This is a genomic window from Streptomyces sp. NPDC006923 (genome assembly GCF_040635655.1).
Lineage (GTDB): Bacteria > Actinomycetota > Actinomycetes > Streptomycetales > Streptomycetaceae > Streptomyces.
Window position 1 is genome coordinate 284,670 of the sequence record NZ_JBEYIF010000004.1, and the last position, 115,343, is coordinate 400,012.

The 115,343-nt window shown below is 72.3% G+C and carries 94 protein-coding genes and 1 pseudogene (2 of these 95 cut by a window edge); 41 read left to right on the plus strand and 54 right to left on the minus strand.

Annotated features, from left to right (window positions below):
- The 5 genes from ABZ707_RS09705 to ABZ707_RS09725 form a co-directional block, all read right to left on the minus strand.
- On the minus strand, window positions 1–1,024 hold the 5' portion of the coding sequence (locus tag ABZ707_RS09705; protein ID WP_360170558.1) for an ADP-ribosylglycohydrolase family protein. It extends 92 nt beyond the left edge of the window; only the first 1,024 of its 1,116 coding nucleotides appear in the window; its start codon is at window positions 1,022–1,024; its stop codon lies beyond the left edge, outside the window.
- 220 nt (window positions 1,025–1,244) lie between these two features.
- Window positions 1,245–3,392, minus strand: coding sequence for a LamG domain-containing protein (locus tag ABZ707_RS09710; RefSeq protein WP_360170561.1), 2,148 nt, complete (start codon window positions 3,390–3,392; stop codon window positions 1,245–1,247).
- 134 nt (window positions 3,393–3,526) lie between these two features.
- On the minus strand, window positions 3,527–6,136 hold the full coding sequence (locus tag ABZ707_RS09715) for a bifunctional FO biosynthesis protein CofGH (RefSeq protein WP_360170564.1): 2,610 nt from the start codon (window positions 6,134–6,136) through the stop codon (window positions 3,527–3,529).
- A gap of 105 nt (window positions 6,137–6,241) precedes the next feature.
- Window positions 6,242–7,069: an LLM class F420-dependent oxidoreductase gene (locus ABZ707_RS09720; protein ID WP_360170567.1), complete on the minus strand. Its 828-nt coding sequence runs from the start codon at window positions 7,067–7,069 to the stop codon at window positions 6,242–6,244.
- A 168-nt stretch (window positions 7,070–7,237) separates the two neighbouring features.
- The gene (locus tag ABZ707_RS09725; RefSeq protein WP_360170570.1) at window positions 7,238–8,665 is read right to left on the minus strand and encodes an MFS transporter; all 1,428 of its coding nucleotides are present in this window, start codon (window positions 8,663–8,665) and stop codon (window positions 7,238–7,240) included.
- Between the two features lie 140 nt (window positions 8,666–8,805).
- On the opposite strand from ABZ707_RS09725, the gene ABZ707_RS09730 reads away from it, so the two are divergent.
- The 3 genes from ABZ707_RS09730 (at window position 8,806) to ABZ707_RS09740 (ending at window position 12,968) form a co-directional block, all read left to right on the plus strand.
- Complete coding sequence (locus ABZ707_RS09730; RefSeq protein ID WP_360170573.1) at window positions 8,806–9,486, plus strand: TetR family transcriptional regulator; 681 nt, start codon at window positions 8,806–8,808, stop codon at window positions 9,484–9,486.
- A gap of 157 nt (window positions 9,487–9,643) precedes the next feature.
- Window positions 9,644–12,595 carry a BTAD domain-containing putative transcriptional regulator gene (locus ABZ707_RS09735; protein WP_360170576.1) on the plus strand — a complete coding sequence of 984 codons (2,952 nt, stop codon included), beginning with the start codon at window positions 9,644–9,646 and terminating at the stop codon, window positions 12,593–12,595.
- 208 nt (window positions 12,596–12,803) lie between these two features.
- Entirely contained in the window at window positions 12,804–12,968 is a 165-nt protein-coding gene (locus ABZ707_RS09740) for a sigma-like protein (protein WP_360170579.1), read from the plus strand.
- A 212-nt stretch (window positions 12,969–13,180) separates the two neighbouring features.
- On the opposite strand, the gene ABZ707_RS09745 is transcribed toward ABZ707_RS09740, so the two are convergent.
- Complete coding sequence (locus ABZ707_RS09745) at window positions 13,181–13,714, minus strand: hypothetical protein (RefSeq protein ID WP_360170582.1); 534 nt, start codon at window positions 13,712–13,714, stop codon at window positions 13,181–13,183.
- A 186-nt stretch (window positions 13,715–13,900) separates the two neighbouring features.
- Here ABZ707_RS09745 and ABZ707_RS09750 point away from each other — a divergent pair, with 186 nt between their 5' ends.
- A complete protein-coding gene (locus ABZ707_RS09750) occupies window positions 13,901–14,704 on the plus strand; it encodes a hypothetical protein (protein WP_360170585.1) in 804 nt (267 codons plus the stop codon).
- Window positions 14,705–14,747: 43 nt separating this feature from the next.
- Here ABZ707_RS09750 and ABZ707_RS09755 read toward each other — a convergent pair whose 3' ends face one another.
- Window positions 14,748–17,156 (minus strand): PQQ-binding-like beta-propeller repeat protein, encoded by a 2,409-nt coding sequence (locus tag ABZ707_RS09755; protein WP_360170588.1) that lies wholly within the window; start codon window positions 17,154–17,156, stop codon window positions 14,748–14,750.
- Window positions 17,157–17,294: 138 nt separating this feature from the next.
- Window positions 17,295–18,164 (minus strand): VOC family protein, encoded by an 870-nt coding sequence (locus ABZ707_RS09760; protein ID WP_360170591.1) that lies wholly within the window; start codon window positions 18,162–18,164, stop codon window positions 17,295–17,297.
- A 472-nt stretch (window positions 18,165–18,636) separates the two neighbouring features.
- Between ABZ707_RS09760 and ABZ707_RS09765 the strand changes: the two genes are divergently transcribed.
- Entirely contained in the window at window positions 18,637–19,284 is a 648-nt protein-coding gene (locus tag ABZ707_RS09765; protein WP_360170594.1) for a TetR family transcriptional regulator, read from the plus strand.
- Window positions 19,285–19,560: 276 nt separating this feature from the next.
- The gene (locus ABZ707_RS09770; RefSeq protein ID WP_360170597.1) at window positions 19,561–20,304 is read left to right on the plus strand and encodes a pyridoxal 5'-phosphate synthase; all 744 of its coding nucleotides are present in this window, start codon (window positions 19,561–19,563) and stop codon (window positions 20,302–20,304) included.
- Window positions 20,305–20,343: 39 nt separating this feature from the next.
- Here ABZ707_RS09770 and ABZ707_RS09775 read toward each other — a convergent pair whose 3' ends face one another.
- On the minus strand, window positions 20,344–20,979 hold the full coding sequence (locus tag ABZ707_RS09775) for a GNAT family protein (protein WP_360170600.1): 636 nt from the start codon (window positions 20,977–20,979) through the stop codon (window positions 20,344–20,346).
- Window positions 20,980–21,082: 103 nt separating this feature from the next.
- On the opposite strand from ABZ707_RS09775, the gene ABZ707_RS09780 reads away from it, so the two are divergent.
- The gene (locus ABZ707_RS09780) at window positions 21,083–22,231 is read left to right on the plus strand and encodes an NAD(P)/FAD-dependent oxidoreductase (RefSeq protein ID WP_360170603.1); all 1,149 of its coding nucleotides are present in this window, start codon (window positions 21,083–21,085) and stop codon (window positions 22,229–22,231) included.
- A gap of 70 nt (window positions 22,232–22,301) precedes the next feature.
- Here the strand turns inward: ABZ707_RS09780 and ABZ707_RS09785 are convergent, their stop codons facing one another.
- Entirely contained in the window at window positions 22,302–23,621 is a 1,320-nt protein-coding gene (locus ABZ707_RS09785) for an MFS transporter (protein WP_360170606.1), read from the minus strand.
- Between the two features lie 105 nt (window positions 23,622–23,726).
- Window positions 23,727–24,962 (minus strand): MFS transporter, encoded by a 1,236-nt coding sequence (locus ABZ707_RS09790; RefSeq protein WP_360171321.1) that lies wholly within the window; start codon window positions 24,960–24,962, stop codon window positions 23,727–23,729.
- Between the two features lie 117 nt (window positions 24,963–25,079).
- Between ABZ707_RS09790 and ABZ707_RS09795 the strand changes: the two genes are divergently transcribed.
- Window positions 25,080–26,078, plus strand: coding sequence for a helix-turn-helix domain-containing protein (locus ABZ707_RS09795; protein WP_360170609.1), 999 nt, complete (start codon window positions 25,080–25,082; stop codon window positions 26,076–26,078).
- A 288-nt stretch (window positions 26,079–26,366) separates the two neighbouring features.
- Here ABZ707_RS09795 and ABZ707_RS09800 read toward each other — a convergent pair whose 3' ends face one another.
- From ABZ707_RS09800 to ABZ707_RS09810, 3 genes are all read right to left on the minus strand, one after another.
- Window positions 26,367–26,843, minus strand: a complete 477-nt coding sequence (locus ABZ707_RS09800; protein ID WP_360170611.1) for an ATP-binding protein — start codon at window positions 26,841–26,843, stop codon at window positions 26,367–26,369.
- A 591-nt stretch (window positions 26,844–27,434) separates the two neighbouring features.
- Window positions 27,435–27,947, minus strand: a complete 513-nt coding sequence (locus tag ABZ707_RS09805) for an EF-hand domain-containing protein (protein ID WP_360170614.1) — start codon at window positions 27,945–27,947, stop codon at window positions 27,435–27,437.
- Window positions 27,948–28,017: 70 nt separating this feature from the next.
- Window positions 28,018–28,395 carry an STAS domain-containing protein gene (locus ABZ707_RS09810; RefSeq protein WP_360170617.1) on the minus strand — a complete coding sequence of 126 codons (378 nt, stop codon included), beginning with the start codon at window positions 28,393–28,395 and terminating at the stop codon, window positions 28,018–28,020.
- Window positions 28,396–28,671: 276 nt separating this feature from the next.
- Here ABZ707_RS09810 and ABZ707_RS09815 point away from each other — a divergent pair, with 276 nt between their 5' ends.
- Complete coding sequence (locus tag ABZ707_RS09815) at window positions 28,672–29,253, plus strand: sigma-70 family RNA polymerase sigma factor (protein ID WP_360170620.1); 582 nt, start codon at window positions 28,672–28,674, stop codon at window positions 29,251–29,253.
- Window positions 29,250–30,560: a maleylpyruvate isomerase N-terminal domain-containing protein gene (locus ABZ707_RS09820; protein WP_360170623.1), complete on the plus strand. Its 1,311-nt coding sequence runs from the start codon at window positions 29,250–29,252 to the stop codon at window positions 30,558–30,560. Before ABZ707_RS09815 ends, ABZ707_RS09820 begins: the two co-directional genes overlap by 4 nt.
- Window positions 30,561–30,602: 42 nt before the next feature.
- Here the strand turns inward: ABZ707_RS09820 and purU are convergent, their stop codons facing one another.
- Window positions 30,603–31,511: a formyltetrahydrofolate deformylase gene (gene purU, locus ABZ707_RS09825; protein WP_360170626.1), complete on the minus strand. Its 909-nt coding sequence runs from the start codon at window positions 31,509–31,511 to the stop codon at window positions 30,603–30,605.
- 113 nt (window positions 31,512–31,624) lie between these two features.
- Window positions 31,625–32,071, minus strand: coding sequence for a hypothetical protein (locus ABZ707_RS09830; protein ID WP_360171324.1), 447 nt, complete (start codon window positions 32,069–32,071; stop codon window positions 31,625–31,627).
- A gap of 173 nt (window positions 32,072–32,244) precedes the next feature.
- On the opposite strand from ABZ707_RS09830, the gene ABZ707_RS09835 reads away from it, so the two are divergent.
- Window positions 32,245–33,522: an ABC transporter substrate-binding protein gene (locus ABZ707_RS09835; protein WP_360171327.1), complete on the plus strand. Its 1,278-nt coding sequence runs from the start codon at window positions 32,245–32,247 to the stop codon at window positions 33,520–33,522.
- Window positions 33,523–33,590: 68 nt separating this feature from the next.
- Here the strand turns inward: ABZ707_RS09835 and ABZ707_RS09840 are convergent, their stop codons facing one another.
- A complete protein-coding gene (locus tag ABZ707_RS09840) occupies window positions 33,591–35,117 on the minus strand; it encodes a hypothetical protein (RefSeq protein ID WP_360170629.1) in 1,527 nt (508 codons plus the stop codon).
- Window positions 35,118–35,401: 284 nt separating this feature from the next.
- Window positions 35,402–36,784 (minus strand): transcriptional regulator, encoded by a 1,383-nt coding sequence (locus tag ABZ707_RS09845; RefSeq protein ID WP_360170632.1) that lies wholly within the window; start codon window positions 36,782–36,784, stop codon window positions 35,402–35,404.
- 296 nt (window positions 36,785–37,080) lie between these two features.
- Between ABZ707_RS09845 and ABZ707_RS09850 the strand changes: the two genes are divergently transcribed.
- The 3 genes from ABZ707_RS09850 (at window position 37,081) to ABZ707_RS09860 (ending at window position 40,418) form a co-directional block, all read left to right on the plus strand.
- Window positions 37,081–37,794 carry a bifunctional DNA primase/polymerase gene (locus ABZ707_RS09850; protein ID WP_360170635.1) on the plus strand — a complete coding sequence of 238 codons (714 nt, stop codon included), beginning with the start codon at window positions 37,081–37,083 and terminating at the stop codon, window positions 37,792–37,794.
- A gap of 138 nt (window positions 37,795–37,932) precedes the next feature.
- A complete protein-coding gene (locus ABZ707_RS09855; RefSeq protein WP_360170638.1) occupies window positions 37,933–38,775 on the plus strand; it encodes an ABC transporter ATP-binding protein in 843 nt (280 codons plus the stop codon).
- A 68-nt stretch (window positions 38,776–38,843) separates the two neighbouring features.
- On the plus strand, window positions 38,844–40,418 hold the full coding sequence (locus tag ABZ707_RS09860) for a transporter (protein ID WP_360171330.1): 1,575 nt from the start codon (window positions 38,844–38,846) through the stop codon (window positions 40,416–40,418).
- A gap of 50 nt (window positions 40,419–40,468) precedes the next feature.
- On the opposite strand, the gene ABZ707_RS09865 is transcribed toward ABZ707_RS09860, so the two are convergent.
- Together ABZ707_RS09865 and ABZ707_RS09870 are read right to left on the minus strand one after the other, a co-directional pair.
- Window positions 40,469–41,332 carry an alpha/beta hydrolase gene (locus ABZ707_RS09865; protein WP_360170641.1) on the minus strand — a complete coding sequence of 288 codons (864 nt, stop codon included), beginning with the start codon at window positions 41,330–41,332 and terminating at the stop codon, window positions 40,469–40,471.
- 611 nt (window positions 41,333–41,943) lie between these two features.
- Window positions 41,944–42,636, minus strand: a complete 693-nt coding sequence (locus tag ABZ707_RS09870) for a metal-dependent transcriptional regulator (protein ID WP_360170644.1) — start codon at window positions 42,634–42,636, stop codon at window positions 41,944–41,946.
- Window positions 42,637–42,851: 215 nt separating this feature from the next.
- Between ABZ707_RS09870 and ABZ707_RS09875 the strand changes: the two genes are divergently transcribed.
- The 3 genes from ABZ707_RS09875 to ABZ707_RS09885 all read left to right on the plus strand — a co-directional run bounded on the left by ABZ707_RS09875 (window position 42,852) and on the right by ABZ707_RS09885 (window position 46,457).
- Window positions 42,852–43,607, plus strand: coding sequence for an SIS domain-containing protein (locus ABZ707_RS09875; RefSeq protein ID WP_360170647.1), 756 nt, complete (start codon window positions 42,852–42,854; stop codon window positions 43,605–43,607).
- A gap of 668 nt (window positions 43,608–44,275) precedes the next feature.
- Window positions 44,276–44,860, plus strand: coding sequence for a carbonic anhydrase (locus ABZ707_RS09880; protein WP_360170650.1), 585 nt, complete (start codon window positions 44,276–44,278; stop codon window positions 44,858–44,860).
- A 70-nt stretch (window positions 44,861–44,930) separates the two neighbouring features.
- Window positions 44,931–46,457, plus strand: a complete 1,527-nt coding sequence (locus ABZ707_RS09885; RefSeq protein ID WP_360170653.1) for a SulP family inorganic anion transporter — start codon at window positions 44,931–44,933, stop codon at window positions 46,455–46,457.
- A gap of 94 nt (window positions 46,458–46,551) precedes the next feature.
- Here ABZ707_RS09885 and ABZ707_RS09890 read toward each other — a convergent pair whose 3' ends face one another.
- Together ABZ707_RS09890 and pdxH are read right to left on the minus strand one after the other, a co-directional pair.
- Window positions 46,552–47,976 carry a PAS domain-containing protein gene (locus ABZ707_RS09890; protein ID WP_360170656.1) on the minus strand — a complete coding sequence of 475 codons (1,425 nt, stop codon included), beginning with the start codon at window positions 47,974–47,976 and terminating at the stop codon, window positions 46,552–46,554.
- A 583-nt stretch (window positions 47,977–48,559) separates the two neighbouring features.
- Window positions 48,560–49,219 (minus strand): pyridoxamine 5'-phosphate oxidase, encoded by a 660-nt coding sequence (pdxH, locus tag ABZ707_RS09895; protein ID WP_360171333.1) that lies wholly within the window; start codon window positions 49,217–49,219, stop codon window positions 48,560–48,562.
- Window positions 49,220–49,513: 294 nt separating this feature from the next.
- Here pdxH and ABZ707_RS09900 point away from each other — a divergent pair, with 294 nt between their 5' ends.
- Window positions 49,514–50,626, plus strand: a complete 1,113-nt coding sequence (locus tag ABZ707_RS09900; RefSeq protein WP_360170659.1) for a citrate synthase 2 — start codon at window positions 49,514–49,516, stop codon at window positions 50,624–50,626.
- Window positions 50,627–50,747: 121 nt separating this feature from the next.
- Here ABZ707_RS09900 and ABZ707_RS09905 read toward each other — a convergent pair whose 3' ends face one another.
- The 10 genes and pseudogenes from ABZ707_RS09905 to ABZ707_RS09950 all read right to left on the minus strand — a co-directional run.
- Complete coding sequence (locus tag ABZ707_RS09905; RefSeq protein ID WP_360170662.1) at window positions 50,748–51,338, minus strand: TetR/AcrR family transcriptional regulator; 591 nt, start codon at window positions 51,336–51,338, stop codon at window positions 50,748–50,750.
- A complete protein-coding gene (locus ABZ707_RS09910; RefSeq protein WP_360170665.1) occupies window positions 51,326–52,060 on the minus strand; it encodes an enoyl-CoA hydratase family protein in 735 nt (244 codons plus the stop codon). The genes ABZ707_RS09905 and ABZ707_RS09910 overlap by 13 nt, the downstream gene beginning before the upstream one ends.
- Window positions 52,057–53,652 (minus strand): 4-coumarate--CoA ligase family protein, encoded by a 1,596-nt coding sequence (locus tag ABZ707_RS09915; RefSeq protein WP_360170668.1) that lies wholly within the window; start codon window positions 53,650–53,652, stop codon window positions 52,057–52,059. The genes ABZ707_RS09910 and ABZ707_RS09915 overlap by 4 nt, the downstream gene beginning before the upstream one ends.
- 43 nt (window positions 53,653–53,695) lie before the next feature.
- Window positions 53,696–54,835, minus strand: coding sequence for an acyl-CoA dehydrogenase family protein (locus tag ABZ707_RS09920; protein ID WP_360170671.1), 1,140 nt, complete (start codon window positions 54,833–54,835; stop codon window positions 53,696–53,698).
- On the minus strand, window positions 54,832–56,814 hold the full coding sequence (locus ABZ707_RS09925) for a biotin carboxylase N-terminal domain-containing protein (protein ID WP_360170674.1): 1,983 nt from the start codon (window positions 56,812–56,814) through the stop codon (window positions 54,832–54,834). The genes ABZ707_RS09920 and ABZ707_RS09925 overlap by 4 nt, the downstream gene beginning before the upstream one ends.
- Window positions 56,815–56,823: 9 nt before the next feature.
- Window positions 56,824–58,431, minus strand: coding sequence for a carboxyl transferase domain-containing protein (locus ABZ707_RS09930; RefSeq protein WP_360170677.1), 1,608 nt, complete (start codon window positions 58,429–58,431; stop codon window positions 56,824–56,826).
- The gene (locus ABZ707_RS09935; RefSeq protein WP_360170680.1) at window positions 58,428–60,365 is read right to left on the minus strand and encodes an acyclic terpene utilization AtuA family protein; all 1,938 of its coding nucleotides are present in this window, start codon (window positions 60,363–60,365) and stop codon (window positions 58,428–58,430) included. The genes ABZ707_RS09930 and ABZ707_RS09935 overlap by 4 nt, the downstream gene beginning before the upstream one ends.
- A complete protein-coding gene (locus ABZ707_RS09940) occupies window positions 60,365–60,634 on the minus strand; it encodes a hypothetical protein (protein WP_360170683.1) in 270 nt (89 codons plus the stop codon). Before ABZ707_RS09940 ends, ABZ707_RS09935 begins: the two co-directional genes overlap by 1 nt.
- A gap of 81 nt (window positions 60,635–60,715) precedes the next feature.
- Window positions 60,716–61,618, minus strand: coding sequence for an EamA family transporter (locus ABZ707_RS09945; protein WP_360171336.1), 903 nt, complete (start codon window positions 61,616–61,618; stop codon window positions 60,716–60,718).
- Between the two features lie 499 nt (window positions 61,619–62,117).
- Window positions 62,118–62,354: pseudogene (locus tag ABZ707_RS09950) on the minus strand (DUF6879 family protein); the annotation flags it as partial.
- 139 nt (window positions 62,355–62,493) lie between these two features.
- Here ABZ707_RS09950 and ABZ707_RS09955 point away from each other — a divergent pair.
- Window positions 62,494–63,999, plus strand: a complete 1,506-nt coding sequence (locus ABZ707_RS09955; protein ID WP_360170686.1) for a phosphoesterase — start codon at window positions 62,494–62,496, stop codon at window positions 63,997–63,999.
- A 127-nt stretch (window positions 64,000–64,126) separates the two neighbouring features.
- Here the strand turns inward: ABZ707_RS09955 and ABZ707_RS09960 are convergent, their stop codons facing one another.
- The 5 genes from ABZ707_RS09960 to ABZ707_RS09980 form a co-directional block, all read right to left on the minus strand.
- The gene (locus ABZ707_RS09960; RefSeq protein ID WP_360170689.1) at window positions 64,127–64,321 is read right to left on the minus strand and encodes a DUF397 domain-containing protein; all 195 of its coding nucleotides are present in this window, start codon (window positions 64,319–64,321) and stop codon (window positions 64,127–64,129) included.
- Window positions 64,322–64,333: 12 nt separating this feature from the next.
- Window positions 64,334–65,185, minus strand: coding sequence for a Scr1 family TA system antitoxin-like transcriptional regulator (locus ABZ707_RS09965; protein WP_360170692.1), 852 nt, complete (start codon window positions 65,183–65,185; stop codon window positions 64,334–64,336).
- Between the two features lie 436 nt (window positions 65,186–65,621).
- A complete protein-coding gene (locus tag ABZ707_RS09970; RefSeq protein ID WP_360170695.1) occupies window positions 65,622–66,626 on the minus strand; it encodes a hypothetical protein in 1,005 nt (334 codons plus the stop codon).
- Between the two features lie 34 nt (window positions 66,627–66,660).
- The gene (locus ABZ707_RS09975) at window positions 66,661–67,089 is read right to left on the minus strand and encodes a peptidase inhibitor family I36 protein (RefSeq protein ID WP_360170698.1); all 429 of its coding nucleotides are present in this window, start codon (window positions 67,087–67,089) and stop codon (window positions 66,661–66,663) included.
- A 253-nt stretch (window positions 67,090–67,342) separates the two neighbouring features.
- Complete coding sequence (locus ABZ707_RS09980; protein ID WP_360170701.1) at window positions 67,343–70,231, minus strand: FAD-binding and (Fe-S)-binding domain-containing protein; 2,889 nt, start codon at window positions 70,229–70,231, stop codon at window positions 67,343–67,345.
- A gap of 254 nt (window positions 70,232–70,485) precedes the next feature.
- Between ABZ707_RS09980 and ABZ707_RS09985 the strand changes: the two genes are divergently transcribed.
- The 6 genes from ABZ707_RS09985 (at window position 70,486) to serC (ending at window position 76,048) form a co-directional block, all read left to right on the plus strand.
- Window positions 70,486–71,862, plus strand: coding sequence for an ATP-binding protein (locus ABZ707_RS09985; protein ID WP_360170704.1), 1,377 nt, complete (start codon window positions 70,486–70,488; stop codon window positions 71,860–71,862).
- A complete protein-coding gene (locus ABZ707_RS09990) occupies window positions 71,859–72,290 on the plus strand; it encodes a roadblock/LC7 domain-containing protein (protein WP_360170707.1) in 432 nt (143 codons plus the stop codon). The genes ABZ707_RS09985 and ABZ707_RS09990 overlap by 4 nt, the downstream gene beginning before the upstream one ends.
- Entirely contained in the window at window positions 72,287–72,643 is a 357-nt protein-coding gene (locus tag ABZ707_RS09995) for a DUF742 domain-containing protein (RefSeq protein WP_360170710.1), read from the plus strand. Before ABZ707_RS09990 ends, ABZ707_RS09995 begins: the two co-directional genes overlap by 4 nt.
- A 97-nt stretch (window positions 72,644–72,740) precedes the next feature.
- Window positions 72,741–73,328, plus strand: a complete 588-nt coding sequence (locus ABZ707_RS10000; RefSeq protein ID WP_360171339.1) for an ATP/GTP-binding protein — start codon at window positions 72,741–72,743, stop codon at window positions 73,326–73,328.
- On the plus strand, window positions 73,325–74,668 hold the full coding sequence (locus ABZ707_RS10005; RefSeq protein WP_360170713.1) for a cytochrome P450: 1,344 nt from the start codon (window positions 73,325–73,327) through the stop codon (window positions 74,666–74,668). The genes ABZ707_RS10000 and ABZ707_RS10005 overlap by 4 nt, the downstream gene beginning before the upstream one ends.
- 261 nt (window positions 74,669–74,929) lie before the next feature.
- Entirely contained in the window at window positions 74,930–76,048 is a 1,119-nt protein-coding gene (gene serC, locus ABZ707_RS10010; RefSeq protein WP_360170715.1) for a phosphoserine transaminase, read from the plus strand.
- Between the two features lie 121 nt (window positions 76,049–76,169).
- Here serC and ABZ707_RS10015 read toward each other — a convergent pair whose 3' ends face one another.
- Complete coding sequence (locus tag ABZ707_RS10015) at window positions 76,170–77,225, minus strand: WD40 repeat domain-containing protein (RefSeq protein ID WP_360170718.1); 1,056 nt, start codon at window positions 77,223–77,225, stop codon at window positions 76,170–76,172.
- 213 nt (window positions 77,226–77,438) lie between these two features.
- Here ABZ707_RS10015 and pip point away from each other — a divergent pair, with 213 nt between their 5' ends.
- Complete coding sequence (gene pip, locus ABZ707_RS10020) at window positions 77,439–78,401, plus strand: prolyl aminopeptidase (protein ID WP_360170721.1); 963 nt, start codon at window positions 77,439–77,441, stop codon at window positions 78,399–78,401.
- 122 nt (window positions 78,402–78,523) lie between these two features.
- Here the strand turns inward: pip and ABZ707_RS10025 are convergent, their stop codons facing one another.
- Window positions 78,524–78,838 (minus strand): hypothetical protein, encoded by a 315-nt coding sequence (locus ABZ707_RS10025; protein WP_360170724.1) that lies wholly within the window; start codon window positions 78,836–78,838, stop codon window positions 78,524–78,526.
- A 245-nt stretch (window positions 78,839–79,083) separates the two neighbouring features.
- Between ABZ707_RS10025 and ABZ707_RS10030 the strand changes: the two genes are divergently transcribed.
- Window positions 79,084–80,079 (plus strand): aldo/keto reductase, encoded by a 996-nt coding sequence (locus ABZ707_RS10030; protein WP_360170727.1) that lies wholly within the window; start codon window positions 79,084–79,086, stop codon window positions 80,077–80,079.
- 55 nt (window positions 80,080–80,134) lie between these two features.
- Here ABZ707_RS10030 and ABZ707_RS10035 read toward each other — a convergent pair whose 3' ends face one another.
- The 5 genes from ABZ707_RS10035 to ABZ707_RS10055 all read right to left on the minus strand — a co-directional run bounded on the left by ABZ707_RS10035 (window position 80,135) and on the right by ABZ707_RS10055 (window position 84,958).
- Complete coding sequence (locus tag ABZ707_RS10035; RefSeq protein WP_360170730.1) at window positions 80,135–80,521, minus strand: nuclear transport factor 2 family protein; 387 nt, start codon at window positions 80,519–80,521, stop codon at window positions 80,135–80,137.
- Window positions 80,522–80,743: 222 nt separating this feature from the next.
- Window positions 80,744–81,352: an RNA 2',3'-cyclic phosphodiesterase gene (thpR, locus tag ABZ707_RS10040; RefSeq protein ID WP_360170733.1), complete on the minus strand. Its 609-nt coding sequence runs from the start codon at window positions 81,350–81,352 to the stop codon at window positions 80,744–80,746.
- A 181-nt stretch (window positions 81,353–81,533) separates the two neighbouring features.
- Window positions 81,534–82,871 carry an MFS transporter gene (locus tag ABZ707_RS10045; protein WP_360170736.1) on the minus strand — a complete coding sequence of 446 codons (1,338 nt, stop codon included), beginning with the start codon at window positions 82,869–82,871 and terminating at the stop codon, window positions 81,534–81,536.
- Between the two features lie 29 nt (window positions 82,872–82,900).
- Window positions 82,901–83,341, minus strand: a complete 441-nt coding sequence (locus ABZ707_RS10050) for a MarR family transcriptional regulator (protein WP_319683499.1) — start codon at window positions 83,339–83,341, stop codon at window positions 82,901–82,903.
- A gap of 162 nt (window positions 83,342–83,503) precedes the next feature.
- Window positions 83,504–84,958, minus strand: coding sequence for an NCS2 family permease (locus ABZ707_RS10055; RefSeq protein WP_360170739.1), 1,455 nt, complete (start codon window positions 84,956–84,958; stop codon window positions 83,504–83,506).
- A 271-nt stretch (window positions 84,959–85,229) separates the two neighbouring features.
- Between ABZ707_RS10055 and ABZ707_RS10060 the strand changes: the two genes are divergently transcribed.
- Both ABZ707_RS10060 and ABZ707_RS10065 read left to right on the plus strand, forming a co-directional pair.
- On the plus strand, window positions 85,230–85,526 hold the full coding sequence (locus ABZ707_RS10060; protein WP_360170742.1) for a DUF2530 domain-containing protein: 297 nt from the start codon (window positions 85,230–85,232) through the stop codon (window positions 85,524–85,526).
- A gap of 130 nt (window positions 85,527–85,656) precedes the next feature.
- Window positions 85,657–88,152: a cation-translocating P-type ATPase gene (locus ABZ707_RS10065; RefSeq protein ID WP_360170745.1), complete on the plus strand. Its 2,496-nt coding sequence runs from the start codon at window positions 85,657–85,659 to the stop codon at window positions 88,150–88,152.
- Window positions 88,153–88,285: 133 nt separating this feature from the next.
- On the opposite strand, the gene ABZ707_RS10070 is transcribed toward ABZ707_RS10065, so the two are convergent.
- Both ABZ707_RS10070 and ABZ707_RS10075 read right to left on the minus strand, forming a co-directional pair.
- Window positions 88,286–91,420, minus strand: a complete 3,135-nt coding sequence (locus ABZ707_RS10070; RefSeq protein ID WP_360170748.1) for a molecular chaperone Hsp90 — start codon at window positions 91,418–91,420, stop codon at window positions 88,286–88,288.
- A gap of 121 nt (window positions 91,421–91,541) precedes the next feature.
- Window positions 91,542–92,471, minus strand: a complete 930-nt coding sequence (locus ABZ707_RS10075) for a DUF3027 domain-containing protein (protein ID WP_360170751.1) — start codon at window positions 92,469–92,471, stop codon at window positions 91,542–91,544.
- Between the two features lie 475 nt (window positions 92,472–92,946).
- Between ABZ707_RS10075 and ABZ707_RS10080 the strand changes: the two genes are divergently transcribed.
- From ABZ707_RS10080 to ABZ707_RS10095, 4 genes are all read left to right on the plus strand, one after another.
- Window positions 92,947–94,296: an MFS transporter gene (locus ABZ707_RS10080; RefSeq protein ID WP_360170754.1), complete on the plus strand. Its 1,350-nt coding sequence runs from the start codon at window positions 92,947–92,949 to the stop codon at window positions 94,294–94,296.
- Window positions 94,297–94,352: 56 nt separating this feature from the next.
- Complete coding sequence (locus ABZ707_RS10085; RefSeq protein WP_360170757.1) at window positions 94,353–94,832, plus strand: DUF2771 domain-containing protein; 480 nt, start codon at window positions 94,353–94,355, stop codon at window positions 94,830–94,832.
- Window positions 94,833–94,913: 81 nt separating this feature from the next.
- Window positions 94,914–95,666 carry a futalosine hydrolase gene (locus tag ABZ707_RS10090; protein ID WP_360170760.1) on the plus strand — a complete coding sequence of 251 codons (753 nt, stop codon included), beginning with the start codon at window positions 94,914–94,916 and terminating at the stop codon, window positions 95,664–95,666.
- Window positions 95,663–96,511, plus strand: coding sequence for a 1,4-dihydroxy-6-naphthoate synthase (locus ABZ707_RS10095; protein ID WP_360170763.1), 849 nt, complete (start codon window positions 95,663–95,665; stop codon window positions 96,509–96,511). Before ABZ707_RS10090 ends, ABZ707_RS10095 begins: the two co-directional genes overlap by 4 nt.
- Window positions 96,512–96,583: 72 nt before the next feature.
- Here the strand turns inward: ABZ707_RS10095 and ABZ707_RS10100 are convergent, their stop codons facing one another.
- On the minus strand, window positions 96,584–96,967 hold the full coding sequence (locus ABZ707_RS10100) for a cold-shock protein (protein ID WP_360170766.1): 384 nt from the start codon (window positions 96,965–96,967) through the stop codon (window positions 96,584–96,586).
- Between the two features lie 176 nt (window positions 96,968–97,143).
- Between ABZ707_RS10100 and ABZ707_RS10105 the strand changes: the two genes are divergently transcribed.
- Window positions 97,144–97,413, plus strand: a complete 270-nt coding sequence (locus ABZ707_RS10105) for a hypothetical protein (RefSeq protein WP_360170769.1) — start codon at window positions 97,144–97,146, stop codon at window positions 97,411–97,413.
- A gap of 15 nt (window positions 97,414–97,428) precedes the next feature.
- On the opposite strand, the gene ABZ707_RS10110 is transcribed toward ABZ707_RS10105, so the two are convergent.
- The gene (locus ABZ707_RS10110) at window positions 97,429–98,079 is read right to left on the minus strand and encodes an HAD family hydrolase (RefSeq protein WP_360170772.1); all 651 of its coding nucleotides are present in this window, start codon (window positions 98,077–98,079) and stop codon (window positions 97,429–97,431) included.
- Window positions 98,080–98,211: 132 nt separating this feature from the next.
- On the opposite strand from ABZ707_RS10110, the gene ABZ707_RS10115 reads away from it, so the two are divergent.
- The 3 genes from ABZ707_RS10115 to ABZ707_RS10125 are packed head-to-tail and all read left to right on the plus strand — an operon-like array spanning window position 98,212 to window position 101,170.
- Window positions 98,212–99,246: an iron ABC transporter permease gene (locus ABZ707_RS10115; protein WP_360170775.1), complete on the plus strand. Its 1,035-nt coding sequence runs from the start codon at window positions 98,212–98,214 to the stop codon at window positions 99,244–99,246.
- Window positions 99,243–100,343: an iron ABC transporter permease gene (locus ABZ707_RS10120; protein WP_360170778.1), complete on the plus strand. Its 1,101-nt coding sequence runs from the start codon at window positions 99,243–99,245 to the stop codon at window positions 100,341–100,343. Before ABZ707_RS10115 ends, ABZ707_RS10120 begins: the two co-directional genes overlap by 4 nt.
- Window positions 100,340–101,170, plus strand: a complete 831-nt coding sequence (locus ABZ707_RS10125; RefSeq protein ID WP_360170781.1) for an ABC transporter ATP-binding protein — start codon at window positions 100,340–100,342, stop codon at window positions 101,168–101,170. The genes ABZ707_RS10120 and ABZ707_RS10125 overlap by 4 nt, the downstream gene beginning before the upstream one ends.
- A gap of 24 nt (window positions 101,171–101,194) precedes the next feature.
- Here ABZ707_RS10125 and ABZ707_RS10130 read toward each other — a convergent pair whose 3' ends face one another.
- Window positions 101,195–102,298, minus strand: a complete 1,104-nt coding sequence (locus ABZ707_RS10130) for a hypothetical protein (protein ID WP_360170784.1) — start codon at window positions 102,296–102,298, stop codon at window positions 101,195–101,197.
- A 226-nt stretch (window positions 102,299–102,524) separates the two neighbouring features.
- Between ABZ707_RS10130 and ABZ707_RS10135 the strand changes: the two genes are divergently transcribed.
- Window positions 102,525–105,083, plus strand: a complete 2,559-nt coding sequence (locus ABZ707_RS10135; protein ID WP_360170787.1) for a helicase C-terminal domain-containing protein — start codon at window positions 102,525–102,527, stop codon at window positions 105,081–105,083.
- Between the two features lie 21 nt (window positions 105,084–105,104).
- On the opposite strand, the gene ABZ707_RS10140 is transcribed toward ABZ707_RS10135, so the two are convergent.
- Together ABZ707_RS10140 and ABZ707_RS10145 are read right to left on the minus strand one after the other, a co-directional pair.
- Window positions 105,105–106,910: a pectate lyase gene (locus tag ABZ707_RS10140; protein WP_360170790.1), complete on the minus strand. Its 1,806-nt coding sequence runs from the start codon at window positions 106,908–106,910 to the stop codon at window positions 105,105–105,107.
- Window positions 106,911–107,159: 249 nt separating this feature from the next.
- On the minus strand, window positions 107,160–107,858 hold the full coding sequence (locus ABZ707_RS10145) for a VanZ family protein (protein ID WP_360170793.1): 699 nt from the start codon (window positions 107,856–107,858) through the stop codon (window positions 107,160–107,162).
- A 223-nt stretch (window positions 107,859–108,081) separates the two neighbouring features.
- Between ABZ707_RS10145 and ABZ707_RS10150 the strand changes: the two genes are divergently transcribed.
- Window positions 108,082–109,722, plus strand: a complete 1,641-nt coding sequence (locus tag ABZ707_RS10150) for a DNA repair helicase XPB (protein ID WP_360170796.1) — start codon at window positions 108,082–108,084, stop codon at window positions 109,720–109,722.
- Between the two features lie 29 nt (window positions 109,723–109,751).
- On the opposite strand, the gene ABZ707_RS10155 is transcribed toward ABZ707_RS10150, so the two are convergent.
- Complete coding sequence (locus ABZ707_RS10155; protein WP_360171342.1) at window positions 109,752–110,912, minus strand: glycosyltransferase 87 family protein; 1,161 nt, start codon at window positions 110,910–110,912, stop codon at window positions 109,752–109,754.
- Between the two features lie 111 nt (window positions 110,913–111,023).
- Complete coding sequence (locus ABZ707_RS10160; protein ID WP_360170799.1) at window positions 111,024–111,221, minus strand: hypothetical protein; 198 nt, start codon at window positions 111,219–111,221, stop codon at window positions 111,024–111,026.
- A gap of 364 nt (window positions 111,222–111,585) precedes the next feature.
- Here ABZ707_RS10160 and ABZ707_RS10165 point away from each other — a divergent pair, with 364 nt between their 5' ends.
- The gene (locus ABZ707_RS10165) at window positions 111,586–113,670 is read left to right on the plus strand and encodes a UvrD-helicase domain-containing protein (RefSeq protein ID WP_360170802.1); all 2,085 of its coding nucleotides are present in this window, start codon (window positions 111,586–111,588) and stop codon (window positions 113,668–113,670) included.
- 129 nt (window positions 113,671–113,799) lie between these two features.
- Here the strand turns inward: ABZ707_RS10165 and ABZ707_RS10170 are convergent, their stop codons facing one another.
- Window positions 113,800–114,495: a copper homeostasis protein CutC gene (locus ABZ707_RS10170; protein WP_360170805.1), complete on the minus strand. Its 696-nt coding sequence runs from the start codon at window positions 114,493–114,495 to the stop codon at window positions 113,800–113,802.
- 365 nt (window positions 114,496–114,860) lie between these two features.
- Here ABZ707_RS10170 and ABZ707_RS10175 point away from each other — a divergent pair, with 365 nt between their 5' ends.
- On the plus strand, window positions 114,861–115,343 hold the start of the coding sequence (locus ABZ707_RS10175; RefSeq protein ID WP_360170808.1) for a heavy metal translocating P-type ATPase. Its footprint extends 1,794 nt past the window's final position; 483 of the gene's 2,277 nt are visible here — the first part of the coding sequence; the start codon lies at window positions 114,861–114,863; the stop codon falls past the right edge of the window.

Genomic DNA, 115,343 nt, shown 5'->3' on the forward strand with positions numbered 1-115,343 from the left:
CGGCGAGTTCGAGCAGCGTCGGCCGGCCCTCCAGTTCGGCCAGCCAGGCGGGCGGCAGAGCGGTCTCGCCGTGCAGGGCGCCGAGCAGGGCCCCGCAGAGCGCGCCGGCAGCGCCCGAGGCGCCGTCGTGGTTCACGGCGAGGCGCAGGCCGTGCCGGATGTCCTCGGCGACGAGCGCGCAGTAGACGGCGACGGCGAGGACCTCCTCGGCGGCACGGCCGTCACCGAGGGCGGCGATCCGCGCGGGGCCCGGGATCCCCTGGCGTACGGCGCCGAGCGCGCCCTGGAGAGCGTCGGTGACGGGCTGGTGCCCCGGATACGGCGCGAGCAGGGCGAGGGCCCGCTGGACGGCCGCGTCCAGGGTCTCGCCACGGGCCAGCGCGTGCACCAGCACGGCGAAGGCGCCCGCCGAGAGATAGGCGGCCGGATGGCCGTGGGTCTGGGTGGCGCACTCCACGGCGAGCCGGCAGACGAGCTGCGGCTCCCAGCCGACGAGCAGCCCGAACGGCGCGGACCGCACCAGCGCGCCCGCGTCACGCGCGGCCGGGTTCTTGGGCCTTTCGAGCGTGCCCATGATCTCGTCGCCGAGTCCGTTGAGACAGGAGCGGGCGGGGTCGCGCCGTGCGTACAGCCACTCCTCCTGGGCGAGCCAGCCGTTGTCCTTGCGGCGCAGATCCGGCCCCCAGTCGCGCTGGGTGGCCGCCCAGCGCAGATGGGCCCGGTGCACATCGGTGGGCGGGTGCCAGGCCCCGGTGTCCCTGCGGACCTGGGCGCGTATCAGTCCGTCGACGGTGAACATGGTGAGCTGGGTGGCGGCGGTGACGGCGCCCCGGCGGCCGAAGACGGGCACGAAGTCGGCGAGCGCGCCGGGACCGTGGACGGCCCGGATCTCGTCGAGTGTGAGCGAGGCGACCCCCGCGCCGAGCGCGTCCCCCATGGCCCCGCCGAGCAGGCAGCCCCGTACCCGGCTGCGGAAGTCCTGCTGTTCGGCACGGCCCCAGACGGCCCCGGACGGTGTGCTCACGCGTCACTCCCTCTCCTGGGCTCCCACCGGCTTCGCAGCACTGTAATTGAAGGGGAACGCCACGTTCGGGGTCTGCGCGGATCAGGCCCGAGGACGGCGAAAGCCGTTCACCCGGCGCGTGGCGCGCGGGGTGAACGGCCGTCCTCGCGGAGTCGCGTTTCACACGTCCTGTCCCGTCCGGCGGGACAGGACGTGAATGAGACAGACCCCTGTTCTCAACTCATCCGCACAGGCAGGGTTCGATGCCGCCGCCGAGCTGATTGATGCTGGTCGTGTCGAGCACTCCGGCGAAGGCGTGCACCTCGTCCACGGATCCGTGCAGGTACTCGCCCCATCCGTTGCCGGTGTGGCCCCGTCCGATCTGAAGACCGCCGGTGCTCTGCCAGGAGTGCCGGAATGTCGCGGTCGCGTCGGGGTGGTTGTAACCGTTCACCCAGAGCTTGATCTGGTCGGTCTCGTCGTCATAGACGACGACGAGCCGCTGCGCCTCGTCCGGCAGGGTGTTCTCCCCGACGATCGTCTCCGTGGCTTCCTCCCGGTCGCCGTCCGACACGACGAGCTGCCAGGTGTACGTCGAGGGGAAGTAACGCAGTTTGAACGCGTCGCCGTGGGCGCCGCCCTGGGAGAGCACGGTCATCGGACCCTCGGGCTCGCTGTCCGCCAGCCTGACGACCACCCCGATGGTGAAGCTGTCCCTGGTGTCGACCACCGGCTCGTCGGTGGCGGCGTATCCGGTCTGCCCGTCCAGCTCCAGATCGCCGTCGCCGACGAGCGCGTACGGCACCTGGGGACAGTCCGGATCGATCTCCGGGATGCAGACGGAGTAGTCGGGCCCACGGTGGATCTTGGCTCCCGCGCCGAGCTTGAGCGGGGCACCGTCGTACAGCTCCGGGCTGGCGCCGTCTTCGGCGGCCTCCAGCGACCAGTGGCCGCGCAGCTCGGGCTCGCGGTGCGCCAGCTCCGCCGCTTCCTTGGCCACCACGACCCGGTCGTAGATCCGTACGTCCCCGATCTCGCCCTGCCAGCGGTCGCGGTACCCGGCCTTGCCGCGCGCCCGGCCGATCTGGAAGTCCCCGGCGCTTTCGACGGCGGTCGCCCGCTGCTCGGTCCCGGACTCCTGGCCGTTGACGTAGAGCCGCGTCTGCCCCGTTTCCGCGTCGTACAGACCCAGGACGTGAGCCCACTCCCCCGTTGTCGGGTGACCGCCGGACACCTGGGCGCCGCCAAAGGCGAAGGACCAGACAGGCTCGCCGCCCCGCGTCCGCGAGCCAAGGGTGAATCCGGGCTCTGTCCCGGCGTCCTGGCTGACGATCGTCATGTCCCGGTCCGCGCCGTCGGGTCGCACCCAGCCGCCGACGGCGAATGTCTTCCTGGTGTCGACGACGGACGTGCCGGGGGTCAGGAAGCCATTGCTCGTGCCGTCCAGCCGGGCCACGGACGTCAGATCCGTACCCGCCGGACCGGACGCGCCGAAGGTGACCCCGCTGCCCGCCCGCGCGGCAGGACCGGCCTGGGGCGCGGCCGTCGTCGAGCCCGCCGTGTCCGACAGCTTCCACTGCGCGCCCGGGGCGCGCCCCGCCTTCACATAGAAGTAGTAGGTACTCTCCGTGCTGCGCCCCGCACGGTCGAACGCGCGGACGACGACCCGCTCGGGCCTGGCCTCCTGCGGAAGGTAACTGACGGCCGCCGGGCCGCCGATCCGGTCGGGCCTGACGGTGCCCGCGCCGCCGCCGAGGAAGTCGTATCGGTACTCCACCACGTCGTTGGAGGGCGAGGCGAAGGTGAAGTGGCCGTAGACGCCGACCCCGTCAGTCCACTGGACCTCGCCCGGTCCGGGCTCCGGGTATTCGGGTGAGGAGATCACCGGCTTCTCGGGGGCCTGGTCGTCGATCACGAACTCGCAGACCGTGCCGGAGCCTTCGTCACTCCAGGGTGATGTCGCGCGGCCGTCGTTCGCCCGGACCCGCCAGGAGACCACGGTGTTCGGCGGGATCTCCGAGGGGAGGCGCCAGTAGACCGGAGTCCCGGGCGGCAGGGCAATGGACTCGTTGTACGTCAGCCGTCGCTCCGTACCGCCGCTGTCCTGCCACCACGCCTCGAACTCCGGCTTCACCAGGTCGGACTGAGGCGTGTTGTCTGCTTCCGTGTCACGCAGCACCGCACTCAGCCTCGGTGCCTGCGCCACATAGGCCCGGTCGTCGCCGGTCGCGCACGCCCTGCTGTCGGTGTGCAGATCGGCCGCCACCGGCTGATCAGGCGGCAGGTTGTCGACAGCGAACGCCGTCCCCTGGACACCAAGCAGCGCGGCCACGACGAATGATCCCGCCGTGAGAAGTCTTCGGCGTCTGCGGGTGGTACGGATGGCCATGGCTTCCCTCCCCATTGGCGCCCGACGATCTCGCCGGGCGCCGACGGAGACTAACAACGGCCACTGACACCGACCCACTTGTTTTCCGGCGCCGGCCACGGCCCCCCGCCCGCCCCGTTCTCGGCCGCCCCTTCTCAGCCGCCCGTGCCCGCGGCCGGCAGCAGGGGCAGCAGTTCGGGGAGGTGGCCGTCGGACGCCTCGGCCGCCCGTACGCGCTCCTCCGGGACCTCCCCGTACAGCGTCGTGCGCGGCTTCGCCGGGCGGCCCGCCAGGTCCGCGATCGCGATCAGGTCCTTGACCGAGCGGTACGAGCCGTAACTGGAGCCGGCCATCCGGGAGATGGTCTCCTCCATCAGCGTGCCGCCCAGGTCGTTGGCGCCGGAGCGGAGCATCTCCGCGGCGCCCTCCGTACCCAGCTTCACCCAGCTCGTCTGGATATTGGTGATGTGCGGATGGAGCAGCAGCCTCGCCATCGCCATCACCGCCCGGTTCTCCCGGTCCGTCGGGCCCGGCCGGGCGATGCCGGCCAGATAGACCGGTGCGTTGGTGTGGATGAAGGGCAGTGTCACGAACTCGGTGAAACCGCCGGTCTCCTGCTGGATCCGCGCGAGCGTACGGAAGTGGCCGAGCCAGTGGCGCGGCTGGTCGACATGGCCGTACATCATCGTGGAACTCGACCGGATGCCCAGTTCGTGGGCGGTCTTCACGACCTCGATCCAGGTCGCCGTCGGCAGCTTGCCCTTGGTGAGGATCCAGCGCACCTCGTCGTCGAGGATCTCCGCCGCCGTGCCCGGGATCGAGTCGAGCCCGGCTTCCTTGGCGGCCGTCAGCCACTCGCGGATGGAGAGGCCGGTGCGCGAGGCGCCGTTGACGACCTCCATCGGGGAGAAGGCGTGGACATGCATGTCAGGGACGCGTTCCTTCACGGCGCGCGCGATGTCGAAGTACGCGGTGCCCGGCAGGTCCGGGTGGATTCCGCCCTGCATGCACACCTCGACGGCGCCGACGTCCCACGCCTGCCGCGCCCGGTCCGCGACCTGGTCGAGGGAGAGGGTGTAGGCGTCGGCGTCGGTGCGCCGCTGGGCGAAGGCGCAGAAACGGCAGCCGGTGTAGCAGACATTGGTGAAGTTGATGTTGCGGGTGACGACGTAGGTGACCTCGTCACCGACCACGTCCCGGCGCAGTTCGTCGGCGATCCGGGTCAGTGCGTCGAGCGCCGGTCCTTCCGCGTGGAGCAGGGCGAGGGCTTCGGCGTCGGTGAGCTTCGTCGGATCGTCGGCGGCCTGCCTCAGCGCCGTCCGTACGTCCGTGTCGATGCGTTCCGGGGCCATGCCGGGCGCCGCGGCCTCGCGCAGCGCCTCCCAGTCGCCGTACACCTCGTCGAAGTCGTCACGGCGGTCGGCCGTGCGGCCCTCGGTGTCGATGGTGCGGTGCAGATCCGTGCGGCCGGTGGCGGTGAAGCCCTCGTCCGGCTCCTGCCAGGGCAGACCGGCCGGTTTCACATCGGTGCGGGCCAGCCCGGTCGCCGGGTCGGCCAGCGCCCTGACGTGCGGCATCAGCCGCGGGTCGAGCCAGGGCTCGCCGCGCTGGATGAACTCCGGGTAGATCGTGAGCCGTTCGCGCAGCTCGAAACCGGACTCGGCGGTCTTCGCGGCCAGTTCGTCGATGTGCGGCCAGGGCCGTTCGGGGTTGACATGGTCGGGCGTCAGCGGCGAGACACCGCCCCAGTCGTCGATGCCCGCGCCGATGAGCAGGGCGTATTCGGCGTCCACCAGATTGGGCGGGGCCTGGATACGGGCGGAAGGGCCGAGGATGTGCCGGGCCACGGCGATGGCCGCCGCCAGCTCTTCCAGCTCGGCGTCCGGCATGCCGCGCATCGCGGTGTCCGGCTTGGCGCGGAAGTTCTGGACGATGACTTCCTGGATGCCGTGGTAGGCCCGCGCCGTCCTGCGCAGCTCGAAGAGCGAGTCCGCGCGCTCCTCGTAGGACTCCCCGATACCGATCAGCACCCCGGTGGTGAACGGGACGTTGGAGCGGCCCGCGTCCTCCAGCACCCGCAGCCGTACGGCGGGCTCCTTGTCCGGAGAGCCGTAGTGCGGACCGCCGGGCTCGGACCAGAGCCTGGTCGCGGTGGTCTCCAGCATCATGCCCATGCTCGGCGCGACGGGCTTGAGCCGCTGGAGGTCGGTCCAGGACAGGACGCCGGGGTTGAGGTGGGGCAGCAGCCCCGTCTCCTCCAGCACCCGGATCGCCATGGCCCTGACGTAGGCGAGGGTGTCGTCGTAGCCCTCCGCCTCCAGCCACTCCCGGGCCTCGGGCCACCGGTCCTCCGGCCGGTCGCCCAGGGTGAACAGCGCTTCCTTGCAGCCCAGTTCGGCGCCCTGGCGGGCGATCTCCAGGACCTCGTCAGGCGACAGGAACATGCCGTGTCCGGCCTTGCGCAGCTTGCCGGGGACGGTGACGAAGGTGCAGTAGTGGCACTTGTCCCGGCACAGCCGGGTCAGCGGGATGAAAACCTTGCGGGAGTACGTGATGACCCCCGGCCGCCCGGCCGCCGCCAGCCCCGCGTCCCGCACATGCGCGGCGGAGGCGGCCAGGTCGGTGAGATCGTCTCCGCGCGCCTGGAGCAGCACCGCGGCTTCCGCGACATCCAGCGCGACTCCGTCCCGCGCGCGTTTGAGGGCGCGTCGCAGGGCATTGGCGGTGGGTCGGGCCGGTCGTCCGGCCCCGGGATCCTCAGTCACGCGCGTCGTCATCCTTTGAGGATACGTACGATCGCGTCGCCGGGGCCGGGGCTGACGGGCCCCCTCATGGCCTGGAGACGCAGGTCACAGGCGGTTTGCCGGGGTTCACAGATAGCGAGCGAACTCGTCCAGCGCCCGCAGCACCTCGCTCTCGCCGGCCGGCGGCAGGTGCAGCACGACCTCCTCGATGCCCAGCTCCTCGTAGTGGGCCAGCTTGTCCGCGCTCGGCCGCACCGCGTACGGCACGATCTGGAGGGATCCCGGGTCCCGACCCGCCCGCTCCCAGGCCGCGCGCAGCGCCGGCGCCGACTCCGCGAGGCCCCGGCCGCCGATCGGCAGCCAGCCGTCGGCGTACTCGGTGATGTGCGAGAAGAGGTTCGGTCCCGCCGCGCCGCCGACCAGGACGCGCGGGGTGCCGCGTACCGGCTTGGGGTACGCGTGGCTGGCCCGGACCGACCCGAACTCGCCCTTGTGCGCGGTCGGCTCGGCCGCCCACAGCGCCCGCATCAGCGCCATCCGGTCCCGGATCAGCTCGCGGCGGGTGCTCCACTCCACTCCGTGGTCCGCGGCCTCCTCCTTGTTCCAGCCGAAGCCGACCCCGAGGGTGAAGCGCCCGCCGGAGAGGTGGTCCAGCGTCGCGGCCTGCTTGGCGAGACCGATCGGGTCGTGCTGGGCGACAAGGGTGATGCCCGTCCCGAGCGCCAGCCGTTCGGTCACCGCCGCGGCCTGGCCGAGGGCCACGAAGGGATCGAGCGTACGGCTGTACTCGCGCGGCAGTTCACCGCCCGCGGGATAGGGCGTCACCCGCTCCACCGGGATATGGGTGTGCTCGGGCAGATACAGACCGGCGAAGCCGCGCTGCTCCAGCTCGCGCGCGAGGCGCACGGGCGTGATCGTCTCGTCGGTGAGAAAGATCGTGGTCGCGATCCGCATGGGTGGGGCCCTCCGTCGGCACATGGGGTGGGCGGCCCGGCGCAGGCGTGGGCCGCACCTTGTTCCATGTCCCGGTTCCCTGTCCCGGACACCACACGACCGCGAAGAACCCGGAGGACCGCGCAGGACCCCGAAGACCCCGCGCACCGGGGCCGCTCGCGCCGCGGGTCAGGCGGCGGCCGCCGCCTCGGCGATCTGCTTCTCGTCCGGCGAGAGGCGCGGCGAGGCGAGCGTCACCACCACATTGGCCGCGGTGAAGAGCGCGGCGATGAGCAGGCCCCGGTGGAAGCCGTCGACGAGCGCCTGTTCCTGGGAGGCGCCGGCCGCCAGCGCGGCGCTGGAGTGGGACAGCGCGAGCGTGGTGACCACGGCGAGGCCGAGCGCGCCGCCCACCTGGTTGAAGGCCGTCACCACTCCGGAGGCGGCGCCCGCCTCGTGGTGCTCGACATCGACGACGGCGGCGATCTGGGCCGGGACGCCCAGGCCGATGACGCCGACACCGAAGAGGATCAGGCCGGGCAGCAGTTCGGTCGCGTAGCCGCCGTGCGCGTCCGCTCCCCTCAGCAGCGCCAGCCCGGCCACGCCGAAGAGCGCGCCGCCGAGCTGGACCGGCCGGGTGCCGAAGCGGTGGACGAGCCCCGTGGTGGCGACGGCGGCGGCGATGGCCGCGACCCCCATGGGCAGGAAGTGCACGCCCGCCTCCAGCGCGGAGTCGCCCCGCACCTGCTGGAGATAGAGGGACGTCATGAAGAACATGCTGAGGAACGCGGCGCCGTTGAGACCGAGAGCGGTGCTCGCGGTGGACAGCGCGCGGGAGCGGAACAGCCGCAGCGGGACGAGCGGCGCCTTGGAGCGCGCCTCCACGGCCAGAAAAGCCGTCAGCAGGACGACCCCGGCTGCCAGGAAGCCGACGACCTCGAAGGAACCCCAGCCCACCGGCTCGGCCCTGACGACTCCGTAGACCACGGCGAGCAGTCCGGTGGTGCCGAGCGCCGCTCCGGCCGCGTCGAAGTCGCGCTCCCCGGCGGCGACACCGGGGAGGTGCCGGACGACGGCCGGGGTGATCACGACGAGCAGGGCGACGACGGGCACGTTCACGAAGAACACCCAGCGCCAGTCGAGGGAGTCGACGAGCAGCCCGCCCACGACCACACCGAGGGTGCCGCCCAGCCCGGCGAGGCCGCCCCACACGCCCATGGCGATATTGCGCTCCCGGCCGTGCGGGAAGGTGACGGTCAGGATCGACAGGGCCGCCGGGGACAGCATGGCCCCACCGAGCCCCTGCACGGCGCGGGCCGCGATCAGGATCCCCGGAGATGTCGCCACCCCGGCGACCAGCGAGGTCACGCCGAAGAGCGCGAGGCCCGCGACGAACACCCGCCGGGAGCCGAGCAGATCGGCCGCCCGGCCGCCCAGCAGCAGGAAGCCGCCGAAGAGCAGGGTGTAGGCGCTGATGACCCACGGGAGGTTCTCGGCCGAGAAGCCGAGATCGGACTGTATGTCGGGAAGCGCGACGTTCACAATCGTCACGTCGAGCACCACGATGAACTGGGCGAAGGCCAGTACGGCCAGCGTGGCCCAGGGGCTGCGTCGCATGAGCTACCTCATTGAGAGCGGGACGGATGCATGCCTGCGGGCAGTCGCCCGGGCACCAGTATGCAGCGTAAGCATACGCCGTAAACATTGGTTGTCTGCAATGTATACTCAGGCAGTCCCGGGCAGGAAAGGGCACCTCAATGGCCGTGAAGGCGCGACTGAACAGGGAGACCCTGGTCTCCACGGCACTGGATCTCGCCGACGCCGAAGGGCTCGACGCGGTCACCACACGCCGGGTCGCCCAGCACCACGGCGTGACCCCGATGGCCCTCTACCGGCACTTCCGGGACAAGGAAGAGATCTTCGACGCGCTCGCCGAACGGCTCCTCGCCCAGGTGGCACTGCCGGAGCCCGATCACCGGCCGTGGCACGAGCAGACGCGGGACGTGTTCGACGCGTTCCTCGCGGCGCTGCGCCCGCACCCGGCGGTGGCGGGACTCGTGCTGAACAGGGTCCTCACCTCGGAGCCCGGCCTCGCCCTCGCCGAACGGACCCTCAGCCTGCTCGCCGAGGGCGGCTTCCCGGTGGACCAGGCCGCCGAGACGGGCAGTCAGGCGCTCTGCTCCCTCGTCACCCTCGTCATCACCGAACCCGGCAGGGGCGACGGCCCCGACCCGGAGACCCGGGACGGCACGGTCCGGGCCAAGCGGGCCGCGCTCGCCGCCCTGCCGCCCCGGCGCTACCCCCATGTCGTGGCGGCGGCGGACGCGCTCGCCTCCTGCGCGAGCGACGACGTGTACTACGCGCGCGGCACCGCGATGATCGTCGCCGGTATCCGGTCCGGGCCGGCCACCGCGGACCGCGCCGCCACCGGCGGCTGACCCGTCCGCGCCCGGACCTTGTTGACAGCCCTTCAGGCGAATCGTCCCGCCATCCTGTTGAGGGCTTGTGCAGACCGTCACTCACTGCTGACGCGCCCGCCCCCGACAAGGCAGACTGTCGACGGCGATACCGGCAGTAGCGGGGGCAGGGGGAGCTATGGACCGTGACGGCGGGCCGCGCGTACCGGAGCAGCGGGCTCCGGCCGTGCCGAGTGACACCGGCGAACTGCGCTTCAGCGTGCTCGGACCCGTACGCGCCTGGCGCGGCGGGCAGGCGCTGGCATCCGGGTCACCGCAGCAACGCGCGCTGCTGGCCGCACTGCTGCTGCGCGACGGCCGCACGGCCACCGCGGGTCAGCTCATCGACGCGCTCTGGGGCGACGAACCGCCGTCGCAGGCGCTCGCCGCCGTACGGACCTACGCCTCCCGGCTCCGCAAGGTGCTCGGCTCCGGCGTACTCGTCAGCGAGTCCGGCGGCTACGCCCTGCGGACCCGGCAGGACGCGCTCGATCTGAACGTGGCGCGGGAACTGACCGCCGACGCCGAGAAGGCACGCTCGGCGGGCCACCGCGCCCAGGCCCGCGCCCTGATCAACAAGTCGCTGAACCTGTGGGACGGCGAGCCGCTGGCGTCCGTCCCCGGGCCCTACGCCGAGACGCAGCGCGCCCGGCTGGAGGAGTGGCGCCTCCAGCTCACCGAGACCCGGCTCGATCTGGACCTGGAGCTGGGCTGCCACGCCGAGGCCGTCTCCGAACTGACCGCCCTGACCGCCGCGCAGCCGCTGCGCGAGCGGCTGCGCGAACTCCTGATGCTGGCGCTCTACCGCAGCGGCCGGCAGGCGGAGGCGCTCGCCGTGTACGCGGACACCCGGCGGCTGCTCGCCGACGAACTGGGCGTCGACCCGCGTCCCGAGCTGGCCGGGCTCCAGCAGCGCATCCTGCGGGCGGACGCGGAGCTGGCACGGCCGGTGGAGGAGGCGGCCCCGGTCCAGGCCCTCACCCGGCCCGCGCAACTCCCCGCGACCGTGCCCGACTTCACCGGCCGCGTCCCCTTCGTACGGGAGCTGGGCGACCGGCTCGCCGCCGCCGAGGGATCCGTGATGGCGGTCTCCGCGCTCGCGGGCATCGGCGGCGTCGGCAAGACGACGCTGGCGGTGCATGTCGCGCACGCCGCGCGGCCGCACTTCCCCGACGGCCAGTTGTATGTGGACCTCCAGGGCGCGGGCGCGCGGGCGGCGGAACCGGAGACCGTGCTCGGCACCTTCCTGCGGGCCCTGGGCACACCAGACACCGCGATCCCCGACTCCCTGGACGAACGCTCCGCGCTCTACCGCTCCGCGCTCGACGGCCGGCGGATCCTCGTCCTGCTGGACAACGCGCGCGACGCCGCGCAGATCCGTCCGCTGCTGCCCGGCACGCCCGGCTGCGCGGCGCTTGTCACCAGCCGGTCCCGGATGGTCGATCTCGCCGGAGCCCATCTTGTCGACCTCGATGTGATGTCGCCGGAGGAGGCCCTCCAGCTCTTCACCCGTATCGTCGGCGAGGAGCGCGTCACCTCGGAGCGCAAGGCGGCCCTGGATGTCGTCGCGGCCTGCGGTTTCCTGCCGCTGGCCATCCGTATCGCCGCCTCCCGGCTCGCGTCCCGCCGCACCTGGACGGTCTCGGTGCTGGCGGCCAAGCTGGCGGACGAGCGGCGCCGGCTGGACGAACTCCAGGCGGGCGACCTCGCCGTCAAGGCCACCTTCGAGCTGGGTTACGGCGCGCTGGAACCGCCGCAGGCCCGCGCGTTCCGCCTGCTGGGCCTGGCCGACGGCCCCGACATCTCGCTGGCCGCGGCGGCCGCCGTCCTGGACCTGCCGCGGCAGGACACCGAGGACCTGCTGGAATCGCTGGTCGACACGTCCCTGGTGGAATCCGCCGCCCCGGGCCGCTACCGCTACCACGACCTGGTCCGCCTCTACGCGCGCGCCTGCGCGGAACGGGACGAACAGCCCCCCGGAGAGCGCGCGTCGGCGCTGTCCCGGCTGCTGGACTTCTACCTGGCGACGGCCGCGCGGGCCTACGCGCTGGAGCGGCCGGGAGACCGCCTGGTGGAACACCTGGAGCCGACGGCGTACGAGGGCCTGCCCTTCACCGACCGGCACGACGCCCAGGACTGGCTCTACGCCGAGGCCAACTGCCTGCTGGCGTGCGTCCGCCAGTCCTCCGGCGCGGACACCCTGCGCCGGTCGGTGGACCTGCTGTGGGCGGCGCTGGACCTGGGCGAGTCGGGGGCCAACTCCAAGGAGTACGAGGCGACGGCGGCGGCCGTACTGGACTCCGCACGCGAGCGCGGCGACCGCTGGGCGGAAGGACGCGCCCTGATGACCCTGGCCAATGTCCACAGCGTCGCGGGCCGCTTCGACCAGGCCGACCGCGAAGCCGAACAGGCCATGCGGCTCGCCGAGGCGACCCGCGATCTGCCGCCGAGCTGCTGGGCACCGAACGTCCGCGGCATCATCGCGCTCTACCAGAACCGGCACGCGGACGGCGAACGGCATCTGACCACGGCCATCGAGAACTTCCGCCGCGACGGGGACCGGCCGGGAGAGGCGAGCGCGCTGTGCAACCTCTCCCGCATCCGGCTGGCCACGGGACGCACGGACAGCGCCGTCGCCCTCTCGCAGCAGGGGATCGACATCTACGACAGCATGGGCCACACGCTGCGCGGTGCGAACGGCCGCTACGCCCTGGGCCTGGCCCTCGCCCAGGGCGGCCAGCTCGCCGAGGCGACGGACCGGCTGCACGAGGCCCTGGAGGTGTTCCGGGACAGCCGGCAGAGACTGTGGGAGGGCATGACGCTCTTCCGTCTCGCCGAGGTCGATGTCTCCGCCCGCAAGATGGCGCAGGCCGCGTCCAGCGCGGAGATGGCGCTGACCATGCTGCGTGACATCGGCGGCGAATGGCGCCGGGGCAACGTACTGACCGTCCTCGGGCGCGCGCTCAACGGCATCGGACAGACCGGCCGCGCCCAGGTGTGCTGGCGCGACGCCCTCGCCATATACGACGCTCTGGGATCGCCCGAGGCGAACGAGGTGCGGGCGCTGCTGACGCCCCTGGCCGCCGCGTAGGGCCCCCGTCAGGCCGTTCATCGTTCGTTTATCACCACCCGGCATGGTCACACATGTCGATCCGTCGCGTCGGGGGGCAAACGGACCGATGATATGGCCGCGACGCTAAGGTAAGCGGCCCTGGTACGCCCGCCCGGCAGTCAACGGGGGAACAGCCGGGCGGGCTCGCCGGAGTCAGCACAAGAGCCATCAACGGGAGTAGACGATCATGGGCGACGCCAAGAAGAAGGACCCGGTCCTCAAGCCGCAGGACCAGCACGCCACCGGTACGGAGGACGCCGCGCTCACGACGCAGGACCAGCATGCGACCGGCGGCGAGATCGGCACGCTGGACCAGCACGCCACATCGGAGCCCTTCAAGCCCGGCACCTGATCAGCGACAGACCTTTCCCTCACGGGGGGCGGCCGCGGCGGCGCGGAGGGGGAGCCGTCGCGGCCGCCGCACATGACCGCCGGGGCGGGTCGGAGAGCGCCCGGCACACGGGGGGCCGGGCGCATCGCCCGGCCCCCCTGCTCGTCCCCCTTACCGGCCGTACGGCCTTACCGCCCCCGGCCGTCACGGCGTGCCACCGGCGCCCGGAGCGGTCAGCCGGCGAGTGACGCCGTCGCCTCGCACGTCCGCACCCGCGCCACCTTCTGCGGGCTGTCCATCGCGACCCGGACCGTCCTGGTCTCGCCGGCCTCCAGGGTCACTTCCGTGGCACCGGAATCGGCGATCGCGCCCGCCGCGTCCATAAAGGTCACCTCGACCTCATAGGCCCCCGGCACCCCGGCTGCCACCTCCAGCCGCACGGCCGCGTAGGTGACGGCCCTCCGCTTGCCCTTCGCCGGACGTACACAGGTGATCACCTCGGCACGGACACCGGAGGTCGCTGTCGGTGTCGGTGTCGGAGCATCGCTGTACGAACCGCCCGACGAGCCGTAGTCGTCGTCGTCCGCGTCGTCACCGGAGCCGTGGTGGCCCGAGTTCCCGTACGAGCCGTTGCTCTTCTCCGAGCTCGAACAGCCGCCGCCGTCGCCGCCCGACCCGCCCCTGCCTCCCCTCGACGACGAGAATCCCGTCAGGGCCATCACCACCGCGACCAGTACGGCCGCGAACTTCAGACGTCGGCGCAGCAAGGCCGAGCCCCTCCCCGTTGTCACGAAGGCACAGGGACCGGCCGTCCATGCACCTGCCAAACGCCGAGACCCTAACAAGGGCCGGGAAGACCCCCGCGGCCGCGTGGCGGGGCTCGGTCACCCGGCGTAGCGTCGGCAGCCAAGCGGAACGCGCACAGCCTTGTCACGCGGTCAAGGAGGCCGGAGGTGATCCGCAACATCATCGGTTCGGTCCTGGCTCTCGCCGGAGCGGCGGCAGCCGTGCTGAGCCCCTTCTACGCCTGGTTCGACGGCCGGCAGGGCCGTGACTACCGCGTCGGCGATCTCTTCACCGGCATCTCCGGCGGCGGCGCCGCGCTGTTCGCCTCGCTCCTGCTGCCCTTCGCGGTCGCGGCCCTGGTCACGTCGGCCGGGCTGGTACTGCGCTCCCGGTCACTGGTGACCCTGGCCGGGCTGATCGTCCTGGCCTTCACGGTCCTGTGGATGGTGCGCCAGGGACAGGCCGCGGGCGGTCTCACCGTCGACGGCAGCGGCACCGGGCTCGGCATCGGCGTCGCGGGCGCCCTGGGCGGCGGGATCCTGCTCCTGCTGGGCGCGCTGGTGATGAGCGGACGGCACCACCGCCGGCGGCGCACCCGGGACCGCGCGGCTGCCCCGGAGGTCCCGCACCCGCAGGACCGGGAGGACCGGGAGGACTGGGCACCCCACGAGCCCGACCGGTACGGCAGCGACCCGCACGGGTCCGGTGACTTCGACAGCAGCCGGCACGGCTCCGGTCACTACGAGGAGCCGCGGCACGAGGATCCCCGGTACGGACCCGGGAGGCCCGGCCCCCGGCGGTACGGCTCTCCGGGCGCTCCGCCCGGGACTTCCGAGCCGCCCGAGACCCCCGGGTCCGCCGGCTATCCCGGGTCCCTCGGGTATCCGGCGGAGGACGACACCCGGTCCTGGGACACCGGCCCGCCGTGGGAGAACGGCCCCCCGCCCCCCGACGAGACCCCGCGCCACTGACAGCCCGCCGCGGCCGGTGTCCGGCGCGGACCGTCAGGACCGGCTATCTCGACCCGCGGCCCGTCGCCGTGCCCTTGACCGCGTCCAGCGCGTAGACGCAGCGGTCCTTGCTGCACGCGTACACCACACCCCGGCGCGCCACCGGCGACCCCGTGATCTCCCCGCCCGTCGCCAGCTTCCAGCGCAACTGGCCACCGCTCGCGTCCAGCGTGTACAGCACATGGTCGGCCGAGCCGAAGTGCAGCCGGCCGTCGGCGACGACCGGTGCGCCGATGACCTCACCGCCCGCCGCGAAGCGCCACTTGGGCGTGCCCGTCACCGCGTCCAGCGTGTAGAGCGCGCTGCCGCTGCCGACATGGACATTGCCGTCGGCGACGAGGACCGGTTCGATCGACTGCCGGGACTCCGTCGCGATGCGCCAGCGGTCCTTGCCGGTGGCGGCGTCCAGGGCGTAGACCGTGCCGAGGTAGTCGGCGAGATAGACCCCGCCGCCCGTCACGGCCGGTCCCGGGGCGAAGGCCGGCGGCGAGAGGAAGACCGCCGGTGCCTCGAAGTGCCAGCGCACCCGGCCCGACGCGATGTCGACGGACAGCACCCGGGTGCCGGCCGAGACATACAGATTGCCGTCGGACGCGGGCCGCACCCGTACGGGCACCCCGCCGCAGGAGGCGGCGTCGCCGATGGGATAGGACCAGCGCTCGGCGCCCGTGCGCGCGTCCAGCGCCAGCAGCCGGGCGTCCTTCCACACGTACACCATGCCGTCGAAGATCTCGGGCCCGGCCTCCGGCGTCTCGAAGTCCGTCTGGGCCCCGGCCGTGTCCCACAGCTTCTCGCCGCTCGCCGCGTGCCACGCCTGGACGCCGCCACCGCGCGTACCGGTGACGACCGTGCCCGTGCCGACCTTGAGGGAGTAGACCCAGGCGTCGGTCTGGAGCCGCCAGCGCTCGCTGCCGTCCGCGCCGTCGAGCGCGTACAGCGTCGGCCCGTCTGAGGCGTGGATACGGCCGTCGGCGACGGCCATCGACCATGCCACGTCCCGTGTCTTGAACTGGCGGCGCCCGCTGGCCACGTCCAGCGCGTGCACCTCGAAGGAGGTGACATAGAGCAGATCGCCGTCGACGACCGGGGTGCCCCAGACGTCGTTGGACATCCGGAACCGCCAGGGCCGCCAGCGCGCCGGTTCGGCCGGCCCCTCGGGAGGCGCGGCCGGCGACGGCACGGCCGGTGCAGCGGCGGTGGCCGGCTCCCCGCCGAGCAGCCCGGCGGGCGGGCGGATCCAGCCGGTGGCGGGCCCGGCCTCGGCGGCGACGGTGCCCCGGCCGTCCCCGGCACGCGGGCCCGGACCGATCGGGACCGGCGAGCCGGACAGCCGGACCGGGCCGCCGGGCGGCGCGACCGGAGCCGCCGGAGCCGGGGCGACCGGTGTCCCGGCCCGGCCTGCGGCGCGCGGGCCGCCGTCGGGCTGCCAGGCGGCGTCCCAGTCGGGAGCGTGCGCGGGCGGCGGCGGTACGGCGGCCACGGGCTCCGGCGGGCGTACGGGAGCGGGCGGAGCGACCCGCCCGCCGGCCCGGCGCCGCTCGATCATCGCCGTGGCGCTGTCCGGCAGCCAGGCCGACGCCGTACCGCTGTCGTCGCTGCCCGACGCGAAGAGATGCGGCGCCAACTGCGCCTGGAGGTCGGCGGGCGTGGGCCGCCGCGCGGCGTCGAGCTGCATACAGGACTCGATGAGCGGCCTCAGCTCCTCCGGCAGCCCCTCCAGGTCGGGCCCCTCACGCAGCAGCATGAAGACCGTCTCGACGGGGTTCGCGCCGTGGTACGGGGCGTGGCCGGTCGCGGCGAAGACAAGGGTCGAACCGAGCGAGAAGACATCGCTGGCGCCCGTCACACTGCGCGAGTCCCGCGCCTGCTCGGGCGACATGTACGCGGGCGTGCCCACCGCGACATTGGTCATCGTCAGCCGGGTGTTGGAGACCCCGGAGGCGATACCGAAGTCGATGACCCGGGGCCCGTCCTCCACCACCAGGACATTGGACGGCTTCATGTCACGGTGGACCAGGCTGGCGCCGTGGATGGACTGGAGTGCCTCCGCGATCCCGGCGGCCAGCCAGCGCACCGCCTGGGCCGGCATCGGGCCGCACTCACTCACTATCTCCTCCAGTGAGGGCGCGGGCACATACGCCGTGGCCAGCCAGGGCACCGCGGCCCGCGGGTCCGCGTCCACCACGGCCGCCGTGTAGAAACCGCTGACCGCGCGGGCGGCCTCCACCTCACGCGTGAAGCGGACCCGGAACAACTGGTCCTCGGCAAGCTCCGTTCGTACGGTCTTGATCGCCACCCGGCGGCCCGACGTCGAGCGCGCGAGATAGACCAGCCCCATGCCGCCTGCTCCGAGTCGTCCCAGCACCTCGAAGGGACCGATACGCCTCGGATCGTGCTGCGTAAGCTGCTCCACTTGCCTGCCACCTCCCCGTGAGGGCCCCAAAGGTACGGCCCCGTGCCCCCTGATTCTTCCTGTCTGGGGCAGCGGTTGCGAACCCGGGGGCGGATCGGGGTGTCTCGTCCCGATCCGGACACCTCACGCGCCCCGCCGTCAGCGCTTCTCCGGCCCGGGGGTGGGCCGCTGCTCCGGAAGCTCCGCGGACCAGGACTCCGACAGTGGCTCAGAAACCGTGTGCGACCCGCTCTTCGGCTCGGCCAGTACGGCGAAGGACGCGCCCTGGTTGTCCACGACCACCGCCATCCGCCCGTATGCGATGTCGAAGGGCGTGGCGGTGATCCGGCCGCCCAGCCGGACCACGGCCGCCGCCGTCCGGTCGCAGTCGGCGACGGAGAAATAGCTGAGGAAGTGGCCCGGCATCTCCACCGGAAAGGCGTCCGTGATCACGCTGCGCCCGCCGACGGCGCTGTCCGGGCCCGGCTCCGTGCCGGCCGGGGACCACAGACGGAAGTCGACGGAGTCGTCGGGCACGTCGGTCCCCCGGAAGCCGAAGACGCTCTCGTAGAAGGGGTCGACGCGCTCCTTGTCCCTCGTATAGACCTCTGTCCAGCAGAAAGATCCCGGCAGGCCCCTTTTCTCGAAGCCGGTGTCCTCGCCGCCCTGCCAGATACCGAAGACCGCGCCCGCCGGGTCCGCCGCCAGCGCCGTCACCCCGGACCGTCCGACCGCCATCGGCTCCCGGACGAGCCGGCCGCCCGCGTCCGTGATCCTCCTGCTGAGCGCGACGGCGTCGGCGGTGGCAAAGTAGACGCCCCAGACGGTGGGCATGCGGCCGTCCCGCTTGGCGACCAGGCCGGCCACCCGCTGTCCGTCGCTGAACGCCTCGGTGCAGCGGCCGTAGGCCCCGACGCTGTCACCGCCGAAAGTCCAGCCGAACAGCTCTCCGTAGAATCGCCTGCCCGCCGCGAGATCGGGCAGTGACACATCCACCCAGCAGGGTGTGCCTTCCGCGAATGCGGCCATGGCCCGGATCCTTCCGTATATGACGCCCGCATATGACGCCCGTCACGGCCCCTTCAACCGGCCCTGACCGGGGACGCGAGGGAAGAAATAGAACAATTGCCCAATTACTTACGGATTGCGCACCACGTCGCCTCTACTTGTCCACCGAAGTTGTCCACAGGCTGTTGATAACACTAAGGGCCGCCCCGTCATCCGCGGTGGATCAGCGAGCGGCGCCGGATGCGTGCGCCGCACGGCGGAGGGGTGTCCTCATACTGGACATATAGGGGCGTTCCGGCAACGCGGCGAGGTGCCGCAGCCGTCGTCGCGGGCCCGCCGGGGACGACGGGACAGCGCTTGGTCCTGGCCTTGGGCCTGGCCTGGGGCGCGGCGCTCGTCCACAGGCCCGCCGCCGCACCCGGCGCGCGGCGGCCGGTTCCCCATTTGCACTCGGCCAAATCGCGCTCGGATCACCCCTCGGTAAGCTGACGGCATGACAGGACAAGTGCGCACCGTCGACGGCCGCGTGGCTGGTCGGCGCGGACAGGCGACGCGGCAGAAGCTGCTCGACTGTCTCGGCGAGATGCTCAGCTCCTCGCCGTACCGGGACGTCAAAGTCATCGACGTGGCTCGGAAGGCGGGCACTTCACCCGCGACCTTCTACCAGTACTTCCCCGATGTCGAGGGCGCCGTCCTCGAACTCGCCGATGAAATGGCAAGGGAAGGCACCGAGTTGACCGGGCTCGTCTCCGGGCGTTCCTGGGTCGGCAAGGCCGCCTGGGGCACCTCGGAGGAGCTCGTCGAGGGATTCCTCGACTTCTGGCGCAGGCACGACGCGATCCTCCGGGTGGTCGACCTGGGCGCCGCGGAGGGCGACAAACGGTTCAACAAGATCCGTCTGAAGATCCTTAACTCTGTCACCAACTCCCTTACGGACGCCGTGAAGGAGCTCCAGTCCAAGGGCCGTGTCGACAAGGATGTCAGCCCGGCGGCGCTGGCCGGTTCACTGGTCGTGATGCTCTCCTCGGTGGCCTCGCACCAGAAGAGCTTCCAGGGCTGGGGCGTGAAGCAGGCGGAGCTGAAACCGACTCTCGCGCTGCTGGTCCACCTCGGTGTCACCGGGAAGAAGCCCGCCAGGTAACACCGAGCGAGCCGGCGAGACCGCCGGCGGGCACGGTCGGGCGTGCCTCTTCGTCCTGTCACGCCGACGGCGGATCATACGGCTGATCCCCGCCGGCGCTCCCGTCTCCCGGGTCCCCCCGGCCCGGCCCCGCCGCCCCCGTTCGGCCGCAGCCGCAGCGCCGAATCCCCCAACGCTCCGAGCGCCGCTCCCCCGGACGGGCAACAAGACCGCGTGCGGCCCCACGCACGGGGGTTTCCCGCCGGCCGCAGGGCCCGCGGCCGGTTGAATGGCCGTATGACAGACGAGCACGACGGCCGGAACGGCCCGGACGCCCATGACTCCCCCCACGCGCCGGACGGCCCGGGCCCCCGGCCGGACAGCGGGCAGGACGCCTTCCGCGCGCTGCTGCACGCCCAGCGCGTCTGGGACACCGAGCTGCCCGCCTTCGACACGGCCGCCGCTCCGGACGAGCCGCTGCCGCTCTTCCACCAGTGGTTCGCCGAGGCCGTGGCGGCCGGGCAGCCGGAGCCGCAGACGATGACCCTCGCCACCGCCGACGAGCGGGGCCTGCCGGACGTACGGATCCTGATGCTGCACGACGCCGACGCACGCGGCTGGCACTTCGCCTCCCACTCGACCAGCCGCAAGGGCCGGCAGCTCGCCGGCCGCCCGGCGGCCGCGCTCGGTTTCTACTGGGCGGCGCAGGGGCGTGCCGTACGGCTCCGGGGCCGGGTGCTGACGGCCGGCGCCGAGGAGAGCAGCGCGGATCTGCACGCCCGCTCCACAGGCGCGCTGGCCTCGGCGCTGGTCGGACGGCAGAGCGAGGTACTGGACTCGCCGGACGAGCTGGCGCGGGCGAGCCGGGCCGCGTGGCGGCGGGCCGAGCGCGAGCCCACCGCCGAGGCGGCGTCATGGACGGCTTATGTCCTCGAACCGGCCGAGGTGGAGTTCTTCCAGGGCGACGCCGGCCGGCGCCATGTCCGGCTGCGCTACCGGCGCGAAGGGGACGCCTGGGTACGGGAGTTGCTCTGGCCGTAGGCCGTCTTCCGTGACCGGCGCCGGGCCCCGCCGGACCTCCTACGAGGACCGCACGCCGTCACCGACGGCCGACAGGTCCTGGACGGGCCACGGATCGGCCGCGAGCCGCGCGTGGAGATGGGAGTCCCGGAAGGCGTCCCGGCTCACGGCCTCGAACATCGCGCCGCGCAGCGTCCCTTCGTAGCGGTAGCCGCAGCGTTCGGCGATCCGGCAGGAGGCACTGTGGGTCAGCGCGTGTCCCAACTCGATCCGGTGCAGGCCCGCTTCCTCGAACGACCAGCGGCTGCACAGCTCCAGCGCGCGGCCGGCGACACCGCGGCCGCGCGCCTCCGGAAGCACCCAGTACCCCACGCGGCCGGTGCGCAGCCGCAGGTCGAGCACGCCCAGGCCCACACTTCCGAGGACCGGCCCCTCCGTCCCGTCACCGGTGTCCTCGGTGATGCAGAAGTGCGCCATCGTGCCCTTCCGCCAGCCCTCGGCGCGCTGCGTGATCTGCAGCGCCGCTTCGGCTTCGGTACTGACGTCGACCAAGGGGGCGTTCCAGCGCTTGAACTCGGGGTCGGACAGGCCGCGCAACAGCGCGGACTCGTCGCCCCCGCGCCAGGCACGCAGACGGAGTCCGAAGCCGATCACATCGGCGGGATCGGGAAGGCGGGTGCCGGAGAAATCGCTCACTCTCCTATTTCAACATCCTCCCGCCGAGCATGTGATCGATTCGCAACCGATTCCGGCCTTGACCGAGACCCAACAATTCATGGGCCGGTTAGGCTCAGCCTTCATGCCCGACGACTTCAATCTCACCAACGACCGCCCCGTGTATGTCATCGGCGGTGGCCCGGGTGGGCTCGCCGTCGCCGCCGCGCTGCGGGGACGGGGCGTGCGGGCCGTCGTGCTGGAGAAGTCCGACGCCGTCGGCGCCTCCTGGCGCCGCCACTACGACCGGCTGCGGCTCCACACCACCCGCCGCGGGTCGTCCCTGCCCGGACTCAGAATCCCCCGGTCCGCCGGACGGTGGGTGGCCCGCGACCAGGTGGTCCGCTATCTGGAGACCTACGCCGCCCACCACGAGCTGGAGATCGTGACCGGGGTCGAGGTCACCGGGATCGAACGCGCCCCCGACGACTCCGGCTGGCTGCTGCGCGCGACCGGCGGCCGGGAGCTGACCGGCCGCGCGGTCGTCGTGGCCACCGGCTACAACCACACCCCCCGGGTGCCCGACTGGCCCGGCCGGGAGTCGTACGGCGGCGAGCTGCTGCACGCGGCCGAGTACCGCGAGGCCGGGCCGTACGCCGGGAAGGACGTCCTGGTCGTCGGGGCCGGCAACACGGGCGCGGAGATCGCCGTCGACCTCGCCGAGGGCGGCGCGGCGCGGGTGCGCCTGGCGATCCGTACCGCACCGCACATCGTGCGCCGTTCCACGGCGGGCTGGCCCACCCAGTCCACCGCCGTCCTGGTCCGCCGGCTGCCGGCCTGGCTCGTCGACAGAGCGGCCGCGCTGCTGAGCCGGATCACCGTCCCCGACCTGTCGGCCAAGGGGCTGCCGCGCCCCGGCACCGGCCTGTACTCACGGGTGCGCGAGGGCGCGATCCCGGTCCAGGACGTGGGGCTGATCAAGGCGGTGCGCACCGGCCGGGTCGAGCCGGTGGCGGCGGTCGAGTCCTTCGAGGAGGACAAGGTCGTCCTGGCCGACGGCACGCGGATCACGCCGGAGGCGGTCATCGCGGCGACCGGCTACGAGCGCGCGCTGGAGGGCCTGTTGGACGGGCTCGGTGTGCTGGACGACCGGGGCCGCCCGCTGGTCCACGGCCGCCGCACCCCGAAGCAGGCCCCCGGCCTCTACTTCACCGGCTTCACCAATCCGATCAGCGGCATGCTCCGCGAGATGGCGATCGACGCCCGCAGGATCGCCAGGGCACTGGCCCGCTGAGGCCGCGCCCGGCCGCGGTGACCGGCCGCCCGGCGACCGGGACGGCGCCGGCCACCGCGGCCGCGCGTCCTCATCCGGCCACCGGTACCGCCGCCGGCTTGAGTCCGATCACCAGCGACATCAGGGCCGCCGCCGCGCACAGCGCGCCCGCGGCGTACCAGACCACGTCGTACGAGCCGAAGACATCCCGGGCCACTCCTCCGGCGAACGCGATGATCGCCGCGCCGACCTGGTGGGAGGCGAGGACCCAGCCGAAGACGATCGCGCTGTCCGCGCCGTAGTGCTCCCGGCACAGGGCGATCGTCGGCGGGACGGTGGCGACCCAGTCCAGACCGTAGAAGATGATGAAGAAGATCATCGGCGGGTGCACGGACGGCGCCAGCAGCATCGGCAGGAAGAGCAACGAGACGCCGCGCAGCGCGTAGTAGACCGCCAGCAGGCGGCGCGCGTCGAAGCGGTCGGTGAACCAGCCGGAGGCGATCGTGCCGACCACATCGAAGACACCGATCACCGCGAGCAGCGAGGCGGCGGCGGTGACCGGCATGCCGTGGTCGTGCGCGGCCGGTACGAAGTGCGTCTTGACCAGGCCGTTCGTCGAGGCACCGCAGATCGCGAAGGCGCCGGCCAGCAGCCAGAACGGCCCTGTCCGGGCGGCCGACACGAGCACGGTGACCGCGCGCCGCGCGGCTCCGGTCACCGGCGCCGGCTTGGCGGTGAACTCCTCGGCGCCGTACGCCGGCAGGCCCACGTCCGCCGGGTGGTCGCGCAGCAGCAGCCAGACGAACGGGACCACCGCGAGCGCGGCCAGCGAGACGGTGACCGCGGCCGGGCGCCAGCCGTGGTTCTCGACCAGCCAGGACAGCAGCGGCAGGAAGACGAGCTGACCGGAGGCGCCCGCCGCCGTGAGAACACCGGTGACCAGGCCGCGCCGCGCCACAAACCAGCGGTTCGTCACCGTCGCGGCGAAAGCGAGCGCCATCGAGCCGCTGCCGAGGCCGACCAGGACGCCCCAGTAGAGCACCAGTTGCCAGGGCGCGGTCATCCATACCGTCAGCACGGACCCGGCCGCGATGACGGTGAGCGCGGCGGCGACCACCCGGCGGATGCCGAAGCGGTCCATCAGCGCCGCGGCGAACGGCGCCGTCACGCCGTACAGCGCCAGATTCACCGAGACCGCGAAGCCGATCGTGCCGCGCGACCAGTCAAACTCCGTGTGCAGCGGCTCAATGAGAAGGCCGGGCAGCGAGGCGAAGGCCGCCGCGCCGATGATCGTCACAAAGGTGACAGCGGCCACGAACCACGCCCGGTGAAGGCGTGGACGCCGGGGCGGAGCGGGAGCCGAGGTGGCCTCTGCGGGGATGTCGGTTGTCTGGGTCACGTCAGACAGCATCGGCGGAGGGGACAGCTCCCACGAGTGGCCCGGAGGCCAGCGTTCGCCAGGATCGGGCCACGCCGGGACGGCGCCCGGCGCCCGGCGCCACCACCGCCCGGCGCGTCAGTCCCGGCGCGTCAGCCCCCGGATCGCCGGTACCGCGAAGAGCACCCCGCACACCCCGACATTGATCACCGCTCCCGCCACCAGCACCTCCCGGAGACCCACCGCCTCCGCGACCGGGCCCGCCAGCGCCCGGCCCACCGCCAGCATGATCAGCGAACCGGCCACGTCATACGCGTGCAGCCGGTTGAGCGCCTCGTTCGGAATGTGCGTCTGGACCGTCGTCGACCACATCACCAGCCAGAAGGCGAGCGACACACCGCCGACAAAGAAGCCCGCGGCCAGCACCGGCACGGTCACGTCGTACGCCAGGACCAGCACATTGGCGATCACGCCGAACAGCGCGAACGTCCCCGCGAACAGCGGTCTGCGCGGTCGCAGCCGCATCGCCAGCAGCCCGCCCACCGCGTTGCCCGCGCCGCCGACCGTCATCATCAGGCCGAACGTCGCCGAGCTGTGCCGCTCGGTGACGACGACCGCCTCCAGCGGCGTGATCGGGCCGAGCACCGTGATGCCGTACACCGACCAGACGGCGATGACGCCCCACAGCCAGGACCGGGCGCGGAACTCCCGCCAGCCGCCGATCAGTTCGGCGAGCATCCCCTCCCCGACGACCGGCGCGACGGACGCCATCCGGATCAGGAAGAGGCAGAGCCCGCTGACGCCGAAGGTCGCCGCGTTGACACCGAAGATCATGCCGGGGCCGCCGAACCCGGCCAAGGCGCCCGCGACCGCCGGACCCGCCATCGCCGTCAGCGACTCGGCGACCCGCAGGACGGCGTTGCCGCGCTGTACGTCGGGCGCCATCAGCGGGAGCATGCTGGCCACGCCGGGCTGGAAGATCGCGGCGCCCAGACCGCTGAGCCCGCTGAGCCCGTACACCAGCCACAGGGACGGCGATCCGGTGGCGAACGCGGCGGCCAGCACGGCGGTGCCGACCAGCCGTACGCCGTCCGCCAGGACCATCATCCGGCGCGGCGTGAACCGGTCGGCCAGCACCCCGCCGACAATCACGAACCCGGCGAAGCACACCATCCACGCGCCGAGCGCGAAGGAGACGGACGAGGCGCCGTACCCGGCGTCGAGCAGGCCTGCGGCGAGCGCGACGGGCACCATGCCGTCGCCGAAGCGGGCGACGGTACGGGCGAGGAAGAAGAGCTGGAACTCGCGGTTCCAGAGAGTGGGACCCGCCGGTCCCGGCGTGGGCGGAGAGGCGGGGCCGGTCTGATCGGGAATGGCGTGGGCCGCCACGTGCTTTTGTGTCACAGAGGCGACAGATATCAAGTAGTGGTCTGGACCACCAGTGGGCATCCGGAGGACGGACAGCCGGAGCGCCGGACAGGAGAGAACACCATGCCCGTGCTGGACAGGCGCCCCCACCGTGTCGTCGTGCTCGCCCTCGAAGGGGTGCTCCCCTTCGAACTGGGCATCCCGCAGCGGATATTCGGCCGTGCGGAGGGACCGGCGGGCGAGCCGCTGTACGAGACCGTCACCTGCTCCGTCCGGCCACCGGGGCCGGTCCGCACCGACGCCGACTTCTCGGTCCTGGTGGAGAACGGCCCGGAGGCGCTGGCCACCGCCGACACCGTGGTCGTGCCGGCGTCGTACGAGCTCGGACCGGTCTTCGAGGAGGGCCGGCTCACCGAGGAACTCGCCGCCGCCCTCGCCCTGGTGCGGCCGGGCACCCGGATGGTCTCCATCTGCACCGGCAGTTATGTCCTCGCCGCCGCCGGCCTGCTGGACGGCCGCCCCGCCACCACCCACTGGTCCTCGGCCGAGCACTTCCAGGGGCTGTTCCCGGGCGTCGAGGTCGACGCCGATGTGCTGTTCATCGACGACGGCGACGTGCTGACCTCGGCCGGGGTCGCCGCCGGAATCGATCTCTGCCTGCACATCGTGCGGCGCGACCACGGCACGGCGGTCGCCAACGACGTCGCGCGGCGCATGGTCGTACCGCCGCACCGGGACGGCGGCCAGGCCCAGTACATCCGGCGTCCCGTCCCCGAGCCGCAGCTCGCGACCACCGCCGCCGCCAGGACCTGGGCGCTCGCCCGGCTCCATGAGCCGATCCAGCTCCGCGACATGGCGAGGCGGGAGTCGATGTCGGTACGGACGTTCACCCGCCGCTTCCGTGAGGAGGCCGGGATCAGCCCCGGGCAGTGGCTGGTGCGGCAGCGCGTCGAGCGGGCCCGGCATCTGCTGGAGTCGACGGATCTCTCGGTCGACCAGGTGGCGCGGGACGCGGGCTTCGGCACGGCCCAGTCGATGCGTCAGCATCTCCAGTCGGCGCTGGGCGTGCCGCCGACGGTCTACCGGCGTACGTTCCGCGCCGGAGCCGGGTCGCCGGGATAGCGCGCCGGGCGGGGCCCGGAGGCCGGACGGCCCGGAGGCCGGACGGCGGCACGCTCGCGCGCACCCCGAGCGCGGCACGATGTCCGCCGTCCGGCCGACCACGGCGCGCGGGCAGTGCCCCTCACTGCCCCGGAGGAGCCGACGCCGAGCCGCGATCCGTGCTCGCCAAGGGCGGCTGCCGTGGCGCCCACACCTCCACGGAACCCTTGGCGTCCCCTCACGGCGGATCGCCCTCCAAGAGTGATCAGCCCCCGCCGTCGCGTCAACGGCGGCAAGGGACTCCCGGCGTCACGCCGGACGCGGAACGGCGCACGAGGGCTCATAGGAGCCCGGTTCATACGCCCCCGTCGCCACCCCCGGCGCGGCGCCCCTGTCGACCTCGCACCAGATGCGCTTGCCGGCGCCCTCGGGCTGCCATCCCCACCGGTCCGCGAGCCCGTCGACCAGCTCCAGGCCCCGGCCGTTGGTGTCCTGGCCGTCGGCGTGGCGCGGGCGCGGCGGACAGGCGCTGGCGTCCGCGACCTCCACCCGCACGGTGCCGGCCTCGGCGGCTCCCAGCCCGAAGAGCATCCGCAGCACGGCCGGGCAGCCGGTGTGCACCACGGCATTGGTGACCAGCTCGGAGATGAGCAGAATCAGCGTCTCGGCGACCGGCTCGTCGTCGTTTATACCGGAACCGGCCAGCCGTGACCTGGCCCATCGCCGCGCTCGCCCCACCTCCGCCGGGTCGGCCCCGACCTCCAACTGAACCTGAAGCACCTGCACCGCTCACACCATCCGAACCGGCGGACACATCGCCTCGCGCCTCGACAGGGTCCTCAACAGGATCACAGAACGTGATGTCCTTGCGAGACAGCATGGTTGACGTACAGTCACCGCAACAAGCGCTTCGGGCATATTCCAGCGCGAAGGAGTACGCGTGGTGCATACTGTGCGACGCACGCTGCGGGGAGTCGAACATAGGCGCACAAGACGCCGTTGTACCGGGCGAGCGGCGCACATTCGAGCTCCCGGAGCCGCCCCATCGGCAGCACCGCGACCGTCGCGCATCGGAACATCTCGCACCCCACGGAGCGTACCGGAGCAAAGCGACGACTCCGGCCTGTGACGACGCACAGTATGGACACAACCCGGTATCGGCCTTGACGTCACACTCTCGCCACACACAGTGACGCATCAGAGCGCCTGGGCCAGAGCTTGTCCGCCGGAGCACTCACAGCGGAGCATGGAGGAGCGCATCCGCGCACCACCAAACAGACTTACCTCATATATCGCCCAGGTGCCGGGCCGACGGCCCCTCCTGGCGCACAGAGAGAAACGCGTGCGGGGCCGGATCCCCTCCGGCCCCGGGTGCGGTCAGGGCTCGGGGGTCACGTAGTAGGCGGCGAAGGCGGCCAGGATCTCTTCCTCGTGGATCCTGCCGTCGCCGTCGGTGTCCAGATCCCCGGCCGCCTTGGCCGCCGGCTCGGGCCCGACCCCCAGCACCCGCAGGGCGCGTTCGGCCGCCGCGGGCGTCACACCGGCTCCGTCCTCGTCCGCGATGGCGATCGCCGCACGCAGAAACGGCCGGGCGATCTCCGCGAAGCGCTGGGGATTGTCCCGCAGCCGCTTGACGGCGCCCGTGACGAATTCCTGCCGGCTGACCCGCTGGTCGCCGTCCACGTCCGCGATCCCGGCCATGCCCTGCCAGAACGCCTCGGCCCCGCTGTAAAGCGCCTGCCCCTTGTCGGAACGGGCGGTCGTACCGAACTCGGCGAGCAGTGCCGCCGCCGCCCCACTGAAGTCCTCCCGGTCGATGTAGCCGCTGCCGTCCTGGTCAAAGGCTGCGAACCGGGAGGCGATCTTGCCCTCGTACTCTGCGCTGTCCATGCCGGGAGCGTACGACGGCCGGGCCCCGATGTGTGTTCCGTTACGCGGAGTTCCTCTGCGCGGGGCCGTGTTACGCGGACAGCGGCTGGGCCTCGTCGTCCACCGCCGACGGCACGTCCGGGTAGACCTCGAAGAGCCGCCGCACGCCGAGGGCCGCGAGGACGCGGTTGACATGTGAGCCCGCCTCAGCGCCCCGCGCGGGCAGGATAAGCCGGAATCTGCCGTGGCAGGAATGGAGCAGCCGGCGCGCGGCGATCAGCACCCCGACCCCGCTGGAGTCGCAGAAGAACACCTGCGAGAGGTCCAGCACGATCTCGTGGCGGCCGGCCGCCACGGCGTCGTGGACCCGCTGCCGGACTTCGGGCGAGGTCATCACGTCCAGTTCCCCGGTGACGTGCAGCACGGTCCACGGGCCCAGTTCGGACTCGTCCAGCTTCAGCAACGTCACGCGCCCGGACCTTTCTTGTGCCCACGTGCATCCGGAAGGTGTCCTTCCTGGTCTCGCGCCTGCCCGGGTCCGCCCGCCGCAAACGCGACAGGTACGCGCCGCGACGGCTCTTTTACCGTGTCGAGCGGAAGTAGGGGGGCACTTGAGCAAAGGGGCGTGCGTTGTCGTGACTGCCACTACATTCGAATGACGGCGGGCTTCGACGCGACAGTGGGCAGGGGCGGACGGGCAGGGGCGGACGGGCAGGGCAGGCAGAGGGACAGGGCTGGGGGTCGCATGGCGAAAGAGGCACCGCCCCGCTGGGACCGCAGGATGCAGCAGCGGCTCGCGCGGGGCGAGGCGGCAGCGCTCGGTGAGCTGTACGACCGGTTCGCGTCGCTGGTGCACAGCCTCGCCCACCGCGTGCTCGACGACGACGCGGCGGCGGACGGCGTCACCCGGGAGGTCTTCGGCCATGTCTGGGAGAACCCGGACGCGTACGAACCCAAAGAGGGCTCGATGCGGTCCTGGCTGGCCAGGCTCACCCGCCGGCTGGCGGTGCAGCGGCTCCGGCAGACAGAGGCGGCGGCGTACGAGACCAGCGGCGAGGGCACCGCGGAGGAACTGGACCAGAAGATGCGCCAGGCGTCGGCCGCGGCCCGCGCGGACTACATAGTGCGGTCGATGCCGACCCCGCTCTGGGACGCGCTGGAGCTGGCGTACTTCCAGCGCCGGGACTACCGGCAGACCGCGGCGGACCTGGGCGTCACGGAGGACGAGGCGCGACGCCGGCTGCGGCTCGGACTCCAGCTCCTCGCGACGGCCAACACTCAAGCTCCGGACGGCCCCTGGCCGCCGGGAAACGGACGCTCCCTGTGACCGGTCCTTTCGGCAGTGGCCCCAACGAAGGCCGCGAGCCCGACGACTACCGGGCCTTTCCCCGTATACCGGGACCCAGATCGGCACCCGACGACATGACTCCGCCACCGCGCGCGCCCGGCGCGGCGGCGGCCGGACAGCCGCCGGACGGCGACCCCGCCGCACAGTCGGAGACCGACAGAGCGGACACCCGGGGCCCGGACCACGAGGCGCTGACACACACCGTGCTCACATCGCTGCTCGGCGCCTGGGCCCTCGCGGCCTGTTCCAGGGAGGAGACCGCCCTCGTCGAGGCCCATCTCACCGAATGCGCCGCCTGCGCGGACGAGGCGCTCCGGCTGCGGGACGCCGTCGGCCTGCTGCACGCCGACCAGACCCTGGACCTCGATCCGGCGCTGCGCTCCCAGGTCCTGGAAAACTGTCTCGGCCGCCGCCCGCCGCGGATTCCGGTACCCGACTGGGCCGCCCCGTACGACGCCGAGACCGCGCGTCTCGACGCGCTGCTGCGGGACATCGGCGACGCGGAGTGGCACACGCCCGTACGGCTCAAGTGGTTCGAGGACGAGCGGCCCACCTCCCGCAGGACGACCGTCGCCGGTGTCATCGCCCATCTCATGGTGGTCGACGGCCTGGTCAGCGCCGCACTCGGGCTCGACGACCCGCTGGGCGCCGGCGCCCCGACCGCGCCGGCCGACCGGACCGAGGACTGCTGGCGCGCCGCGGCCGGCCCGCCCACCGGCGCCGTCCGCGAGCCCTGGCGCGAGCAGAGCCACGGCCTCATCCGCACGGTGTCCTTCGCCGGCCGGGGCGTCGCCGAACTCTCCGTCTCGTACGGCGGCTTCGGCCTGCCCCTGCGCGACGCGCTGCTCGACCGCGCCTTCGAGTGCTGGATGCACGGCGCGGACATCGCGGAGGCCGTCGCCTATCCGTACGCCGCGCCCACCGGGGCCCATCTGCACCAGATGATCGGTCTGGCGGCCCGGCTGCTCCCGGGCGCCCTCGCCACCCGCCGCCGCAGCGGTCTCGCCGCGCCGCCCAGGGATCTGGTGACGGCGGGCTCCCCCGGCCGCTCCCTGCATCTGGAGGTCGAGGGGCCGGGCGGCGGCGACTGGTACATCGCCCTGGACTCACCGGCGGCGATCGGCTCCCCCGAGCGTTCCGTGGCCCTGGTCGCCCTGGACGGCGTCGAGTTCTGCCGGCTCGTCGCCGGTCATGTCTCGCCGGAGGAAGCGGCGGCCGGCCAGGACGGCGACCGCGAGGCGATCAGGGACGTCCTGTTCGCGGCGGCGGCGATGAGCAGGCTCTGAGCGGTCCGCCGCGCGCAAGCGCGCCGATCCGTTCCGGCGGACTCAGCCGAAGATCACCGTGCGGTGGCCGTTGAGCAGGATCCGGTGCTCCGCGTGCCACTTCACCGCGCGCGCCAGCGCCCGGCACTCCACGTCCCGGCCGATCGCCACCAGCCCCTCGGGGGTGACGTGATGGCCGACGCGCTCGACTTCCTGCTCGATGATCGGGCCCTCGTCGAGTTCCGCCGTCACATAGTGGGCCGTCGCACCGATGAGCTTCACTCCGCGCGCATGGGCCTGGTGGTACGGCTTGGCGCCCTTGAAGCTCGGCAGGAAGGAGTGGTGGATATTGATGATCCGGCCGTTGAGCTGCTTGCACAGATCGTCCGAGACCACCTGCATGTAGCGGGCCAGCACCACCAGCTCGACCTGCTCCGCGCGGACCAGCTCCAGCAGCTCCGCCTCCGCGGCGGCCTTGGTGTCCCTGGTCACCGGGATGTGGTGGAAGGGGATGCCGTACGAGTCGGCCAGCTCGGCGAAGTCCGTGTGGTTGGAGACGACCGCCACGATCTCCACCGGCAGCGCGCCGGTGGAGGCCCGGAACAGCAGATCGTTCAGGCAGTGGCCGAACTTGCTGACCATGAGGACGATCCGCATCCGCTGCTCCGCGCGGTGGATCTCCCAGTCCATCCGGAAGGCGTCCCCGATGGCGGCGAAGCTCGCCCGCAGCTTGTCCACGGTCACCGGAGCGTCCGCCGAGAAGTGCACGCGCATGAAGAAGAGGCCCGTGTCATGGTCCCCGAACTGCTGGCTGTCCTCGATGTTGCAGCCGGTCATGAAGAGGTAGCTGGACACGGCGTGCACGATCCCCTGCTTGTCCGGGCAGGACAGCGTGAGGACGTACTGGTCGGACGGGACGGCGGAAGGCCCCTGCGAGGTCGGCTGCGGCGTCGGCCGCGAGGCGGTGCTCATGACCCCAGAGGATCCCACATCTGTCACGCGAGGTCCGGATTCGACCACCACGCGGACATTCGCCGCTATTCGCCCCCGCCGTCGGTCCGGCCCGCCGTCACGCCCCGCCGCCGTCAGCCGGAGCGCGTCACGATCCGCAGGACGTCCAGTGACTGCGGCACCGTGTCGGGGTCGTCGCCGTCGCTCGTCGCCAGCCGTACGTGCGCCTCGCGGGCCGCCCGTACCGCCTCCGGCCAGCCATGGTGCTCCAGATAGGCGGAGACGGGCGCGTCCGCGCCGACCTGGTGCATGATGCGCAGCACCCGCAGCACGGCGAGGTCGACGAGCGCGGCCTCACCGGAGTCGCGGAATATCGTGCCGACGTACTTCTCGGCGGACCAGTTGTCCAGCCAGGTGTCCTCGACCAGCCGGTACACGGCGTCGGTGACGTCGCCGTACCCCTCGCGGCCGGCCAGCCAGTACTCCTGGTGGAAGACGGGATCGGAAAGCATGTGCAGCGCCGAGCGCACATTGCTGCGCCAGCGCCACCACGGCATGTCATTGAGCGGCATGCCGCCCATGGTGGGGGAGCGACGGGCACGACGGGAAGAGTTCTCGGAACCTTGCTGCACAGTCCCCGACTCTACGGTCCGCTCCGCCGCGCCCCTCCATCCCCCCGGAATTCACCTGGGCATCACCGGCTGTTGAATCGTGCCCCCTCTTTCGTTACCGGGACACGGAAGCCTCCATGACCATGACCGGTTGGCGACGCAGCCCTTCCTTCCGCCCCTTCCACTCCGGTGCGGCGCGCGCCCTGGCTGCGGTGGTGACCGGAGCCTCGCTCCTCGCCGGCTGCGGTGTGCTTCCCGGCGCTCCGGGAGGCAGAGAGCCCATCACCGTCATGACCTGGGCGCCGGTCGGCACCAACGCCACGAACATGCCGGGGATGCCGGCCATGGCGAAGGCGTACGCCCGCTGGGTCAACGAGTCCGGCGGGATCGACGGCCATGAGCTGCGCGTCCTGACCTGTGACGAACGCAACGAGTCCGCGGGCGCCGCCGCCTGCGCGCGCCGGGCCGTCAAGGAGCACGCCGTCGCGGTCGTCGGGTCGTACAGCCAGCACGGGCGGCAGTTCATGGCGCCGCTGGAGGCCGCTTCCGTCCCTTATCTGGGTGGCTACGGCGTCACGGAGGAGGAGTTCACCAGCTTCCTCTCGTACCCCGTCAACGGCGGCCAGGCGACTCTCCTCGCGGGCAACGGCCGACAGCTCGCCCGCGACTGCGAGCGGACCTCGCTGGTCCGGCCCGACACCGTCACCGGCGACGACCTTCCCGAGCTGCTCAACTCCGGTCTGCAGCAGGGCCACCGCCGGAACGCCTCCGACATCCGCGCGGCGGAGGACGCCACCGACTACACCACCGCGGCCGAGCAGGCGCGCGAGCGCGCCGAGGACGGCGGCTGTGTCACGGCGGTGCTCGGCGACCGCACGGAGACCTTCTTCGACTCCTACCGCCGCCTCCCCGAGGACGACCGGGACATCAGGGTCTCCTCGGTGCTCGGCAGCGTCGGCCAGCCGCTGATCGACCGCACGGGCGGCAAGGAGGGCCCGTTCGAGGGCGCGTACTTCACCGGCTGGTACCCGGTGGCGACCGACCCCGCGTGGAGGCCCATGCGGGACGTGATCAAGGAGCACGCCTTCGGGGACAACGACATCGACCCGGCCGACCCCGGGGTGCAGACGACCTGGATCGCCTACACCGCGCTCAAGGCGGTCGTCGAGGCCGTCAACGACGACGTGGTCACGTCCGGCAAGATCGCGGACGCCCTGGACCGCGGTGTCCAGGTGGACACCGGCGGTCTCACGCCGCCGCTGCGCTGGCGCTACGAGGACATGCTCGGGGCGCCGGGCTTCCCGCGGATCATCAACGGCGACGTGACCTTCCAGGTGGTCCGCGAAGGACGTCTGGTGGCGCAGAAGAAGGGCTTCGTCGACGTGGGCCCGACCCTGGGAGGCACCCCTTCCGCCTCCTGACGGAAGAAACGGCCGCGACGGCGCGCGGCCCGGCCTGCCCGGCTCCCCGGGCAGGCGCCGCCATGTGTCTAGAGCTGCGTCTGGTCCCGCTGCGACAGCCCGTACTTCGTCGCGATGCCGTTCCACAGCCCCGACGCGTTCTTCTTCGCCGCCGTGGCCTCGCCGCTCGCCCGGTCGCCCTGGGCGGCCTGCTGGGTCCGCCGCGCGTGGCCGCCCCTGCAGACCTTTCCGCTCTTGGCCTGGTCCGCCCACTGCGCGTAGTGATCGTCCGCCGAGGCGGACGCCTGCCACGCCGCGGTGAGCGAGGACGCCAGATCACCATGGCCCGGCAGCTTGTCGATGGTCAGGTCCTTCAGCTCGGTCACCAGGCCGCGCCGCTGGTCGGCGGCGCCGCGCAGATCGGTGGCCGCCTGGTCCAGGTTCTGGCAGGACTTGATGTCGTTCACGGCGCGGATGACGGCCGCGCGGCTGCTGTTGCTGTCCGCGAGCAGCTTGTCGAGCGCCTCGGCCTGCGGCTTCGCCGGATCGGCCGCGCCGTCCGCCGGGGACTCGGAAGCCTGGGAACTCGCCGACGCCGCCACCGTGCTGTCGTCCCCCGAGGGGGTGTCGTCACCGCCGCTCATCAGCGCCCCGGCGCCCAGGCCGAGAACGGCGCAGCCGACCACGACCCCGGCGATCAGCGGCAGGCGCGAGGACTTGCGGCGGCCCCCGGCCCGTCCCGGCGGCGCGTGGGAGGCCCGCTGCTGCGGTTCGTACGGCGCGGCGGGCTGCTGACGGTACGGCTGTGGCGCGCGGCCCGCGTCGAACGGGGGCAACTGCTGTGTCGAGGCCCCGCCCTGGCCCGGCCCGCCGGGTCCGTCCGTACGGAAGAGGCTGTCGAACTCCGCCGGTGGCTGACGCTCGCCAGGGGCGCCGGGCCGGACGCCGAACGGCGCGCCGGGCGGCGCGGCCGGGGTGTCCTGGGCCGGGATCGGGGCGATGTACTGGGTGGCGTCCGCGTCCGAGCCCCCCGGGGCCGACAGGGCCGACGGCAGGAACTGCGTGGCCTCCGCGGCGCTCTCCGGCGGCGGCAGGCCGGGGCCGTGTCCCTGGCCGGGGCCCTGCGGGACCGGCGCGATGTACTGCGTGGCGTCCGCGTCTCCCGGGGCGGGCACGGGCGGCAGGTACTGCGTGGCGTCCGCGCTGCCAGGCGGTGCCTCGGCGGGCAGCGGCCGGCCCTGGGAGAACGGGTCGCCCTGGTGGAACTGCCCGCCGTGCTGGTACGGCTGCGCGGGCGGCAGCGGAGCCCCGTACGACTGCCCGCTCTCCTGCTGTCCGTACGGCTGACCGCCTTCCGGCTGTCCGTACGGCTGACCGCCGCCCTGCGAGCCGTACGACCCCGGCGCGGCGCCCTGGGACGCGTCGTACCCGGGCTGCTCCTGGTGGCCGTCCTGCGGGCCCCAGGGCTGCCCCCACGGCTGCCCGCCCGTCGGCGCGGCCTGGTCCGCGACCGCGCCCGGGATCCAGGGCTCGCTGCCGTCGCCGGGCAGCACGACGCCTTCGTGCGCGGGCCGAGCGGCGTGGCGCCGCTCATCCCCCTGTCCGCTGTGCGTCACCGGGACTCCTACGTGTGGAACGTGTGGACCTACGAAATCGTCGGTTCACGCTACCGGGTGAATCGCGGGCTCTGCCACGCGCGTCGGTCCCGTGACAGCCTGCCCTCCCAGGACGCCGCCATAGGGCTCCAATCCGCCCTTTCCGGGCCGCACTTGGTCACCGTCCGCAGGGTCCGCACGGGGTCGCCACGGCGCCCGCACGGAGCTCTCACCCGGCCGTCCGCACCCGTCACACAGCCGTCACCCGGCGACCACCCGCCCGACACTCTCCCGCCGTGTCCCCGTCACGCCGCCTGGATCTCCAGCCGCGCGCCGAACTCACGCACCGCGGGCTCGTCGCCGTAGGGCTCCAGCCGGTGCTGGAAATCGTCGAGGTACTCCGCGCCCCGGCTGGAGCGCAGCGTGCCGAGCAGCTCCAGCGCGCGCGTGCCCGTGTGGCACGCCTGCTCCACCTCCCGCTGCTGCACCTGGGCCGTGGCCAGCAGGACCAGACCGATCGCCCGCCGCCGCGCACGGGACTCGGGATGGCCCTCCAGGGCCTCGGCGGCATACCGGCCCGCTTCCTCGGCCCGCCCCAGGTCCCGGTAGCAGTGGGCCAGTTCGTCGTAGAGGTACGCGTGGTCGAAGTGCGCGATCCAGTCCGGGTCGCCGTCCGACTCGTCACCGGCCTGCTCCAGAGCGGTGATCGCGTTGCCCACCACCGCCTCGCAGGTACGGGTGTCGCCCATCAGCGCGTGCCCTCGGGCCTCCGCCGCGTAGAACAGGGACTGCGCGCGCGGCGGCACCTGCCCGCGCGCCCCCTCCTGCGCCGCACGGGCCAACTGGGCGATCTCGCGCGGGTTTCCGAGCTGCGCCGCGAGATGGCTCATGGACGCGGCCAGCACATAGCCGCCGTAGCCGCGGTCGCCCGCCGCCTGGGCCAGCCGGAGCGCCTGGATGTAGTAGCGCTGGGCGAGGCCGGGCTGGCCGGTGTCGACCGCCATGTAACCAGCCAGCTCGGTCAGCCGGGAGACGGCGGCGAAGAGCCGGCGGCCGACCGATTCGCGGTAGGAGCCCGAAAGGAGGCCCGCCACCACGCTGTTCAGATAGTGGACGACGACGGGCCGGACATGGCCGCTGCCGAATCGGTGGTCCAGCTCGATCAGCGCCTGTGTCATGGCCCGGACCGCCTCGACGTCCGAATCACCCACCTTGGCACCGGAGTTGCGCGCGACGGACTGGTCGGTGCCGGTGATCAGCCAGTCCCTGCTCGGTTCGACCAGCGCGGAGGACGCCACCGCGGAGCCGGACAGGAAGTCCCGGCGGCCCACGTCGCTGCGCCACAACTCGCAGACCTGCTCGATCGCGCCGACGACGGTCGGCGAGAACTGGAGGCCGACGCCCGAGGCCAGATTCTTGCCGTTGGCCATGCCGATCTCGTCGATCGTGACCGTACGGCTCAGTTTCCGGCCCAGCGCCTCGGCGATGATGCCCGGAGCGCGGCCGCGCGGCTGCTGTCCGCGCAGCCAGCGCGCCACCGATGTCTTGTCGTAGCGCAGGTCGAGCCCTCGCTCCGCCCCCACCATGTTGACTCGTCGGGCGAGCCCGGCGTTGGAACACCCGGCTTCCTGGATGAGCGCCTGGAGCCGTTCATTCGGCTGGCGCGCGACGAGAGGCCTGGCTGCCAATGGAACCCCCTGTGGCCGCAGTAATCAGCTCAGTGATCACTGCCCGGCAGATATACGAAGAATGCGCATGTTCGGCGACAACTGAAGTATTCGAGGTTTGTTCGTGAGTGATGTCCGGCGCGGCCGGGTCGGGCCACGCACTGCCCACATCGTGTCGGACCCCCGGGGGTGGCTACCCGCGAACCGCGTTACCCGTTCATGCGCGCCCCCGTCCATGCATCCGTGCGCCCCGTGTGCGGGAACCGGCCCGGCGCCGCGGCGCGGGGCCCCCGTAACCCGTGGTGGCGGCGGGAGTTGTGCTCTTCGTGGAAGAGAGCATCGGAGTCACGGAGGGCGCGCGCATCCCCCGGCAGCGAGGTTCCCTGCTGCTGGAGAGCGCCGTGCGGTACGCGGAGGACCGGCACTGGGACGTTTTCCCGGGCACCTGGCTGGAGCCGGTGGAGGGCGGGGAGGTGTGCTCGTGCGGCCGGTTCGACTGCGCGCTGCCCGGGGCGCACGCGGCCAGGTCCGACTGGGCGTCGCACGCCACGGGCAGCGGGGACACGGCGCGCGGGCTCTGGTCGAGGTACCCCCGGGCGTCGATCCTGCTGCCGACGGGACGCGCCTTCGACGCGCTCGACGTGCCGGAGTCGGCGGGCTTTCTGGCGCTGGCCAGGATGGAGCGCATGCGGATGGCGCTCGGCCCGGTGACCTGCACTCCCAACCGGCGGATGCTGTTCTTCGTGCTGCCCGGCGGTGCGCCCAGGGTCGGCGGCCTGCTGCGGCGGCTGGGCTGGACACCCATGGCGCTCGACCTGTTCGCGCGCGGCGAGGGGCACTATGTGGCGGCGCCGCCGACCCGGATCGGCAAGAGCGGCGCGGTGCAGTGGGTCCGCCGGCCCACACCGGCGAACCGCTGGCTGCCGGACGCGGGCGAGCTGATCAGCCCGCTCGCGTACGCGTGCGGCCGGGACGCCGTCGCGGCGCGGACCAGACACATCACGGCGCTGTCCCGGATCCGCCGTCCATAGACCCCGTCCGACCCGCTGTACATAAGGTGGTCCGCGGAGGTCCTGTCCGGTGCCGTGCCAGGCGTCGCGGGCCCGCGACGACCGACCGGACAGGGCCTGACCGAACGGGACACGACGGGACACCGAAAGGCAGTGCGCATGCCGGACCAGGCAGGGGACAAGAGGCCGGACCAGGAGGCGGTGGGCCGGATACCGGCCGGGGCGCCGGCGCGGGCCGAGCCCGCCGTACGCGTCGAAGGGCTGTGGAAGCGCTTCGGTGAGCAGATCGCCGTCGCGGGCATCGATCTCGAACTGCCCGCGGGCCAGTTCATCGGTCTGGTGGGACCGAACGGCGCGGGCAAGACCACCACCCTGTCCATGGTGACCGGGCTGCTGCGGCCCGATCAGGGCCGGGTGCTGGTCGCCGGTCACGACGTGTGGCGGGACCCCACCGAGGTCAAGGCGCGGATCGGGGTGCTGCCGGAGGGGCTGCGGCTGTTCGAACGGCTCTCCGGACGTGAACTCCTCGGCTACACCGGGCGGTTGCGGGGGCTGCCCGGCGCCGAGGTGGACAAGCGGGCCACCCAGCTTCTCGACGTACTGGACCTGGCGCGCGACCAGCACAAGCTGGTCGTCGACTACTCGACCGGTATGCGGAAGAAGATCGGGCTCGCCGCGGCTCTCCTGCACAACCCCGAAGTGCTCTTCCTGGACGAGCCGTTCGAGGGAGTCGACCCGGTGTCCGCGCAGACGATCCGGGGAGTGCTGGAGCGCTACACGGGCTCGGGCGCGACCGTCGTGTTCTCCAGCCATGTGATGGAGCTGGTCGAGTCGCTGTGCGACTGGGTCGCGGTGATGGCGGCGGGGCGCATCCGCGCCCAGGGCACGCTCGCGGAGGTACGCGGCGAGGCGACGTCCCTGCAGAACGCCTTCCTGGAACTGGTCGGCGCACAGGGCCGCGACACCGGTGAATCCCTGGACTGGCTCGGTGGCGCCCGGTGAGCGCCTCCCCCGACCTCGCCGCCACCGGCACCGCTCCCGGTCCCGGCACCACCGCCGGGACCGGCACGCTGACGCCCGTCTTCGTACGGCTGAAACTCTCCCTGCTGCGCAACGGGCTGCGGCAGTCGTCGGGCCGTACCGCCGCGTACATCACGTCCGTGGCCGTCACGCTGCTCCTCGCCGCCGGCCAGTTCCTCGGTCTGGTCCTGCTGCGCGGAACCGATCACGCGGGCACCCTGGTCGTGCTGCTGAGCGCCGTGTTCGCGCTGGGCTGGGCCGTGATGCCGCTCTTCTTCCCCAGCGGCGACGAGACGCTGGACCCGACCCGGCTGGTGATGCTGCCGCTGCGGCCTCGCCCGCTGATCGGGGCGCTGCTCGTGGCGTCGCTGGTGGGGTTCGGCCCGCTGTTCACGCTCTGCCTGCTGGCCGGTTCCGCGGTGGCGACGGCGTACGGCGCGGCGGCCGTGATCGTCGCGGTGATCGCCGTACCGCTGGTGCTGCTGGTGTGTGTGGCCCTGGCGCGGGCGGTCGCGACGGCCAATGTCCGGCTGCTGAGCTCACGCAGGGGCCGTGATCTGGCCGTCCTGAGCGGGCTGGTGGTCGCGGTGGGCGTCCAGGTCGTCAACTTCGGTGTGCAGCGGCTCGGTGTCTCGGGCGGGCTCGCGGAGCTGGAACCGGTGGCGAAGGTCGTACGGTGGCTGCCGCCCGCGTCGGCGATCGGTGCGGTGGAGTCGGCGAGCGAGGGCGCGTACGGCCGCGCCGTGCTGCAACTGCTGCTGACCGCCGCCGCGTTGGCGGTGCTGCTGTATGCGTGGCAGCGGTCGCTGGTGAAGCTGATGACCGCGCCGGACGGCTCGACGGCCGGGGCGGCGGAACCGGCCCGCAAGGAGTCGGCGTCGGGCCTGGGCCGGCTGCTGCCCGAGGGGCGCACGGGCACGGTGATGCAGCGCAGTCTGCGCTATGTGTGGCGGGACCCGAAGACCAAGGCGGCGTGGGTGACCTCGCTGGCCGTCGGCCTGATCGTGCCGCTGTTCAACGCGCTGCAGGGCAACGGGACGCTCTATGTCGCGACCTTCGCGGCCGGCATGCTCGGCATCCAGATGTACAACCAGTTCGGCCAGGACACCTCCGCCTTCTGGATGGTGGCCCAGACGATCTCCACGACCCGGGACGCCCATCTCGAACTGCGCGCGCGGGCGGCGGCCCTGCTGGTGATCACCCTGCCGTACTCGGCGCTGGTCACCACCCTCACGGCGGCCGTACTGGGCCGCTGGCACGCGCTGCCGGAGGGGCTCGGGCTGTCCTTCGCGGTGCTCGGCGCGATGCTGGCGACCGGTGCGGTGGCCTCGGCGCGCTTCCCGTACTCGATCCCGCAGGGCAGCGTGAAGAACGTCGCACCGGGGCAGGCCGGTCTCGCCTGGATCTCGGTCATCGGCGGCATGGTGAGCGCGGCCCTGCTGTGCGCACCGCTGATCGTGCTGACGGTCTGGCTCCATCTCTCGGGCGCCGGCGGCTGGTCCTGGCTGCTGCTCCCGGTCGGCGCGGCATACGGGGCCGTGCTCACGGCGGTCGGTCTGCGGCTGGCGGCGCCGCAGGTCGCGCGGCGCCTGCCGGAGATCCTGGCCGCGGTCAGCAAGGGCTGACGCCGGGGAGCCGGTCGGGCGGCCCCCTCCGGAGAGCGGGGCCGCCACGCTCAGGACGTCAGCACGCCGTCCAGGAACGGCGCGATCGCCGCTGTCCAGGCGTCGGGCTGGTCGTAGTGCGCGAGGTGGCCCGCGTCGGTCACCTCCGCGTACTGGCCGCGCGGCAGCACTCTGACCATCTCCTGGGCCTCCGCCCGGCCCAGCTTTCCGTCGACGCCCCGGACGACCAGGGTGGGGCACTCGACCTGGGCCAGCTCCTCCCAGTGCGCGTCATGGACCCAGGTCGCCCGGGAGATCAGCATCCGGCGGCGGGAGAAGACCGGGCGCCAGCCGTCGGCGTGCTCCTCCATCACCTCGGCGAAGAAGTCACCGCGCGCCGGAGCGGGCCGCTCGATCCAGGGGTCGTCCTCGCCGAACCACTTCCGCGCCGCGGCGAGCGTCGGGAACGGGACGGGCCAGGTGCGGAACCAGTCCTCCCATTCGCGCTGGGAGGCCGCGCCCAGCGCCGACGCCCGCATGTCGTGAATGACCAGGGCCCGGACCAGATCGGGTCGCTTGGCGGCGAGCTGCCACGCGGTGAGCGCGCCCATCGCGTGGCCGACGAGCGTCACGGGCCCCAGCCCGAGCTGTTCGACCGCGGCCTCCGCGTCGGCGACATACGCCTCCCGGGTGTAGGCCCCCTCCGCCGGCTTGTCGCTGCAGCCGTGGCCCCGCTGGTCGAGCGCGACCGTGCGGTGCCGCTCGGCGAGCCGGCGCGCCACCGGAGCCCAGTGCGAGGCCCGGCCCATGAGCCCGTGCAGCAGAAGGACGCCGGAGGGCTGCCCCGGCTGCCCGCTCCGCCTGGACGGGTCGGCGAATTCCCAGGCAGCGAGACGTACGCCGTCCGCTCCGGTCACCTCAACGCGCTGCGTCATGTGTCCCGGCACCCCCTTCGGTCCTGAGTGGTCGAGTCGGTCCTGAGTGGGCCGGCCGGGTTCCGAAGGAGCCGGTCCCGGTGCGTTCGCCCACGCCAGACTATCGAACCTTTATTCGAAAGCCTGCTTTCCACGCGCAACACCGCTCGTTCGAGTGACCACTCACCAGGATTGCCACACGCGACCGAGGGGAGATCTTCTCCGGGAGGCGGACCGCTCGGGGATGACGGTCCGCGGGGACTGACCCTGGGAGCTCGGGGCTCCGGGTCAGAACAGGGGAGGACCGGCTCCGGTGCCGCGAGGCACCGGAGCCTTCCTTGTGCCGGGCGCGTCGCGGCGGCAGCGGACGAGGTCGCGCGGGATGGCGCGGGGCGTTTCCCGCGAGCGACAGCAGGAGCATGGCCGACCCCCCTCCCCCGGCGGCGGGCTCGGGAGCCCGGCCGACATTCAGGTCATACACCTCAGCACCAGCCTGGCACGGGATGCGCCCGGCCGGGGCAGTTCCGCCCGGAAGGCGCGCTCGCTCCGGCCGCGTCCGGCCGGCCGCGCCCTGCCGGGCACCGGCGCTCAGCCGGACAGCGGCGCTCGGCCGGACATCGGCGCTCGTCCAGTCAGCGCTTGGCCACAAAGACGTGCGACGCGACCTCGGCGTTCAGCTCCGCCGCCTCGCCGCTGCTGCCGACCAGCACCCCGCCGGCCGACTCCGTGACGCTCACCACGGACCCGGGCTGCACGCCCGCGCGCCGCAGCGTGTACATGAGCTGGGCGTCGGTCTGGATCGGCTCGCCGATCCGCCGCACCACCACGGTCTTGCCCTCCGAGCCCGGGTCCAGCTCGGACAGGCTCACCAGCCCGGCGTCCAGGAACGGGTCGGCCTCCGCCTTCTCACCCAGCTCCTCCAGCCCCGGGATCGGGTTGCCGTACGGCGACTCCGTCGGATGGCGCAGCAGCTCCAGCACCCGCCGCTCCACCGCCTCGCTCATCACATGCTCCCAGCGGCACGCCTCGGCGTGCACCTGCTCCCACTCCAGGCCGATCACATCGACCAGGAGACACTCGGCGAGCCGGTGCTTGCGCATGACGCGGGTCGCCAGCCTGCGCCCTTCCTCTGTCAGATCCAGATGCCGGTCGCCCGCGACCTGCACCAGACCGTCGCGCTCCATCCGGGCGACGGTCTGGCTGACGGTCGGCCCGCTCTGGTCGAGCCGCTCCGCGATCCGGGCGCGCATCGGGACCACACCTTCCTCTTCCAGCTCAAGGATGGTGCGGAGGTACATCTCCGTCGTGTCGATCAGTCCGGACATACGTGCCCCTCGAATAATCGTGCGCTGGCCCTGCACCAATTCTGACGCATGACGCCGACAACCGTGCCGCGCCGGAGCCCGGGGGGATTCCCGCGGCGCCGCCGCAGCCGCCGGAGACCGCCGAGTAGTTGTATTGACAGAGCAATGGTCCAGACCTCAACGTGATCCGCGTCACCGGCATTCCCCCGCCCGTTCCCCACCCTGGAGGCTCCTCGATGAGCGAGAGCAAGCTGGCCGGACAGTTCTTCGACGCCGCGATCAGTCTGCTGGAGCGCGTGCGCGACGAGGAGTCCGCGAACGTCGCCGCCGCCGGTGCGGCGATCGCCGGCGCCGTCGCCGCGGGCGGCCGGCTCTTCGCGTTCGGCGCTGGGCACTCCTCGCTCGCCGCGCAGGACGTCGTCTACCGGGCCGGCGGTTTCGCCGTGATGAACCTGCTCGCCGTGCCCGGGGTGGTGGGCGTCGACGTCATGCCGGCCACGCTCGGCTCCGCACTGGAGCGGGTCGACGGCCTGGCGAGCGCGGTGCTCGCGTCCAGCCCGGCCGCCGCGGGAGACGTACTGGTGATCATCTCCCTCTCCGGGCGGAACGCGCTGCCCGTCGAGATGGCGATGAAGGCACGGGAGCTGGGGCTGACGGTCATCGGGGTGACCTCCGTGGCGTACGCGACGGAGACCAGCTCCCGGCACCTCACGGGGACCTACCTCAAGGACCACTGCGACATCGTGCTCGACAGCCGGATCGCGGTGGGCGACGCGGAGCTGACGGCCGACGGCATCGAGGCGCCGTTCGCCCCGGCCTCCACGGTCGTCACCAGCGCCCTGATGCAGGCGATGATGGCCGCCGCCGCCGGGGAACTCGTCGGGCGCGGCATCGAGCCTCCGCTGCTGCGGTCCGGCAATGTCGACGGCGGACCCGAGTGGAACCGCCGGGTGATGACCGAGTACGGCGACCGCATCTTCTATCGCCATTAATTTCGAAGAAATAATCGTATTAACTTAACCGGAACGCGACAACAATCGCGCCATCACGGCGGCCCCCACGGTCGCGGCAATCGAAGCCGCCGAGTCCACGGACGAGGCGGAAGTGACCCGAGCGACGGCCGGGGCCTGCGGGAACCCTCTCCGGTGACCCCGGCCCGGCACACGCCCCCCAACCGCTACTTTGCGTCACCAAAGGACCAGTTGGCGGAATTTTGATCTTTCATCAGAAGGTAATGTTCAGGCAAAGTAGTGGAAGCTGCGGTGCCGCACCATCGGAGCTGACGGCATGCCGCGCCCACAAAAGCGTCGTATGCCGCGCTGCACAGTGACCGGTCCGTCCCGAAAGGCATCACACACGGACGGCGGTACCGGAGAAAGACGGAAAGGGCGAGCAGTGAGATTCCGACCGAACCGCGAAGCCGGTACGAGACAGCGGACGTCCGCTGTCTGACCGGCCCGCCCGGAAGACCCCGCAGCAGCCGCCCGCCGGCCTCCCTCACCTGCCGCGACCCGGCAGGACGTGATGCCCGCACGGCACTCATGGACATCGCGCGATGTCCGCATCCCCCCTTTCCGCGGCTTTCACAGCTTCGTTCATCCCCCACTGACCCGACCACACCGCGCCCCGGCGAGCCCGGGAGTGCAGGAGGCAGGCCACCATGAAGTCACTCATCGACAACGCCCGTTCCTTCTCCGTCCAAGTGGCGGAGCGCCCCGAGGAGTTCCGCGAACTCGCGGCCGGCCAGACGCCGGAAGCCCTGTTCATCACCTGCTCGGACTCCCGAGTCATCCCGTCCCTCATCACCGGCGCCCGTCCCGGCGAGCTGTTCGAGCTGCGTACGGCGGGCAACATCGTCCCGCGCTACGACGCGGAACGGCCCAGCGGCGAGGCCGCCACCATCGAATACGCGCTGCGTGTGCTCAATGTCCGCGACCTCGTCGTGTGCGGGCACTCCCACTGCGGCGCCGTGGGCGCCCTGGTGCGCGGTGACGACCTGTCAGCCGTGCCCGCCGTGCGCGGCTGGCTCGATCTGGGTGTCTCCGCGCTGCCCTCGTCGCGCGGCCTGGCCCACGCGGTCCGGCACCACGCCGCGGCGCAGCTCGACACCCTCCGCGGCTATCCCGCCGTGCGGGAGCGCCTGGCCGACGGGCGGCTCTCCCTGCACGCCTGGTACTACGAAGTCGACACCGGCGCGATCAGCGCCCACCGGCCCGAGCTGGGCGGGGAGTTCAGACCGCTGTGACAGCGGTCTCGGCACCGAACACCCCCCACCCCTCGTCCGCTCGCGGACCGCACAGCTAGGAACTCCCTCCATGCTCTCCCTGTTGAAGGACAAACGTGTCCTGCGACGCGACCTGCTCGCGTCCCTCGTCGTCTTTCTCGTCGCCCTGCCGCTCTGTGTGGGGGTGGCGGTCGCCTCCGGAGTCCCGGCCGAACTGGGCCTGGTCACCGGTATCGTCGGCGGACTCGTCGTGGGCTTCCTGCCCGGCAGCTCGCTCCAGGTCAGCGGACCCGCCGCGGGTCTGACGGTGCTGGTGTACGAAGCCGTCGACGAGTTCGGCATCGGCGCGCTCGGCGCCATCGTGTTCGCGGCGGGACTGCTCCAACTCGTGCTCGGAGCACTCCGTTTCGGCCGCTGGTTCCGGGCGATCTCGGTCGCCGTGGTCCAGGGGATGCTGGCCGGCATCGGCCTCGTCCTCGTCCTGGGCCAGGTGTACGCCATGGCGGACACCGCGCAGCCCTCCGGCGGACTCGGCAAGCTCGCCGGGCTGCCGGGGCTGGCCGGCGAGATCATCTCGGACGGTACGGCGCTGACCGCGTTCGTCATCGGCGCCGGGACGGTGGCCGTGCTGGTGCTCTGGCCCAGGATGCCCGCCAGGCTCCGTGTGGTCCCGGGTCCGCTGGCCGCGGTGGCCCTGGCCACCGGCGCCACGCTGCTGCTGGACCTGCCCATCGCCAAGGTCGAGGTGCGCGGGCTGCTGGAATCCGTCAAGCCGCCCGGCCTGGAGGACTTCGGACAGCTCGCGGGCGTGGCCGCGGTCGGCAGTGTGCTCGCCTTCGCCCTGATCGCCTCGGCGGAGAGCCTGTTCAGCGCCGCCGCCGTCGACCGCATGCACGACGGACCGCGCACCGACTACAACAAGGAACTCGTCGCGCAGGGCGTCGGAAACACGGTCTGCGGGGCGCTCGGCGCCCTGCCGATGACCGCCGTCATCGTCCGCAGCGCCGCCAATGTCCAGGCCGGGGCCCGTACCAAGGCGTCCCGGATCCTGCACGGACTGTGGCTGCTGCTGTTCGCGGCGCTGCTGCCCGCGGCGATCGGGATCATCCCGCTCGCGGCGCTCGCCGGGGTCCTGGTGCACGCCGGCTGCAAGCTGGTTCCCGTCAAGGACCTCGTTCCGCTGTGGCGGGAGCACCGGGGCGAGGCGATGGTCCTCTGTGTCACGGCCCTGGCGGTCCTGGTCACGAATCTCTTCGAGGGAGTGGTCCTGGGGCTGCTGCTCGCGGTGGTCAAGACGGCCTGGGAGATGTCGCACTCCCATCTCGACGTACGGGAACTGACCGGCGGCCGGCTGGTGGTGTCCATCACCGGCAACGCGACATTCCTGCGGCTGCCCCGGCTCATGGAACAACTGGAGGACCTGCCGAAGGACCGTCCCATCGAGCTGGATCTGTCGGGCCTCCGCCATCTCGACCACGCGTGCCGTATCGCCCTGGAGAACTGGGCGCAGCGCCACAACGACGCGGAGACGGAACCGGTCAGGCTGCTGCCGCCGGTGGGGGCCGTACGTATCCCGGAGCCCCCGAAGGCGGGGCGGAACACGGCGGGAACGCCCTGACACTCCGGTGACCGGCCGGGCAGCGGCGGTGGGGCCCCGGCTCCGCCACCGCTGCCCGGCCGGTCCGGCACACCCGCGCGGATTCGGTCCGGACTCAGTCGGGCAGGGTCCGGAAGAGGTCCAGGGACGCGGCCATCCGGATCGTCACATCCTCCGCGTACACCGCGTCGGGCCGTTCGAACGCGGCCCTGCTGGCTCCTCGCAGAAAGGTCACCACGCCCAGCGAGCGGCCCCGGCAGCGCAGCACGGTGCAGAGCGCGTGCACGGAGTCCTGCGGCCACTGCCGGGCCGACGCCCAGGGCGGGGAGGGGGCGGAGCCGGGTGCGCTCGCGCGGACCGAGCCGGTACGGTCCATCGCCTGGAGCGCCGGATGCCCGGCCGAGTACCCCACCGGTATCCCGCCGCCGTGGATCTGCGCGCTCGGGCCCGATCCGCCGCCGGAGGGCGTGGCCACGGCCCGGATCAGCCGTACGGGTCCCTCCCTGCCCGATCCGAACGAACCCGCCGGGCCCTCCCCCGCCACCAGATCGATCAGCGCGTGGTCCGCGAAGCCCGCCAGCGCGAAGTCCAGATAGACCGTCGCCGCCTCCATCGGGTCCTCGCACTCCGCGGCGGTCCTGCCGGCCCGGTGGAGCTGCCTGGAGCGGAAGCGCAGCCGGTCCGCCTCCTGCGTCGCCAGCTTCGACTCCGTCACGTCCTGGAACATCCACCCGACGCCCAGCGGCACGGGCTCCTCCGCCAGCGGCGACGCCAGCCGCAGAAAACCGCTGCGCCAGCAGCGCCGCCTGTCCCCGTCCGGTGTGCGGACCGTCACCCACAGCTCGGCCGGCGATCTCGGAGCGCCTTCCGCGAGCACATGGTGGAGCGCGGCCTCCAGCTCCTCGACGCCCCCGGCGAGCAGCTCACCGAGCGGCCGCCCCAGCACCGAGGTGCGTCCGGAGCCGAAGGCCCGCGCCGCGTGCCCGTTGACCACGGTCGGCCGCAGGTCGACATCGACGAGGACGACGCCCCAGGACGCTTCCTCGAACAGCGCCTCGCTGAGCGCGATGGTCCGCTCCAGGTCGATCTGCGCGTGGACCTCGCTGAACGCGCTGTACACCCCGGCGGGCTTGCCGTCCGTGCCGCGCATCCCCGCGGACTGGGTCCGTACGAGCACCCTGCCGCCGTCCTTGCGGAGCAGCGCGAACTCGTCCACCTGCCGGCCCGGCGCGTCCATGGCGGCCATCAGCCGCGCCTGCACCTCTTCGGCGTCGGCGGTGCGGGCGGCCCAGCCCGCGAAGCCGTGCCGTCCTACGGCCTCCTCGGCCGTCCAGCCGAGGACGTGTTCCGCCTCGCGGTTCCAGTGGGTGATCACGCCGTCCGCGTCGAAGGCACAGAGCGCGGCGTCCATGCCGTCGAGCAGAGCCGCCAGCAGATCGGCCCCGGCGCCGTCGCGCTCGGCCCCGGAAACAGCCTCGGACTCGGGCCCTGGCTTGTCCGGCCCGGGAGCATTGGTGGTCTTGCTCCGAGAAGCACTCATCTGGCACCCCCTGCAGGACGTCTCCGCCTGTGCTCACGCACGTCCGGTCATTGAACGTGAACGTGACACGGCACACACAAGATTCCCCGAAATCGTTGCCTCGAACAATTCTCTGCCCGGCGCGCGTATGCCGCACCGGGGGCGGGCGGGTGCGCCGGGGAGCGACCGGGTACGACCCCGTTCCGGGCCCCCTCGGGACACCTTCTGGCCGGTCGGGGGCCGGGCGGGCGGGCCGGAGGGGGGCCGGGAGCCGGTCCGGGCGGGGTCCGGAAGAGCGTCGTTAATATCTTCCGAAATTCACTTGAGTGGTGCGGGAGCGGCGCCTAACGTGTGACGCACACCGAAAGGAGGTGATCCGGAAGATGTTTTCAGTCCGGACAAGTGAGGTGGCTGCGGGCTAACGGCTCGCTGTCGCACTCTTCGCAGTGCTCGGCCGGTCGAAGGCCGAAATCCAAGCAGTCACCCGACCCGCGGGCCGCCGGTATGTCCGGCCGGCTCCCTCTCCGGAGGGACCATGGCCCGCGGGTCGTCCGCGTGTCCCCGCAGGTCCCCCACGGCGCCCGGCCTCCTCGGGGCACCGGCCCTACGGGCTGAGCCGCTCCACCCGCCAGCCCTTCCCCTCGGGTCCCGCGCCGGGCCCGCCGTCCGGTCCGTCCGCGCGGACATAGCGCAGCCGGTCGTGCAGCCTGTTCTCGTTGCCCTGCCAGAACTCGACCGTCGCCGGAGCGACCCGGAAACCGCCCCAGCCCGGCGGCACCGGCACCTGTTCCGCGTCCGGATAGCGCGCCGCCAGCTCGTCGTAGCGGTGGAGCAGGTCCTCACGGGAGGCGATCGGCGCGGACTGGTCGCTGGCCCAGGCCCCGAGCTGGGAGCCATGGGGACGGGTACGGAAGTACGCGGCCGTCTCGTCGCGGCCGACGCGGACCGCCGTGCCCGTGACGACAACCTGCCGGGCCAGCGGGTGCCAGGGGAAGAGCAGCGAGACACACGGGTTGGACTCGATCTCGCGGCCCTTGCGCGAGCCGTAGTTCGTGAAGAAGACGAAGCCGTGCTCGTCGTACCGCTTCAGCAGGACCGTGCGGGAGGACGGGCGGCCGTCCGGCGTGGCCGTCGAGACGACCATCGCGTTCGGCTCGTACAGGCCCGAAACCGTGGTGTCCGCGAACCAGCGGGCGAACTGGCGCATGGGAGTGGTGGCGAGCTCCGACTCCAGCAGCGGAGTCGCACGGTACTGCTCGCGCATGGCGGCGGGGTCCGAGATCGTGTCAGGCACAGGCCCATCCTGCCGCAGGGCCGAGTTTGCCCGGCACCGAGTGCCGCTAATCCCGCCCGGACGAAGTCCGGCAGTGTGCCGGACATCACGCTTCCCCGCATCAGAGGAACCCGCCAAAATCTATGGCCTGACCACTGTGGCCTTCGCACACCGGCGGATATCGTTCCTTGCCCCCGGGCGGTTGGGTGACCACTCGCCGTTCGGGGCATCACCGGGGAGACCAGACCGGCACAACCCGTCGCTCACATCATGAGGAGCCGCCCGATGTCCGACTTCGACCCCTCCTTCGTGCCCGGCCTCGAAGGTGTCGTCGCATTCGAGACGGAGATCGCCGAACCCGACAAGGAAGGCGGTTCGCTCCGCTACCGGGGTGTCGACATCGAAGACCTGGTGGGCCAGGTCTCCTTCGGCAATGTGTGGGGGCTGCTGGTCGACGGCGCGTTCAATCCCGGTCTGCCGCCGGCCGAGCCGTTCCCGATCCCGGTCCACTCCGGCGACATCCGCGTCGACGTGCAGTCCGCGCTGGCGATGCTCGCTCCCGTGTGGGGCCTGAAGCCGCTCCTCGACATCGACGAGGCGACGGCCCGCGACGACCTCGCGCGCGCCGCCGTGACGGCCCTGTCGTACGTCGCCCAGTCGGCCCGCGGCCAGGGCCTGCCGATGGTCCCGCAGCGGGAGATCGACAAGGCGCGGACGGTCGTCGAGCGCTTTATGATCCGCTGGCGCGGCGAGCCCGACCCGAAGCATGTGAAGGCCGTCGACGCCTACTGGACGTCGGCCGCGGAGCACGGCATGAACGCGTCGACGTTCACGGCCCGGGTGATCGCCTCGACCGGCGCCGATGTGGCCGCCGCGCTCTCGGGCGCCGTCGGCGCCATGTCGGGGCCGCTGCACGGCGGCGCGCCCTCGCGGGTCCTCGGCATGATCGAGGAGATCGAGCGCACCGGCGACGCCGTCGCGTACGTCAAGCAGGCGCTGGACAGCAATGAGCGGCTGATGGGCTTCGGGCACCGCGTGTACCGGGCCGAGGACCCGCGGGCCAGGGTGCTGCGCCGCACGGCGCGCGAGCTGGGCGCGCCCCGGTACGAGGTGGCGGAGGCGCTGGAGAAGGCCGCGCTGGAGGAGCTGCACGCGCGCAGGCCGGACCGGGTGCTGGCGACCAATGTGGAGTTCTGGGCGGCCATCGTGCTGGACTTCGCGGAGATCCCGGCGCACATGTTCACCTCGATGTTCACCTGTGCCCGCACGGCCGGCTGGTCGGCGCACATCCTGGAGCAGAAGCGCACGGGCCGTCTGGTGCGTCCTTCGGCCCGCTATGTGGGGCCCGGGACGCGGGACCCGCGCGAGATCGACGGATACGGCGAGATCTCGCACTGATCCGCGCCCGTACTGGTCGCGTCTCGCACCGGTCCGCGCGGGTGCGCGGCACGGCGCCGTTGTCCGGCGGGTACGGATGCGGCGCCGTCGTACGGCCGGGAGCCGGCCCGGCGGCGCCGGGTCAGCCGCCCAGCACCTCCTCCAGGACGCTCGACCACTGCGCCACCACCCGCTCGCGCCGCTGTGTGTCGTCGGTCAGCAGGGTCGCGAGCCCGAGTCCGCGCGCCATGTCCAGCAGGCCCTGCACCGTCTCGCGCACGCCGGGGACGGACTCGTCCGCGCCCAGCAGAGCCACCGCGGTCCGGTGCGACTCGCGGCCGACCCGGGCCTCCAGCTCGGTGACCCGGGGCCGTAGCTGTTCCTCGTCGGAGGCGGCGACCCAGAGGTGCAGCGCGGCGCGGAACAGCGGCCCCGTGTAGAGGCCGACGATGCCCTCGACGGCCTCCCGGCGGTGCGCGGGCCCCGCCGGGACGAGGGCGCGCAGCGCGGAGGACCGTTCCTCCGCGACATGCTCGACGGCGGCGGTGAACAGGTCCTCGCGGGTCCGGAAGTGGTGCTGGGCCGCGCCGCGCGAGACACCGGCCCGCTCGGCCACGACGGAGACCGTGGAGCCCGCCCAGCCGTGTTCGGCGAGGCAGGCCACGGCGGCCTCCAGCAGCCGCCGGCGGGTGGCGCGGCTGCGGTCCTGCTTGGGCGCGGCTACCGCACCCATGAGGCGTCCCGCCGTTCCATGAACGCTGTGATGCCCTCGCGTGCCTCCGCCGTCACGAACAGCGACGCGGAGCGCTGGACGAGCTCCTCGGCGTGCCGGTCGAAGGCGTCCAGCACACCGGCCGTGAGCAGCTTCTTCGACTCGGCCAGCCCCTGCGGGGAGGCTCTGCGCAGTCCGTCGAGGACGGGCGCGATGGCGGCGTCCACATCGTCGGCCGCCTCGGTGATCAGCCCGGCGGCCGCCGCGCGGTCCGCGCCGAACCGTTCGCCGGTGAGGCAGTACCGGGCCGCCGCGCGCGGCTCCACGCGCGGCAGGAGCGGCATCGAGATCACGGCGGGCGCGACGCCGATCCGTACCTCCGTGAACGCGAAGTCCGAGGATCGGCCCGCGATCGCGATGTCACAGGCCCCGAGCAGCCCGAGGCCGCCGGCCCGGACATGGCCGCTGACGCGCGCGACGACCGGTTTGGGCAGTTCGACGATCTGCCGCATCAGGGCGACGAAGGTGTACGGGCTCGCCGGCTCCCTGAGGTCGGCGCCCGCGCTGAAAGTGGTGCCCGTGTGCGTGAGCAGCACCGCCCGTACGGAGGGGTCCTTGCCGCAGGTGGCGAGCGCGTCGCCGAGGGCGCCGACGAGCCGCGCCGACAGGGCGTTGCGGTTCGCCGGCGAGTCCAGGGTCAGGGTGGTGATGCCCCGCTCGTGTGCGGTCGCGACCAGCGTCACGTGTTCTCCCTCTCGCGGTCCCTCTGTTCACGGTCCCTCAGCTCACGTCTGAGGATCTTGCCGGACGCGGCGCGCGGCACACCTCCGACGAATTCGACCCGGCGGACCTTCTTGTACGGAGCGACGCGCTCGGCGACGAACGCCATGATGTCGCTCTCGCCGAGCGTTCCGGCACCGGGCCGTCGAACAATGTAAGCCTTCGGCACTTCGTCGCCGTCGTCGTCGTGGACGCCGATCACCGCCGCGTCCACGACGTCCTCGTGTGTGAGCAGCAGCGCCTCCAGCTCGGCGGGGGCGACCTGGAAGCCCTTGTACTTGATGAGTTCCTTGACGCGGTCCACGACGAAGAGCCATCCGTCGTCGTCGACCCGGCCCACATCGCCGGTGTGCACCCAGCCCTCGGGGTCGATCATGGCGGCGGTCGCGTCGGGCCGGCCGAGGTAGCCCTTCATCACCTGCGGGCCCCGGATGAGGATCTCGCCCTCCGCGCCGGGGGCCAGGTCCTGGTCCGGGTCGTCGAGGGAGACGATGCGCATCTCGGTGCCTGGCAGGAGTGTGCCGACGGCGCCCGGGGGCGGGTCGACGGCGGCCAGCGGCACGGCGTGGGTGCCGGGCGAGAGTTCCGTCATGCCGTACGCCTGCCGTACGGGCGGCAGGTTCAGCCGGGCCGAACAGGCCGCGCCCAGCCGGGCGTCGAGCGGCGCGGCGGCGCTGAGCACATAGCTGAGCGAGGACAGGTCGTGCTCCGCGACGGCCGGGTGCTTGGCCAGGGCCAGCACGATGGGCGGTGCCACATAGAGGCCGTTGACCCGGTATTTCTCGATGGCCCCGAGGAACTGGCCGAGGTCGAAGCGCGGCAGGACGACCACGGTCGCGCCCTGGCTCAGCGGCGCGTTCATCAGCGCGGTGAGGCCGTAGATGTGGAAGAACGGCAGGACTGCCAGGATCCGGTCGCCGGGACCCATCGGCACGACCGGCGCGAGCTGCGCCAGATTGGTGGCGATCGAGCGGTGCGTGAGCATGACGCCCTTGGGGGCGCCGGTGGTGCCTGAGGAGTACGGCAGAGCCGCGATGTCCTCGCCCGGGTCGATGGTGATGTCCGGGTCGGGAGCGGTGGAGCCGGCCATGTCGAGGATCGAGCGGTGTCCTTCCGCCCGGTCGCAGACGAAGATCTCCTCGATACCGCCGACCAGTTCGGCGGAGCGGCGGGCCACGTCGAGCAGCGCCGACACGGTGACGATCCAGCGGGCCCGGGAGTCACGGAGCTGGGTCGCGAGTTCGTCCGCCGTGCAGAGCGGATGGACGGTGGTGACCGAGGCCCCGGCGCGGGTGGCCGCGTAGAAGACAACGGGATACGCCACGGTGTTGGGGCTGTGCAGGGCCAGCACATCGCCCTTGCGGACGCCCGCCCCGGCGAGGGCGGCGGCGACGCGGCGGTGGGAGGTGTCGAGCTGGGCGTAGGTGACGCCGGTGCCGTTGGTGCCGTCGACGAGGGCGAGCGCGTCGCCGCGATCGGCGGCGTGGCCGAGCACGGCCTCGTGGATGGGCAGGTCGACGGCCGGGACATCCGCGTACTCACTGTGGAACACCATGACGATCCCTTCGACGCGATGCGGACGGTCAGAATCGCCTGTCTCAGTACGACTTGGGGAGACCCAGGGACCGGTGGGACACGTAGTTCAGGATCATTTCGCGGCTGACGGGCGCGATCCTGGCCACTCGGGCGGCGGTGACGAGGGACGCCAGGCCGTACTCGCGGGTGAGGCCGTTGCCGCCCAGGGTGTGCACGGCCTGGTCGACGGCCCGTACACATGCCTCGGCCGCCGCGTACTTCGCCATGTTGGCGGCCTCACCGGCGCCGGTGTCGTCACCCGCGTCGTGGAGATGCGCGGCCTTGCGTGTCATCAGCCCGGCGAGTTCCAGCTCGATATGGGCCTGGGCGAGCGGATGCGCGATGGCCTGGTGGGCGCCGATGGGCTGCTGCCACACCTGCCGGGTCCTGGCGTACTCGACGGCCCTGCCGAGCGCGTACCGGCCCATGCCGAGGGCGAAGGCGGCCGTCATCACGCGTTCGGGGTTGAGTCCCGCGAAGAGCTGGCGCAGTCCGGCGTCCTCGTCGCCGACGAGCGCCTCCCGCGGCAGCCGTACGTCGTCGAGGACCAGCTCGAACTGCTTCTCCACGGCGTGCAGTTCCATGTCGATCCGCGAGCGCCGGAAGCCCTCGGTGTCGCGCGGGACGATGAAGAGACAGGGTTTGAGCCGGCCGGTCCCGCTGTCCTCGGTACGGCCGACGACAAGCGTGGCGTCGGCGATGTCGACGCCGGAGACAAAGATTTTGCGGCCGTTGAGTGTCCAGCCGTCGCCGTCGCGCCGGGCGGTGGTGGTGATCCGGTGCGCGTTGGAGCCGGCGTCCGGTTCGGTGATGCCGAAGGCCATGCTGAGTGAGCCGTCGGAGAGGCCGGGCAGCCAGCGCCGCTTCTGGGCCTCCGTACCGAAGCGCGCGATCACGGTGCCGCAGATGGCGGGCGACACAACGAGCAGCAGCAGCGGGCAGCCCTGGGCCCCCAACTCCTCCAGCACGATGGAGAGTTCGGCGATGCCGCCGCCTCCGCCGCCATACGCCTCGGGAAGATTCACCCCCAGGTAGCCGAGCTTCCCGGCCTCGCGCCAGAGGGTCTCCCGGTCGTAACCGCGGCCATGCCGCCGGCCGAGGGCGGCGACGGCGGCACGCAGTGCCCTGTGCTCTTCGGTGTCGATGAGGGTGCTGCTGCTCATGGCTGCGGTTCCTCCTGGGCATCGGTGGCGGTGCCGGTGACGACGGCGAGCAGGGTGCCGAATTCGACCTGACGGCCGGGGACGGCGTGGAGTGCGGTGAGCGTGCCGGAGGCGGGCGCGGTGACGCGGTGCTCCATCTTCATGGCCTCCAGCCAGAAGAGCGGCTGCCCGGCCGTGACCGCGACGCCCTCGGCCAGCCCGTCGGCGATCCGTACGACCGTGCCCGGCATCGGCGCGAGCAGCGAGCCCGGCTCGGTCCTGCGGCGCGGGTCGGTGAAACGGGGCCGGGCGACGAGCCGGTACGAGCCGGTGGCGCTGTCCACATGGACCTCGTCGCCCTGGACGGTGACCTCGAAGTGCCGTACGACACCGTCGATTTCGAGGACGGTCCGGGCGGGGGCGGCGCCGGTCCTGGCATCGGCGGCGACCACCCGTACGCCGTCGGCCTCGACAGCGAATCCGTCCCGGGTGTGCCGGTAGCGGACCTCGTGGTCGCCATAGGTCTTGCTGTGTGCTCCCGACCCCACATTGCGCCAGCCGCCGAGCCGCGCCGGGACGCTCCCGCGCCGTCGCCGGGCGGCGGCGTCGGCGAGTGCCGCGGCGATGGCGGCGTACCGCTCACCGGGCGCGGGCGCCGTGAGCGCGCCGAGGTGCCGTTCGTAGAACCCGGTGTCGGCCCGGCCGCTCAGGAAGTCGGGATGGGCGAGCGACCGTACGAGCAGCTCGCGGTTGGTGACCGGGCCGTGCACCCGGGCCCGCAGCAGCGCGTGGCGGAGCCGGCGAACGGCTTCGGCGCGGGTCGGAGCCCAGGCGATGACCTTGGCCAGCATGGGGTCGTAGTGCACACCGATGGTGTCGCCGCCGGTGTAGCCGGTGTCGACGCGCAGACGCGGCCCGGCGCGGTGGCCCCGGCCGGTGTCCGGGACGTCCAGGGTGTGCAGCGTGCCGGTCTGGGGTGCCCAGTCCCGCGCCGGGTCCTCCGCGTAGAGACGGGCCTCCACCGCGTGGCCGTGCGCGGCGGGCGGCCGGGCCGGAAGCGCGGCGCCCTCCGCGACGGACAGTTGCAGGGCCACCAGGTCCAGCCCGAACACCTCCTCCGTCACGGGGTGTTCGACCTGGAGGCGGGTGTTCATCTCCAGGAAGTACGGACGGCCGTCGGCGGCGATCAGGAATTCGACGGTGCCCGCGCCCCGGTACTCGACCGCGCGGGCGGCGGCCACCGCCGCGTCACGCAGCGCGGCCCGCGACTCGTCCGGCAGGCCCGGGGCCGGTGACTCCTCGATCACCTTCTGGTGGCGCCGCTGGAGCGAGCAGTCGCGCGTGCCCAGCGCCCAGACCGTGCCGTACGCGTCCGCGAGGATCTGCACCTCCACATGACGGCCGTGCTCCACATACGGCTCCGCGAAGACCTCACCGTCACCGAACGCGGACCGCGCCTCCGCCGTGGCCGCCGCCATCCCGGCTTCCAGCAGGCGGAGTTCACGTACCACCCGCATGCCCCGGCCACCGCCGCCCGCCGCCGCCTTCAGCAGCAGCGGCAGATCCGCCTCACCGGCGGTCGCCGGGTCCACCGGCGCCAGCAGCGGCACACCGGCCGCGGCCATCAGCTTCTTGGCGCGGGTCTTCGACGCCATGGCCTCGATCGCCTCCGGCGGCGGCCCGATCCACAGCAGGCCCGCGTCCAAGACCGCCCGCGCGAACTCCGCGTTCTCCGACAGGAAGCCGTATCCGGGGTGCACGGCGTCCGCGCCCGCCGCGAGCGCCGCCCGCACGATCAGATCGCCGCGCAGATAGGTGTCGGCGGGCGCGGCCCCCGGCAGCCGTACGGCGGAGTCCGCCTCGCGTGCGTGCAGCGCGCCCGCGTCGGCGTCGGAGTACACCGCGACCGTGGCGACGCCGAGTTCCCGGCAGGTACGGAACACCCGGCAGGCGATTTCGCCCCGGTTGGCGACAAGCAGCGACTCGATCGTCCGTGGCATCGGGTGACCTCACATCCGGAAGACGCCGAAGCCGCCCCGCACGCCCTCGACCGGGGCGGTGTGGATGGCGGACAGGCACAGGCCGAGGACAGTGCGGGTGTCGCGCGGGTCGATGACACCGTCGTCGTACAGCCGCCCCGACAGGAACACCGGCAGGGACTCCGACTCGATCTGCCGCTCCACCGTCGCGCGCAGCGCCGCGTCGTCCTCGGCCGCCCTCTCGTCGTACGGCCGTCCCTTCGCCGCCGCCGAGGCCCGCGCCACGATCGACAGGACGCCCGCGAGCTGCTGCGCTCCCATGACCGCCGACTTGGCGCTCGGCCAGGCGAAGAGGAAGCGCGGGTCGTAGGCGCGCCCGCACATGCCGTAGTGACCGGCGCCGTACGACGCGCCCATCAGTACCGACAGATGGGGGACCCGGGAATTCGACACCGCGTTGATCATCATCGCGCCGTGCTTGATGATGCCGCCCTGTTCGTACTCCTTGCCGACCATGTAGCCGGTGGTGTTGTGCAGGAAGAGCAGCGGGATGTCACGCTGGTTGGCGAGCTGGATGAACTGCGCGGCCTTCTGCGACTCGGCCGAGAACAGCACGCCCCGCGCGTTGGCCAGCACGCCGACCGGATATCCGTGCAGCTCGGCCCAGCCGGTGACCAGACTCGGTCCGTACAGCGGTTTGAACTCGTCGAAGTCCGAGCCGTCCACGATCCTGGCGATGACCTCGCGCGGGTCGAAGGGGATCCTGAGATCGCCGGGGACGATCCCGAGCAGCTCGTCCTCGTCGTACTTCGGCGGCTCCGCCGGGCCCGGATCGGGGTGCGCCTTGCGCCAGTTGAGGCGGGCGACGATCCGGCGCGCCCGGTGGAGCGCGTCCTGCTCGTCCAGCGCGAAGTGGTCGGCGAGACCCGACGTACGGGCGTGCATCCCGGCGCCGCCGAGGGACTCGTCGTCGCTCTCCTCACCCGTGGCCATCTTCACCAGCGGGGGTCCGCCGAGAAAGACCTTCGACCGCTCCTCGATCATGACGGTGTGGTCGGACATGCCCGGCACATACGCCCCGCCCGCCGTGGAGTTGCCGAAGACGACCGCGACGGTGGGGATCCCGGCGGCGGAGAGACGGGTGAGGTCCCGGAAGAGCGCGCCGCCGGGGATGAATATGTCCTTCTGAGACGGGAGATCGGCGCCACCGGACTCGACGAGGCTGATGACCGGCAGCCGGTTGGCGCGCGCGATCTCATGGGCGCGCAGGGCCTTCTTCAGCGTCCAGGGGTTGGACGCGCCGCCGCGCACGGTCGGATCGTTGGCGGTGATCAGGCACTCCACGCCCTCGACGACACCGATGCCGGTGACGATCGACGCGCCGACGGGGTAGTCACTGCCCCAGGCGGCGAGCGGTGACAGTTCGAGAAACGGCGTGTCGAGGTCGAGCAGCAGCTCGACGCGCTCCCGGACGAGGAGTTTGCCGCGCGCGCGATGGCGGGCGGCATATTTCTCACCGCCGCCGGCGAGGGCCTTGGCATGCTCCGTGTCGAGTGCCGCGAGCTTGGCGAGCATGGCCTCGCGATGGCCGGTGTACTCGGCGGAGGCGACATCGAGGGCCGAGGTCAGCACGGTCACAACGGGACCTCCGGGAAGGCGGCGCCGGCTCCCGGGGGCGGGCCCGACGAGTTTGAGGGCAACGGGGTTGAAGGCAAGGGGCCTTCAGGCGACGGGCGTGCAGGCGACGGGCGTGTGGGCAACGGACCCTGGGACGACGGGGCTGCGGGCGACCGGGCTTCGGCCGACCGGGCTTCGGCCGACCGGGCCACGGCGTCCTTGGCCTGTCGCCGGGCGTCCCGCAACAGCGTTCTCGGCAGCGGCACATGGCGGGCGCGCAGCCACTCGCCGAGCGCCTTGGCCTGGGGGTCGAACCGGGCCCGGGCCGCGACACCCTCGCCGAGCAGCCCCTCGACGGTGAAGTTGACCGCGCGGAGGTTCGGCAGGAGATGCCGGACGACGGTCAGATCCCGGCTCTCGGGAATCAACTGCTGGAATCTGGCGGCCGTCAGCTCATGGGCCAGCCATCGCCAGGCGTCCTCGCTCCTGACCCACACGCCGACGTTCGCGTCCCCGCCCTTGTCGCCGCTGCGGGCGCCCGCGATCAGCCCCAGCGGGGCGGTCCTGGTCGAGGACCCGAGGGGCAGCGGCTCCGGCAGCGCGGGCACCGGGACGGGTTCGAGCTCCCGTGTGCGCGCCGGGGAAGCCACCGCCACCCGCCGCCCGTCCGGCAGCACCGCCGTGTGGGCCACCTCCGCCGCGTCGGTGAACACCGCCTCGAAGACCCCGTACGGCGCGCCCTTCCCGGGCGGAGCCGTCACATGAAAGCCCGGATAGCTGCTGAGCGCCAGCTCGACCGCCGCGCCGCCGACCGCCCGTCCCACCACCTCCGGATCGCTGTCGCGCACCACGAGCCGCAGCAGCGCGGAGGCGGTCTCCTCGGTGTCGGCGTCCCGCCGGTCCGTACGCGCCAGCTCCCAGCGGACCTCGGCCGGGCGCCGCCCGCTCAGCGCGTCCTCCACCTGGTCGCGCACCAGCCGGGCCTTGGCGTCGATGTCGAGACCGGTGAGGACGAAGACGACCTCGTTGCGCCAGCCGCCGATCCTGGTCAGCCCGACCTTGAGCGAGGCGGGCGGCGCCTCGCCGCGTACGCCCGAGATCCTGACCCGGTCGGGCCCCTCCTGCGCCAGCCGTACGGTGTCGAGGCGGGCGGTCACGTCCGGACCGGCGTACCGGGCGCCCGCCGTCTCGTACAGGAGCTGCGCGGTGACGGTGCCGACATCGACGACCCCGCCCGTACCGTCGTGTTTGGTGATGACGGCCGAGCCGTCCGCGTGGATCTCGGCGAGCGGGAACCCCGGCCGCCGTAAGTCACGCGTGCGGAGGTGCTCGCCGAAGAAGGAGTAGTTCCCGCCGGTCGCCTGGGTGCCGCACTCCAGCACATGCCCGGCGACGACGGCGCCCGCGAGCGCGTCGAGATCGTCCGGGCCCCAGCCGAAGTGGGCGGCGGCCGGACCCGTCACCAGCGCGGCGTCGGTGACGCGTCCGGTCACGACGACATCGGCGCCGGCCCGCAGGCACGCGGCGATCCCGGCGCCGCCGAGATAGGCGTTGGCCGTGAGAACACCGTCCCGCCGGCCGCCGCGCGCCAGCAGGTCGTCGCCCTCGACATGAGCGACCCGGACCGGTACCCCCACCCGCTCGGCCAGCGCGCGCACGGCGGCGGCGAGCCCGGCCGGATTCAGCCCGCCGGCGTTGGCGACGATCCTGACCCCGCGCTCGTGTGCGAGCCCGAGCCCCTCCTCCAACTGGCGCAGGAATGTCGTGGCGTAGCCGGCGCCCGGGTCCTTCAGGCGGTCCCGGCCCAGGATGAGCATGGTCAGTTCGGCGAGATAGTCCCCGGTCAGGACGTCCAGCGGGCCGCCGGTGAGCATGGACCGGAGCGCGTCGAACCGGTCGCCGTAGAAACCGGAGGCATTACCGATCCGCAGCACACCGGCCCGTTCGGCGGCCATCAGGCGCTCCCGGCCGGGCGGTCCGCGCCCGCCGGTCCGGCCAAAGCCTGCGCGATGTCCAGCCAGTGGTCCGCGTCGGCGCCCTCGGCCCGTACGGCGAGCAGCGCGGCGGCGTCGGACCGGACGCGACGGGCGATCCGATGGGCGATGGACCAGCCGGGGGCCGGAGTGGCGCGGGCCCGGTGAGCCGCCGGGAGCGGGCCCGCCGACCGGCCGGGTTCCTCGCTCTCGCCCCGCAGATCGCCGAGTACTGCGGCAGGGTCGGACACGGTGCGCTCCCCTCGGGACACGGCGGGTGTGCGTGCCCCGGAGCATGGCAGCGCCCGGAGAAACAAGCAAGCGCGCTTGCTTTACTTCTTCGCCGCCCGCGCGCCCGTGCGCCGGGCCGTCCAGCGGCCCCGCCGCCTGCCCGTCCGGCCCCCGGGCCGCCTGCCCACCTGGGTCCGTACGGCGCCCATGCTCGCCACGATGACGAGCGTGATCGCCAGTGCGTCGGTGGCGGAGAGCGCCTGGTCCAGCAGGAGGAATCCGGCGGTCGCCGCGATGGCCGGTTCCAGACTCATCAGGACGGCGAAGGTCGAGGCGGGTAGCCGCCGCAGCGCGAGCAGTTCGAGGGTGTACGGCAGCACGGACGACAGCACCGCGACCGCCAGCGCCAGTCCCAGCGTGGACGGCACCACCAGCTTGGACCCGGATTCCACGATGCCCAGCGGCAGGGCGAGTACCGCGCCGACGGCCATCGCCAGCGCCAGACCGTCCGCCTGCGGGAAACGTCTGCCGGTACGCGCGCTGAAGACGATGTACGCCGCCCACATGGCGCCCGCTCCGAGCGCGAACGCCCCGCCCACCGGGTCGAGCCGGTCGAAGCCGCCCCCGCTGAGCAGCACCACACCACCGAGCGCGAGTCCCGCCCACAGGAGATTGACCACCCGGCGCGAGACGATCACGGAGAGCGCCAGCGGGCCGAGGACCTCCAGGGTGACGGCGGCGCCCAGCGGGATACGGTCGGCCGCCTGGTAGAAGAGCCCGTTCATGGCGGCGAGGGTCGCGCCGAAGGCGACGACCGTCCCCCAGTCGGCGCGCGAGTAGCCGCGCAGGGTGGGCCGGCAGACCGCGAGCAGCACGACCGCCGCGAGCGCCAGCCGCAGGGACACCACACCGAGCGCTCCGGTACGCGGCATCAGCATCACCGCGACGGCCGCGCCGAACTGCACGGAGAGGGCGCCGCCGACCACGAGCGCGACGGGGCCCAGAGCACGCCGGGGGGCGGCGGCACCGGCGGCCCTGTCCGCACCGTCCGCCCCGGCGGCAGCGTGCGGACCGCCTGCCGCGGTCCCGGCCGCTTCCGGCAGCGAGACGGCGGCCGCGGCGGTAGTGGTGCGCGGCTCTTCCACCGGAGACTCCCCTGGTTCATCCCTCTGGACGGTCCACTGCACCGGACCGGTCCACTTCATTGAACAGGCCCGTTCCACGAACCGGCCACCCCGCCGGCCCGGTGCAGTTTATTGGACAGACGATCCAGCACACTGCACCCGTACGGCCCGTCCGGGCACGCGCTACTCCTTGGGTGCGAAACGGGCGAGCGGTTCGCGCTCGGTGGACGGATCCAGGATGCGACGGACCGCCGACGAGCGACCGGCGATTGCGGAACACTGCGAGAGCGCCGGCACCGCCACCACTCAGCTCAACGGTGATGAGGCAGGCGTCTTGCCTGCCCGCACGGGTCGGTCTCCGGGAGACCCCGGCCGCCTCGTCGATGACGCGGACCCGCTCGAACCGCTTTCCGGCAGCGGTCTGCGCCGCTACGTTCTGCCTCCATGAATCCGGCGGGTCGTGGCTCACGTCCTCACCGTTCTGCCAGCGTGCCCAGTGTGGGCTGCGGCGGTCGGAGGCGTAGCCGCCGCGAGTCTCCAGGCGCCACGCGGTGTGCTCGAACTCGCTGCGAGGGATCGCCCCCCGGCGCTCACTTCCGCACGTTCCGGAACAGATGCGGCCAACCAGGCAGGCGAACGCCGGCGCCGAAGTTCGTTGTTCGCGGCCCTCCCGGCCCCCGTTCATGCCCCGTTCCGGTTCCCCTTCGAGACTCAGCGGTCACCCCCCGGTCAGCAGTTGACAGAGAGGCGTCACCGTGAAGAAGGACAAGACCAGCGAGGACCCTGAGCAGTCGGCGATGTCGCGGCGCCGGCTGGTCAAGTACGCGGGCGTGGGCGCGACGCTGGCCGCGGCGAGCCCGCTGGTGGGCGGTGGCACGGCGTGGGCCCACGACGAGGACGACCGCAGGCAGGGGAAGCCTGGCGAGTCCCGCAACCGGGTGTGGCGGGCCGGCGACCACCATGTGCACTCGGAGTACAGCGGCTCGTTCGACACGTCGACGAACCCGCCGACGTTCCAGAAGGGCGGCGACGCCGTCTATCCGATCGTCACCAACGCGATCATGGCCAAGCACTTCGGCCTCACCTGGGCGATGTGCACGGACCACGGCGGCCCGACGCACTCCAAGGTGAACCTTGAGCAGGCTTACCCCGACCTTCTGCGCTCGCGCACGCTCGTGCCCGAGGTCCTCCAGTTCTGGGGGATGGAGTTCGACGCCCCGGCCCTGGACCATCACACCCTGATGATCCCGCACCACCGTGACGAGGCACAGCAGCTCTACGAGCTGGAGAAGCGCTTCGCCAAGAACGATCCTTTCCCCGCCGATCCCGGCCGCGACACCGAGGCCAAGATGATCGAGTTCCTGAAGGCGGCGAAGGACATGCGGCAGAAGCCGCTGGTGATCGCCCACCACGCCTCACGGTCGGCGCCCGGTCTCGGCGTCTACGGGCAGGACACTCCCCGCGAGTTCCGCAACGGCAACAACGCGGCGCCGGAGATCTACGTCGGTTTCGAAGGTGCTCCCGGCCACCAGGCGGGCCCGCTCAACGGTGGTGACCGCGGCGGATACGGCAACTACCCGACCCACGGTGGCTTCGACCAGATGACGGCTCGCGTCGGCGGGCTCTGGGACTCGCTGCTCGGCGAAGGCCGGCGCTGGTGGATCACCGCGACCTCGGACTCGCATGTTCACTGGACGCGTGGCGGTTCCGACTTCTGGCCGGGCGAGTACAGCAAGACGTATGTGCATGCCAGGCAGGACTACGCCGACATCATGGACGGGCTGCGCAACGGGCGGATCTGGGTCGGCACCGGCGATCTGATCACCAGCCTCGACGTCACGGCGAGCAACCAGGGCCGCGACGCCGCCGTCGGCGAGACGCTGGCCGTGAGCCGGCGCAACCGTACCGATGTCGAGATCGAGATCCGGTTCCGGCCGCTGGAGGGCAAGAACGCCCATGGCGACCGTCCGCAGGTGCGGCGCGTCGACCTGATCGTCGGCCGGATCACCGGCCCGAGCGCGAACCTCGACAGTGACACCAACCCCACCACAAAGGTGGTGGCGCGGTTCGGCCCGCGCGACTGGCACAAGCAGAAGGACGAGTACGTCATCCGGCACACGCTGCGCGATGTGGAGGGCGACCTCTACGCCCGGGTGCGCGGCACGAACACCGACGAGGCCGAGCCGCTCGCCGACGGGCTGGAGAGCCCGTGGGACGACCTGTGGTTCTACTCGAACCCCGTCTTCGTCAACGTCCGCTGAAAGGCCGCACGTCCTCGGAGCGGTTGAACAGATGCCAAGGAGCGCTCCCCACGGCCGCCGCCGTGGGGCGGCGCCCCGGGCGGCCCCGTCCCATGCCGGCGGGGCCGCCCGATGCGAGGGGGATGACTCAGGCCAGATCGTCGAACTCGCCCTGCTTCGCACCACCGAGGAAGGCGCGCAGCTTGACCCGGGTCGTCCGGATGATCACGTCCGGGTTGTCGCTCTCGCGTATCAGGATCTCGCCCCCCTGTTCCGCCAGCTCCAGGCAGTTACTGCCGTCGGAGTCCGAGGAACGGGAGGACTTTCGCCACTCAATTTCCATTTTCCCACGCCTTCATACTTGTTGGGCGATTTCATGAATGAAGTCTCGTGAACTCCGGGGATCAAGAGACCGTTCTTCGGTGCGGTCCAGCACGGCCCGGTAGTTCATGAGGCGCGTTTCAGCATCCAGGAGCGCTGACCCGTTCGCAGTCTCCATCTGTGCTGTGTCAAGCTGCGGCACGGGTCCGTAGACATAATGTGTCGAGCTGCTGGCGTTCGGGAAACCGCCCGCCGCGAACGGGATGACCCGGACCGTCACACCGGCTCGCTCCGACTCCCGTAGAAGATGGTCGAGTTGCCCCCGCGCCACGCCCCGGCCCCCGTACTGCATCCGCAGCGCGGCCTCATGGATCAGGAAGGTGCAGGCGGGCGGGTCCGGCCGGTCGAGCACCTCGCGGCGCTTCAGCCGGTGCGCGAGCAGCCGTCGCAGATACGCGGTGTTCGGCGGCGGTACGGCTTCGGCGAAGACGGCGCGGGCGTAATCCTCGGTCTGGAGCAGGCCGGGCATATGCATGATCTGCACCGCCCTGATCGCGACGGCGTGGTGCTCCAGTTCCGCGAGGTCGAGCGCGCCGCTGGAGAGATCGCCACGGAACTCCTCCCACCATCCGCTGCCGCGCTCCTCCGCCATCCGGACCAGCGCGTCGACATACGCCGTGTCGGCGCACGCGTACTGGTCGGCCCAGGTACGGACGCGTCCGCCGCTCACACCGAACCGGCCGGATTCGGTGTTGCTGACAGTGGTGCGATCCGTGCCCAGCAGCGCCGCGGCCTCCGCGAGCGCGAAGCCGGCGTGCTCCCGCATCTTGCGTAGCTCAGCGCCCAATCGGCGCTGCCGCGCCGTGGGCGCCTTCCTCGGTGGCATCGCGTCTCCTTCTGTCGGGTCTCAGTGTGGCGCGCGCGCCGGGCGGCGCGAGTTCGGACCGCGATATGCCGTCCGGGGAGGGGGAGTTGGCGCGGCGATTGCATACAGCGGCCCGGCGCGGCGGCTCGTCCGGCGGCGCGTGGTCCCGGATCCGGGACGGACGGGGCCGGCGAAGAGCCGGTCCGGGGCCGGGATCGCGCGCGGCGCGACCGGTGAGTCCGGCCTTCCACGGCCTCGGCCGGAAACTGACGAAAACGCGGTCGATGGCGCCTCTGAGGGCTTTTCCGTCATCCCCGGCGGATCAGCACCCGGCCTCGGATGCGGTGCGCCGCGAGGCGGAGGGGCACCCCCATACGGAGCGTACGGGGGTGTTTCGACACGACGGCAAGGAGTCGTGGCTGTCGTCGGGCGACCGCCGGGGCTTACGGGACAGCTCTCAATGACCGGCCGTGATTTTCTGGGCCGCGGCCACCTTCGCCAGATGGAGGTCGCCCAGCCTGTCCAGTGTTTTCGACTGCTTGGCGATCATCGCTTTCTGGATTTCCGACTCCACGGAGAACCAGACGTTCAGCAGGTCCGTTTCCTTCTTGCACCGGATGTCCGCCTCGGCGGTCGCGGTCTCGCCGTCGGCCATCTCTTTCTCAAGGAATTTCGGGTCGCCCAGCGCGGTCATAGGGCTTGAGTAAGTGAAGCCGCGACCCTTCATACAGGCCGACCAGGCACGTGTGACGTCCTGGACTCTCTTGTCCTTGATGGATACCTGATAGCTTTCATTGGCGATGTCACCCGCCACCCCGGCCGCTTTTCTGTCCTCGTGTCCTGTCGCGAGTGAGCGGGCGGCTTCCCATCGGCAGCCGCCTGCGGGAACTTTCATTCCGCGATAGGTGAGAGTTTCATTGGCCGTGGGGCCGCCCGGTGCGCCGGTCATGACGGCAGCTTCTTCCCCGGCGAGACCTCGCGTGGGGTTGTACGGCGGAGGGTCCGGCGGCAGATGGTAGCCGTATTGGGCCGCGTCGGCGGCGTTCGACAGCCCGTACCGCCGGTCGGATATTCCGGTCCGCCGAGGCACAGGGGGGACCTGGAATTCTATGCCGTATGTCCGCAGGCAGCGCTCCGTCAGCACATTTTCGGCGTCCCTGATCGCGGCGTTCTGCGCGTCGGAGTAGGAATATTTCGCGATGGGAAGGCGGAATGTGTAATCCACCGGCGCGGTGGACGCCGCGCCGGTGGACCCCGGTCCGGCTTCGCCGGTCGCGGTCGCGGTGGCAGCGGGGACCGGTGACTCGGCGGTGCAGCCCGCGAGGGCGACCAGCGCGAGCACGTACACCGCGGCCGGCGCCCGGCGTCTCACCGAGGCGGCCGGAATTCTGTGCTTTTTCACCTGTGAGCTGCTCCAGTGCTTACCGCAAGAGGATACGGACGCGCGCAGCCATGCCTGCACGACAAGGTCGATTCGGCATGACTGCGGCTGTCTGTCAGTTGAACTGGTAGCACTTCGAATTGCTGTAGCCGAGCCTGAAGGACGCATTGTTGTTGTACGTGTTGTGCAACTGGTCGGCGATCGTGTACCACCCGAGGGTGTCACAGGATCCGCCATAATTGCTGTTGTAGAAGATGGTCGAGGGGTCCGGAGAATCGTTCAGCGCGGCGGCCGCGTTGTTCTTGAGCGCCTGCCCCTGACCGGCGCCGGAGGTCAGGAAGGTGTACGGCGCCAGATCGGGCACGTCGCTGCCCCAGAAATAGGTCCGGGAGCCCGAGATATTGCTGTTGTAAGTAAAGACAAGACAGTTACCGCCACAGGCGGGACCTGAGGCGGCGCCCGCCTGGGGAGCCATGGCGATCACAGCGGTGGCGGACAGCGGCAAAGAAACCGCAGCGGTGACGAGTTTGCGCAGGAAACCCATGATTATCCCCTAGCTGTAGTAGGAAATCGCGAAATTATCCTAACGACTCGAACGGGAGTCGACAACGGGTTTTCTCAGCCTGACTCGATCCAACCCACGGCGAAATACAAAAGGAGATATAACCAGAAATTTCTTCCCACTTCTCTGACGAAGGAGCGGAAAACAATGAAATCAAGGTTTGGGAGGCTCTCCGTGGTGGGCAGATTATTCGGCCCTCGTCCGACCGTGGCGATCTCGCCGGCCGACCGCCGATTCAGGGCCTTTCCAGCCCTTCCGCCGGGCCCTCCGCCGGTCCGTCCCTCAGCCCCTCCGCCAGCACCTCCGCCAGATGCCGGGCCCGGTGACCGCCGAGCTGGTCCAGTTGCGTACGGCAGGAGAACCCGTCCGCCAGCAGCTCGGCGGGGCGCGGTCCTCGCGCCGCCGCGCGCACCGACGGCAGAAGCTGGTCCTCCGCGCAGGCCACCGACACGTCGTAATGGCCGCGTTCAAAGCCGAAGTTGCCCGCGAGGCCGCAGCAGCCGCCGCTCAACTCGCCGGTCAGACCCGCGCGTTCACGCAACCGGCGGTCGGCCTCGTCGCCCAGGACCGCGTGCTGATGGCAGTGCGTCTGGCCGGCCACCGAACGGTCGAGGCGCGGCGGGCGCCAGTCCGGGGCACACTCCTCCAGGGCCTGGGCGAAGGTCCGTACGGACGCGGCCAGGCGCGCCGCGCGCGGGTCGTCGCCGAGCAGTTCCGGCAGGTCGGTGGTGAGCGCCGCCGCGCAGCTCGGTTCCAGGACGACAACCGGCAGGCCCAGGTCCAGCAGCGGTTCCATCCGGTCCAGCGTCCGGCGCATGACCGTACGCGCCCGGTCGAGCTGGCCCGTGGAGACATAGGTCAGCCCGCAGCAGAGCCGGCCCGCCCGGCCGGCCGGCGGCACCACGATGCCGATGCCGGCCGCCTCCATCACCCGTACCGCCGCCCGTCCCACCGAGGGCGAGAGATGTTCCGTGAAGGTGTCGGGCCACAGGACGGCCGAGCGGCCCGGCCGGAACACGCCCGTCCGGTTTCCCAGGCGCCGTCGCAGCCACGGCCCGAAGGTCTCCTGAGCCAGGCGCGGGATCGTACGCTCAGGAGCGATGCCGGCCAGCCGTTTGGCGAGCGCCGCGAGCGGCTTCAGCCGCGCCGCCGCGTTCAGCACCCCGGCGAACGGCGCCGCCGCCCGCAGCCACACCGGCAGCCATCCCATCGCGTAGTGCTCCGCCGGCCGCAGCCGTCCCGCGTAGTGGTGGTGCAGGAACTCCGCCTTGTAGGTGGCCATGTCCACCCCCACCGGGCAGTCGCTGCGGCAGCCCTTGCAGGACAGGCAGAGGTCCAGCGCGTCCTTCACCTCCGCCGAACGCCAGCCGTCCGTCACGATCTCGCCCGCGAGCATCTCGTGCAGCAGCCGTGCGCGTCCACGCGTGGAGTGCTGTTCCTCGCCCGTCGCGCGGTACGAGGGGCACATCACGTCCGCACCCGGACCGGGCCCGGCGACACGGCACTTGGCGACGCCGACACACCGGCGCACGGCCGCGGAGAAGTCCCCGCCGGACGGCCCGTCGTGCGGATAGCCGAAGGCGACCTCGACCCGTTCGCGCGGCAGTACGGCGAAGCGCAGGTTCTCGTCCAGGCGGGCCGGGCGGGCCAGCGCGCCCGGGTTCATCCCGCCCTCCGGGTCCCACAGGTCCTTGAACCGGCCGAAGAGCGCGACCAGTTCGTCGCCGTACATCGCCGGGAGCAGCTCCGCGCGTGCCAGTCCGTCGCCGTGCTCGCCGGACAGCGAGCCGCCGTGCGCGACGACGAGGTGGGCGGTCTCCTCCGAGAAGCGCCGGAACCGGCGCACACCGGCTTCGCTCAGCAGATCGAAGTCGACGCGCACATGGATGCAGCCGTCCCCGAAGTGTCCGTACGGCGTGCCGCGCAGACCGTGCTGGGCCAGCAGCGCGCGGAAGTCGCGCAGATAGGCGCCGAGCCGGGCCGGTGGCACCGCGCAGTCCTCCCAGCCGGGCCATGCCTCGCTGCCGTCCGGCATCCGGGTGGCGGTGCCGGCCGCGTCCTCCCGTACCCGCCACAGCGCGCGCTGCCCTGCCGGGTCGCCGACGACCGTGCCGTCCAGGGCGTCGGCCGCCCGGACGATCGTCTCGGCGGCGGCCCGCGCCTCGGCGGGAGAGGCCCCGCCCGTCTCCACGAACAGCCAGGCACCACCGCGCGGCAGCCGGTGCCCGGCCGGCACCAGGTCCTCCGCCATCCCCTCGACCGTCAGCGGACCGTACGGCAGCAGACCGGCGGCGGCCTCCGCGGCGGCGCTCTCGTCCGGATAGCCGAGGACGGCGAGCGCCCGCGCCGGTGGTGACTCGACGAGGCGGACGGTCGCCTCGGTGACCACACCCAGCGTGCCCTCGCTGCCGCAGAAGGCGCGGGCGAGATCCGTACCGGCCTCGGGCAGCAGCGCGTCCAGCGCGTATCCGGAGATCCGCCGGGGCAGTCCGGCGGGAAAGCCGGTGCGCAGCAGCGCGAGATCGCGCTCGACCAGCTCGCGCAGTCCGGGCGGCGCGCCGTCCCAGCCCCGGCCGAGGCGGAGCGCGGCGCCGCCGTAGGTGGCGACGGACAGCTCGCTGACATTGTCGGCGGTCGTCCCCCAGGCCACCGAGTGCGCGCCGCAGGAGTTGTTGCCGATCATGCCGCCGAGCGTGCAGCGGTTGTGGGTGGACGGATCGGGCCCGAAGGTCAGGCCGTGCGTCCGTACGGCGTCACGCAGATCGTCCAGTACGACACCGGGCTGGACGACCGCCGTGCGCGCCCGCGCGTCGATCGACAGCACGGACCGCAGATGGCGGGTGAGGTCGAGCACCACGCCCACACCGGTGGCCTGGCCCGCGATCGAGGTCCCGGCGCCGCGCGGCAGCACGGGCACGCCGTGTTCCCGGCAGACCGCCAGCGCCGCCGCCACATCCTCCGCGTCGCGCGGTGCGACCACGCCGACCGGCACCCGCCGGTAGTTGGACGCGTCCATGGTCGTCAGCGCCCGCGCCGCCGCGCCGAAGTCCACCTCACCGCGCACCGCCGCCCTCAGCGCCGTCGCGAGTGCCGTTGCCGCTGCCTCTGTCTCCCGCTCAGCCATACGCCCAGGATGCCTCCGCCGCCCGCCGGGCCCCTCACTTCTCCATGGTCGCCACACCTACCGCAGAGAAGAAAGCGAACAGGAAACTCCCAAACTGATCGTCAACTCTCATATAGTGGCCACCGTTTGAGCAGGATTCAACAGATCCGCGCGTCTCAGGGGGCCGTCCCGCATCTGCCTGAGCGTCGGTCCCGACAGCATCCCGACGTCCGCCCCCCCCGTCTCCCCGTCCCCCCGCTCACGAGGTTGCCGATTTGCGCCCCTCACTCCGGTCGACCGCACCGGCCCTGCTGATATCGGCTGCCGTCAGCGGCCTCCTCTGCGTAGGGGCGGTGTCCGCCGCGCCCGCCCCGGCACAGACCGCGCTGGGCTGGGGCGCGGGCGCGGCGGCCGTACTGCTGACCGCCGCCGTCACCGTCGCCGCCCACGCCCTGGGGACCGGGAGACAGCTCCGCGAGCGGAACGCCGTCCTCTCGGCGCGCCTCGACCAGCTCGCCGCCAAGGCCGGCCGGGCCACCGAAGACGTCCGGCGCACCGTCGCGGACGCGCGGCGCGCCGCGGCCGACGCCGCGCGCAGCGAGAGCAACCGCGCGGCGGCCGTCTCCGCCTGCGCCAACGCGGCGGGACGTATGCAGGCCCTCGCCACGAGCATGCTCGCCGACCTGCGCGAGATGGAACACCGGCACACGGACGAAGAGGTCCTCGGCGATCTGCTGCACCTCGACCACCGCACCGCCCAGGCCGGCCGCCTCGCCGACTCCATCGCCGTACTGACCGGCGCGCGCTCCGGGCGGCGCTGGGCGCGGCCCATCGTCATGGAGTCCATCCTGCGCGGCGCGATGGGCCGGATCAGCGGCTACCAGCGGGTGCGGCTGCACTCGACGAGCGAGGTGGCCATCGCGGGCCACGCCGCCGAGGGCGTCATGCACGCCCTCGCCGAGCTGCTCGACAACGCCGCCAACTTCTCGCCACCGACCGCCGAGGTCCATGTCTATGTGGAAGAGGTGCCGGCCGGGGTCGTCATCACCGTCGAGGACAGCGGCCTGGTGATGAGCGAGGTCCAGCTCCGCCGCGCCGAACGGGCCGTCTCCACCGAGCAGTCGGATCTCAGCGGACTGTCCGGCACCCGGCTCGGGCTCGCGGTCGTCGGCCGGCTGGCCCGCAAGCACGGGCTGACGGTCTCTTTCCGGCCGTCCGCGCGGGGCGGTACGGGCGTGGTGATGATGGTGCCGCACGGGCTGGTCACCGAGGTGCGCACGGCGCCGCCGGGCCCGCCCGTACGGACACCGGCGGCCCCCGCCCCCGAGCCCGCCCCCGTCGCCGAGCAGGAACCCGCACCGGCCTCCGCACCCGTCGAGCCGGCCCCCGCCCCCGTCGAGGTCGGCGAGAGCGGCCTGCCCAAGCGCCGCCGCGGTCGCACCCTCGCCGCCACCCTGCGGCGCTCCGGCGAATCCGGATCCCGGTCGCGGGGCACCGCGGAGTCCGCCCGGTCCACCGGCTCCCCGGCTCCGCAGCCCGCCACGACCCCGACCGTCACCCAGGCGGCCCGGTTCAGCAGCTTCCGCAAGGCCGTACGACGCGTCCCCCCGCACCCGGCGAACCCCCCTCACCCGGAAGGCAGTCCCCCATGACCGGCACCTCCACCAACGAGAAGCTGAACTGGCTGCTGGAGAACCTGCTCCAGCGCACGCCCGGCGCACGCCACGCGCTCGTCCTGTCCCGGGACGGCCTCAAGCTGTCCCGTACCCCCGAGCTCTCCGTCGACCAGGCCGATCAGCTCGCCGCCATCGCGGCCGGTATCCAGAGCCTGTCGCACGGCGCGTCCGTCGAGTTCGGCAATGGCGCGGGCGGCGTGCGGTCCGCCATGACCGAGTTCTACGGCGGTGTCCTGCTGATCGTCGAGGCCGGGGACGGCGCGCATCTCGCCGTCGTCGCGACCGAGGACTCCGATGTCGGCCTCATCGGCCACAACATGAGCGAACTCGTCGAGCAGCTCGGCGAGCACCTCACCTCGCCCCCGCGCACCACCGCGCAGGACCAGGGCGGCGTACGGGTATGAACCGGCCGGGCCGGGACGACTCACCCGACCGGCTGTACACCCTCACCGGAGGGCGCAGCCGGTCCGACCCGGGCCTGTTCGACCTGGTCACGCTGGTGGTCGCGGAGAGCGATCCGGCGCCGGGCATGCAGTCGGAGCACGCGGCGATCCTGCGGATGTGCCGGCGCCCGGCGGCCGTTGTGGAGATAGCGGCCGAACTCGGTCTGCCCGGCGGCATCGTCCGGATCATGCTCTCCGATCTGCTCGGCACCGGCCGGATCAGCGCCCGCCATCCCCGGCCGGCCCGCGCGACCCACAGACTTCCCGATCCCGACATCCTGGAGCAGGTGCTCGTTGGACTCCGTAACCTCTGAACGGCCCCCCGGCCCCACCGGATCCGGCGGGACCACCGCCGCGGCCGGGGACCGGCAGGCCCTGGCCGTCACCGCGGACAACGGCCTGAAGATCGTCATCGTCGGCGGATTCGGTGTCGGCAAGACGACCATGGTCCGGTCCGTCAGCGAGATCCGTCCCCTGAACACCGAGGAGACGATGACCCGCGCGGGCGAGGGCATCGACGAAGTCTGCGGTCTGGACGGACTCCGCACCAAGGGTTCGACCACCGTCGCCTTCGACTTCGGCCGGATCTCCCTGGACGAACGCTCGGTGCTCTATCTGTTCGGCGCCCCCGGGCAGGAACGTTTCTGGTTTCTCTGGGACCGCCTCTTCGCGGGGACGCTCGGCGCGGTCGTCCTCGTCGACACCCGCCGGGTCTCGGACTCCTGGTACGCCATCGACCGCCTGGAGCACCACGGCACGCCCTTCATCGTGGCGTGCAACGACTTCGGCGGTCCCGTCCACACCGAGGAGCAGATCCGGGAGGCGCTCGACCTGGCCCCGGACGTGCCGCTGGTGGAGTGCGACGCACGGGACCGCTCGTCCAGCAAGTACGTGCTGATCACGCTGGTGGAGCATCTGCACGCCCTGTCCGCGAGCAGAGAGGCGGACCTGAGAGCGGCCGGCCCGGCCGCGGACACGACCCCGGAGACCGCACCGTGACCCCGCCGACCACACCGACCACACCACCGACGCCCCCTCCGGCCGGCTCACCGGCCGCCCCGCCGCCCGGCTGCCCCGCGCACGGCGTCGACGGCGCGGTCCCGCTCGGCGGATCCCACTTCGCGACCGAACCCACCCGGCTCTACCGGGAGATGAGGCGCGACCACGGCGCGATAGCCCCCGTCGTCCTCGACGGCGGGGTCCCGGCCTGGCTGGTCCTCGGCTACCGCGAACTGCACCAGGTCACCAGCGACCCGGTGCTCTTCAGCCGCGACTCCGAGCGGTGGAACCAGTGGGACCGCGTCCCCGCCGACTGGCCACTGCTGCCGATGATCGGCCGCGGGCAGCCCTCGGTCCTCTACACCGTCGGCGAACGGCACCGCGAGCGGGTCTCGGTGATCAGCGACGCGCTGGAGGGCGTCGACCCCTTCGCCCTCAGGCAGTACGCGGAGCGGTTCGCCGACGAGCTGATCGACGGTTTCTGCGCCGACGGCGGTACGGACATCATCGCCCGGTACGCGATGCTGCTCCCCGTCCGCGTCCTCGCGAAGATCTACGGCTTCCCGGACGAGCAGGGCCCGGACCTGGTCGCCGCGCTGAACGACATGGTCGACGGCCGCGAGCGCGCCCTGGCCGGCGAGCGCCGTCTCGCCGAGGCGATGGCGGCGCTCCTGGCGGTCAAGCGCGCGGCCCAGGACGCCGAGGAGCACGCCGGTCCCGGGCCGGACGTCGTCTTCCGGATGCTCTCCGGCGCCGGGGGCCTCACGGACGAGGAGATCGCCCAGGACCTGATGGTGATGATGGCCGCGGGCCACCAGCCGACCGCCGACTGGATCGGCAACTCGTTGCGGCTGATGCTGACGGACGACCGGTTCGCCGCGTCCCTGTCCGGCGGCCGGCACAGCGTCGCGCAGGCCATGAACGAGGTCCTCTGGGAGGACACGCCGACCCAGAACGTCGCCGGCCGCTGGGCCGCCCGCGACACCCGTCTCGGCAACCGCCACATCAAGGCGGGCGACCTGCTGGTGCTCGGCCTGGCCGCCGCCAACTTCGACCCCCAGGTCCGCACCGACGGCTCGGCGCTCACCGGCGGGAACAACGCCTTCTTCTCCTTCGGCCACGGCGAGCACCGCTGCCCGTTCCCCGCCCAGGAGATCGCGGAGGTCGTCGCGCGTACGGCCATCGAGGTGCTGCTCGACCGGCTCCCCGACATCGATCTCTCGGTGCCCCCCGAGGCGCTGTCCACCCGGCCGTCGCCGTGGCTGCGCGGCCTCTCGGAGCTGCCGGTCCGGTTCACTCCCGCTCCCCCCGTGGGACCCGCTTCCGGAGGTCCGGGATGACCGGTCCGCACGCGAATCCCGGGCACTCCGCGCCCCCGTGAGAACGCCGCGGCCGGCCGGCGGCGTACTCCGTTCGAGTGAAGCCCCGGTCGCGTCCCCCGGCGCGGCCGGCCGCACCGGGCGGCGGCACGGGCCCACGCCGGGCGGGTCCCGCGCGCCCGCCGGGGCTCCCGGAGGAGCCGTCCCACGGACCGGAGCGGGTGTCTCATCCGACGGACACTGTTGCCGACGGTGCGGCGGAAGGGACTAGGCTCCGGGCCCGTGGCCGATATCCAGATTCCCGCTGACATCAAGCCCGCCGACGGCCGTTTCGGCGCAGGCCCCTCCAAGGTGCGGACGGAGGCGGTGGACGCGCTGGCCGCCACCGGTACGTCTCTCCTCGGCACATCCCACCGCCAGGCCCCGGTGAAAAACCTGGTCGGCGCGGTGCGCGACGGAGTACGGAACCTCTTCGGGCTCCCCGAGGGCTACGAGGTGATCCTGGGCAACGGCGGCTCCACCGCCTTCTGGGACATCGCGACGCACGGACTGATCGAGAACAAGTCCCAGCACCTGTCCTTCGGCGAGTTCTCGTCCAAGTTCGCGAAGGCGTCGAAGCTCGCACCGTGGCTGGCCGAGCCGACCGTCATCGCCGCCGACCCCGGCTCGCACCCGGACCCGGCGGCGGAGGAGGGCGTCGATGTCTACGCCCTCACCCACAACGAGACCTCCACGGGTGTCTCGGCTCCCGTCCAGCGGATCGCGGGCGCCGACGAGGGCTCACTCGTCCTGGTCGACGCGACCTCCGGCGCGGGCGGCCTGCCCGTCGACATCACTGAGACGGACGTCTACTACTTCGCCCCGCAGAAGTCCTTCGCGTCGGACGGCGGCCTCTGGATCGGCGTCTTCTCGCCGGCCGCGCTGGAGCGTGCCGCGCGTGTGCACGCCTCCGGGCGCCATGTCCCGGAGTTCTTCTCGCTGCCGACCGCGATCGACAACTCCCTGAAGAACCAGACGTACAACACCCCGGCGCTGACCACCCTCTTCCTGCTGAACGAGCAGCTCGACTGGCTCAACTCGCAGGGCGGCCTCGACTGGTCGGTCCGCCGCACGGCCACCTCCGCGCGGACGCTGTACGGCTGGGCCGAGGCGTCCAAGTACGCGACGCCGTTCGTCGTCGACCCGGCCAAGCGCTCTCAGGTCATCGGCACGATCGACTTCGCGGACGAGGTCGACGCGACGGCCGTCGCCAAGGCCCTGCGCGCCAACGGCATCGTCGACACGGAGCCCTACCGCAAGCTGGGCCGCAACCAGCTCCGCGTGGCGATGTTCCCGGCGATCGACCCGTCGGACGTGGCGGCGCTGACGGCGTGCGTCGACTATGTGATCGAGCGTCTCTGACCGCCGTACGGTTCGCGGGGCCCACACCCGGGCCCCCATCCACGACACCACTGACGGAGTCACGTGTACACCCGCGGACCCCGGCGCACATCGCGCCGGGGTCCGCCGTGTCACGCCCGCCTCACTTCTTCCGCATCCGCCTGACGCCGAAGAACAGCGCGGCCAGGCCCGCGAGGAGGACAGCACCCAGCGTGGCGTTCCCCGGCCGTCCGGCGCCCGCGCCCGTGTCTCCGCCGCCGGACGCGGAACCGCCCTTCTTCGAGGGCGAGTCGCCGTCGGTGTCCTTGCCCAGGTCCACCCGCACCACCCCGCTCTCCGCGCCCTCGGAGCCGAACATCACCGCCTTGCCGTCCGCCGTGTAGGTCACCGACTCGGCCTGCCCCTGGAACGGAGCGCGCACCGGGTGGTCCGCGCCCAGCCGGCCGTTCCTCCATGCGTACGCGCGGGCGCTGAAGTACGAGCGCAGCAGCAGTTCCTTGCCGTCAGGCGAGAACGCCCCGTCCGTCACCCAGGGCACCTCGGCGATCCGCCGGAAGGTGTTCGTCCCGGAGGAGCTGAGCCGGGCCGGGCCCTCGTACAGCCCGCCGCCGTTCTCGTTCTTCGAGGCGATGTAGACCCGCCCGGTCCCCGGATCGACCATCATCGCCTCGGCGTCGCGCGGCCCGTCGGCGTACCTGACCGTGAACTGCGTCGCGCTCACCGTGGCGTTCCTGAGCCGCTTGGGCTCGGGAAACCGGTAGATCCAGACGTGGTCCCAGCTCCCGCCCAGGTTGTCGCCGATGTCACCGACATAGACGGCGCCGTCCGGGCCGATGGAGATGGCCTCCACGTCCCGGGGATCACCGATGCCCCGCAGGGTGATCGTCGCGACCGTCCTGCCGGTCCTGGAGTCGACGGCGTAGATGTACGGCCCGTCGTCGCTGTCGTTGTGGGTCCAGTAGACGCCGGGATGGGCGCGGCTGGCGGCGAGTCCGCTGGACTCGGTGATCCGCGGATCCTCGATCGTGAAGCTCTCGTCGGGCGTGCCGTCGTCGGCCGCCGGGGCGGCGGGGGACGAGACGGCGGAGGGGGACGCGTACGCCGACGCGAACGGGATCAGCAGCACGGCGCCGGCGGTGGCGGCGGCGACGGCGGCACCGGAAAGACGCAGGCCGGAACGGGACGGAAGCGAACGCATGCCCCCAGCCTGCCATCCCGGCCGCCTCCGCATCCCCATGTCCCCACTCACGTCACGGCCCCGGCGGTGACCCTGGCCGCCAGGCCGCCGTTCCCCAGGGCCGGCCATCTGCACATCAGGCGGGCTCCCGGCCCCGGAAAACCGCGCGGCGCCGCGCCGTTGGCTCGATAGGGTCGGCCGAGGACCCGCAGCCGAACCCGAGGAAGCTCCGCCATGGACGAGGACCCGCTGTATCCGCCCATCGAGCCCTATGACCAGGGCATGCTCGATGTCGGGGACGGCCATCGCATCCACTGGGAGGTCTGCGGCAACCCGGACGGCAAGCCCGCGCTCGTCGTCCATGGCGGACCCGGCTCCGGCCGGAAGCCGCACTCCCGGCGGTACTTCGACCCCGAGCGCTACCGCGTCGTCCTCTTCGACCAGCGCAACTGCGGACGCAGCACCCCGCACGCCGCCGATCCCACCGCCGACCTGCGCCACAACACCACGCGCCATCTCATCGCGGACATGGAGCGGCTGCGGACGCTGCTCGGTATCGACCGCTGGCTGCTGCACGGCGGATCCTGGGGATCGACGCTGATCCTCGCGTACGCCGAGCGCCATCCGGAGCATGTCTCGGAGATCGTCATCGCCAGTGTCACCATGACCCGGCGCTCGGAGATCGACTGGCTCTACCGGGGCGCCGGGCGGATCTTTCCCGAGGAGTGGGAGCGCTTCCGGGCGGGCGTACCGGAGGACGAGCGCGACGGCGATCTGCTCGCGGCCTACGCGCGGCTGATGGAGAGCCCGGATCCGGCGGTACGCGAACGGGCCACCGCCGACTGGTGCGCCTGGGAGGACGCCGTACTCTCCCAGGAGCCGAACGGCCCGGCGCACCCGTACAGCGACCGGCCGCCCGCCGCCCGTCAGGCACTGGTACGGATCTGCGCGCACTACTTCTCGCACGGCGCCTGGCTGGCGGAAGGCGCCCTGCTGCGCGGCGCGGACCGGCTGGCGGAGATCCCCGGGGTACTGATCCACGGCCGGTTCGATCTGGGCTCCACGCTGGGCACCGCGTGGGAGCTGGCGCGCGCCTGGCCGGACGCCCGGCTGGTCGTCGTCGAGGACGCGGGCCACAAGGGCAGCGACACCGAAAGACGCGAAGTGCGCGCGGCTCTCGACGCGTTCGCGGGCTGACGGCCCGCCGGCCGTCAGCCCGCCCGCGCCGGGCGGACACGTCCGTCCCCAGAGGGACGCGGCCCCCGCCGGCCGGCTGCGGGACAGCCCCCGGCGGACAGCGAGGCCCGGCGCTCCTGACCTCAGGCCGGGTCGCCGCCCGCGGCGACGGGGACACCGTCCTGCTCGCACCACACCGTCGACAAACCGCCGGACGTGGCACGGTTTCCGTATCGCACGTAGACCAGTTCGCCCTTCTGGCATCTGACCCAGCCCGTGAACAAGTCGCCGCGACAGGTGATGGCCACCCCTCGGTGGCCGCTGTTGTCCGTCACGTCATTCGGCTGGTCGCAGCTCAGTGGGGCGGCGGCCGAAGCCGGTGAAGCCGCGGTGAGCTGGCCACCCGCCCCGAGGGCGAGTGCCGCGGCGACGGCGGTGGATATGTATGTCGTACGCAATGCGGACCTCCTGTAGAAGCCGGACACCGAACATGCCCAGTCACTCACAGGAACTGCATGATCACAGATCGGCACCGTCATGCACGGTCCGGACAACTTGGCTGGAAACCACAGGAAGTACCACTTCGGCGTCCAGTAGTGATCTCTTGCGCTCAACGGGCATTCCGCGCTATTCACTCCATTCGCGTGGTCGCTCTCGTGGAGGGCTTGCTTCGAGTGCGCTCGAACGCGTTGGCTGTGGAGTCATGAAGTACACGCAGCTCGGACGCACCGGACTCAAGGTCAGCCGACTCGTCCTCGGGACGATGAACTTCGGGCCTCTCACCCATGAGGCCGACAGTCACACCATCATGGACTCCGCCCTCGACGCGGGGATCAACTTCTTCGACACCGCCAATGTCTACGGCCAGGGCAAGAACAAGGGCCGCACCGAGGAGATCCTCGGCACCTGGTTCGCCAAGGGCGGTGACCGCCGGGACAAGGTCGTCCTCGCCACCAAGGTCTACAGCAACATGGCCGCGGAGGGCCAGGCGTGGCCCAACCACGACAAGCTCTCCGCCCTCAGCATCCGCCGCGCGGTGGACGCCAGCCTCAAGCGGCTCCAGACCGACCACATCGATCTCTACCAGTTCCACCACATCGACCGCCTCACCCCGGTCGAGGAGATCTGGCAGGCCATCGACACCCTGATCCAGCAGGGCAAGATCCTCTACGCGGGATCGTCCAACTTCCCCGGCTGGAAGATCGCCCAGACCAATGAGACCGCCCGCCGTCTCGGCTCGTACGGCCTGGTCAGCGAGCAGTGCCTGTACAACCTCGCCGAGCGCCGCGCCGAGATGGAGGTCATCCCGGCCGCGCAGGAGTACGGCCTCGGTGTCATCCCCTGGTCGCCGCTGAGCGGCGGTCTGCTGGGCGGCGCGATCCGCAAGGAGCGCGAGGGCGGCGGCGCCCGCACGGGCGAGGGCCGCTCGGGCAACGGGCTCGCCAATACGAAGATCAGGGCGCAGGTCCAGTCGTACGAGGATCTGCTCGACAAGCACGACATCGAGCCGGGCGAGGCCGCGCTGGCCTGGCTGCTCACCCGTCCCGGGGTGACCGGTCCGATCGTCGGCCCCCGGACGATCGAGCAGTTGGAGTCCGCCGTCAGGGCGGTGGACGTGGAGCTCTCGGCGGAGGTCCTGTCCTCGCTGGACGAGATCTTCCCGGGCCCGGGCCCCTCGCCCGAGGCGTTCGCCTGGTAGACGCGGAACGAGCGTGAGCCGCCGGCCCGCGGCTCACGCTCTCCGGAGCCGGCGCTCAGACGAAAAAGGCGTCCAGCATCGCCACGTCGGAGAGATAGGTCTCGATGTCCGAGATCTTGCCCTCGTGCACGGCACACACGGTGACCGCGTACTCGTCCAGGACCCGGCCCTCCCACCGCGCGGTGTTCCGCAGCGACAGCGCCATGTTGTCCCTGCTCACCAGGATGTGCAGCAGCCCGAAGTCCACTCCGTAACCGGCGATCGTCCGCGCGCGTTCGACCACCGCGTCCGCGCCCCGCGCCTCACCGGAGAGCACGTTGTCGCCCGGCAGGACCCATACCGCCTCGTCGTGCAGCATGGACCGGATCAGGACCCAGTCGCCCGCCGCCAGCGCCGCGTGGAAGGCCCCGCCGAGCGCGAATCTCTCGTCGTACGAATCCATAGCCCGGCCCGGCCCTTCGGCAGCACGTCGCACACGACACGTATCTGTCGAAAGTATCTCCCGGGCGCCGCCCGTCGGCCGAGTCCTTCAGGGCCGGACGGGCCGGGGCCCGGGGGCGCCGGGCGATCAGCCGACCGCGGCCGCGACGGCGACGATCAGGAATATCAGCACAAGCACACCGGCCATGATCCGGTTCCGGGTTTTCGGGTCCACGCGTCGAGGTTAACGGCCGGAGCCGGCGGACCCGTCCCCCGGGTCTTCCCGGCGGCCCTTCCCGAGCGGCCGGCGCGCCACCGCCTCGTACCGCGGCCGCTCACCGGGGACGCCTCCGGCCGGCAGCAGGCTCCGTACGAGTACCAGCTCGGTCACCTCCCACCCGGTGCCGTCGAAGCCGTCGAGCGCCCTGGCGAACGGCGCCAGTGCGGTGCCTCCCCGGGCGCGCGCGAGCGTGAGATGCGGGTGATAAGGCCGGTGCTCGTCCATCGGCACTCCGGCCCGGCGGGCGGCGGCGCCGGAGCGTTCCGCGAGGAGTCTCAGCTCGTCGAGCCCTCCCGCCGCGCCGGCCCACAGGGCGCGGTCGCCGAAGTGCCCGCCGCCGTGGACCCGCAGCGCGAAGGGCTCGGTACGGCGCGCCGCCCGCCCCAGCCGCTCGGTCAGTCCGGGCAGCAGCCGGTCCTCGACCTCCCCCAGGAAGGCGAGCGTGACATGCCAGCCCGCCCGTCCGGTCCACCGCAGCTCACCGGCGCCGGGCAGCGCCCGGAGCCGCTCGACGGCTGCGGCCAGCTCCCCGACGGCCCCGGCGGGCGGCAGTACGGCGGCGAACAGTCTCATGCGACGAGTCTCCCAGCCGCACAACGGCGTGCCCCGGTCACCGTGCGTATCGTTGTACCGCGCGGCTGCCGCATCCCCGCGACTGACCCGCTTCCCCGCCTCGGACACGGCCTCGTGCCGCGGCCTCACGGCAGTGGCCCCGACCGGGCTCGCCGGTCAGGACCACCGTCCCGGAGTCACCTCACGCAGCGGTCGCGAGCTGCTCCTTCGGTACGAACCGCATGTGCGGGCGACCGCCTCTCAGGCCGAACTTGAGGCGTACCCCGATCACCCGGGTCAGGATCAGGCCGATCACCGCCGCCGCGACCAGGGAGACCGCCCCGCCCGCCGCGAACCCGACGCGGGCGCCGTAGGTGTCGGTGACCCAGCCGAGGAACGGGCCGCCGAAGGGCGTACCGCCGACGAAGACCATCATGTACAGGCTCATCACCCGGCCCCGCATCGCCGGGTCGGCGCCCATCTGGACGCTCGTGTTCGCGCTGATGTTCGTCGTCATGCCGAGCATCCCGATCGGCAGGAGCAGCAGCGAGAACAGCCAGACGGACGGCGACAGGGAGACCATGATCTCCAGCAGGCCGAACGCCATCGCCGCAATGATCAGCAGCCGCAGCCGCGAGGAACGGCGTCTGGCGGCGAGTAGCGCGCCCGCCAGGGAACCGGCCGCCATCAGGATGTTGAAGAAGGCGTAGAGCCCGGCTCCGCCGTGGTAGACCTCGTGCGCGAACGCGGTCAGCCAGATCGGGAAGTTGAAGCCGAAGGTCCCGACGAATCCGACGAGGACGATCGGCCAGATCAGCTCGGGCCGGCCCCTCACATAGCTCAGACCTTCTCTGAGCTGGCCCTTTCCGCGGCGTATGGGCGTGGACTCGTGCAGCTCGTGAGAGCGCATCAGGAGCAGGCCCAGCAGCGGGGCGAGAAAGGACAGGCCGTTCAGCATGAACGCCCAGCCGCTGCCGACGGTGGTGATGAGGACTCCGGCGATGGCGGGGCCTATGAGTCTCGCGGACTGGAAGTTCGCCGAGTTGAGGCTGACCGCGTTACGGAGCTGGTCCGGGCCGACCATTTCGGAGACGAAAGATTGGCGGGTCGGGTTGTCGACGACTGTGACCATGCCGAGCAGGAAGGCGATCAGATAGACGTGCCAGACCTGGACATGTCCGGAGAGGGTCAGCAGGGCGAGGGCGACTCCGCACAGGCCGAGTGCCGCCTGTGTGACGAGCAGCAACTGCCGTTTCGGGTAGCGGTCCGCGATGACACCGCCGTACAGACCGAAGAGCAGCATCGGGAGGAACTGGAGAGCCGTCGTGATACCGACGGCCGCCGATGAACCGGTGAGGCTGAGCACCAGCCAGTCCTGGGTGACCCGGGACATCCACGTACCGGTGTTGGAGACGACGGCTCCCGTCGCGAACAACCGGTAGTTGCGGATCTTCAGCGACGAGAATGTCCCGCCGCCGGTGGTGCTGTCGTGGGTGGATATCGGTGCGGGGGCGGAGTCTGATCCGGATCCCGTACTCAAAGTGGGTTCGCCTCCTCACAGCGCGCGGATTACAAGTGAGCGAGCTTTTCCAGTACGGGGGCGGCAGCGCGCAGCTTCGCCCACTCGTCATCGTCCAGCCCCTCGGCAAGGGTCGCCAGCCAGACATTCCGCTTGCGGCGGCTCTCTTCGAGCATCGCTTCGGCCTCCTCTGTCTGGCTGACCACCTTCTGCCGACGGTCGTCGGGATGCGGCTCGAGCCTGACGAGACCCTTCGCTTCGAGCAGCGCGACGATGCGAGTCATCGACGGCGGCTGGACATGCTCCTTGCGGGCCAACTCACCCGGGGTGGCGGAGCCACAGCGCGCGAGCGTGCCCAGCACCGACATCTCGGTGGGGCTCAGCGACTCGTCAACACGCTGGTGCTTCAGACGCCGGCCCAGCCGCATGACGGCGGAGCGAAGTGCGTTCACGGCGGCGTCGTTCTCGTCGCCGTGGGACAGGTCAGGCATGTTCGTTAGCATAACTCATTACCCAAGCTAAATACCAACCGGACGGCCCGCAAGGTCTGCGCACACTAATCACTCGTACGAGTGAGCCCACTGCGGAAAGTGACCCAACGGGCCCCACCTGCACCGCCGCTGGGCCGAGGGCCCTGGGCGAGACCGGCCGGGCTACGCGAGACCGAGCGCCGGCATCGCGTAGAAGAAGACGAAGGCCGCCGCCACCGCGTACATCGCCACCGGCACCTCGCGGCCCCGCCCGGCCGCCGTCCGCAGCACGCAGAAGGCGATGAAGCCGATGCCGATGCCGTTGGTGATCGAGTACGTGAACGGCATCGCCACCATGGTCAGGAACGCCGGGGCGGCGATGGTGTAGTCGCTCCAGTCGATGTCCCGTACCGAACCGGCCAGGATCAGGAAGCCGACCGCCAGCAGGGCGGGCGTCGCGGCCTGGGAGGGGACCATTGTCGCCAGCGGTGTGAGGAACAGCGCCACCGAGAAGAGCGCCCCCGTCACGACGGAGGCCAGCCCCGTCCTGGCCCCTTCCCCGACACCGGCCGTGGACTCCACGAAGCAGGTGCCCGCGGAGGACGAGGTCGCGCCGCCGGCGGCCACCGCGATGCCGTCGGCGAACAGCACCTTGTTGATCCCGGGGAGCCTGCCCCGCTCGTCCATGAGCCCGGCCTCGTCGCCGACACCGAGGACGGTGCCCATCGCGTCGAAGAAGCACGACAGCAGGACGGTGAAAACGAAGAGGACGCCGGTGAGGACGCCGACCTTGCCGAACCCGCCGAACAGGCTGAACTGGCCGAGAAGGCCGAAGTCCGGGGCCTCGACCGGGCTGCCCGGCCACTTCGGGCTTGTCAGCCCCCAGCTCGGCACCGTGGCGACGGCGTCGATGATCAGGGCCAGGACCGTCATCGCGACGATGGAGATCAGGATCGCGCCCGGCACCTTACGGATGATCAGCGCCAGCGTGAGCAGCGCGCCGAGGACGAAGACCAGGACGGGCCAGCCGTCGAGATGGCCGCCCGCGCCGAGCTGGAGCGGCACGGTGGTGTGGGCGGCGTCCGGGACACGGGAGACAAAGCCGGAGTCGACCAGGCCGATCAGCATGATGAACAGACCGATGCCGATGGCGATGCCCTTGCGCAGCCCGTTCGGCACGGCGTTCATCACGCGTTCCCGCAGACCGGTGGCGACCAGCAGCATCACCACCAGACCGGCCAGCACGACCATGCCCATCGCGTCCGGCCAGCTCATCCTGGGCGCGAGCTGGAGGGCGACGACGGTGTTCACGCCGAGTCCGGCCGCCAGGGCGATCGGCACATTGCCGATGACCCCCATGAGGAGGGTGGAGAAGGCCGCGGTCAGCACGGTGGCGGTGACGAGCTGGCCACTGTCGAGCTGGTGGCCGTACATGTCCTTCGCGCTTCCGAGGATGATCGGATTCAGCACGATGATGTAGGCCATCGCAAAAAAGGTGGCGAACCCGCCGCGCACCTCGCGGCCGACCGTGGAACCGCGCTCCGAGATCTTGAAGAATCGGTCCAGTCCGCCGGCCGGCTGCCGGGGGCGGGGCGGCGGGGCGGCTGGATCGACCGGAGCGGTGGCCGAGCGGGGCATGCGGAACCTCAGTCGTCGTACGGACGGAAAGCGGGCCACCGGTGAGAGCCGGTGAAGGGGAAATCCGGTCAGACTTAGAGGTTCAGCCGAACAAATCAAGTCAGTCGGAAACCGTTTCAGTATGAATACATCGCTCGAAGATCGCTATCTTCGCGCGTAGAGCCTTGTGCCGCCTGCCCTCCGCGCACCGCACACCGCTCGCTCACCGCCCGCGCACGGGCCCCGTCGGCGCCCCCGCGGCGCCGCGCGGACCCCCGCATAGACTGAGCCCATGACCGGTTCCTCGACCAGATCTCCCCAGCGGGAGGCGCCCGAGCCCCTGGAGGGGCCGGTCGTCGCCACCGTCACCGGCGGCACGATCATCTGGTTCGTCCTCTTCCTCGTACAGCTCCCGTTCTACGGCTGGTACGCCGACCACGGACACGCCTGGTGGATCTGGACCTGTCTGGCCGGCGGCGGCCTCGGGATCATCGGCATCTGGTACGTACGCGGACGGGACGCGGCCCTCAAGCGCGCGGCGGCCGGCGCGAACCCGCCCGGCGGAACGTCCGGCGGCTCCTCCGCCTGACCCGACCCCGACACAGTTCGGGGTCGGTCCCCGAGTGCCGTCCCGGCCCGGCCAGGGACCGCTCCTCCCAAGGTCCGGTCTTCGGACGGTCGCCGGGTGAAGCCGTGCGGCGGGTCGTACCGTCGGAACCATGACGCAGTGGGCGAAGACCGACACCGACGGCCCGGAACCGCATGGCCGCGGTGGACCCGGCCCCATGATCGACGCGGGCGCCGAGCTCGATCCCGTACACCCCATGAAGCCACCACGGCCCGCCGGCCGGCACACCGGCCTGACCGCCGCCGAGGTGGCGGAGCATGTCCGCCGCGGCGAGGTCAACGACGTCCCGGTGCGCAGCAGCCGCTCCCTGACCGAGATCATCCGCGCCAATGTCTTCACCCGCTTCAACGCGATCATCGGCGTGCTCTGGGTGATCATGTTCTTTGTCGCACCGATCCAGGACACCCTCTTCGGGTTTGTGATCATCGCCAACACCGGTATCGGCATCGTCCAGGAACTGCGCGCCAAGAGGACCCTCGACGGCCTCGCGGTGATCGGTGAGGCCAAGCCGACCGTCCGGCGCGACGGGGTCGCCGCCGAGATCTCCACCTCCGGGATCGTGCTCGGGGATCTCGTCGAACTCGGCCCGGGTGACAAGGTCGTCGTGGACGGCGAGGTGGTCGAGGCCGACAGCCTCGAAGTCGACGAGTCGCTGCTCACCGGCGAGGCCGATCCCGTACTGAAGCACCCCGGTGACTCCGTGATGTCCGGCAGCTTCGTGGTCGTGGGCGGCGGCGCGTTCCGGGCCACCCGGGTCGGCCGCGAGGCCTACGCGGCGCAGCTCGCCGAGGAGGCGTCCCGCTTCACGCTCGTCGACTCCGAGCTGCGCAACGGGATAAGCACCATCCTCAAATATGTGACCTGGATGATGATCCCGACCGCGATCGGGCTGATCATCAGCCAGCTCGTCGTCCATCAGAGCAACTTCAAGGACTCGCTCGCCAGGACTGTCGGCGGCATCGTCCCGATGATCCCCGAGGGGCTGGTGCTGCTCACCTCCGTCGCCTTCGCGATCGGGGTCATCCGGCTCGCGGGACAGCACTGCCTGGTCCAGGAACTGCCCGCCATCGAAGGGCTGGCGCGCGTCGACGTCGTCTGCCTGGACAAGACCGGGACGCTCACCGAGGGCGGGATGGACGTCCGGGAGCTGCGGCCGCTGGGAGGCGCGGACGAGAAGTACGTACGGCGGGTCCTCGGCGCGATCGGCGCCTCTGAGCCACGCCCCAACGCCAGCCTCCAGGCGATCATCGACGCCTATCACGACGACCGCGCGGACTGGCCCGTCACGGCGGCGCTGCCCTTCTCCTCCGCCCGCAAATACAGCGGCGCCGCCTTCACCGAGCCGGGAAGCGGCGGCGCCGACGGCACCGCGAAGCGCTCCTCCGGCTGGCTGCTGGGCGCGCCCGATGTCCTGCTGCCCGAGGGCGATCCCGCGCTCCGGGAGACCGACCGGCTCAACAGGGAGGGCCTGCGCGTGCTGCTGCTGGCCCGCGCCGCGGGCGAGCTGGACGCCTCCGACGCGGCGGCCGGAGCGAGCGCCACCGCGCTGGTGGTCCTGGAACAGCGGCTGCGGCCGGACGCCGCGGACACCCTGCGCTACTTCGCCGAGCAGAACGTCGCCGCCAAGGTCATCTCCGGCGACAACGCCGTCTCCGTCGGCGCGGTGGCCGGCAAGCTCGGTCTGGCGGGCGCGGAGCACGTGGTCGACGCCCGTCGCCTTCCCACCGACCGTGCCGAGATGGCCGAGGCGCTCGAATCCGGGACGGTCTTCGGGCGGGTCACACCGCAGCAGAAGCGCGAGATGGTCGGCGCGCTCCAGTCACGCGGCCATACGGTCGCGATGACCGGGGACGGCGTGAACGACGTGCTGGCGCTGAAGGACGCGGACATCGGGGTCTCGATGGGTTCCGGCTCGGAGGCGACCCGGGCCGTCGCCCAGATCGTGCTGCTGAACAACAGCTTCGCCACGCTGCCCTCGGTGGTGGCGGAGGGCCGCCGGGTCATCGGCAACATCACCCGGGTCGCGACGCTCTTCCTGACGAAGACGGTCTACTCGGTGCTGCTGGCGGTCCTGGTGGCCTGCTTCCAGGTGGAGTACCCCTTCCTGCCGCGCCATCTCACGCTGCTGTCCACACTGACGATCGGCATCCCGGCGTTCTTCCTGGCGCTGGCGCCGAACCGGGAGCGCGCGAGGCCGAACTTCGTGCGCCGGGTGATGCGCTACGCGATCCCCTCGGGGGTCATCGCCGGCGCCGCCACCTTCGCCACCTACATGCTGGCCCGGCACTACTACGTCGGCGCCGACGCCCTGAGCGCGGAGACCAGCGCGGCAACGCTCACGCTCTTCCTGGTCTCCATGTGGGTGCTGGCGATCGTCGCCCGTCCCTACACCTGGTGGCGGATCGGCCTGGTCCTGTCGATGGCGGCGCTGTTCCTCGTCGTACTCGCCGTACCCGCGCTCCAGCACTTCTTCGCGCTGAAGCTGGTGGGCGTGACGATGCCGTGGACCGCGGTGGCCGTCGCCGTGGCGGCGTCGGCCGCGCTGGAGTACTGCTGGCAGTACGTCGGCCGCAGGTTCCCCGCGTAGGACAGGGGCCCGGCACATCGCGCGGAGGTGCCGGGCCGGTCCTCGACGGAGCCCGGCCGAAGACACGGGGCCCGGCCGAAGACGGGGCCCAGTCGGGGGTGCTCAGCCGGGGGTGCTCAGCCGGAGGGGATGCTCAGTCGAACCAGCGGTCCCGGGCCAGCTCCTCCGTCCGGGACGGATCCTCCAGCAGCGCCGCCACCTCGAAGCGCCGCGGCCACTGGCCCGCCGCCCAGGCCAGGCCCGCCGCGACGCCCTCCAGCGTCGCCGCGTGCACCACACCGTCCGGGGTCCGGCGCCAGTCCAGCTCCACACCGCCCGCAAGCAGCTCCTCGTGCTCGACATACACCTCGGGCGTGCCCGCGCCCAGCAGGACCCGGACCGGCTCCGGCACGGTGTGCTCCTCGCCGGCCGTGGTCACCTCCGCGGCCACCGTCTCACTCAGCCCGCGCACCTGGAGCAGCTCCGACAGCTCCGCCGCGCGCGCCGGCGACACCGGCAGCAGCGCCAGCCCGCCGGCCAGCGGCAGCAGATCGGGCGCGTCCGCGATCACCGCTTCCGCCGCGTCCACGACCCGGACCTCACCGTCGACGACCGCGCGCAGCTCGTCCGGCAGGGTCACCTGCTCCGGATCGAGATCGGCGAGCGCCGTGTAGAGCGCGTGCAGTTGCCCCGCGCGCACCGGCCGCGACGGATCGGCGAGCCGTCCGAGCAGCTCCGCCGCGCCGCCCGGCTCGTCGAGGAGCGCGGCGACCGACGTCCGTACGCCGAGCGCCCGCAGCACCTGCGCATCGTCGAAGCCGGTCGCGTCCACGGAGTCGTACACCCCCGCCAGCAGCGGGTCGCCGCCCTCGGCCCGCAGCCCGGCCGGCCGGCGCCCGTCGAGCACCGGATGGTCCCGCAGCCACCAGGCGGTGTACGAACGCACGGCCTCCGTCGTCCCGTCCGGCAGCAGGATCCGCACGGGCTGGGTCAGCGCGTCCCGCAGCGGCGGCCGGGCCAGCAGGGCCAGCGCCCGGGGCCACGCGTCGTCGTCCACCAGATCCAGGTCCCGTACGGCCACGATCTCCGTGGCGACCGGCGGCACCGGGGTCTCCGGCAGCCGGTCGAGGACGTCCTCGCACCAGACGTCGACCGCGTCGAGCAGACCGGCGTCGTCGGGCTCCGGGAAGTCGCTGTCGCGGGGCTCCAGTTCATCCGGATCCAGCACGACATCGGTGGCACGCACCAGCGCGAAATTCGCCAGCACCCCGCACGCCGCCAGCGGCTGCTCGCCCCAGCGCGCGGCCAGATCGGCGTCGCAGAGCGCCAGTTCGTCCTCGCGCATGACGGAGGCGAACGGGCTTCCCGGCAGGACGAGTTCACCGGCGGGCGCCAGCTCGCCGTCCTCGTCGGTCAGGGCGAGCGCCGCCAGCCATGGTTCGTCGCCCGCCTCCAGTCCGGCGTCCCGGACAAGACCAAGGACGGTCTCGGCCAGTTCCTCGGCGTCCGGTCCGGCGGCGTCCTCGTCCCAGACCTCGCCCGCGTCCAGCGAGGCGGCGACCGCCGCGCGCACCTGCGGGGTCGTCAGCACGGCACGCGGGGTGGCGGGCAGCGCGCCCAGCTTCTCCAGCAGCGGGTGGGTGGCCTCGGGGTGCGCGACCTTCAGGCCGAGCCGGGCCAGCTCCGCGGGTGTCCCGGTGTCCGGCAGGGGCAGCAGGACCTGGCGCGGCCCGATCGTCGTACGGCCGTTGGCCAGCGGCACCGGCAGCCCGGACAGCCGGTCCGGGTCGACGCCGGCGAGCGACTCGTACAGCCGCCGCCACCAGGCCGGTGGCCGCTCCGCACCCGCGATCCGCTCGATGGCCTCGCCCAGCGGCAGCCGGCCGACGCCCAGGGTGCGCAGCTCGGGGCGGCGCTCGAACCCCGCGGGCAGCAGCGTCGGCAGCACCTCGGCCAGCACACGCACGGTGTCGGCGCCCGCGCCCTCCACGACCTCCGCCTCGAAGGGCCGCAGCACGGTCAGCTCCTCGCTGGGCGCCGCCGGAGCGAGGAAGGCGACCCGGGGCAGCCGCTCCAGGATCGCGGCCCGCAGCCGTCCGTCCAGCTCGCCCTTGCCGAGCGGTCCCGGCACCAGGTCGATGGTGCCGGTGGAGACGGGCTGCCAGCCGCCGAGCAGCTCGGCGTACGCGTCCGCGGCCTTCCCGACGAGGAAGTCGGTGAGCGGCCCCGGCGCGGGATGGCGGCGGGTGGTGTCGAGCGGCAGCGAGGCGATCAGCAGCGCGGGCACGCCGAGGGGCTCGTCGGTGGGGGTCGGCGCGTGCACGACGGGCGCGGTACGCGGACGGACCGGAGCGCCTTCGCCGTCCACGGGCACGGCCCAGGTGACGGACCAGTGCGGACGCAGCCGCTCCTCGACGGGACGCCCTTCGAGCAGCTCGGGCGCGGTGGCGCCGTGGTGGCTGACCACCCGCCAGCGGTGGCCCCCGCCGCCGTCTGTGCTGTCGTCGCTGTCGTCGCTGTCGTCGACCTGGACGTACGGCCCGTCCTCGGACCGCCGCAACACCCGCTCCCCGTCAGGGGTTTCGATCACGATCTCGACGAGCCCGGCGAGCGTCAGCAGCAGCGCGTCGTCGATCCCGGCGAGCAGCCGCTCGGCAAGATCGGCCGCGGTGCCGTCGCGCAGCGGCAGCATGACAACGGTGTCGTACCCCTCGGGCGGCGTGCCCTCGGCGGGCAGCGGCAGCCGCAGCAGCGGTACGTGCCCCTCACGGCGCCGCAGCTCGTCGCCGAGCCCGGGGCTCGCCTGGGCGGCCTCCCTGGCCAGCTCGCGGGCCTCCGCCAGGGACCAGCGGACGCCGCCGTGCCGCCCGATGACGGCGGGCTCGTCGCTGACGGCGAGCACCGCGGCGAACCCGACGCCGAAGCGTCCTACGGCGGTCTCGTGGCCCTCCCGCTTGGCGGAGGCGCGCAGGGTGCTGAGCGACTCGACGCCGGTCGCGTCCAGCGGGGCACCGGTATTGGCGGCGGCCAGGACGGCGGGGCCCTCGGCGGTCCCGGGCCGCAGCGTCAGCCGGAGCCGGCCGGGCACCCCGGCGCGGGCGGCGGCGTCGGCGGCGTTCTGGGCCAGCTCCACCACGAGCCGGTCGCGGTAGCCGCCGAGCGCGAGATCCTCCTCGGCGTTGGCGTCCTCCCGGAACCGCGCGGGCCCGGCGCCCCACGCGTCAAGCACCCCGCGTCGCAGGCGCGCCGTTCCGAACGGGTCGGCCCCCTCGGTCTCCGTGACGCTCACGCTGTGACTCCGCTCTGTCCGCCTGCCGCTTTACCTGTGCGGCCGAAGGTACCGCGCGGGGGTGGGCGTCCGGTGGGGGGTGCGGGGGGTCGTACGGGACGTACCCCGCCGGAGGCGGCCGTCAGGAGTGGCCGAGATCTTCCGATTCCTCGTCCTCCGCCGGGACCGAGCCGCTGTCGCGGGACGGGCGCAGCGGGAACGCGTCCGTGGCCATCGAGTCCAGGACCGGTGGCGAAGGACGGGAGGGCGTCGGCATCACGGCCGCCTCCGAGTGGCCGCCGCAGCCGTACGCCAGCGAGACGACCCTGCCGTCCGCCGGGGAGAACTCGTTCGCGCAGACGCCGAACGCCTGCCGCAGGGAGCCCGCCAGCGGCAGCAGAAAGCCACAGGAGACGCAGGGCGCCGGTGCCGCCTGGGCCATGGGCGTCTTCGCGCCGAACGCCTCGTCCCAGCGGTCGGCCGCCACATGCAGCCCGTACCGCGACAGCACCCGGGCCCGGCGCATGCCGAGTTCCTCGGCGACCGAGGCGATCGTGCCGCGTTCGATGGTCGCCGGCTCGTCGTCCTCCGCCGGCTCCGCGTCCTCGGCCTCCACGAGGTCCACGAGGTTCTGCGGGGTGACCGCGTCCGACACCACGGAATTCGGCGGGGGTACGTCGTCGCCCGTGTAGCCGGGCTCCAGGCGCAGATCCTCGGCCTCGGTGGGCAGCAGGTCGCCGGGGCCCATGTCGCCGGGCCGGAGCCGCTCGCTCCAGGGCACCCATTCGGGCGCCAGCAGGGCGTCCGGCCCCGGCAGCAGGACCGTCTCGTCCAGGCTGACCGTCTTCGCGCGGGACGCCCGCGCGACGGTCACGGCCCAGCGCCAGCCCCGGTAGCCGGGCTCCTTGCATTCGAAGAAGTGCGTGACGACGCGGTCCCCGTCCGCCACCGCCGAGACATGCTCCCCGACAACCCCGGGCGCGGCCACCTCCTCGGCGGCCGACCTGGCGAGGTCTACCGCCTCGGCGCACAGACGGTCAGGGATTCGGCTTCGCGTCGTCGCAGCACTCACAGGTCTCGCTTCTCTCCTACGCCGTCTCACGGGTGCGCCGGCCGAGTCGCGATGTGCGGGCCGAGGGCGGAGCGGACCTGAGGGCCGCATCGACGTCCACGCCCGACTTCTCCTCGGGCACACCTACCGTCATCCATTCTGCGGGATGACAAAGAGGCGCGCGGCCGAGAACAACCGCCGGTGGCGCGCTACGCACGCTACCCTCTCCGCCGCCCCCCGCCCACCTGCACGCCGCCTTTCCCGTACTTCGGGCCACACCGCAACACGGCCGTGACCCTGTGCGGCACGGTCCGAGGCGGATTCCGGCCGGGGCCGGGGAGCCGCGCGCACCGCTCGCGGGTGACCTGTTCCCGACCCCGGTGAACACCTCCCGGCCCGCCGGTGACACGTTCCGGCTCGCCCGTCATGGCGCCGTCACGGCCCCGTCACGCGTGAGATCGGTTCGCACCAGGGGCCCTTGGGGCACTATGACGGAGTGGCAGCCGCAAGGTCGTCCGACGACGCAGCCGGCCCGCTCCGCAGGACGGCGCGGGCAATCGGTCGTGTCCTGCGCTATCCGTTCGCCCGGACCGCGAAGGGCATCCGCAAGGCCACGCACGCGCACGGCGCGGGTGAGTCCGGGCTCGGCAAGCTGATCGAGCTGCACGCGGTGAACGGCGCGGGCGATGTGATGATCACCGTCGCGCTGGCCTCAACCGTGTTCTTCTCCGTACCGACCGACGAGGCCCGTGGCCGCGTCGCGCTCTACCTCGCCATCACCATGGCCCCGTTCGCGCTGCTCGCCCCGGTGATCGGTCCGCTCCTCGACCGTGTCCCGCACGGCCGCCGCGCCGCCATGGCGGGCGCCATGTTCACCCGGGCCGTGCTCGCCATCACCATGTCGGCCCTGGTGGCCACCGGCGGTCTGGAGCTCTATCCGGCGGCGCTCGGTGTGCTGGTCGCCTCGAAGGCGTACGGAGTGGTCCGCAGCGCGGTCGTGCCCCGGCTGCTGCCGCCGCGCTTCTCGCTGGTGCGTGCCAACTCCCGGGTCACGCTCGCCGGGCTGCTGGCCACCGGGGTGGCCGCGCCGATCGGCGCGGGGCTCCAGATGGTGGGGTCGCCGTGGCCGCTCTACGGCGCCTGCGTGATCTTCCTCGCGGGTACCTTCCTGGCGTTCACACTGCCGCCCAAGGTCGACTCGGCGAAGGGCGAGCGCAAGGCGCGTCTGGTCACCCGCCAGGAGAAGCGGCCCGGTCTGCGTACGGTCGGCCCGTCCGTCCTGCACGGCCTTCAGGCCAACGCGGCCCACCGCGCGCTCTCCGGATTCCTGATCTTCTTCCTGGCGTTCCTGCTGCGCGAACATCCGCTCTCCGGGCACAGCGCGGCCTTCTCGCTCGGGGTCGTGGGGGTCGCGGCCGGCGCGGGCAACGCGCTGGGCACCGCCGTCGGGGCCTGGCTCAAGGCGCGCGGTCCCGAGCTGATCATCGCGACGATGCTGGGCATCGCGCTGTCCGCGGCGGTCCTCGCGGCGCTGTTCTTCGGCGGCGCGCTGATGGCCGTGGTGTGCGCGGTCGCCGGTCTCTCCCAGGCGCTGTCGAAGCTGTCCCTGGACGCGGTGATCCAGCGGGACGTCCCGGAACAGGTGCGCACCTCCGCCTTCGCGCGCTCCGAGACGCTGCTCCAGATGGCCTGGGTGGTGGGCGGTGCGATCGGTATCGCGCTGCCGCTCAACGGAGTGCTGGGCATGGCCGTCGCCGCCGGGATCGTCGCGGTCGGAGCGCTCGCCGCCGCGCGGGGGCTGCTGACCACGGCCCGGCGCGGCTCGCCGCACCCGCGCGTGGCGTGAGCGGCTCGCCGTACCCCCGCGCAGCGCGGGACCGGGCGACCGATAGCCTTCGGCCCATGACCGTTGCGTTCTTCTCTGGTAGGGCCCGCCGGGCCGGTGTCGCCCTCGGCGCTGTCTCCGCGGGACTCCTCGTCCTGGCCGCCTGTGACAAGCCGACGCCGCTCGCGACCGTGACGGTCGGCGGCGACTCGATCAACACCGAGGCGTCCTGCTACGACGACGGCAAGGCGATCCCCGAGACCGACATCCAGCCCTGCCTGAACAAGAAGGCGGACAAGACCATCGAGATCGGGATGGACGACAAGGTCCGTTTCGGCGTCGACCCGGAGATCGCGGACAACGGCTGGACGCTCTTCATCAACGGCCAGCAGGCCGAGCAGGAGCCGTACAAGAAGACGTACCGCACCATCCCCGGCAACGCCTTCTTCACCAGCCAGACCGGCGAGACCACGAGCGACACGCAGGTCAGCATCGTGGAGACCAGCGGCAAGAAGCTGACCGGCATCTGGCACTTCGAGTTCAAGAAGAGTTCCTGACCCGACTTCCTGACCCGACTTCCTGCCCCGGCCCGGTGACCCGCTGATCCGGGCGGCCGGGCACCTCTGGGAGGCTCCGCGTTGCGTGTGCTTGTGGTGACGGCGGTGGTGGCGGAGGCCGACTCCGTCGTCGCGGGACTGGCGCGTCTGACGAGCCTCGGCGCCCGGGAGCTGACGGGCGGTTACGAGATCCGGGGCCACGCGCAGTACGCGCCCCGTCCTTCGTCCGTGCAGATACCCGTGGTGGACGTGCTGGCGGGCGGGATCGGCCCGACCGCGGCGGCGGTCGCCACGGCGACCGCCCTGGCGTCCTCCCCGTACGACCCTCCGTACGATCTGGTGATCTCGGCCGGTGTCGGTGGCGGCTTCCTGCCGCACGCGCCTCTGGGCTCGCTGGTCGTCGCGGACGCGATCGTCGCCGCGGAGCTGGGCGCCGAGACTCCCGACGGTTATGTGCCGATCGAGACGCTGGGCTTCGGCACCAGCGTGCACCGTCCACCGGCCGAACTGACGGGCCGTATGACCACGATCCTGAACACGGGTCCGGCGGCCGGCGCGGTCCTCGCGCCCGTGCTCACCGTCTCCACCGTGACCGGGACCGCGGCCGGTGCGGCCCGGCTGACCGCGCGTCACCCGCGCGCCGCCGCCGAGGCGATGGAGGGCTTCGGGGTGGCGGAGGCCGCCGCCGTCCACTCCGTGCCGTGCGCGGAGATCCGCGCGATCTCCAACGCCGTCGGTCCCCGCAACCGTGCCGACTGGCGGATCGGCGAGGCGCTGGACGCGCTGCGGTCCGCGTTCACGCTGCTCACCCCGGTCTTCGAGGAGCCGTCATGACCCTGCCGAATCTGCGGATCGCCTACTCGCCGTGCCCGAACGACACCTTTGTCTTCGAGGCGTGGGCCCATGGCCGGGTGCCGGGCGCGCCCGCGCTCGATGTCACGTTCGCGGACATCGACATCACGAACGGTATGGCGGAGCGCGGTGAGTTCGACGTGCTCAAGGTGTCGTACGCCGTGCTGCCGTGGGTGCTCGACGAGTACGCGCTGCTCCCGTGCGGCGGGGCGCTCGGCCGGGGCTGCGGCCCGCTCGTCCTCACCAGGGAGCCGGGCGTCGACCTGACCGGCAGGACCGTGGCCGTACCGAGCGAGCGGTCCACGGCCTATCTGCTCTTCCGGCTGTGGGCCGCCGAGGTGGTGCCCGGTGGGGTGGGCGAGGTGGTCGTCCTGCCGTTCCACGAGATCATGCCGGCGGTGCGCGACGGCAAGGTGGACGCCGGTCTGGTCATCCACGAGGCGCGCTTCACCTATCAGGACTACGGGCTGCACTCCCTCGCCGACATGGGCGAGCACTGGGAGGCCACCACGGGCCTGCCGATCCCGCTGGGCGCGATCATCGCGAAGCGCTCGCTGGGCGCGGAAACCCTCCGGCGGCTGGCCGACGCGGCCCGCGAGTCGGTCCGGATGGCCTGGGACGACCCGGCGATCTCACGCCCGTACGTCCTGGAACACTCCCAGGAGATGGACCCGTCGGTCGCCGACCAGCACATCGGTCTGTACGTCAATGAGTTCACCGCGGACCTGGGCGACGACGGTTACGCGGCGGTCCGCGGGCTGCTCACCCGCGCCGCGGCCGAGGGACTCGTACCGCCCCTCGGCCCCGACGCGCTGCGTTTCGTCTGATCCGCGCGATCCGCGCGCGTGGCCGGGACTCGGCGCCCGACGCCGCTCGGACGCCGGGCCCGGACGCCGGGCTCAGACGTCGAGCTGGTCCGCGACCGCGCGGAGCAGGCCCGCGATCTTCGCGCCATGGACCTTGTCCGGATACCGGCCGCGCTCCAGCATGGGCGTGATGTTCTCCAGCAGGGTCGTCAGATCCTGGACGATGGAGGCCAGTTCGTCGGGCTTGCGGCGCTGGGCCGCCGCGATGGAGGGAGTCGGGTCGAGGACCGTCACCGACAGCGCCTGATCGCCGCGCTGGCCTGCGACGACACCGAACTCCACGCGCTGGCCGGGCTTGAGTGCGTCGACTCCGGCAGGGAGGACCGACGAGTGGACGAAGACGTCGCCGCCGTCGTCACGGGAGAGAAAGCCGAAGCCCTTCTCGCTGTTGAACCACTTGACCTTGCCGGTAGGCACGTCTGTCCTCGTCCTCGTACTCGTTGGGGCGCTGGCGCGCGCGAAAAGGGCTCTGGAGAGCACTACAGCGGGTCAACCGACCCGCCACTCCCCAGGCTAATGGTCCAGCGGCTGGTGACAAGACGTCGCCGGATGGTTCCTGTCCGCTGCTGTCCGCAGGGAACTACCCTGGTGGGGTGACTGCTACTCCTTCATCCCGCGCGGCGGACGAGGCCGGACCCGGCGACCGGCTGGTCCGTTTCGGCGCGATCGTGTTCATCGTCGGCGCCGTGGCCACTCTCGCCACCGTGGCCCCGTTGTTCCTCGGCACGGACCCGTTCCCGTCGATCGCCTACGCCATCTGCATGCTGATGGGCGTGGGCTTCGTGATCGCCGCCGCCGGCGTGCTGCGCTCGATCGCCGCGCAGCGCAGGCAGGCCAAGTCGGCCGCCACACCGGCCGCCTGAGAGACTCCGGGGCCGTCAGGCCGTGCGGGCCTCCGGCTCGCCCGCGACGTACCCCTCCAGCCAGGCCGGAAACGCCGTCAGGTCCGCCAGGATCACATCCGCCCCGGCCACGCGCAGTTCCTCCTCGTCGCACGGCCCCGTCGGCACGGCCACGGAGAGCGCCCCCGCCGTGCGCGCCCCGCGCACATCGCCGGTGTGGTCGCCGACATAGACGGTCGCGCCGTGCTCGCGCAGCGCCCGCGCCTTGGCCTCCGCCCACAGCCAGCCGACGACGGCGTCGGGCTCGATGCCGAGGTGGCTCAGGTGGAGTCTGGCGTTCGGCTCGTGCTTGGCGGTGACGACGATCGCCCGGCCGCCCAGCTCCTGTACGGCCGCGACGGCCTCCCTGGCACCCGGCAGCGCGGGGGTCGGGGCGATGGCGAATGTGGGATAGATCTCCCTGTAGCGGTCACCCACCTCCGCGATCCGGTGCTCGGGAAACCAGTGCGCCAGCTCCAGTTCGAGCGGCGGGCCGAGCCGTGTGACGGCCAGATCGGCGTCGATCGGGACCCCGGTCTCGGCGGAAAGGGCCAGGTAGGCGGCGCGGATACCGGGTCGTGAGTCGATCAGGGTCATATCGAGGTCGAAGCCGACCGTGGGCGCGTGCCGAGTCGTCAGAGAGGCCATGGGAGCCATTGTGCCCAGGTCGGTGGCGCAAACCAGGTGGCTAGACTTAGCCAAGCCTAACCACCCCTGGACCCGCTGTATCCGTTTCCGCTGCCCGCTCGCGCCTCCTGCCGCACCTCCCGATTGGTTCCGATGTCCGCCGTCGCCCCGACGACCCGCCGCACCAGAGATGTCCTGGTCGCCCGCCGTATCGGCTGGACGGCGGGGGCCGTACTGGCGGTGCTGTTCGCCGTCCTGCTGAGTCTCGCGGTCGGCGCACGAGCCGTCGCGCCGTCGGCGGTCGTCGACGCCCTGCTGCACGGCGGGCACAGCGACGACGCCCAGGTCATACGCCAACTGCGCGTGCCGCGCACGCTGAACGGTCTGATGGTCGGGGCCGCGCTGGCGCTGGCCGGCACCGTCCTCCAGGGCATCACCCGCAATCCGATCGCCGACCCGGGCATCCTCGGCATCAGCCAGGGCTCCAGCGTGGGCGTGGTGCTGGCCATCGCGTTCGCCGGGGTGCACACGCTCTCGGGCTATGTGTGGTTCGCCTTCGCGGGCGCGGCCGTCGCGTCGGTGGTGGTGTACGCCATCGCCTCCAGCGGACGGGGTGGCGCCACGCCGGTCAAGCTCGCGCTCGGCGGCGCCGCCGTCAACGCGCTGCTGGTGTCGGTGACCAGTGGCGTGCTGACGACCAGCGCCGCCACGCTGGACGAGTTCCGCTTCTGGCAGGTCGGTTCGATCGCCGGCCGGGACGCCGAAGTGGCCGGTCAGATCTGGCCGTTCCTGCTGACCGGCACCGTGCTGGTGATCTCCGTGGCGCGCGGGCTCGATGCCCTGGCGCTCGGCGACGACATGGCGAAGGGCCTCGGCCAGAATGTGGCGGCGGTCCGGGTCCTCGGTGGCCTCGGCGCGACCGTGCTCACCGGCGTGGGTGTCGCGGCGGCCGGCCCGATCGCCTTTGTCGGCCTCGCCGTTCCGCACATCGCGCGCGCGATCGTCGGCACGGACCACCGCTGGCTGCTGCCGATGGCCGCGCTGATCGGGCCGGTGATGCTGCTGGTGTCCGATGTCGTCGGCCGGATCCTCTTCCCGCCGGGCGAAGTCCCGGCCGGGGTGATGACGGCGCTGCTCGGGGTGCCGTTCCTGGTCGCTCTCGTACGCCGGAAGGCGGTGCCGGCATGACGACGGCCACGGAGGCCCCGCGCCGCGCCGGCGGTGTCCGGCCGGCGGGCTACACCCGGGTGCGGGCCGGACGCGGATCGTTTCTCCTCCATCGCCGGGCGGCCCTCGCGGCGGTCGGGCTCGCGGTGCTGCTGGGCGCCGTCTGCGTCGCGTATCTGAGCGTCGGCGAGAGCTTCGTACCGCCCTCCGAGGTGGTGAAGGTGGTCTTCGGACGGGAGTCGCCGGACGAACTGGTCGTCGGCACGCTCCGGTTGCCGCGCATGGTGACCGGGCTCCTTGTCGGTCTCGCCTTCGGTGTGGCGGGCGCGCTGATCCAGACGGTCGCGCGCAATCCGCTCGCCAGCCCTGACATCATCGGCGTCAGCCAGGGCGCGAGCGCGCTCACCGTCGGCGCGATGACCTTCGGCGTCACCTCCTTCTCCGTGCTGCCGTATCTGTCCGTCGCCGGCGGCCTCCTGGCGGCGGCGCTGGTCTATGTGTTCGCCTGGCGCGGCGGGCTGCACGCCACCCGGTTCGTCCTGATCGGCATCGGCTTCGCGATCGCGCTGCGGTCCCTCACCACGCTCTTTCTGACCAAGGGCGACTATCTGGTCGCCCAGCAGGCCACGGTCTGGATGACCGGTTCGCTCAACGGCCGCGGCTGGGACGAGGCGGCGCCGCTCGGCTGGGTGCTGCTGGTGCTGCTGCCCGCGGTGATGTGGGCGGCGTACGCCCAGCGCACGGTGTCGATGGACGACGACACGGCGACGGCGCTGGGGGTGCGGCTCGGCCGGGTCCGGCTCGGGCTCGTGCTGCTCGGTGTGGTGCTGGCGTCGGTCGCGACGGGCGCGGCGGGGCCGGTGGACTTCGTGGCGCTGCTGGCGCCGCAGATCGCCCGGCGGCTGACCCGTACCGCGCAGATCCCGCTGCTGTGTTCCGCGCTGCTGGGCGCGGTGATCGTCGTACTCGCCGATCTGCTGGCCCGCAAGGTGCTGGCGCCGACCGAGTTGCCGGTCGGTGTGCTGACGGCGGCGGTCGGCGCGCCGTATCTGATCTGGCTTCTCGTGAAGCACCACAGCGTCCGCGGCGGTAGCGCCGGAGCAGGAGGCACAGCATGAGCAGGCTCACCGCCCGGGAGCTCACGCTCGCGTACGAGGACCGAACGGTCGTGCGCGAGCTGGATCTGGCCGTGCCCGATGGCCGGGTGACCGTGATCGTCGGCCCGAACGCCTGTGGCAAGTCGACGACGCTGCGCGCGCTGGGCAGGCTGCTGAAGCCGCGTGGCGGGTCGGTGCTGCTGGACGGCACGGAGCTGGCGAAGATCCCGACGAAGCGGATCGCCCGGTCGATCGGGCTGCTCCCTCAGTCGCCGGTCGCACCGGAGGCCATCACGGTCGCGGATCTGGTCTCGCGCGGCCGTCAGCCGCACCAGCACTGGTGGCAGCAGTGGTCGGACGAGGACGAACGCGCGGTCACGGAGGCGATGGAGCGCACGGATGTGACGGCGCTCGCCGACCGGTCGGTGGACGAACTGTCGGGCGGCCAGCGGCAGCGCGTCTGGATCGCGATGGCACTGGCCCAGGAGACGGACCTCCTGCTGCTCGACGAACCGACGACCTTCCTGGACATCGCGCACCAGGTGGAGGTGCTCGACCTGGTCCGCCGCCTCAACCACGACCAGGGCCGCACGGTCGTGATCGTGCTGCACGACCTCAACCAGGCGGCGCGCTACGCGGACCACCTGGTCGCGATGAAGGCCGGCCGGATCGTCGCGGAGGGCCCGCCCGGGGACGTCGTCACGGCCGAGCTGGTACGTGAGGTCTTCGGCCTGGAGTCGGTCGTCGTCCCGGACCCGGTGACGGGATCGCCGCTGGTGGTCCCGGGCGCGCCCTACCGGCCGGGGACCGGAACGGGCGCGCGGCAGGAGGAGCGTACGGCCGGCTGAGGCGGCGGGCCGACAGGACCGGCGCTATCTCCTCCGCGCCCGCCACACCAGGTACAGCGCGGACGTCACCGCCGCCGTGCGCACCACCACCGGCCAGAGTCCCGACAGCGCCTCGGCCATGCCGTCCTCCGGGATCGCCTGGCCCCAGCGGCCGTCCAGCCGGCCCCACAGCCAGACCAGGCCGCCCGCCGCCGACACGCCCGGGAGGCCGAAGACCGCCCATTTCGCCTCGGCCCGGGAGAGCGTCCTGGAGGCGTACGCCAGGAGCCAGCCGCCGCCGAGCGCCAGCCAGGAGCCGAGCACCGCGCCCACCACCAGCAGCAGCGCGGCCAGCAGCAGGAACTGGTGGGAGAGCCCGCCGGTCCGCTCGCGCTCGCCGCGCCGGGGCAGCCGGGGGAGCCACCGGAAGCCGCCGGCCGGCGCCACGGCGGCCTCGACGGCCCCGGGCTTCACCGCGATGCCGTCTCGTTTCTCCGGGTTCTCCGGGTTCTTCGGATCGTCCTCGTCCTCGTCCTCCTCCTGCGGCGGCGGCTTCAGTATCTCGGGGATCTCCACTCCGCCGACAAAGCCCGGCACCCCGGTGGATCTGCCGTTCCGGCCCGGCGCCCCGCCCAGCGGTCCCGGCTGGACGCTCCACCAGTCCAGGCCGGGACCGGCCGCCGTGTCCGGCCCGGCCAGGGCGTCCGGTCCGGCCGGGCCCGACGGCCCTTCGAACGCTGAAGGACGCTGCTGCGACCCCGTCGCCTGCTCCGGGATCAGCGGCCCCTTGACCAGCCCGGACCGCTGCTCGGGCACGGCCGGTCCGGGCTCCGGCCGCTCGGGCCCGAGCGGCTCCGGCGCGGCCGGCACCTCCGGCCCCCGGGACGGCTCCGGCGGCGGCTCCGCCCACGCGGCCGTGCCGCCCGTCGAGGCCGCCCGTACCACCGAGTCCGGCGAGCCCAGCCGGCCCAGGATGCGGCGGATCGCCGCCGGGCTGTCGCTGCCGAACTTGGCGCGCTGCCGGTCGATCTCGTTCCGCAGCGACGACACCAGCCGCATCCGGTCCCCGGACGGGAGCTGCTGGCGCTGGGCCACGTCCCCGACCCTGCTCAGATAGTCATAGACGAGCTGGTCGCTCTCGATCCCCACACAGTCCTCCGCACACCGCACACACCCGAACCGCGCCCGCCGTCATGGCGCGTACCCGCACGCGATGGTGTCGGAGTGATCCCCCTACGTCCAGTACGAAGAAGCGGGACACTCCAGTACGAAGAAGGCGGACACCGCCACTCGGGGCCCGGGGGCGCGAGCAGACCGCCCCTCAGGGGCTAACGTGGAACGTTGGGGACCCGCGAAGCCTGAGCAGGAGGCGCACGTGCCAGAAGGAACCGGCGGTACGCCACCGCGCACGCTCGCGGAGGCACTGCGCGCCCAGGGCGACGACTCTCTCGCCGCCCTGCTGCATGCCCGCCCCGATCTGCTCAACCCCGTCCCCGGCGATCTCTCCCAGCTCGCGACCCGGGCCGGCACCCGGGCCTCCGTCGTACGGGCGCTGGAGCGGCTCGACCGGTTCACGCTCCAGACCGCCGAGGCGCTGGCCGTCGCGCCGGAGCCCGCGCCGTACGCCACCCTGAGCGCGCTGCTGACCGGCGACGAGGGCGACGCGCGGATCGAGGCGGCCCTGCCCGCCGCGGTACGGACCCTGCGCGACCGGGCGCTGATCTGGGGCGGTGACGACCGGCTGCGGCTGGTCCGTACGGCCCGTGAGCTGCTCGCGCCCTCGCCCACCCATCCCTCGCCGACCGGCCTCGGGCCGACCGTCGCCGAGGCCACGGCGGGCATGTCGCCGGGCCGGCTCCAGGAGATCCTGGCGGCGGCCTGGCTGCCGTCCACCCACGATCCGGTCTCCGCCGTCGCCTCGCTCACCGCGCTCTTCACCGACCGGACACGCATGGCGGCCCTGCTGGACACCGCGCCCATGGAGGCGCTGTCGATCCTGGACCGGCTGGTCTGGGGGCCGCCGTACGGTGAGGTCACCTCCAGCCCCACACCGCCCGTGCGCTGGCTGCGCGACCGGGGACTGCTGCTGCCGGCGACCACCCGCACGGTCGTGCTGCCGCGCGAGGCCGCGCTGCATCTGCGCGCCGGGCGCGCGCACCGTACGCCGGAGCCCGTGGCGCCCGATGTCGCGCCCCGCGCCACCGACGCGACCGCCGGAAGCCGCCCGGGGATCGTGGACAGCACGGCGGCCGGACAGGCGTACACCGCGATCGCCACCATCGAGGAGCTGGCCAAGGACTGGAACGAAGGCGGCCCGAGTGTCCTGCGGGCCGGCGGTCTCTCCGTCCGCGATCTCAAGCGGACCGCCACCGCGCTGGACGTCACCGAGCCCGTGGCCGCCTTCTGGGTCGAACTGGCCTACGCGGCGGGGCTGCTGGCCGGTGACGGCGAGCCCGACGAGCGGTACGCGCCGACGCCCGCCTACGACGACTGGCAGGAGCTGCCCGCTCCGGAGCGGTGGGCCCGCCTCGCCACCGCGTGGCTGACGGCCACCCGTACGGCGGGCCTGGTCGGCAGCCAGGACACCAAGGGCCGCACGCTCGCGGCGCTCGGCCCGGAGCTGGACCGCGGCGCGGCGCCCGAGGTGCGGCGGCGCGTGCTCGAACTCCTCGCCACCCTCCCCGAGGGCATGGCGCCCGATCCCGAGTCGCTGCTGGCCCGGCTGCGCTGGGAGCGTCCGCTGCGCGGCGCCTCGGCGGCCGGCCGCCCCGACGACCTGCGTTCGCGGCTCGCGGGCTGGACGCTGAACGAGGCGGAGATGCTGGGGCTGACCGGCCGTGGCGCGCTCTCCTCGCACGCCCGCGCGCTGCTGACCCCGCTCCCCGGCGCGCAGGGCGACGGTGCGCGCACCACGGCCCCCGGTTCCGGGCTCTCCAGCGCCGGGCTGCGTGCCGCCCGCGCCCTCGCGCCGCTGCTGCCCGAGCCGCTCGACCATGTCCTCCTCCAGGCCGATCTGACCGCCGTCGCGCCGGGCCCGCTGCTCCGGCCGCTCGCCGAACTGCTCTCCGTCGCGGCGGACGTCGAGTCGAAGGGCGGGGCGACCGTCTACCGGTTCACCCCGGCGTCCGTGCGCCGCGCGCTCGACGCCGGCCGGTCCGCGACCGATCTGCACGAGTTCCTCAGGGCCCACAGCCGGACACCCGTCCCGCAGCCGCTCGCCTATCTCATCGACGACGTGGCCCGTAAGCACGGCCATCTCAGGGTCGGCAGCGCCTCCGCGTATGTGCGCTGCGACGACGAGGCCGTGCTCGACGAGATCGTCGCCGACAAGCGGTCCCAGGGCATGCGGCTGCGCCGCCTCGCCCCGACCGTGCTGGCCGCGCACGCCGACCCGGCTGCGCTGCTCGAAGGGCTGCGCGCGATGGGGTTCGCCCCGGCCGCCGAGTCCGCCGAGGGCGATGTGCTGATCACCCGCGCCCTCGCCCATCGCACCCCGCCCCGCGCCGCGCCGGTCCCCGTCCCCGACGGACCGCCGGTGCCCGACGCGACCCTGCTCGGCGCGGCGGTGCGGGCGATCCGGGCCGGGGACCTGGCCGCGACGGTCGTCCGCAAGCCGGTACCCGAGCCGTCGAAGCCCGCGTCGCCGGCCGGGGCCAGGTCCGCGGCCCCGGCCGCCTCCGCGTCCGCCAACAGCGACCTGCCCCGCACGACCTCCGCCGAGACCCTGGCCACCGTCCAGGCCGCCGCCATGACGGGCTCGTCGGTGTGGATCGGCTATGTGAACGCGGACGGCGCGGCCAGCCAGCGCGTCATCGCCCCGGTGCGGGTGGAGGGCGGTTATGTCACGGCGTACGACCACACCGCCGACGAGGTCAGGACGTATCCGCTGCACCGCATCACCGGCGTGGCGGAGCTGGCCGACGACCCGGCGTGAGCCGCCCGTGTCCCGGCCGGCTCAGGGCCCGGCGACGTATCCGACGAGCTTGGCCATGTTCGCCACATACGCGGCGGAACTGATGCCCAGCGGGTTGTCCGTGGGACGGTAGGGCGGCTCCAGCGGCGGATCCTGCGGGTTGTACGGCGAGGTGTCGCGCACGTCGCCGACGTTCTTGCTCATGTACGCCCTGCCGTTGTACGGCTCCCTCGACCCGGGCCCGAGGTACGGGTTGGTGACCGCGTCGATCGGGGTCAGCCAGTAGTCCTTCGTACCGAGGCCGTCCACCAGCGCCGACGCCTCGGCGTCCGTCACGGCCGGCAGCGGCAGCGGCGCGTCCCGCAGCAGGTCGGACAGTTGGAGGTCACGGACCGAGAAGTAGCGCGGCAGCGGGATCGGCCGGCCGTGCGAGAGCGGTGACCGGGCGCGCAGCGCGGCCGTCTGGGCCGGTGTCAGGGCGGCCAGTTCCTCGTAGGTGCTCCGCAGGCCGGCCAGGTCGACGGAGCGTCCGCCGGAGTAGTGGCTCAGCGTGTTCCTGTGGTCGTGGTCGTGGTAGTAGGCGCCGTTGCGGATGTTGGATCCGAAGCGGTGCACGAACCGGGCCCGGTTGGTGCCCAGTTCGACGAAGGTCGGGTGGGTGCGGCCGGCCAGCAGCGGGTTCTCCGCGATCTGATCACTCGTCAGCCGGCAGCTCTCCAGCCAGGTGAGGGCCTCGGGCACCCGGCGGAGGAAGGCGCGGTCGCCGGTGAGCCGGAAGTAGTGGAAGAGCTGCTGGACATTGGTCTGGGTGGTGTGCGTGGCGAGTGCCCGCGGCTCGTACGAGCGTGCCCCGGCGGGTGCTCCGGCGGGCCGGCCGCCCTTGGCGCGGGAGAGGTGCTGGAGCCCCCAGCCGGCCTGCGGTGCCGGCTGCTGCATCCGGGCCAGACATGCCATGGCACGCCGCACCGGCTCGATCAGATCGCGGCGGTCCAGCGTCGACACGCACATCAGCAGGAACTTGATGTTCTCGCCGAGTACGTCGTCGTTGAAGGTGACCTGCTGGGTGTATTCGCCGTCCTCCATGCCGTGCCGGACGCCGCGTGGCAGCCAGTCGGGCCGCTTCTCCGGCCAGGGCATCCGGCTGACGGCGCCCGCGTAGGCGGGGAAGCGCTGCGGCCAGCCGCCGTCCGCGACGCCGCCGCGGAACTGCGAGGCGAGGACGAAGCCGATGGCCCGGTCCAGCGACCGCTTGAAGCGCGGGTCGCGGCGCTCCGCGTAGAGCCGCAGGATGAGCTGGGCGGCGGCCGAGGTGCCCGCGTCGTCGAAGGTGGCGTTGCCGTAGTAGTGCTGGAACTCCTCCAGCCGCCAGCCGTTGGCGCCGATCGTCTCGTACCAGTCGCGCAGCGAGTCCTCGCCGGCGAAGTCATGGATGTAGTTCCAGCCGCCGACGGGGAGTTGGGCCTCGACCAGGGCCAGGCCGGTGCGTTCGGCGGCCCGGTAGCAGACCTCCTCGCCGGTGGCGTGATAGGCGTCCAGCATGCTGTGGCCGACGGACGGGGTGCCGGGCGGCTGGACCCAGCACATGGTGCGCTTGGCTTCCATCTCTCCCCAGGTGACCGAGAAGTCGGGGAGGTAGTTCCAGACATAGCCGCCGCGGTACGAGACGGTCCCGTCCATGAAGGCGGCGGCGCGGGTCATGGCGCGGACGGCCTCGGCGCGGTGCGGCGGTTCCGGCGCGGCGGACACGGACGCGGCCCCGGCCGTCCCGGGCCGGAGCACGGCGGGGGCCGCGAGCAGGGGGGTGACGGCGAGTTGGTTGAACGTGCGGCGGCTCAAGGGCTTCTTCATACGGTGAAGTGCCTTCCTCACGGGTGGCCGAAGCAGGCGCGGTAGACACCCTCATGTTCAGTGGACTGAACACAAGTGCCGCTTCCAACAAGGGGAAGGTAGTGAAGGGCCTCACGCTCTTCAAGTATGTGGACAGGAATTCCGTATAAGAACTCTGGATCCGCTCGGGCGGCGCGGACGGGACCGGACACAGCGCGGCCGGCCCCGCGTTCGCGGGACCGGCCGGGGGCGGAGAGGTGTACGTACGGGTCAGCGGCCCGGCCGGGCCGGTCCGCGCTCTCGTCCGAGCCGGCCGAAGCGCCCGGTCCAGGACTCGCCCCGGGCGGCGGCGGACCGCTTGGGCTTGACCGCGGCGGCCTTCGGCTTGGCGGTGGACGGGCGCTTCGGGGCCGGCTTCGGCTTCGCCGGGGTCTTCTGTTCCGCGGCCGGCCCGGCCTTCGCGTCGGCGGTCGCCGGCATCCCCAGCGCGTGGTAGCGGCGGCCGATGCGGCGTCCCAGCAGCAGATAGCCGAGCAGGGCGCCGCTGGTGTTCAGGATGACATCGTCCACGTCGAAGGCGCGGCCCTGGACGATCGAGCCCTGCGCCAGCTCGACGAGGGCCATCACGACGCCGGTCAGCAGCACCACGCGCACCATTCCCAGCCGGCGCGGCACAAGCACCGGGAGGATGAGACCGAAGGGCACGCCCATCAGGATGTTGCCGCCGAGCTGCTTGCAGGCGGCGAGGAACGTGTAGTCCTCCAGGTACTGCCGCAGCGAATGACCGGGCTGAAGATTGGATCCGGCGATCTCGGCGGAGGCCGGAGACGGCGTCAGGGTCAGTTCGGCCAGCACCGCGGAGAATGCCACCAGCGCGGCGAAGGCCGCCACCAGGATGATCACCCGCAGTGCGGTCCTGCCCCATGAATTACCCCTCCGGGCGGCGCTCCCCGGCCCGGGCCTTTCCATTTCAGCGGTCATAGCCCCCTGTTGCCCAGGCCCCCGCCGGATACGCCGCGCGCGTCCTCCGGGATGAGAACGGGCGGACAGACCCGGACAGAGGCCCCCGGCCGCGCCGGGACCGGGACCTCCGTGGGCCCCCTCGGCTCCTCGGGTGCGACGGCGCCGCACCCGTGCGCCGCCCGATGAGGGACCATGGATAGTTCAGCCCGTCCCGTCCGCGGAGGTTTGCGTGTCCTGCCTGATCGTCCAGAGCGACAAAACCCTCCTGCTTGAGGTCGACCACGAGCAGGCGGACGCGTGCCGTCGCGCCATCGCGCCCTTCGCCGAACTGGAGCGTGCTCCGGAGCACATCCACACCTACCGGCTGACCCCGCTCGGCCTGTGGAACGCCCGCGCCGCCGGGCACGACGCCGAGCAGGTGGTCGACGCGCTCGTGGAGTACTCCCGCTATCCCGTACCGCACGCCCTGCTCGTCGACGTCGCCGAGACGATGGCCCGCTACGGACGGCTCACCCTCTCCAAGCACCCCACCCACGGCCTCGTCCTCACCTCCACCGACCGGCCGGTGCTGGAGGAGATCCTCCGTTCCAAGAAGGTCCAGCCGCTGGTCGGCGCCCGGATCGACCCGGACACCGTCGTTGTGCACCCGTCCGAGCGCGGCCAGATCAAGCAGACGCTCCTCAAGCTGGGCTGGCCCGCCGAGGACCTCGCCGGTTATGTCGACGGCGAGGCGCACGCCATCGAGCTTGACGAGTCCGGCTGGGCGCTGCGCCCGTACCAGAAGCAGGCCGTGGAAGGCTTCTGGCACGGCGGCTCGGGTGTCGTCGTCCTGCCCTGTGGCGCGGGAAAGACGCTGGTCGGCGCCGGTGCGATGGCACAGGCCAAGGCGACCACGCTGATCCTGGTCACCAACACCGTCTCGGCCCGCCAGTGGAAGCACGAGCTGGTGAAGCGCACCTCGCTGACCGAGGACGAGATCGGTGAGTACAGCGGTACCCGGAAGGAGATCCGGCCGGTCACCATCGCCACGTACCAGGTGCTGACGACACGTCGCAAGGGCGTCTATCCGCACCTGGAGCTGTTCGACTCCCGCGACTGGGGACTGATCGTGTACGACGAGGTGCATCTGCTGCCCGCGCCCGTCTTCAAGTTCACCGCGGACCTCCAGGCGCGGCGCCGGCTCGGGCTGACCGCGACGCTCGTACGGGAGGACGGCCGCGAGTCGGACGTCTTCTCGCTGATCGGCCCGAAGCGCTTCGACGCCCCGTGGAAGGAGATCGAGGCGCAGGGCTACATCGCTCCGGCGGACTGTGTCGAGGTGCGGGTGAATCTCACCGACAGCGAGCGGCTGGCGTACGCGACCGCCGAGGCGGAGGAGAAGTACCGCTTCTGCGCCACGACGGCGACCAAGCGCAAGGTCACGGAGGCGCTGGTGCGCAAGCACCAGGGCGAGCAGACCCTGGTCATCGGCCAGTACATCGACCAGCTCGACGAGCTGGGTGAGCACCTCGACGCACCCGTGATCAAGGGCGAGACCAGCAACGCACAGCGCGAGAAGCTCTTCGAGGCGTTCCGGCAGGGCGAGATCTCGGTGCTCGTGGTGTCCAAGGTCGCGAACTTCTCGATCGACCTGCCCGAGGCGACGGTCGCGATCCAGGTGTCGGGGACGTTCGGCTCCCGCCAGGAGGAGGCCCAGCGGCTGGGACGCGTCCTGCGCCCGAAGGCGGACGGCCACGAGGCCCGCTTCTACTCGGTCGTCGCCCGCGACACCATCGACCAGGACTTCGCGGCGCACCGCCAGCGCTTCCTGGCGGAGCAGGGATACGCGTACCGCATCGTGGACGCGGACGAGCTGCTGGCCGAGAACTAAGGGCTGTCCCGCAGGCTCGGGGCCGGGGCTCAGCCGGTGCCCGCGCGGGTGGTCACGCCGGTCTCGGGGCGCGGCGCGGGAAGCACGGCCCTGGCGCCCGTCCGGGCCGGGCCCGTGCGCCAGGCCGCGAACGCCAGCAGCCCCAGTCCGAACAGCGGGTACGGCGATGCCAGCGGCTGCTGCCACCAGGGCAGCCGCAGATCCAGGTCGCCGCGGTGCGGCACGGCCCAGAAGCTGCGCGCCGTCCAGACCACGCCGACCGCCGCCGCCGTGCGGAGCCTGCCCTCCGCGATCAGTACGGCCAGCAGCGGCACACACCACACCCAGTGGTGCGACCAGCTGATCGGTGAGACGAGCAGCGCCGTCAGCGCCGTGACCAGCACGCCCCAGGTCTCCAGACCTGCCCTGACGACGGCGCGGCGGGCGGTCCACAGCCCGGCGACGGCCGTGAGCCCGGCGGTCACCACCCATACCGCGCCCGGCTCCGGGCTGTGCGAGAAGCGCGCCAGCAGGCCGCGCAGCGACTGGTTGTCCACGACGAAGGTCTTGCCGACCCGGCCGGTCTCGAAGAGCCGTCCTGTCCAGAACTCGCCACTGGCCTCCGGGAGCACCAGCACGCCGAGCAGCACGGTGCCGGTGAGCGAGGCGACGGCGATCAGGCCGGACCGTACCCGTCCGGTCATCAGCAGATAGACGATGAAGACGGCCGGCGTCAGCTTGATGCCCGCCGCGACGCCGAGGGCGAAGCCCTTGCCGAGCGCGTGTTCCGGCCTCGACAGGTCCCAGAGGACGAGGCAGGCGAGGGCGAGGTTGATCTGTCCGAAGAGGACGGTCTGGAAGACCGGTTCGAGCCAGAGCCCGAGCGCGACGGCGACGACGACCGGCGCGCGCCCGGTGCGCAGGCCCGCGAACCGCCAGGACAGGTGCACGAAGAGCGCCATCAGCGCGGCGTTCCCGGCGACGAAGGCGACCTTGAGGGCGCCGACCGGCAGCCAGGTGGTCGGTACGAAGAGGATCGCGGCGAACGGCGGATAGGTGGCGGGGAGCTGCCACTCGGTGACCGTGAACCCGTAGAGATCGGTACCGTCGACGACGGCCGCGCCTTCCGCCCGGTAGACGAGCGTGTCGGCCATTTCGATGTGCTGCGCGACGCAGAGGAGGGCGAGCGCGGCCAGCGACAGGGTGAGCAGGCCCACTGCGATGAGTGAGCGGAGGGTCACGGTCCGGTAGGTCACGGCCGCGACCCTAATGGATAAGGACCGCACGGGGACCGGACGGGAAGAAGGCAGGGACCGTACAGGTCAACGGCGTTTGACGCCTGCCTCCTCGGCGTACTCCCCGAGTATGGACACCTGGAAAGCGGCGCTCACAAAGACCTTGACCGCGCGCAGCGCGTTACCGAGGTGATGGGCGGGGTGGGGGATGGCGCCCGTGGCGGTCGCGCCGGGAAGCGGCGGGCTCTGCCGGGCGTGGGACGGGGGAAAGGTCGCAGTACTCATACCTCCATGATGGATTCCGGACATAGTTGGCACATCGCTCCCCGGACGGAACGCGGCCCACGCGCGCGTACGACTCGGGGTATACGGGATCCCCCACGGGACGGACACGTGCTGTACGCCTCGGCGTGGGCGCCCCGAGCCCGGCGCGGCGGGCGCCCGCGCCCGAGGCGGAGAAAAGCGTTCGCCCGCTCGTCCCCCGCTGGCTACAATCGCCCCTCTTGCCCGCCTCCCTTGCGGAGTGCCGTCGTCCGGACGGAAACCGGACGACCGCCATGACGTGTTCCACGCCGACCGGACACCGCCGGCCCGTCGTCCGACGGGGCCGCGTCCCGTCGGCCCGCGTACAGCCCCCGGAGGCGACACCGTGCCCGCGCACGACCCCGAACCCGACCACACCACCGACCCGCTCGCACGCGAGCGCGCTCATCTCGGCGCCTCCCGCGCGGCGCTGCGCGCCATGCGCGAGGACGTCCAGGCGCTCGACATCCGCGATGTCACCGCGAACTGGGTCAACGCCGCCGTCCTGGAGGCGCAGATCGAGGAGCGCGTCAAAGCCCTCGCCGACCTCTCGCACACCCCGCTCTTCTTCGGCCGCCTCGACTATCTGCACGCCGTCGGAGGCGCGGAGGCCGAGGGCGCCGAGGGCGAGCGCTTCTACATCGGCCGGCGCCATGTCCACGATGCCGACGGCGATCCCATGGTCATCGACTGGCGCGCGCCCGTCTCCCAGCCGTTCTACCGGGCCTCGAAGAAGGACCCGCTGGATGTCGCGCTGCGCCGCCGCTTCGGTTACACCGCCGGTGACCTCACCGCGTACGAGGACGAGCACCTCTCCGACCCGGCCGAGGCGGCGCAGTCCAGCAAGCTGCTCCAGGCCGAGATCGAGCGGCCCCGTGTCGGTCCCATGCGGGACATCGTCGCGACCATCCAGCCAGAACAGGACGAGATCGTCCGGAGCGGCCTCGGCGGCACCGTGTGTGTCCAGGGCGGGCCGGGCACCGGGAAGACGGCCGTCGGTCTGCACCGGGTCGCGTATCTGCTGTACGCGCACCGCGAGCGGCTGGCGCGCACCGGCACGCTGGTCATCGGGCCGAACGCGTCCTTCCTGCACTACATCGAGCAAGTCCTCCCGGCGCTGGGCGAGCTGGAGGTCAGGCAGTCGACGGTGGACGGTCTGGTCGCCTCGGTGGAGGTGCGGGGCACGGACGCCGCGGACGCGGCCGTCATCAAGGGCGACGCGCGGATGGCCGAGGTCCTGCGGCGGGCGGTGCGGTCCCATGTGACCCCGCCCACGGAACCGGTCGTGGTCGTACGCGGCTCCCGGCGCTGGCGGGTGCCGGTGTACACGCTCGAAGAGATCGTCGGGCAGTTGCTGGAGCGGGACATCCGCTACGGCGCCGCGCACGAGGCGCTGCCCCAGCGGATCGCGCACGCCGTGCTCGTCCAGATGGAACAGGCGGGCGAGGCACCCGACGACCGGGTGCAGAACGCGGTGGCCCGCAATCCCGCGGTGAAGGCGGCGGTGAAGGCGATCTGGCCGCCGGTCGACCCGGCGAAGCTGGTGCTGCGGCTGCTCTCCGACGCGGACTTCCTGGCCGCGCACGCCGAGGGGGTGCTGACGGCCGACGAGCAGAAGACGATCCTGTGGGCGAAGCCCGCGCGGAGCGTGAAGTCGGTGAAGTGGTCGCCCGCGGACGCGGTGCTGATCGACGAGGCGGGTGATCTGGTCGCCCGCACGCACTCGTTGGGGCATGTGGTGCTGGACGAGGCGCAGGACCTGTCCCCCATGCAGTACCGGGCGGTGGGCCGGCGCTGCTCCACCGGCTCGGCGACGGTGCTGGGCGATCTGGCCCAGGGGACGACCCCCTGGGCGACCGCGAGCTGGGCGGACGCGCTGCGGCATCTCGGCAAGCCGGACGCCGTGGTGGAGGAGCTGACGGCGGGCTTCCGAGTGCCGCGCGAGGTGATCGCGTACGCGTCCCGGCTGCTGCCCGCGATCTCGCCGGGCCTGGCCGAGGTGGAGTCGGTGCGGGAGGCGCCGGGCTCGCTCTCGGTACGCGCGGTCGCCGGGGACCCCGGCGACCCCAGTGACCTTGACGCGGCGGTGGTCGCGGCGTGTGCCGAGTCGCTGGCGCACGAGGGATCGATCGGGCTGATCGCGGCGGACGCGCGGATCCCGGCGCTGGCGGAGGCGCTGGAGGCGGCGGGGATGGCGTATCTCGCGCCGGGTGAGGAGACGACGGCCTCCTCGCGGCTGACGCTGGTGCCCGCGTCACTGGCGAAGGGGCTGGAGTACGACTACGTGGTGCTGGACGAGCCCGCGGCGGTCGTGGACGGCGAACCCGACGAGCGCACGGGCCTGCGGCGGCTGTATGTGGCGCTCACCCGTGCGGTCTCCGGCCTCACGGTCCTGCACGCGGCGCCGCTGCCGGAGGCGCTGAAGGGATAGGGCGCCAGGGCGCCGCGTACGGGAGAGACCGGGCGGTGTCTCCCGTGCCGGGCGCGGGCGGCGGGGCCACCGCGCGCCCCCGTCCCACCGCCGCCGTCCCACCGCGCCGGCACAACGCCGCCGGCGCGCTCAGGCGTCGACCGCCTCGCGCCATGTCCGTACCGCCTCCGGCGACACCGCGCCCGACCAGCCGGCCGGGCGCGCCGCTCCGCCGATGTGGAAGGCCGTGACGCCGGAGGCGCGCAGGGCGGGCAGGTGGTCCAGCCGCAGTCCGCCGCCGACCAGCATCCGGGGGCCGTAGCCCGGCTCTCCGCGTTCCGCCGCCGCCGCTTCGGCCAGCAGCGTCGGCAGGCCCTCGTCCACACCCGCCGGAGAGCCGGCGGTGAGATAGGTGTCCAGGCCCGGCAGGTCCGCGAGCTGTTTGCGCAGCGCGTCCCGGTCCGCCGCCCGGTCGATCGCCCGGTGGAACGTCCACGGGCAGCCGTCCAGCTCCGCCACCAGGCGCTCCACCGTCACCAGGTCCGGCGAGCCGTCCGCGTCGAGGAAGCCGAACACGAATTCCTCCGCGCCCTCCGCCCGCAGCCCGCGCGCCGACTCCACCAGCGCGTCGATGTCGCCCACCGCGAAACCGTCGGCCGCCCGCAGCATCACCCGCAGCGGGATGCCGACCGCGGCGCGGATCTTCGCGAAGGTCTCGCGGGGCGGGGTCAGACCGTCCGCCGCCATGTCGGTGACGAGCTCAAGACGGTCCGCACCTCCGCGCTGGGCGGCGACCGCGTCCTCCGCGTCGAGAGCGATCACCTCCAGGACTGCACGCTTGCTCATGAGACCTCATTCGTAGGGAGCCGGGCTGTTCCGTCCACAAGCTCGTGGACATATGAACTTATAGGTCTAGTCCAATGTCCCAGCCTACGGGGCATCCCCGCCCCGGCGCATCAGGACACCCGCGCCACGGGCCCCGGAGAACCGGGACCGGCGCGATGCCCGATCCCCTCCTGCCCGGATCGGCCCGGATCGGCCCGGATCGGCGGGACCCATCGCTCACCGAGGACCCGCGTGATACCCCATGCGGGTATCCACTCAAGTCGCGATCACCCTTGCTTCACATACACCATGGGGGTATACCTGAAAGGAGAGATACCCCTAGGGGGTAAGATGTGTCATCGGTCTATGACAAGGAGCCGTCAGCCATGAGCCCCACGAAGACCAGCGGCGCACCGGCCGAGGTCGAGCTGACGATCGGCGGCATGACCTGCGCCTCCTGCGCGGCTCGTGTCGAGAAGAAGCTCAACCGCATGGACGGCGTCGAGGCGACCGTCAACTACGCCACCGAGAAGGCCAAGGTCAGCTACGCCGGCGACGCGCTCTCGGTCCAGGACCTGATCGACACCGTCGAAGCCACCGGCTACACCGCGCAGGAGCCCGCTCCGCCCCGGACGGACCCCGCCGCGGCGGAGCCGGGGGGCGGCAGGGGCGACAGGGGCGGCAGGGGCGACGAGCTCACAACGCTCCGGCAGCGGCTTGTCACCGCCGTCGTCCTCTCCGTACCCGTCATAGCGATGGCCATGATCCCGGCCCTCCAGTTCACCTACTGGCAGTGGCTCTCCCTCACCCTCGCCGCGCCCGTCGTCGTCTACGCCGGCTGGCCCTTCCACCGCGCCGCCTGGGTCAAC

Coding starts and splice junctions, on each gene's coding strand:
- ABZ707_RS09710 (WP_360170561.1), bottom strand. CDS start 3,392: ATGGCCATCCGTACCACCCGCAGACGCCGAAGACTTCTCACGGCGGGA.
- ABZ707_RS09720 (WP_360170567.1), bottom strand. CDS start 7,069: ATGCGGATCGCGACCACGATCTTTCTCACCGACGAGACGATCACGCCC.
- ABZ707_RS09725 (WP_360170570.1), bottom strand. CDS start 8,665: ATGCGACGCAGCCCCTGGGCCACGCTGGCCGTACTGGCCTTCGCCCAG.
- ABZ707_RS09730 (WP_360170573.1), top strand. CDS start 8,806: ATGGCCGTGAAGGCGCGACTGAACAGGGAGACCCTGGTCTCCACGGCA.
- ABZ707_RS09735 (WP_360170576.1), top strand. CDS start 9,644: ATGGACCGTGACGGCGGGCCGCGCGTACCGGAGCAGCGGGCTCCGGCC.
- ABZ707_RS09740 (WP_360170579.1), top strand. CDS start 12,804: ATGGGCGACGCCAAGAAGAAGGACCCGGTCCTCAAGCCGCAGGACCAG.
- ABZ707_RS09760 (WP_360170591.1), bottom strand. CDS start 18,164: ATGGCCGCATTCGCGGAAGGCACACCCTGCTGGGTGGATGTGTCACTG.
- ABZ707_RS09765 (WP_360170594.1), top strand. CDS start 18,637: ATGACAGGACAAGTGCGCACCGTCGACGGCCGCGTGGCTGGTCGGCGC.
- ABZ707_RS09770 (WP_360170597.1), top strand. CDS start 19,561: ATGACAGACGAGCACGACGGCCGGAACGGCCCGGACGCCCATGACTCC.
- ABZ707_RS09780 (WP_360170603.1), top strand. CDS start 21,083: ATGCCCGACGACTTCAATCTCACCAACGACCGCCCCGTGTATGTCATC.
- ABZ707_RS09785 (WP_360170606.1), bottom strand. CDS start 23,621: ATGCTGTCTGACGTGACCCAGACAACCGACATCCCCGCAGAGGCCACC.
- ABZ707_RS09795 (WP_360170609.1), top strand. CDS start 25,080: ATGCCCGTGCTGGACAGGCGCCCCCACCGTGTCGTCGTGCTCGCCCTC.
- ABZ707_RS09805 (WP_360170614.1), bottom strand. CDS start 27,947: ATGGACAGCGCAGAGTACGAGGGCAAGATCGCCTCCCGGTTCGCAGCC.
- ABZ707_RS09815 (WP_360170620.1), top strand. CDS start 28,672: ATGGCGAAAGAGGCACCGCCCCGCTGGGACCGCAGGATGCAGCAGCGG.
- purU (WP_360170626.1), bottom strand. CDS start 31,511: ATGAGCACCGCCTCGCGGCCGACGCCGCAGCCGACCTCGCAGGGGCCT.
- ABZ707_RS09830 (WP_360171324.1), bottom strand. CDS start 32,071: ATGGGCGGCATGCCGCTCAATGACATGCCGTGGTGGCGCTGGCGCAGC.
- ABZ707_RS09835 (WP_360171327.1), top strand. CDS start 32,245: ATGACCGGTTGGCGACGCAGCCCTTCCTTCCGCCCCTTCCACTCCGGT.
- ABZ707_RS09855 (WP_360170638.1), top strand. CDS start 37,933: ATGCCGGACCAGGCAGGGGACAAGAGGCCGGACCAGGAGGCGGTGGGC.
- ABZ707_RS09865 (WP_360170641.1), bottom strand. CDS start 41,332: ATGACGCAGCGCGTTGAGGTGACCGGAGCGGACGGCGTACGTCTCGCT.
- ABZ707_RS09870 (WP_360170644.1), bottom strand. CDS start 42,636: ATGTCCGGACTGATCGACACGACGGAGATGTACCTCCGCACCATCCTT.
- ABZ707_RS09875 (WP_360170647.1), top strand. CDS start 42,852: ATGAGCGAGAGCAAGCTGGCCGGACAGTTCTTCGACGCCGCGATCAGT.
- ABZ707_RS09880 (WP_360170650.1), top strand. CDS start 44,276: ATGAAGTCACTCATCGACAACGCCCGTTCCTTCTCCGTCCAAGTGGCG.
- ABZ707_RS09885 (WP_360170653.1), top strand. CDS start 44,931: ATGCTCTCCCTGTTGAAGGACAAACGTGTCCTGCGACGCGACCTGCTC.
- ABZ707_RS09890 (WP_360170656.1), bottom strand. CDS start 47,976: ATGAGTGCTTCTCGGAGCAAGACCACCAATGCTCCCGGGCCGGACAAG.
- pdxH (WP_360171333.1), bottom strand. CDS start 49,219: ATGCGCGAGCAGTACCGTGCGACTCCGCTGCTGGAGTCGGAGCTCGCC.
- ABZ707_RS09900 (WP_360170659.1), top strand. CDS start 49,514: ATGTCCGACTTCGACCCCTCCTTCGTGCCCGGCCTCGAAGGTGTCGTC.
- ABZ707_RS09905 (WP_360170662.1), bottom strand. CDS start 51,338: ATGGGTGCGGTAGCCGCGCCCAAGCAGGACCGCAGCCGCGCCACCCGC.
- ABZ707_RS09915 (WP_360170668.1), bottom strand. CDS start 53,652: ATGGTGTTCCACAGTGAGTACGCGGATGTCCCGGCCGTCGACCTGCCC.
- ABZ707_RS09920 (WP_360170671.1), bottom strand. CDS start 54,835: ATGAGCAGCAGCACCCTCATCGACACCGAAGAGCACAGGGCACTGCGT.
- ABZ707_RS09925 (WP_360170674.1), bottom strand. CDS start 56,814: ATGCCACGGACGATCGAGTCGCTGCTTGTCGCCAACCGGGGCGAAATC.
- ABZ707_RS09935 (WP_360170680.1), bottom strand. CDS start 60,365: ATGGCCGCCGAACGGGCCGGTGTGCTGCGGATCGGTAATGCCTCCGGT.
- ABZ707_RS09960 (WP_360170689.1), bottom strand. CDS start 64,321: ATGGAAATTGAGTGGCGAAAGTCCTCCCGTTCCTCGGACTCCGACGGC.
- ABZ707_RS09965 (WP_360170692.1), bottom strand. CDS start 65,185: ATGCCACCGAGGAAGGCGCCCACGGCGCGGCAGCGCCGATTGGGCGCT.
- ABZ707_RS09975 (WP_360170698.1), bottom strand. CDS start 67,089: ATGGGTTTCCTGCGCAAACTCGTCACCGCTGCGGTTTCTTTGCCGCTG.
- ABZ707_RS09980 (WP_360170701.1), bottom strand. CDS start 70,231: ATGGCTGAGCGGGAGACAGAGGCAGCGGCAACGGCACTCGCGACGGCG.
- ABZ707_RS09990 (WP_360170707.1), top strand. CDS start 71,859: ATGACCGGCACCTCCACCAACGAGAAGCTGAACTGGCTGCTGGAGAAC.
- ABZ707_RS09995 (WP_360170710.1), top strand. CDS start 72,287: ATGAACCGGCCGGGCCGGGACGACTCACCCGACCGGCTGTACACCCTC.
- ABZ707_RS10015 (WP_360170718.1), bottom strand. CDS start 77,225: ATGCGTTCGCTTCCGTCCCGTTCCGGCCTGCGTCTTTCCGGTGCCGCC.
- pip (WP_360170721.1), top strand. CDS start 77,439: ATGGACGAGGACCCGCTGTATCCGCCCATCGAGCCCTATGACCAGGGC.
- ABZ707_RS10030 (WP_360170727.1), top strand. CDS start 79,084: ATGAAGTACACGCAGCTCGGACGCACCGGACTCAAGGTCAGCCGACTC.
- ABZ707_RS10035 (WP_360170730.1), bottom strand. CDS start 80,521: ATGGATTCGTACGACGAGAGATTCGCGCTCGGCGGGGCCTTCCACGCG.
- thpR (WP_360170733.1), bottom strand. CDS start 81,352: ATGAGACTGTTCGCCGCCGTACTGCCGCCCGCCGGGGCCGTCGGGGAG.
- ABZ707_RS10050 (WP_319683499.1), bottom strand. CDS start 83,341: ATGCCTGACCTGTCCCACGGCGACGAGAACGACGCCGCCGTGAACGCA.
- ABZ707_RS10055 (WP_360170739.1), bottom strand. CDS start 84,958: ATGCCCCGCTCGGCCACCGCTCCGGTCGATCCAGCCGCCCCGCCGCCC.
- ABZ707_RS10060 (WP_360170742.1), top strand. CDS start 85,230: ATGACCGGTTCCTCGACCAGATCTCCCCAGCGGGAGGCGCCCGAGCCC.
- ABZ707_RS10065 (WP_360170745.1), top strand. CDS start 85,657: ATGACGCAGTGGGCGAAGACCGACACCGACGGCCCGGAACCGCATGGC.
- ABZ707_RS10085 (WP_360170757.1), top strand. CDS start 94,353: ATGACCGTTGCGTTCTTCTCTGGTAGGGCCCGCCGGGCCGGTGTCGCC.
- ABZ707_RS10095 (WP_360170763.1), top strand. CDS start 95,663: ATGACCCTGCCGAATCTGCGGATCGCCTACTCGCCGTGCCCGAACGAC.
- ABZ707_RS10110 (WP_360170772.1), bottom strand. CDS start 98,079: ATGGCCTCTCTGACGACTCGGCACGCGCCCACGGTCGGCTTCGACCTC.
- ABZ707_RS10115 (WP_360170775.1), top strand. CDS start 98,212: ATGTCCGCCGTCGCCCCGACGACCCGCCGCACCAGAGATGTCCTGGTC.
- ABZ707_RS10120 (WP_360170778.1), top strand. CDS start 99,243: ATGACGACGGCCACGGAGGCCCCGCGCCGCGCCGGCGGTGTCCGGCCG.
- ABZ707_RS10125 (WP_360170781.1), top strand. CDS start 100,340: ATGAGCAGGCTCACCGCCCGGGAGCTCACGCTCGCGTACGAGGACCGA.
- ABZ707_RS10140 (WP_360170790.1), bottom strand. CDS start 106,910: ATGAAGAAGCCCTTGAGCCGCCGCACGTTCAACCAACTCGCCGTCACC.
- ABZ707_RS10145 (WP_360170793.1), bottom strand. CDS start 107,858: ATGGAAAGGCCCGGGCCGGGGAGCGCCGCCCGGAGGGGTAATTCATGG.
- ABZ707_RS10160 (WP_360170799.1), bottom strand. CDS start 111,221: ATGAGTACTGCGACCTTTCCCCCGTCCCACGCCCGGCAGAGCCCGCCG.
- ABZ707_RS10170 (WP_360170805.1), bottom strand. CDS start 114,495: ATGAGCAAGCGTGCAGTCCTGGAGGTGATCGCTCTCGACGCGGAGGAC.